The following is a 113,324-nucleotide window of genomic DNA, read 5'->3' as shown; positions in this document are numbered from 1 at the left end:
GCGTCGACGTCGAGGGGCTCAAGGTCCTCGCGCACCCGTTGCGGGTGCGGCTGCTGGGGCTGCTGCGCACGCACGGGCCGGGTACCGCCTCCGGGTTGGCCGCGCGGGTGGGGGAGAGCTCCGGGACCACCAGCTGGCACCTGCGCCGGCTCGCCGACGCCGGGTTCATCGAGCCCGACACCGAGCGCGGCAACCGGCGCGAGCGCTGGTGGCGCGCCGCGCAGGACTTCACCCAGGTCAGCCCGAGGTCGATGCCGGACGAGCCGGAGGCGCAGGACGCGCTCGGCGCCTACCTGCGGATCGTGGTCGACGCCCACCACGAGCAGGCGCGGGAGTTCATCCGGTCCCGGCACACCTGGCCGGAGCCGTGGCGGCACGTCTCGCACCTGTCGGACTGCACGCTGTCGCTCTCTGAGACCGAGGCGCGGGACCTGCACCGGGAGTACGAGGAGCTGCTGTCGCGGTACCGCCGGGCCGCCGTCGAGGGCGACCAGACGGTCTCGGTGCAGCTGCAGTCGTTCCCGATGCGGATCGACCGGCCGTGAGCCGTGTCCCGCTGGTGGCGCTGCTGGCCGCGAACGCGCTCTCGATCTGCGGGACCACCATGACGTTGTTGGCCGTCCCGTGGTTCGTGCTGCAGACGACCGGCAGTCCCGCGCGGACCGGGCTGGTCGCGGGGGTCGAGGTGGCGGGCACGGTGGTGGCGGCCGTGCTCGGCGGCCCGGTCGTCGACCGGCTCGGCAGGCGGGCCGCCAGCGTGCTCTCCGACCTCCTCGGTGCCGCCGCCGTCGCCGCGGTCCCGCTGTTGTTCGCCACCACCGGGCTGCCGTTCGGGCTGCTCCTGGCGCTGACCGGGGTGCTCGGGTTGGTGAGTGCCCCCGGTGTGCTCGCGCGCAGCTCGCTGATGCCGGGTCTGATCAGCCGCGCGGGGGTCAGCGCCGAGCGCGCGGCGGGCGCGTACGACGGGGTCTCGCGCGGGGCCAAGATGCTGGGCGCGCCGCTGGCGGGGGTGTTGATCGCGATCTGGGGCGCCCAGCAGGTGCTGCTGGTCGACGCGGGCACCTTCCTGGCCTCGGCGTTGCTGGTCGGGGTCGCCGTGCCCGCCGGTCCGGGGGCCGCGCGCGGGATCGGCTACCTGGCGCGGATGCGGATGGGCCTGGACTACTTGCGCGGTGACCGGCTGTTCCGGGTGGTCCTGGCGCTGCTGTTCGCCACCAACATGATCGACACCGCGTTCGTGTCCGTGCTGGCGCCGGTCTACGCCCGCGACGTGCTGCACAGCAGTGTCGCGTTGGGCCTGGTGCTGGGCACCCTCGGCGGTGGCGCGCTGCTGGGCACCCTGGCCTACACGCTGGTGGGGCCGCGGCTGTCGCGGGCCCGGGCGTTCGCGCTGGCTTTCCTGGTCTCGGGCGCGCCCCGCTACGTCGTGCTGTTCGTCGAACCGGGCCTGCCCGCGATCCTCGCCGTGATCGCGGTGTGCGGGTTCGCCTCCGGAGCGCTCAACCCGATCCTGGGGGTGCTGCAGTACGAACGGGTGCCCGAGGGGGTGCGGCCGATGGTGGTGGGGCTGCTCAACGCGGGCTCGTTCGCCGGGATGCCGCTGGGGGCGCTGTTCGCCGGCCTGGCCGTGCAGGGGGTGGGTCTGGCCACGACGCTGGCGGTCTCGGGGGTGCTGTACCTGGTGATCACGCTGGGCCCGTTCGTGTTCCCGGTGTGGCGGGGGATGGACCGGCGCCCCGCCGAGGCGGCCACCGCCGCCGCGGGCGATTAGCGGCGGCGGTCCGGGGCCGCGCGATCGCGGGCGGGACTAGGCTTTCGGGCATGTCGACCATCGCCGCCTCCGTGGACCCCGACCTGCTGCGCGCCCGCCTGGACCGGGCCCGCGCCGCCGCCGCCGCGCACGGCGCCGACGCCCTGGTGATCGCGCCCGGCTCGGACCTGCGTTACCTGATCGGGGGAACCGGGTCCTCGTTCGAGCGACTCACCGCGCTCGTGGTCCCCGCCGGGTCCACCGAGGCGGTGCTCGTGGTGCCCAAGCTGGAGGCCCCCGGCTACGCCGGTGTCCCCGTCGACGCCCTGGGCGTGCGGCTGGCCACGTGGGTCGACGGCGAGGACCCGTACCGCCTGGTGGCCGACCTGCTCGACGGCGCGGGCACCGTCGCGGTCGGCGACGTGCTGCCCGCCCTGCACGTGCTGGGCCTGCGCGACGCGCAGCCCGGGGCCACCCAGGTGCTGGCCGGGCCGGTGCTGCGCGAGCTGCGGATGCGCAAGGACGCCGCCGAGATCGAGGCGCTGCGCGCCGCCGGTGCCGCCATCGACCGGGTGCACGCCCGGGTGGGCGAGTGGCTGCGCGCCGGGCGCACCGAGGCCGAGGTGGGCGCCGACATCGCCGCGGCGATCCTGGCCGAGGGGCACGCCACGGTGGAGTTCGTCATCGTCGGGTCCGGCCCCAACGGCGCCAGCCCGCACCACGACCTGTCCGACCGGGTCATCGAGTCCGGTGACGTGGTGGTCGTCGACATCGGCGGCAGCACCGCCGAGGGCTACAACTCCGACAGCACCCGGGTCTACTCGGTGGGCGAGCCGCGCGACGCCGACGTCGCCGAGACCTACGCGGTGCTGCAGGCCGCGCAGCGGGTGTCGGTGGCGGCCGTGCGCCCCGGGGTCACCGCCGAGTCGGTCGACGCCGCGGGCCGCCAGGTCATCGCCGACGCCGGGTTCGGCGAGTACTTCATCCACCGCACCGGGCACGGCATCGGGCTCGACGTGCACGAGCACCCCTACATCGTGGCGGGCAACGACCTGGTGCTGGAGCCGGGCATGGCGTTCAGCGTCGAGCCGGGCATCTACCAGCCGGGCCGGTGGGGCGCGCGGATCGAGGACATCGTGGTGGTCACCGAGACCGGGGTGGAGTCGGTCAACAACCAGCCGCACGAGCTCGTGGTGCTGCCGGGATGAGCGGTGCGGGCGAGCTGGAGCCGATCGACAAGGCGATCGTGCGGGAGCTCTCGACCGACGGCAGGCGCTCGTTCACCGAGCTCGCCGAGCGGGTCGGGCTCAGCGTGTCGGCGGTGCACCAGCGGGTGCGCAGGCTCGAGCAGCGGGCGGTCATCCGCGGCTACGTGGCGCGGCTGGACACCGAGGCCATCGGGTTGCCGCTGACCGCGCTGATCTCGCTGACCCCGATCGACCCGGCCGCCCCCGACGACTACCCGCAGCGCCTCGAGCACATCAGCGAGATCGAGTCCTGCTACTCCGTCGCCGGAGACGAGTCCTACGTGCTGCTGGTGCGGGTGGCCACCCCGGCCGCGCTGGAGGACCTGCTGCGCAAGATCCGCGAGGCGGCGAAGGTGTCCACCCGGACCACGGTCGTGCTCTCCACCCCGTACGAGGGGCGGTCACCGGCGCTGTAGGGCGAAGGTGGCGACCCGCAGACCCGGCACGGGTTCGACGGTGCCGGTGCGGGTGAACCCGGCGCGCTCGTAGAGGGCGACGGCGGGGGAGTTGTCGGCGCCGGTGGACACCGTCACCGCGCCGGTGGTGCGCTCCAGCAGCTCACCCAGCAGGCGCGTGCCCAGGCCTCGGCGGAACCAGCCGGGGTCGACGCAGAGCCGGTCGACGTCCACCGGCGGCCCGCTCCACGCCAGGAACGCCACCGGTGTGGCGTCGTCGACCGCGCCCAGCCAGCGCAGCGGGCGGGAACGCATGTCCGCCAAGGACTCCGACAGGGCCGGGATGCCGTCGAACCCGATCAGGTCCGCCTCCACCCGGTAGGCCCGCCTGCCGACGACGTGGACCGCCCTCGCGACCACGTCGTCGGCCAGGTCGAGCTCGATCACGCGCATGCGTGTTTCTACCGTGCGGGGCCCGGTCAGCAGTTCTTGACCGAGTACACCCAGCTCCAGGGGGCGTTGCCGTCCGAGGTGTACGCGCCGGGCGAGATCCACCCGACGTTGCCCGCGTTGTCCTTGAACTTCGCCTTGGTCCCGGTCGTCTGGTTGTTGATCCACGAGCCGTTGTTGACCCACGGGATCCCGTAGTCGTTGCACACGTACATGTCGATCACGTCGCCGTAGTAGTAGGTCGACTGGTAGGCGCACATGTGCCCGTAGGCGCAGGCCGCGCTCGCGGTACGCGCCGTCCGCTCACCGGGCAGCGTCAGGTAGACGTCGGCACCCGACAACGCGATCTTGTTGGCTGCCACCTGGCGCCCGCCCAGCTTGGCGAGGTAGTCGTCGGCCCTGGCCTGCAGCGACGCGGCCTGCTCGGCGTTGAGCCCCAGCGCGCGGGCCTCGGCGGTGAAGCCGGGCGCGGCTTGGGCGGTGGGAGCCACGGCGAGCGCCGCCAGCGGCAACACGGCCGCCAGCAGTGCGCCGCGCAAGAATCGGCGGGTCGTGGAGGACTTCGGTGATGTCAAGGAATGTCTCCCGGATAGAGTGCAGGGAAGTTGGGAAAGATGCCGTGATCGTGCGCGGTCACCCGGCTATTCCCGTGCCCCAGACGCGAAAACGATGACCGGGTCATTGTCGCCGTACGAAGAATGTTGATGGATCCACCGATCGAGTGAGTCGGGGAATGCGAGTCAATGTCGCGACTCGGGGATTCGACCCGGCGGGGAAATGGTCAGCAGTTCTGCACCCAGTAGACCCAGGACCAGGGTGCGACGTCGTCGCTGGTGCAGGCGCCGGGTGAGGTCCGGCGACGCGGCCCTGCTCGGTGGACCGGCCCAGCGCGTGCGCCTGAGCGGCGAACCCGGGGGCGCGTGGGCCGCGGGCGCGACGGCGAGCGTGCTCAGCGGCACGAGCGCGGCCAGTGCGGCGCCCCGCAGGAATCATCGCAGAGTTGTGGGGAAAGGGGCATGACAAAGCCTCCCGGTGGGCAGCTCAAAGGCGGGAAATCGCCAGGCCGCTCACTCGGTGGACCAGGTGGGCGTCGTTGGCGAAATCCCGCTCTTGGGTGCGGAGATCAGGGCGCGTCATTGTTGCGGCACCGTGAACCCTTTCGTATCCGCCGACCGGGTGAGCACATTCCAGTGCGGCCGTTCGAGGTCGCCTGGGCTGTTCGGGTGTCAGGGGCCGATGCTGTTGGCCGCGTGCAGGTCGCCGTCGGTACCCGCCAGGCACGCCGCGGCGCGGGACTCGGTGCCCAGGAACTCCCCGAGGCACCGGCCGATCTGCGCGTGCCCCGCGGCGTTGGGGTGGAAGGACTCCTGCAGGGCGTGCGAGGCGCGGTCGTCGTCGCTCAGGTCGGCCCAGCGGACCGAGAGCCTGCTGAACCACTCCTTCGCCGGGTCGGTCTGCGAGCACGCCTCGTGGCCCAGTCCGGCGCGGGCGATGTCGAGCAGCCGGGCCCCGGACTCGCGGGCGACCTCGCGCACGCCCTCGGTCATCATCGGCACCGCGGACTCGCGGACCCAGCGCAGGTCCTCCTCGCGGAACGGGCAACCGTTGAGGTTGCGCAGTTCCAGGCGCACGTCGGGGCTGATCGGCGGCGCGTAGGACTGCAGCACCAGTTGGTAGTCGGAGTTCTGGTAGCCGGCCTCGCGCATGACCGCGCGGATGTCGGCCAGGGCGCGGATGGCCTTGGGCACCATCGCGTCCACGCGGGCGCGCCACTGGTCGCCGACGGTGGCCGCGCAGCCGGGTTTGCCGCGGTCGAACCAGGCTTGGACGCAGCCGTCGAGGACGTGGGAGAAGGCGGGGTCGTCGTTGGCGCCGGTGGCGACCAGGATCGCCACGACCCGCTTCTCGCGGGCCAGCTTGCCCAGGCGCTGCGCCTGGGAGCCCTCGGTGTACTGCTTGACCTCGCCGAGCCCGACCTGCGGTGAGGGCGCCCCGGAGCAGGCGAGGTTGATCGTCTCGGTGACCCCGCGCACCGCGGTGTGGTGGATGGAGGCGTTGCGGGAGCGGTGACACCAGTCGCCGTCGGTCCCGTCGGTACCGTCCACATAGTCGCCGGCGGCCTCGCCGGAGACGGTGCTGTCGCCCATGCCCACCAGCACCCTGGGCAACCCGGTGGGCGGGCCGGGCGCGGGTTCGGGCCCGGGGCCGCTCACCACCAGGAACGCGCCCACGAGCAGGACCACCAGCAGCAGGACGGCGGCGTGCCATCGGTACCGTCGCATCATCGCCACCAAGTCTAGGCGAGGTGATCGCCCACGGTCACAGCCGTCACAGCCGCCGTAGCAGCGCCTGCTTCGCGGCGGTGAACTCGTCGTCGGTGAGCACCCCGTCGCGGCGCAGCTCGCCGAGCTCGCGCAGCCTGCGCAGCACCGTGTCCTGGTCGGTGTCCGGTTGCGCCGCCGGGGCGGCCGCGTACGGGTGCGGCAGCCGCGCGGTGACCGCCGCGGCCAGCAGCGCCGAGGTGGCGACGTCCTTCTTGAAACCCCACAGCACCAAGCAGTTCGGGTCGTGCGAGGGTGCCAGGCCGGTGGCGGCGCCGGTGGTGCGGAACCGCACGTGCTTGACCGTCCACTCGACACCGGCCAGTTCGGACAGCGCCAGTTCCCGGGTGCCGCCGGAGCGCTTGGCCGACTCGGCCGCCCAGCCCCACTCGAGCCGCAGCCGCGCGCCGTCGAAACCCGCGGTGCCGTCGGCGGCCGAGGTCGAGCACGGCACCGGCGGGCCGGGCAGCAGGTACTCGGTGGTCGGGCCGTCGGGGACCTGGGCGACCAGCCGCGCGTCGCGCACCCCGGAAGCGAAGGTCTCCGCCGAGGCCGACGCGGTCGGCTCCACCGCCAGCCGGAACGGGTCCGCGCCCTCGGGCAGCGCGCCGCCGACGGCCTGCGTCAGCGGGTCGGCGCCCGCCCGCGGCCGCAGCCGCAGCGTCCCGCCCTTGCGGTCGGGCTCGTGGGTGATCGACTCGATCGCGGCCAGCGGCACGACCACCTCACCGAGCAGCTGGCGCAGCGGGTGCGCCCCGCGCCCGGGCGTGATCCGGATCGATGCGTAGTCGAACACCCACGTGCCCTCGCGCGCGGCCAGCTCGGTCAAGCCCAGCACGGCGCCTCCCCCCGGTCGGCGATCAGGCGACCACCGTACCGGGCGCACCGGTCACGCCGGGACGATCCGCCCGTCGGCCAGGGCCAGCCTGCGGTCGGCGACGCGGTGGACCTGGTCGTGGTGGGTGGCCACCAGCACCGCGGTGCCGTCCTGGGCGGCGCGGCGCAGCAGCGCGAGCACGGCGGGGACACTGCCGTGGTCTAGGTGCGCGGTGGGTTCGTCGGCCAGCAGCACCCGCGGCCGCGCGGAGACCGCGCGCGCCAGCGCGGCGCGTTGCTGCTGACCGTAGGAGACCTCGGTGGGGTAGCGGTCGCCGAGGGTGCCGATGCCCAGTTCGGTGAGCAGGTCGGCGACCCGGTCGGTGACCTGGCGCTGTCCGGACAACCGCAGCGGCAAGGCGACGTTCTCGGCGAGGGTCAGTTCCTGGGCCAGGCCGAGTGCTTGGGGCAGGACCGCGCAGTCGCGCCACGCGGGTACCCCGGCCAGCGGCGCGCCGCAGACCTCGACGGTGCCGGAGTCGGGGGAGTCGAACCCGCACAGCACCGCGAACAGGGCGCTCTTGCCCGACCCGGACCTCCCGGACACGGTGACGACCTCGCCCGGTTCGACATCGAGGTCGACCCCGCGCAGCACCTCGACGCGCCCGTCGGGGTGGTCGAAGGCGCGGGTGAGGCCGCGGGCGGCCAGCGCGCTCACCGGTCCACCCCCTCGACCCGCTCGACGCGGCCCTCGCGCAGCCGCACCACCCGGTCGCCGCGGGCGACCAGCTCGTCGTCGTGGGAGGCGGCGACCACCGCGACCCCCTCCTCGGTGAGTCGGGTCAGCACGTCGAGCACCAGCGCCGCCGAGGCGGCGTCGAGCTGGGAGGTCGGCTCGTCGGCGAGCACCACGGCGGGTTTGCGGGCCAGCGCGCAACCGAAGGCGAGGCGCTGCTGCTGCCCGCCGGAGAGCGCCCCGATCCGCCAGTCGCCGGTGCCGGGGATGCCCAGCCAGTCCAGGATGCCGGGGTCGGCCCCGGTCAGCCCCGCGGACTGGGCCGCGGCGCGCAGGTTGCCCGCCACGGTCAGGTGCCCGATCAGGTTCTCCGGCGGTGACTGGAACACCACCGCGATCCGCGAGCGCCGCACCGCGCGGCGCGCCCGGTGCGAGAGCCGCCCGATGTCGCGGCCCTGCCACGCCACCGAGCCCGCGGTGTGCCGGTCGATCAGGCCCAGCACGCGCAGCAGCGTGGACTTGCCGGACCCGGACGGCCCGGCCAACACGGTGACCCCGCTGGCGGGCACGTCGAAGCTGACGTCCTCGACCGCGGGGACCGCCCCGGTCGGCGTGCGGTACTCCACGTGGGCGCCGCGCAGCTCGTAGAGCGCCGCCGGGGTGTCGTCGACGGTGACGTCGGTGAACGGGTCGAACAGGTGCTCAGCCACGGATCAGCTCCCCCACCCGGGCGGTGGTGACCGAGCGGACCGCCGCCCAGCAGACCAGCGCCACCACCGCGGCCGCGACCCCGGTGGTCGTCGACACCAGCGGCAGCAGGTCCGGCGCCCCGGCCACCGGCCGCAGCCACGGCGACGGGTCGAGCATCGGCGCCGAGACCGCCGCGCACACCCCGCCCGCGGCGCTGCCCGCCGCGACCGACACCCCGGCCAGCGACCCCAGCTCGGTGAGGTGGCTGCCGACCAGGGTCCGCTGCCGCAGCCCCATCCGGGTGGCCAGGGCCCCGGCCAGCGCGTTCTGCCTGCGCCGCACCTCCACCGCCAGCACCAGCGCGGCGGCGGCGACCACGGCCAGCACGAAGCCGAGCGTGGTGACGAAGTCGAAGGTCCAGGTGACGGTCAGGAACGGCAACCCGTCCAGCGCCAGCGCCTTGGACCGCGAGTTGAGGTGGTAGACGCCCGCGGCGTCGAGGTCGCGGATGAGCGCGCCCACCGGCTGGTTCGACCACACCTGCCACACGTCGACCTGCGCCGGGTCGCGCAGCGCGGCGCGGGAGACGACGTAGCCGCGCCCGGTGCCGATCAGCGGGAACGACGCGACTCGCGCGACCGGCCGCACCTCACCCAGGCGCGGGATGGTGACCGGGGCGTCCGGGGTGTCGCCCACGCGCAGCGCCGAACCGGTCGTGCCCAGCGACGCGAGCTGCGCGGCCAGCGCGTCGGCGTCGCGGTCGCCCAGCCAGGCGGCCTTGGTGAAGGTCGCCGGGTCCACGACCAGGATCACGCTCTGCCCGGTCTTGACCACTCCGACCACGGTGGTGTGCTCGGTGACCGGGCCGCTCAACCCGGCGAGCGCGACCCGGTTGGGGATCTGCGCGGTCGACTCGGCCCCCACGAACAACCCCGACTTGGTGTCCAACGCCGCCCGCTGCGCGTCGGCGACCCCGACGCCAACGGTGAGCGTCCCGACCGCGAGCGTGCCGACCAGCAGGATCCCGACGGCCGAACCCGCCGCGGCCGCCAACCTGCGCACCGCCAGCTGCACCGCGGGCGCCCGCCACAGGTTCACCCGGTGCGAGGCCCGCAACCCCCACCGCGCCAGCCGCACCGTCACCAACGCCACCGTCAACACGACCAGCAGCGGGAACGCCAACCCCACCGCGTCGGCGGTCTCCGGCAACGGCTGACCGAAGGCCAACCTGGTCGGCTTGCTGTCCAACCGCGCCCACGCGAGGTAGGCCGCGATCCCGGTCAGCACCTCCCACGGCACGAACCGCCACGCCCGACCGAGCCCGCGCACGGTCCCCGCCTGGAACGTGCGGTGCGCCCGCACCGCGGTCACCGCCCCCACCACCACGATGGCCGCGAGGAACACCCCACCCGCGACCAACGCCGCCAGCACGCCCGTGCCGTCGGTCAGGTTCGTCGAGGGCGCGTACCACCCCAGGACCAACCGCGCGCCGACCAACCCGGCGACCGCTCCCGCCAGCAGCGGGGCAGCCAGTTCCAACACCGCGCGGGCACCCAGGGCGAGCGGTCCGGCGCCCCGCGCCCACAGCAACCGCAGCTCGGCGTGCCTGCGCTGGGCCCACTGCGCGGTCACCGCCGCGACACCGGCCAACCCGACCAACAGGCTCACGATCGTCAACGGCAACACCGCGTCCCGCACGGTGCCGCTCGCGGTGCGCGCCACCTCCACCGGCTTGGCGAAGTAGTTGGCCGGACTGACCAACCGGGCCTTGTTGTCCGCCCGCAACCCGGCCACCACACCGTCCACGGTCCGCTTCCCGCGCTCCACCAGCGCCGCGGCCTCGTCCGTGGTCGCGGGCAACCGATCGACCGGGAACCGCACACTGACAGCGGCGGCGTTCGCGCTGACCGGCCCCATCGCCGCGCTGAAGGACCCCAGGTCCGGGAACCAGATCACCGCCGCCGTGGCACCCTCGGTCGCCAGCGGGTTCGGCATGACGCGCTGCTGCTCGGAACACCAGTACGCGGGCACCGGGTCGGCCAGGTCCGCGTAGATGGCGGTCACCGGCGGCAACGTCCCACCGAGCCCACGATCACCGACCTTGATCCCGGCGTCCTCGGCGATGCTGCGCGGCACCCACAGACCGTCCCGCGCGCCGCCCTGCAGGACGCGCAGGTTGTCCATCGCCCCATCGCGGAACCCGAACTGCGACCACGGGTGCGGCCCGTTGAAGTCCCACTGCCGAACGGGGGAGTACACGGCACCGACCATCGTGGCGAACCCGTTGCGCGCCCCCTGCTCACGCGCCAACGCCAACACCTGGTTCGCCTCGGCGACCGAGACCCGGTTCCCGTCCACGACCGGCGGCACGGTCTGCGGGCACAAGCGCCCGGCCTGGTAGGCGACCGCCGCACTCCCGGCGGCGTCGGCGTGCAGGACAGCCGCAGCCCCCACGAAGCTCAACAGCAACGCCGCCACGAACGCCACAAGCACCGTCAACGGCGACGACGCGGCAGCACGCGGCGCGGCTCTCCAGGGCACCTGCATGGACCGGCACGCTACCGCCGACATCCGCGCTGACGAGGGAAAAGAAACCCAGTCGAGATCCCCCCATGACAGTCAGCAACCAAGATCAAGCACCCCGTCACACCCGACCCGGGCACCCTCCCGCCAAAACCCCGCCTCCGGTTCCGGCAGCCCGACACCCACACCTGGCGATTGTCCAGCCCGAGCACTGCCACCCACCAACCTCAGCCCGGCAACCCAACCCGCCCCGCTGCCCACTCCCCGCCCTGCATTCCATACGCAGCCCAAACACGGACTGGACGGGTGTGTCAAGGCATCTTTCCGCTTTGACACACCCGTCCAGTCCGTAGGCACAATCGTGCGTAGGGAAGCAGGAACCAGCAGCAGACCTAAAGCGGCCGACGCTCATTCCGCGGCTCAGCCCGATCAAGGTCAGTGACCCCGTCCAACGCCGACCGCGACGCACTCACCCCAGCCCACCGCTGCAACGTCGCCGTAGCGGCATCCCGCTCAGCCGGCACCAACGCCGCGATGTTCGCCCCGTGGTTCGCCCCCGGCGCCACGTACAGGTGCGAGTCCCGGCGGCTGGGCACGAACTGCTCGGCGCCCCACGGGTCGTTCGACCCGTAGACGAACAGGAACTGCGACCCCTGCGACCGGACCCACTTGTCCACGTCGATCATCGCCCGCGGGTCGTGCGGCGAGCGCAGGTCCTTGGGCAGGCTCGAGTTCGCCTGGTAGAGGCCCGGGTAGCGGAGCAGTCCGCGCAGGTGCTCGAAGCGCGGCTGCGGCCAGCCCAGCTGGGTGGCGGCCTGGTAGTAGTACGGCGCGTACGGGGTGATGCCCTGGTCGGCGTAGAAGGCGAAGCCCGCGATGGTGTCGATGAAGGCGTAGAGCTCGTCGTCGGTCGCGGTCTTGGCGGGCACGGTCGGGCAGTCCGACTGCAGCGAGTACTGCCAGAACGCCCACTCGGTGTCGAGCACCGTCATCTCGTAGGCCTTGTCGATCGAGCCCAGGACCTTGTCGAAGGTCCAGCCCGCGGCGGTGGCGGCGGCCTGGTACTTGGCGACCAGCGCGGTGCGCCGCTTGAGGGCCTCGCGCTGGACGTCCTCGAGCCGGGTGCGGCAGGCGGCGTCGGTGCCGACGGTGGCGAAGAACCGGTCGTAGGCGCGGTCGGCCGGGTTGTTGACGTCGTTGGGCGCGACGTAGGCGACCACGCCGTCGACGTCGCCTGGGTAGAAGCGGCGGTGGTAGACCGAGGTCATGCCGCCCTTGCTGGCGCCGGTGGAGATCCACTTGGCCGGGTAGACCGGCTTGAGCGCGGCGACGATGCGGTGGTGGTCGGTGGCGGCCTGCCAGATGTCCAGGTCGTCCCAGTCGGCGGGCGAGGGCCGCGACGGGGTGAAGAACCGCTGCTCCACCGAGATCTGGTTGCCGTCGACGAGCCGGGTGGGCTCGGAGCGGAACGCGTTGGTGGACATGTTGTAGCCGGTGGTGTGCAGCACCATCGGGCGCGCGGTGTCCTTGTGCAGCAGCTGGAACCGCTGCTCGAAGCTCGCCCCGCGCGGGTGCCGGTGGTCGACCGGCTGCTTGTAGGTGAGCAGGAAGAACCGGTACCCGGCGGGCGGGGTGGCCGACTCGGACACCACGGTCAGCCCGGGGATCGCCCGCAGCCGCTCGGCGATGTCGGTGTGCTGGGAGGTCGCGACGGCGGTCTGGTGGTCCGGTGCGGCCTGGGCCGGGGTGGCCCCGACGGCCAGCCCCACGGCCGCCGCGGCCGCGAGGGTCGCCGCGAGCGCCCGTCTTCTGCGGTTGAGCACGCCCTACTCCTTGATGCACTGGCCGCCGGGTCGGCGGCCGGGTGGTGGAGTCTTGCGCACCGCGGCGGCGGTCGGAAACCCGCTGACAGCTGCCCCACGACAGGTGTCGACGGCCGTTCGGGGGTGGGCCGGGTCGGGCGGCCGGGGTGGTCCCGGCCGCCCGACCCGGCTGGGCGGCGGCGTTGGCTGGTGGGCGGGTCTAGCCCAGGGGGCTGTCGCGCCAGTACTTCTGCCCGGCCTCGGGCAGGGTGGTGATCGGGTCGTAGTAGGGGTAGCGGCGGCTCAGGATCGCCGCGGCCTCCTCGGCCTCCACCCGCTCGGTGCCCGCGCGGTAGTTCTTCGTCCAGTAGGACACGCCGCGCTCGCGGTCGTACTCGGCGAGCTGGTGCACCCAGCGCTTCCCGACGTAGGGCACGTCGCAGATGATCCGCGGCGTGGCGTAACCGGGCAGGTAGCCCATGATCGCGTGCTGGAGCTCCTGGGCCTCCCACACCGCGACCCGCCAGTGCTCGGCGTTGGGGATCATGTCGCACATGTAGAAGTAGTACGGGAGGATGTTCGCCTCTCCCTGCAGCGCGAAGCACAGGTCCAGCAGCGCTTCGGGGGTCGCGTTGACCCCGCGCATGAGCACGCCCTGGTTGCGCACGTCGCGCACGCCCACCTCCAGCGCCGTGCGCGCCGCCTCGGCCACCAGCGGCGTCACCGACTGGGCGTGGTTGACGTGGGTGTGGATGGCCAGGTTCACCCCGCGCCGCGCGGCGGTGCGGGCGACCCGCTCCAGGCCCTCGACCACCGAGTCCTGCAGCCAGTGCTGCGGCAGGCCCGCCAGCGCCTTGGTGGCGAGCCGGATGTCGCGCACGGTCTCGATGTCGAGCAGTCGCATCAGGAACGACTCCAGCTGCTTCCACGGCACGTTGGCGACGTCGCCGCCGGAGACCACCACGTCGCGCACCCCGGGGGTGCGGCGCAGGTAGTCGATCATCTGGTCCTGCCGGTCGACCGGTTTGAGGACGAGCTTGTGCTTGTCGACCTGCGGGGTGGAGTTGCCGACCAGGTCCATCCGGGTGCAGTGGCCGCAGTACTGCGGGCAGGTGGAGAGCAGCTCGGCGAGGACCTTGGTGGGGTAGCGGTGGGTCAGGCCCTCGACCACCCACATCTCGGCCTCGTGCAGCGAGTCGCGCTCGGAGTGCGGGTGGCTGGGCCAGACCGGGTCGCGGTCGGAGCGCACCGGGAGCATGTAGCGGCGGACCGGGTCGGCGAAGAACGCCTCGGTGAAGTCCGCGGGCTCGGCGGTGGGCGCCATGGTGTTGAGCATCTGCGGGGGCAGCAGCATCGACATCGTGGCCAGGTGCTCCTGGTCGGCGGCGAGCTCGTCGTAGAACGAGTCGGCGAGCAGGTCGCCGACGACCCTGCGCAGCTGCCGCTCGTTCTTGACGCAGTTCACCCGCTGCCACTGCGCGTCGCGCCACTGCGCGTCGGTCACCCGGGCCCAGCCGGGAAAGCGGCGCCAGTCCGGCTCGACGAGCTCGCGGCGGACGTACTCGTAGGGCTGGTGGCCCGCCTGGTCCACGGCCGCGGACACGGTGGTGTCCCGAGCCCCGACATCGTGCAACGCAGTCATTTGTACTCCTAGCCGCTAGGGTGGCGTAAAGATATGCTGCCAGAGCACACGCTAGCCGTAAAACTTACTGAAGGGCACTGGAGTGACCGAGGGTTCTCAGGCCGCGTCGCCGTTCGGGCTGCACCGGGTGCTCGACCCGCCCGGGGTGCTGCCCCAGCAGGCGCACCGCCTCGACCCCGACCCCCGGCCCTACGCCGACGAGGTCGTGGTCGACGTCGAGCGGCTCAACCTCGACGCCGCGTCCTACCGGCAGCTGCGCGAGCAGCACGGCAGCGGCGCGGCCGTGCGCGCGGCGGTGCTGGCGATCGTCGACGAGCGCGGCAAGATGCAGAACCCGGTCACCGGGTCCGGCGGGATGCTGCTGGGCACCGTGCGCGCCGTCGGCCCCGACTCGCCGCTGGGCCTGGCGGTGGGCGATCGGATCGCCACCCTGGTCTCGCTCACCCTGACCCCGCTGCGGATCACCGACGGCCTGGCCGACTGGGACGGCGAGGGCGAGCAGGTGCCCTGCGCCGGGACCGCGGTGCTGTTCGGGCGCTCGATCGCCGCCGTGCTGCCCGCGGACCTGCCGGACGCGCTGGCGCTGTCGGTCCTCGACGTCTGCGGCGCCCCCGCGCTCACCGACCGGGTGGTCCGCGAGACGGGCCAGGGGGCGTCGGTGTGCGTGCTCGGCGGGGGCGGCAAGTCCGGGTCGCTGTCCCTGGCAGCCGCCCGCCGCGCGGGCGCCACCCGGGTCGTCGCGCTGGTGCCCACCGTGGCCGAGGCCGCCGCGGTGCGCGCGGCCGGGCTGGCCGACGAGGTCGTGCTCGCCGACGCCCGCGACCCGGTGGCCGTCGCCGCCGCGGTGGGCAAGCCCGTCGACGTGACCGTGGTCTGCGTGGACGTGCCGGGCTGCGAGCACGGCGCGATCCTGGCCACCGCCGACGGCGGCACCGTCGTGTTCTTCTCCATGGCCACCTCGTTCCCCGCCGCCGCCCTCGGCGCCGAGGGCCTGGCCGCCGACGTGCGGATGCTCGTGGGCAACGGCTACGTCCCCGGCCACGCAGCGTTCGCGCTCGACCTGCTGCGCGCCGAGCCCGGGGTGCGCGCGCTGTTCACCGCCCGCGAGACTCAGGCCCCGTGAGCACCACTCTGCTGATCGGCGGCCGCGTCCACTCCCCGGCCGACCCCCACGCCACCGCCTTGGCCGTGCAGGACGGCGTCGTCGTGTGGCTGGGCCAGGACTCCGCCGGCCGCGCCCTGCACGAGGGCGCCGACGAGGTCGTCGAGCTCGACGGCGCGTTCGTCGCGCCCGCGTTCGTCGACGCCCACGTGCACGCCACCTCCGCGGGCCTGCTGCGCACCGGCCTCGACCTCACCACCACGGCCTCGCTGGCCGAGTGCCTGACCGCGCTGACCGAGCATGTGCGCGGCACCGGCCACGGCCTGGTGTGGGGCCACGGCTGGGACGAGACCGCCTGGCCCGAGCGCCGACCGCCGACCCGCGCCGAGGTCGACGCCGCCGCCGAGGGCGCCGCGGTCTACCTCTCCCGGGTCGACGTGCACTCCGCGCTGGTGTCCACCGCCCTGCTCGACCGCGCCCCCGGCACCCGCGACGCCGACGGCTTCAGCGCCGACGGCCCGCTCACCAAGGACGCCCACCACCGCGTCCGCCGCGCCGCCCAGGACGCGATCACCCCCGCCCAGCGCGCCCAGGCCCAGCACGAGTTCCTGCGGCACGCCGCGTCGATGGGCATCGCCTGCGTGCACGAGTGCGCGGGCCCCGACATCTCCGGCGCCGACGACCTCGCCGACCTGCTCGCCCGCGCGGGCGGCGATCTGCCCGAGGTCGTCGGCTACTGGGGCGAGCGCGGCACCGCCGACCTCGCCGCCCGCCACCGCGTCCGCGGCCTGGCCGGGGACCTGTTCGTCGACGGCGCCCTCGGCTCGCGGACCGCGGCGCTGTGCGCGCCCTACGCCGACGCCGACACCAGCGGCGCGCTCTACCTCGACGCGCGCCAGATCGCCGAGCACCTGATCACCTGCACGCGGGCGGGTCTGCAAGCCGGCTTCCACGTCATCGGCGACGCCGCGGTCACCGAGGTGGTCGAGGCGTTCGCCCTGGCCGAGGCGGACCTCGGGCGGCCCGCGCTCGCCGGCGCCCGCCACCGCCTGGAACACCTGGAGATGGTCACCCCCGAGCAGGCCGACCGGCTCGGCCAGTGGGGTGTGGTCGCCTCCGTGCAGCCGCTGTTCGACGCCGCCTGGGGCGGCCCCGACGGCATGTACGTCGACCGCCTCGGACCCGGGCGCGGCGTCGCGCTCAACCCGTTCGCCCGCCTCGCCGCCGCCGGGGTCGTGCTCGCGCTGGGCTCCGACGCCCCGGTCACCAGGGTCGACCCGTGGGCCACCGTGCGCGCCGCGGTGCACCACCGCACCGAGGGTTCGGGCCTGTCCCCACGGGCGGCGTTCACCGCGCACACCCGCGGCGGCTGGCGCGCGGGCGGGGTCGACGATGGCCTCACCGGCACCCTCGTGCCCGGCGCCCCCGCCACCTTCGCGGTGTGGGACGCCCCCGAGCTGGTCGTCGCGGCGCCGGACAGCCGGGTGCAGCGCTGGTCGACCGACCCGCGGTCCCGCGTCCCCGGCCTGCCGCCGCTGGACACCGGCGCCGACTCGCCCACCTGCCTGCGCACCGTGCTGCGCGGTCGCACGATCTTCGACCGCGGCGAAGGGAGCCCCGATGGCCCTGCTTGACCTGGACCCCGAGGTCGTGGCCACCGCCCGGCGGCTGGCGGCCGCGGCCGCCGCCCCGGTGGTCGAGATCGCCCGCTCGCACACCACCGTCTCGGTCGAGCGCGCGACCCTGCGGCTGGCCGGGATCACCGGCGCCGACAGCACCCACCGCGCGGGCGACGTCCCCTGGGTCAACCGGGTGGTCGACGCCGTCGTCGAGCACTGCGGCCTCGAGCACGGGGTGTCGCTGCCGGTGTTCCACGCCCTGCGCGAGCACGACCTGGGTTCGCTCACCGAACTGGCCGAGGCCACCGCCGCCGGGCAGGTCCGGTACACGTTGCCCACCGGTCGCGACGCCGTCCGGGCCGCCAAGGCCGCGCGCGCCGCCGTCGCCAAGGGCCTGCGCACCGTCGACCGCAACCGCGCCCAGCGCGACAAGCTCGTCGCCCGGCTCGGCGACCCGCCGCGGCGCCCGTGGATCTACCTCATCGTGGCCACCGGCGACATCGACGAGGACGTGGTCCAGGCCGCCAACGCCGCCCGCGCCGGCGCCGACATCATCGCGGTGATCCGCTCCACCGGGCAGTCGCTGATCGACTACGTGCCCGAGGGCGCCACCCACCACGGGTTCGCGGGCACCTACGCCACCCAGGAGAACTTCCGGATCATGCGGGCGGCCATGGACGAGGTGTCCAAGGAGGTCGGCCGCTACGTGCGGGTCACCAACTACGCCTCCGGCCTGTGCATGCCCGAGATCGCCGTGCTCGCCGGGCTGCAGCGGCTGGACATGATGCTCAACGACTCGATGTACGGGATCCTCTTCCGCGACATCAACCCGATCCGCACCTTCGTCGACCAGCGGTTCTCCCGCCAGGTGCACGCCCGCGCCGGGATCATCATCAACACCGGCGAGGACAACTACCTCACCACTGCCGACGCCGTCGACGCCGCGCACACCGTCACCGTGTCCCAGCTGCTCAACGAGCACTTCGCGCACGAGGCCGGGCTGCCCGACCCGCTGCTCGGCCTGGGCCACGCCTTCGAGATCAACCCGAGGGTGCCCGACTCGTTCCGGCTGGAGCTCGCGCACGCCCTGCTGGCCCGCGAGCTGTTCCCGGACGCGCCGCTCAAGTGGATGCCGCCGACCAAGCACATGACCGGCGACGTGTTCAACGGCTACCTGCTCGACGGGTTCTTCAACCTCGCCGGGGTGCTCACCGGCCAGTCGATCCTGCTGGTCGGGATGATGACCGAGGCCGTGGTGACCCCGTTCCTGTCCGACCGCGACCTGGCCCTGGCCAACGTCCGCTACGTGCTCGACGCCGCGGGCGGCCTGGCCGAGGACTTCCGGCCCGCCCCCGACGGGTTGATCGTCAAACGCGCCCACCAGGTCCTCGGCGAGGCCGTCGACCTGCTCGGCCGCATCGTCGACGACGGCCTGCTCGACGCCATCGCCCGGGGCACCTTCGGGTTGATGAAGCGCCCCGCCGACCAGGGCCGCGGCGCCGACGGCGTGGTCGCCAAGGCCGCGGGCTACCTCAACCCCGCCAGTGACCTGCTCGACGAGGGAGCGGAGAAATGACCGAGAAGCGGCACGTCCGCCCCTACGGCGACACCAGCGGCGACGGCATGGTCCAGGTGTCCTTCACCCTGCCCGTCGCGCACGGCCCGCGCGCCGAGGGCGCCGCGCTGCTGCTGGCGAACAAGATGGGCATCGACCCGGCCATGGTCGTGCACGCCAACCCCATCGGCCCGGACTTCACCTTCTTCGTCGTCTACGGCTCGGTCACCCACATCGTTGACATGGCCGAGGTCGTGGTCGTCGAGCGCGAGTACCCGCTGCTGCCCCCGGGCGAGGTCAACACCGCCCTCAAGCGGCTGCTGCGGCGCAAGCTCGTCGTGGTCGGGGCGTGCATCGGCACCGACGCGCACACCGTGGGCATCGACGCCATCCTCAACATCAAGGGCTTCGCGGGCGAGAAGGGCCTGGAGTACTACCGGGAACTGCGGGTGGTGAACCTCGGCGCCCAGGTCGCCGTGCCCGACCTGGTCAAACGCGCGCGCGCGGAGAAGGCCGACGCCGTGCTGGTCTCCCAGGTGGTGACCCAGCGCGACGCCCACATCCTCAACACCCAGGAGATGTCGGCGGCCTTCCGCGAGGCGATGGGGGAGCGGCGCCCGCTGCTCATCGCGGGCGGCCCCCGCTTCGACCCCCGGATGGCGGGGGAGCTGGGCGTGGACCGCGTGTTCAGCCGCGGCACCACACCCGGCGAGGTCGCCAGCTACCTCGCCCACGCCGTCGCCCAGAAGCACGTCCCCACCGCACCCGACGCCCCTGGCACGTCCTCGGCGGGCAAGGCCCCGAAGGCCCCCAAGACCACAGCGGCGAAGAAGAAGGAGACGGTCCGAGCATGAGCGCCACCGTGGGCACCTCGGTCACCCACCGCCACTACGTCGCGCACTCGCACGCCCACTACGGCGGCAACCTGGTCGACGGCGCCTACAGCCTCGGCCTGTTCGGCGACGTCGCCACCGAGCTGTGCGTGCGCACCGACGGCGACGAGGGCCTCTTCGCCGGGTACTCCTCCGTGGAGTTCCTGGCCCCGGTCCAGGCGGGCGACATGATCGAGGCCACCGCCACCCTGGTCCGCGTCGGCACCCGCTCGCGCGGCATCGAGTTCGAGGCCAGGGTCACCTGCCGCGCCGCCCCCGACCGAGGCCCCTCGGCCGCCGACGTGCTCGACCCGCCGGTCGTGGTCACCACCGCCAAGGGCACCGTCGTCGTCCCCGGCTGACCCGGCCCCGGCCGGGGCTCGCACACCGTCTGCCGGCTGTGATTCGTGCCGCACCGGCACCAGGTGCATCCGGCCGCCCAGGTCCGCCGTGAGCTGCCGCTGTCGCGGATGCGCGAGCTGGTCTCCCTCGCTGACGGCCGCGCGCCACTCGTCCGCTCGCCCGGTTGGGCGCCGACCTCGCGGGCGCCGTCCAGGTCGCCGCGCTCGGCGTGTGGTGACCCGTCGGCTCGGACACCGGCCCGATACCGACCGGTCACGATGTAATGACACGATGGTGATACCCCGAACGGCGCAGACGGGTTGACCCACTGCGCCGAGTGAGTGATCTTCACCGCGATTGCTCCGATCGGCGGTATCCGTGCTTGCCCCCGCCGGCGATTCGCTGATAACAAGCCAAACCAACCCCTGATCGCGGCCCCGCCCACCGCACCGATGACGGAGGACCATGCCGACCGAGCTCGTCGAGGTGGAGCAGCTCCTCGACCACGCGCCGGACCGGGTGTGGGAGGTGCTGGGCGACCCCGCCCTCTACCCGCGCTTCGCCAGGGAGATCGCCGCCGCCGACCGGGTCGGCGCGGGCGCGGGCCGCAACGCCCAGTACCGGGTCCGGTTCTGCGTCGGCCGCGGCACCCCCGTGCACGACCGGGTCGAGGTGCTGGTGAACCGGCCCGCCGAGCACCTGGTGCTGGTCGGCCCGGCCTGGGCGGGCGGGCACCTGTCGATCCGGCTCGACCCGGCCGCGGGCGGGCGCACCCTGGTCGAGGTCGTGCTGTCGCTGCCCGAGAACCTCACCGCGGGCACCACCCTCACCGGGGCGTGGCTGCGCAAGCGGATCCGCAAGGCCCTCGTGCGCGTCGACCACCACCTCTCCGGCCGCGCCCTGACCATGTCGCCCACCCGCATCGACCAGGCCGCCCGCGGGCAGTCGACGCTCACCGTCGCGCGCACCCTGGCCCGCGCGGGGGTGCTGTCCCCGGCGCGACCGGACCGGGTGGCCCGCCAGCTCGGCGCGCTGGCCCGCTGGGGCGCCACCCTGGTCGGCGGCTACCGCGCCGCCGCCGCGCGCGTCCCCGCCGGGCTCGCGCTGGTCGACGAGCGCGGCACGCTCACCTTCGAGGAGGTGGACCGGCGCACCGACCGGCTGGCCAACGGGCTCGCCGAGTACGGCGTGCGGCACGGGCGCCGGGTCGCGGTCATGTGCCGCAACCACGCGGGCCTGGTCGAGGCCACCATCGCCTGCGGCAAGCTCGGCGCCGACGTGCTGCTGCTCAACACCGGCCTGTCCGCCGACCAGCTGGCCGACCTGGTCGAGCAGCACCGCCCGATCGTGCTGCTCGCCGACGACGAGTTCGCCCCGCTGTTCCACCACCTGCCCGCGTCGCTGCGCTGGATCTCCACCTGGAGCGCCGCCCCCGGCACCCTCTCGGTCGACGGCGTGATCGCCGCGGCCCGGCCCACCCCGGTGCGCCCGCCCGCCGCGCCCGGCAAGATCATCGTGCTCACCTCGGGCACCACCGGCACCCCCAAGGGCGCCCGCAGGCGCAACCCCTCCGGCCTGGGCGCCGCCACGTCGGTGTTCTCCCGCATCCCGCTGCGCTCGGGCGAGCGGATCCTGGTGGCCGCGCCGCTGTTCCACACCTGGGGCCTGGCCGCGGTGCAGCTGGGCATGCCGCTGCACGCCACCCTGGTCCTGCAGCGCCGCTTCGACGCCGAGGCGACACTCGCCGCCATCGCCGAGCGGCGCTGCACCGCGCTGATCGCCGTGCCGGTGATGCTGCAGCGGATCATGGCGCTGCCCGCCCGGGTCCGCGAGCGCCACGACACCTCGAGCCTGCGCGTGGTGGCCTCCAGCGGGTCGGCGCTGCCCGGGTCGCTGGTCACCGCGTTCATGGACGCCTACGGCGACATCCTCTACAACCTCTACGGCTCCACCGAGGTCTCCTGGGCCAGCATCGCCACCCCCGCCGACCTGCGCGCCGCCCCGACCACCGCGGGCCGCTGCCCGGTCGGCACCCGGGTCGGCATCCTCGACGGCGAGGGCGACCCGGTGCCGCCGGGGGCGGTCGGGCGCATCTGCGTGGGCAACGAGATGCTGTTCGAGGGCTACACCAACGGCACCAGCAACGAGATGCACGACGACCTGATGGTCACCGGCGACCGCGGCTACCTCGACGCCGACAGCAGGCTGTTCGTCTCCGGCCGCGACGACGACATGATCGTCTCCGGTGGCGAGAACGTCTTCCCCCGCCCGGTCGAGGAGCTCCTGCTGAGCCTGGACGGGGTCGCCGACGCCGCGGTGGTCGGCGTGCCGGACCGGGAGTTCGGCCAGCGCTTCGCCGCCTACCTCGCGCTCAAGCCCGGCGCCCGCCTCGGCGCCACCGCGGTCCAGGACTTCATCCACGAGCACCTGGAGCGCTTCTCCGTCCCCCGCGACGTGTTCTTCGTGCGCAAGGTCCCCCGCAACGCCACCGGCAAGGTCGTCAAACGCCTCTTGGCCGACCAGGACTGAACCGACGGGGCTGGTGGAACAGGTGGGTGAGCAGAAGGAGCGGATGCTGCGCGGCGAGCGCTACCGCGACAGCGACCCCGAACTGGTCGCGGAGCGCCTGGCCTGCCAGCGGCTCCTCGACCGCTTCAACGCCACCCGCGCGGGCGAGGACGCCCTGCGCGGCACGATCCTGGCCGAGCTGTTCGGCGCGATCGGGCCCGGTTCGTGGGTGATGCCCCGGCTGCAGTGCGACTACGGCCACCTGGTCCGGATCGGCGCCAACAGCTTCGTCAACTACGACGCCATCCTGATGGACTGCGCGCCGATCGTGATCGGCGACGACGTGTCCATCGGCCCGCGCGCGCAGCTGCTCACCGCGCTGCACCCGATGGCCGACCACGAGGCCCGCAGGCAGCGCTGGGAAACCGCGGCCCCGATCACCATCGGCGACAACACCTGGCTCGGCGGTGGCGTCATCGTCTGCGCGGGCGTGACCATCGGCGCCGACACCGTGGTAGGGGCGGGCAGCGTGGTCACCCGCGACCTGCCTCCGCGCGTGTTCGCCGCGGGTAACCCCTGCCGTGTGATCCGCCCGCTCTGACCAGGGTCAGGACAGATCCGAGGGCCCTACCCGAGCCAGGCTCCCGATCTCCAGCGCGGCGTGGACGGTGCCGTCGGGACCGATCACCAGTCCGTGCGGCTCCGAGTCCGGTGTGGGCAGGTCCACCGACCGCACCGTGCCGCCCGCGTCGACGTGGCCGACGCGGTTGCCCGCCCACTCGGTGAACCAGCACCCGCCCGCCGCGTCCGGGGCCACCGCGTGCGGGCGGCCTGCGCGGTCGGGCAGCGGGAACTCGGTGATCGCCCCGTCCGGGGTGATCCGGCCGATGGCGCCCGCGCCGATCTCGGCGAACCACACTGCCCCGTCCGGTGCCGCCGCGACGCCGACCGGCGCCGCGCCCTCGGTGGGTAGCGGGAACAGGTCCACCTCGCCGGTCGGCGCGATCCGGCCGACCGCGTTGGCCTGGTTGAGCGTGAACCAGGCGGCGCCGTCCGGGGTGACCGTGATCATGGCCGCGAACCCGCCCGTGACCGGTAGCTCCACCGCGTCGAGCACGCCCTCGGCGGAGATCCGGCCGATCCGGTCGGCGGTGGTGTCGGTGAACCACACCGTGCCGTCCGGCCCCACCGCGATCCCGTACGGGGAGCCCGCGACCGCGATCGAGGTCTGCTCACCCGCGGTCGTGATCCGCCCGAGTCGCCCGTCCCGCATCCGGCTGAACCACGCCGCCCCGTCGGGACCCGTGGTGATCACCGTCGGGCCGGAGCCCGCGCCCACGTCGAACCGCTCGAGCCGCCCGTCGGGCGCGACCCGTACGACCGCGCCCGCGTGCACGAGCGTCACCCACAGCGCCCCGTCCGGACCGGCCACGACCCCGTAGGGGCCCTCACCGGGGGCGGCGATCTCGTCGACCCGCACCTCAGAGCACCGCGTAGGCGCGCACCGGGAACGTCCCGAACCCGACCACCGGGGCGGGCACGGCGTGGAACCGGAACCCGTCGGCGGGCAACTCCGCCAGGCCGCGCAGGTGCTCCACGATCGGGATGCCCGCCGCCAGCAGCGCGGTGTGCACCGGGCGGTCGGTGCCGTCGGTGCCATCGATGTTGAGGCTGTCGATCCCCACCAGCGCCGCTCCTTGCCCCACCAGCCACTCGGCGGCGTCGGCGGTCAGGTACGGGTGGCCGCTGAAGTAGGCCTCGGTGCCCCAGTTCGCGTCCCACCCGGTGTGCACCAGGACCGCGCGGCCGGTCACGTCGAAGGGCAGCAGGGCCGCCTTGTCGACCGCGCGCAGCCCGTCGCCCGCCACCCGCACGACCAGCGCGTCGAGGTCGGCCAGCCGCTCAAGCGGCAGGCCCGCGAGGTCGGTGCCGCCGGCGTAGCGGTGGAACGGGCTGTCGAGGTAGGTCCCGGTGTTGGCGACCATGCTGATCCGCCCGATCTGGAACTCGGTGCCCGGCCCGTAGACCGACGGGGAGGTCTCCCGGCTCAGGTGGTCGGAGATCTCCGGCGCGGGCAGGCCCGGGTAGGTGACCATGCCGTGGTGGATGGGGTGGCTCAGGTCCACCAGCCGACCCGGCGGCCGCTCGGTCTCAACGCCTCGCGAGCCCTTGTGCGCCTCGGTGATCATCCGGCGGTTGGCCACCGTCACCGCGCCCACCATCAGCAGCCCGAGGTGGCGCACCAGCAGGTCGGCCACCTCGGCGTCGGTCAGCTCCGGGGTGGGGGAGTCCAGCCGAAAGCCGCGCACGCTGAGCGACCCGCCGTTGCGGAAGGTCACCTCGGCGTCGAACTCGACCCTGGACTGCTGCGAGACCGTCACGGCCGCGACGCTAGCAGCGCGACCCGGCGCCGGGCGCGAACGAATTTCGGGTAACTCTCCACTTGAGACTGAGACTCCGCTCACCTTAACCCTCTACTTCACCTTGAGTGTTGGCGCTGACCTGGCGATCCCCGAGCCGATTCCCGGAACGGGCAGCTCAGGGCCCGCGCCGTACGCTGAGCGGGTGGTAGCCCCCGCCGTGTCCCCGGAGCCCCGGCTCGACGGTCAAGACACCCCCGCCCGCGCCCGCCGCCTGCCGGTGCTGCTGCGCTGCCTGGCCGTGCTGGCCGCGGGCGCGCTGGTGTACCTCAGCGTCCCCCCGCGCCCGCTGTGGTGGCTCGCGCCGATCGGGTTCGCCGTCCTCGGCTGGGTCCTGCACGGGCGCGGCGCCCGCGCGGGACTGGGCTACGGGTTCCTGTTCGGCCTCGGCCTGATGACCCCGCTGCTGGCCTGGACCGGGGTGTTCGTCGGCCCGGTCGCCTGGCTGCCGCTCAGCGCCCTGGAGGCCCTGCTCGTCGGCGTCCCGTGCGCGGCGGTCCCGATCGTCGCCAGGCTGCGCGGCGGCGTGCTGTGGGCCGCGCTGACCTGGGTCGCCGGGGAGTTCCTGCGCGCGCTGTTCCCGTTCGGCGGCTTCCCCTGGGGCAAGATCGCCTTCGGTCAGCCCGAGGGCCCGTTCCTGTCGCTGGCCGCCCTCGGCGGCACCCCGCTGATCGCCCTCGCGGTCGCCCTCACCGGCTTCGGCCTCGGTGAGCTGGCCCGCCGCGCGCACGCCCGCGAGCTCGCGCCCCGGCTGGTCCTGGCACCGGTCCTGGCCGCCGTGCTGCCCCTGGTGGCGGCCGCGGGCGCCTGGCCGCTGGTGGGCACCGACCCGCAGGCGGGCGAGGTCACCGTGGCGGCCGTGCAGGGCAACGTCCCGCGCGCGGGCCTGGACTTCAACGCCCAGCGGCGCGCGGTGCTCGACAACCACGTCAAGCGCACCCAGCAGCTGGCCGCCGACGTCCGCGCGGGCAAGGTGGCCCGCCCGGACCTGGTGATCTGGCCGGAGAACGCCTCCGACATCGACCCGCTGCGCAACCGGGACGCCTTCGAGCTGATCGACCGCGCCGCCAAGGACGTCGGCGTGCCGATCGCGCTGGGCGCGGTCGTGGTCGACCCCACCGACGGCCTGCCGCGCAACACCGTGATCCTCTGGGACCCGCAGCGCGGCCCGGTCGACCGCTACACCAAGCGCCAGCTCCAGCCCTTCGGCGAGACCATGCCGTGGCGCGGGTTCTTCCGGCTGTTCACCAGCGCGGTCGACCGCGCGGGCCGGTTCGTGCCCGGCACCGAGGCCACCGTGTTCACCATGGGCTCGGCCCGGGTCGCGCTGGCCACCTGCTACGAGGTCGCCTTCGACGACGTCGTGCGCGACTCGGTGCGCAACGACTCGAACCTGCTGGCGATCCCCACCAACAACGCCACCTTCGGCCGCAGCGAGATGACCTACCAGCAGCTCGCGATGGACCGCGTCCGCGCGGTCGAGCACGGCCGCGCGGTGGTCGTGGCGGCCACCAGCGGGGTGTCGGCGATCGTGCGCCCGGACGGCTCGGTGGCCGCCAGCACCGGGCTGTTCACCCCGGAAGCGCTGGTCGAGCGCGTGCCGCTGCGCACGGCGACTACGATGGCGGACCGATTGGGTGCCTGGCCCGAGCGGGCCATGGTTGCCGCGGCACTCGCCGCGCTGGTCGTCGGACTGGTCGCGGGCAGGCGCAGGCGGCCTGCCCCGCGGGATGTGCCGTCCGCGGCGGGTGACCACGTACAGGCGTAGCTAGGCGGTGGACGCACACCGTCGGGGAGGTTTTTCGATGGCGGACCAGCCGCAGGACCACGGCCAGCTCGATCCGGTGCTGGTGGTGATCCCGACCTACGACGAGCGGGAGAACATCCGGCCGATCGTGGCCAGGCTGCACGCGGCGGTGCCCGCGGCGCACGTGCTCGTCGTCGACGACGGCAGCCCCGACGGCACCGGCGACATCGCCGACGAGATGGCCGTGGCCGACAGCCGGGTCAACGTGCTGCACCGCACCGAGAAGGCGGGCCTGGGCGCGGCCTACATCGCCGGGTTCGGCTGGGCGCTCGAGCGCGACTACGCGGTGGTCGTGGAGATGGACGCCGACGGCTCGCACGCCCCGGAGGACCTGCCCCGGCTGCTGGCCGCGCTCACCGACGCCGACCTGGTGCTCGGCTCGCGGTACGTGCCCGGTGGCTCGGTGGTCAACTGGCCGTGGCACCGGGAGTTCCTCTCCCGCGGCGGCAACCTCTACGCGCGGCTGGCGCTGGGCGCCAAGCCCAAGGACATCACCGGCGGCTACCGGGCGTTCCGGCGCGCGGTGCTGGAGAAGCTCAAGCTGAACACGGTGGCCTCGCAGGGCTACTGCTTCCAGATCGACCTGGCGTGGCGCACCATCGAGGCCGGGTTCACCGTGGTCGAGGTGCCGATCACCTTCGCCGAGCGCGAGCGCGGCGAGTCGAAGATGAGCGGCAACATCGTCCGCGAGGCCTACATCCGGGTCACCAAGTGGGGCCTGCGCCGCCGGGGCAACCAGCTCAAGTCCCTGTTCAAGCGCTGAGGACCGCGATCCGGCCCCGCCACCGGCGCGGGCCGGATCGCGCGGGTCAGGCCGGTGAGGCGGTCCGGTGCCGCCGCAGGCCGCGCAGGACCGAGTCGGCCAGCGGCAGCGCGGCCCAGCACAGGTATGCCCAGTGCGTGAACAGCGCCGCCGGGATCGACACCACGAACGCCAAGGCCATCGCCAGCGCGCCCGTGCCCACGTCGGTGAGCACCTCCGGCGGGGTGTCGTCCCGGTAGAGGCGGTGGCGGCGGATCTGCCGGAGCATGAGCAGGAACAGCCCGCCCGCCAGCGTCTGGACCACCGCGTAGAAGATGAACCGGGTCTCGAACGCGGACTCGCCGGTGATCACCTTCGTGGCGAACGGGGTGACGACCTGGGTGAGCAGCCAGGCGGTGTTGAGCCCGCTCAGCCGCGGTGTCATCGACCCCACGTAGCGGTAGAGGCCGTGGTGGCTGCGCCAGTGCGCGGCGATGACCAGGAAGCTGATCAGGAACGCCATGTACTCCCCGCGGTGCTCGCCGAAGGAGTGCAGGACCTCGGCGTTGGTCGCGCCCTCGGGCACCGGCAGGTCCAGGGCGAGCAGGGTCATGGCGATGGCGAGGACCGCGTCGGTGAAGAACGTCATCCGCTCGGCGGCGACGGCCCGGCTCTCGGGGGAGCCTGCGATGGCCCGCGTGCTGCTGCTCATGCCACGCAGGATGCCGGCCGCGCCCGGCCGCCTGGGAACCGCCGGACGACCCTGGTCACCCACCTGCCACGCCCGTCCGTTCCGACAGCGGACCGGACGCGGACCCCGCTATGAGCTCGACACAGCGGTGCCCGCGTGGACGGCTGCCCCGGACACGTGGACGGCCGCCCGGCTGGGGGTCCCGGGCGGCCGTCGTTTCACGGTGTGGTCAGTGCACGCGCGCCTCAGGCGGTGCGGCTGCGGCGTCCGCGCAGCTCGGTGAGGCGCTCGGCGAGCAGATCCTCCAGCTCGGAGATCGTGCGCCGCTCGAGCAGCATGTCCCAGTGCGTGCGCGGCGGCTTCACCTTCTTGGCCTGCTCGGGCTCGGTGCCGTCGAGCATCTTGGACTCGGTGCCGTGCAGCCGGCACTCCCAGACCGAGGGGACCTCGGCGTCGTCGCTGAACGGCACCTCGAAGTCGTGGCCCTTCGGGCACGCGTACCGGACCGTACGGCGGGGGGCGAGGTCGTGATTGCGGTCAGTCTCGTAGCTGACCGCCCCAAGCCGGCTACCACGGAGAACACGGTCGGCCATAGCGGTGTCCTTTCACTGGGCCCGACGGGGCGGGCCAGGGTGTTGCTTACCCTGTGCAACGAGCGGATCGGGAAAATGATTCCCGTTCCCCTCGCTGTGGTCGCACAGGGTGACAAGCTTCACCCGTCAACAACAGCATCCTCCTAAGAGATGCCACGCCGTCTGCTTTGTGACGCGTTAACGCACAAACGACGCGAACATCTCACCCACTCGGGGGATGTTAGCCGGAGACCTGGGGTTCAGGCGAACGCGAGCCACCCTTGGACTTCGGAGGCGGTCCCGCGGTGGCCTGGTCGGTGGTGTCGCCCACGCACCACCCGATGACGGACCGTAGCCGGTACGGTTGCGCCATCCTCCGTAGTCGGATCACTCTCCGTGTCGACACCGGACGTCTGCGTGTCCGCGTCGAGGACGGTGTCCCCGGCGCGTGTCGCCCGCATCCCGCGCGGGGCCGTCGAACCGGGCGGACAACCCGCGCCGGCGGGCCCGAGCACGGGATCCACCTGGGGCGTGACGCTTCGTGTTCCCCGGGCGCGGGTGGAGGCCCGGGGTGGCGGCGCGCGGTTCGGTGAGCGGGTGCTCGTGCGGATGGTCGAGTGGGCGATACTCCTGGGACAGGTGCGGCCGCGGTCGCTCGTGGGTCCGGCGCGGGGAGAACCGTTGGCGAAGCTGTACTTCTACTACTCGGCGATGAACGCCGGGAAGACCACCACGCTGTTGCAGAGCGCGTACAACTACCACGAGCGGTCGATGACCACGCTGATCTTCACGCCCCGGGTCAACGACCGGGACGGGGAGGGCATGGTGGTCTCGCGGATCGGGCTGGCGGCGCCGGGGCGCGTCTTCGATCCCGCGGAGGACCTGTTCGAGGTGGTGGCGGCGGGGGTGAAGCCGCACTGCGTGCTGGTGGACGAGGCCCAGTTCCTGACCAAGGCGCAGGTGTGGCAGCTCAGCGACGTGGTGGACCGGCTGGGGATCCCGGTGCTGGCCTACGGGCTGCGCACGGACTTCCGCGGTGAGCTGTTCGAGGGCAGCCAGTACCTGCTGGCGTGGGCGGACTCCCTGGTGGAGATCAAGACCATCTGCCACACCGGTCGGAAGGCCACGATGACGGTGCGCACCGACGCCTTCGGCAACGCGGTCGCCGGTGGCCCGCAGATCGAGATCGGGGGCGACGAGCGCTACATGTCGGTGACCCGCCAGGAGTACAAGCGCCTCACCGGTGGGGTCGGGGGCGAACGCGTCCGGTTCCCGGGCGAGGCCATCGCGCCGGCCCCCGAGTGACAGCGACTACGAGGGCCTGACCGCGGCCCTGCGGCGGACCGCACACGCGGACCGCACACGCGGACCGAGCCGGTGTCCGCGGGGCGAACACCGGCTCGAGTCCGTACCGCGCTCTGCTTCTCCGTGGGTCAGGGGATGAAGGTGATCTCCGGGAACCGCGGTGAGGGGCCGTCGAGCAGGTGGCCGGTGTGGCGCAGGTGCCGGTCGAAGAACGCGGCCGGGTAGGCCCGCTGGACGGCGACCGCCCGGTCCGGGGCCACGGTGCCGATCTCGGCCTCGACGTCCTCCTTGGTGAGTCCCAGCAGTACCGCGGCTTGCGGGAGGACCACGGCGAAGTCGCCGTAGGTCGAGTGCGCCGCGCCGGTCAGCGCGATGTCGCGCCGCCAACCCCGCAGGTTCGACCAGAATGTCTGCAGGTCGGGTACGCCAGCGCGGGTGGCTCGGCCGTCCATGAGCAAGTAGGGCCGGTCTAGACCCGCGGTGACCACCGGACCGGTGACCGGCCCGTCCACGCTGATGCCCGCTCGCACGCGCCTGTCCTGGTACAGGGTGGTGGCGGTCGTGGCGGCACCGGCCGAGTAGCCGAACATTCCGACCCGGGTCAGGTCCAGCGCGCCGCGCAGGCCGGTCGGGAGCGCGTGGCCCTCGGCGTCGGGGTTGCCGCCCTGGTCGAGGACCGCCAGCTGGTCGAGGACGAACCGGACGTCGGCCACCCGGGCCTCGGCGACCAGCGTCCCGGTCTCGGGGCCGTCGGGGACCGGGGTGCTGACCCGGCCGCCGGGGAACTCGACAAGGGCGTCGTGGGTGTGGTCGACCGTGACCACCAGGTAGCCCCGGCTCGACAGTTCCTCGACGACCACGGTGTTGGCCGAGCGGAACGAGTCGTTGCCGGGGGAGTAGAGGACCACGGGCAGCCTGCCCCCGCACCTCGCCACGGGGGCGCCGTCGTGGCCATGGGTGTCGGGCACCCGGATGTCGTCGGGTGCCAGGCCGTTGTCGCGGGCGAATCGTGCGGCGGCCGCGGTGGGCAGCCAGGGGACGACCGGGTGGCCGGTGACGTCTCGGGTGGGGTACCAGAGGCTGATCATCAGCTCGCGGGGCGCGGGCGGCGTGCTGAGTGGATCGGTTCGGGATCGGTCGACCAGGTGCAGCGAGGTGGTGCCCACCGCGTTCGGGCCGGTGGGCGGGGGCAGCGTGAGCCGCAGCGGGCTCGCGGCCGCGGTGCCGTGCGACGAGCCCACCGACAGCACGACGGCGGCGGCCAGGACGACCGGTCGGACAAGGGTTCTCATGTGACCTCCTGCGGGTGCGGTGACGGGACCACGATGGCGCGGGACCGGACGCCCGGTCGTCTGCCCGTGGCCGTGTTCCGCGCGACCGCCTGAGCCCGGGGGAATACGCCCGTGGGCTGATGGCCGCGCACGTCCGCTTCCCTACGCTGCGGCCATGCGTCGCGACTGGATCGCCCGGTGGGCCGACCGGTGTGCCGCGGTCGGGTACGCCGTGGTCCTCGGCGGGCTCCAGTTCGCCGACAGCGGTCCACACGCGACGTTTCGGCTGAGTCCCGGTGGGATCGCCGCGGCGGTCGCGCAGATCGGTCCCCTCGGGGTGGTCTGCTCGGTGCTGCCCGCTGTGGCCGTGGCGCTCCGCGGTCGGTGGCCGCTGGTCGCGGCCGCGTTGGTGGCGGTCGCGGTGCTTCCCCCGTGGCCGGGTTCGTTCGGGTGGGCGCTCGTCCTCTACTCGACCGCCGCCGCGCGCCGCCTGCCGATCGCCGCCGCCGTGCTCGCCGTCGCCGTGACGGGCGTCCTGGTCCGGGACAGCTCGGCGGGCGCGGCGGTCCCGGTGCTGGTCATGGTGCTCGGCTGGGTCGTCGGACTGGCGATCGGGCGGCACCGCGCCTACACCGCCGAGCGGGTCCACCGCGCGTTCGCCGAGGCCGAGCAGGCGCGCGCCGCCGCGAACGCCCAACGCCTGAGCATCGCCCGCGACCTGCACGACGTGGTCGCGCACAGCATGAGCGTGATCACCGTGCAGGCCGGGTACGCGCACCTGGTGATCGACGGTCGGCCCGAACACGCCCGCGCGGCGCTCGGCGTCATCGAGACCACCGGCCGGGAGACGCTGGTCGAGATGCGCAGGCTGCTCGGCGTCCTGCGGGAGAGCCCCGGCACCGAGACCGACCCGCCTGGGCTGGCGAACCTGTCGCCGCTGCTGGACCGGACCGCCCGGGCGGGGGTTCGGGTCGACGTCCAGGTCACCGGGAGCCTGGAGGTGCCCGCGGGGTTGGGCGTATCGGCCTATCGGATCGTGCAGGAGGCACTCACCAACGTCGTGAAGCACGCGGACACCCAGTCGTGCAGGCTCTCGATCGTCGCGGGTGAGCGCGAGCTGCGTGTCGAGGTCGAGGACCAGGGTGCGGGTGCCGGACCGGTGATCGCGGGCCACGGCCTCACCGGCATGCGCGAACGGCTCGCCGCGCACGGTGGCACGCTGCGCGCCGAACCAGTGCCCGGTGGCGGGTTCCTGGTCACGGCGAGGTTCCCGGTCGAGGACGACCGGTGACCACGCGCGTCCTCGTCGCTGATGACCAGCACCTCGTGCGCGCGGGCCTGTGCGGGATCGTCGACTCGGCCGCGGACCTGTGCGTCGTGGGCGAGGCCGCCACCGGGGTGCGCGCGGTGGAGCTCGCGCGGGAGCTGCGACCCGACGTGGTGCTGATGGACGTCCGGATGCCCGAGATGGACGGCGTGACCGCCACCGGCCTGGTCACCGCCGCCACCGCGGCCCGGGTACTGGTCCTGACCACCTTCGACCTCGACGACCACGTGCACGCCGCGCTGCGCGCCGGTGCCCGCGGCTTCCTGCTCAAGGACACCCCGCCGCTGGACCTGCTGGCCGCGATCCGCGTCGTGGCCGCCGGTGACGCCCAGCTGGCCCCCGGCGTCACCCGCAGGCTCATCGCCGAGTTCACCGCGCGCGCCGAGCCCGTCCCGGCACCGGCCACCCCGCTGCCCGTCATCCAGCTGCCCGTCACCGCCAGGGAACGTGAGGTGCTGGTCCTGGTGGCGCACGGGCTGTCCAACGGCGAGATCGCCGCTCGCCTGCACATCAGTCCGGGTACCGCCAAGGCCCACGTGCGCAGCCTGCTGACCAAGCTCGACGCCCGCGACCGGGTGCGGCTGGTCGTCCTGGCCTTCCGCGCGGGCCTGATGACCGAGCCACCGTGAACCCCGGGCGTCGACGCGGGCCGCCCGGGTCGGCTCGGCTGGTCACCCGTCCACCGGCGCCGGTTCCCGTCGGCCCTTGCCGAAGCGCAGGTACAGCGAGGGGACCACGAACAGGTTGAGCAGCGTCGAGGTGACCAGGCCCGCCAGCACCACGATCGCGAGCGGGTACTCGATCTCGTGACCCGGCCGGTCACCGAGCGCGACCAGCGGCACCACCGCCAGCGCGGTGGCCAACGAGGTCATCAGGATCGGCAAGAGCCGTTCTCGGGCCACGCGCAGCACCATGTCCGGCCGAACGGTTCGCCCCTCGTTCCCCTCCAGATGCTGGCGATGGTTGATCAGCAGGATCCCGTTGCGCGCGGCGATGCTGAACAGGTGAAGAAGTCCACCAGCGCCCCCAGCGACACCACACCCCGTCGTCGGTCCGCACGGGCCCGCAGGCTGGCCGAGGCCGAGGGCGGACGGCTGTGCCCGATGCGCACGGACCCAACCCGGCTCACCCTGCTGCTGCCCGCACGCTGACGTGGTGGCCGGGCCCACCGGGGGCCGGTTGACCATCGCTAAGGCCAAGGACCGCCCAACGACCGCCTGCGCCGCCCGATACCGGCACGAGACTCGACGCCCTTGTCGCGGACCTGCCAGTGGCGGCGACCAGCTCGACGGCCACCGGTTGGGCAGCCACCGCCGCGATCTGGTCCCGGGTGGTGGCACTGCTCGGCTGGTTGGCGGCCACCGACGGCCGCGGGCGCGCCGTGATGGTGGTTGGCGTTCTCGCGATCATGCTCGCACTCGTGGTGGGCATTGTGGTCGACGGTGAGCACCAGGGAGCCATCCCAGTCACTGAGCCCGCCTGGACACCAATCGGATCACATCAAGTCGACCGGTGCGGTCGTGGCCGTGGTCAGCTCAGTTGGCGGGTGATGTCGAGGTGGTGGTGGCGAGCCTCGTGCAGGGTGTGCAGCGCGACCCAGCCCAAGGTGCGTTCGGTGGGTTCCGGGTACGGGTACCGGACGATCAGTGCCAGGTCCTCGCTCGGGGTACGTGCCAGGACGTTGCTGAACATTTCGGCGGCGTCCAGCAGTTGCCGGGCGACCGCGGCCGGTGCCTGGTCGGCGTAGCCGTCGTGGTCGACGCGTTCGTCGCGGCCCATGGGTGTCCAGTCGCGCATGTCGCGGCGGCGGATGGCCAGGAAGCGTTCGCGCAGGACGAGGAAGACGTCGCGCAGGTGGCAGGCGTACTCGAGGGGGGACCACACCTCGGGTGTGCGGCGGGGGTGCAGGTCATCGCCGGTCAGGAGGGCGGCGGTCGATGTCGCGGACTCCCGGATGCGGGTGCCCACCTCGGGGATGTCGGCGGGGTCGTAGGCGAATCCGCATTCGGCGCACTTGTCCACCACGCCATCGTATCCACGGCTGTGTCCACGGCGTCGAGTCGCGTCGGCGACCGCCGGGGAAGCTTGTCGGGGCTGATCGTGTTCACTCGATGTCGTAGGTGACCGGACAACCCACCCGAAAGGCCGTGATGAGCACCGACGCCGGCTCCCTGACCGCCGAGGACCTGGAGTTCCTCCGCCGTCCCCTGCACGGGCTGCTGTCCGTGGCCGCGGGTCCGATCCCGGCGCAGCCCCGACCGGTCTGGTTCGAGGCCACCGACGAGGGCGCGGTCCAGCTGTTCACCGGCCCGGGCACGCTCAAGGTGCGCAGGCTGCGTCGCGATCCCCGGGCCTCGATCGTGGTCGCGGCCCCGGTCGGTGAACGCGAGCGCTGGGTGTCGGTCGCGGGCACCGTCACGGTCGAACCCGACGGGGCCCACGACCTCGCCTCCCGCCTGGCGGCCCGCTACTGGGACCTCGACGACCCCACCCGCGCGGCCGACCTCGCCGCGATCCTGGCCGAGGACCAGGTCCGCCTGGTCCTGCGCCCGGAGACCGTGCACCGCTACGCCTACTGACCGCCCAGCGCCTACTGACCGATCAGCGACCCAGCCTGGCCGCGAGCCCGTCGAGCAGGCAGTCCAGGCCGAAGGCGAACTCGACGTCGGGGTCGGGTTCCTCGGCCTCATGGACGCGGCGGGCGAGCATCGGGTGCTCGCCCGCCGCGAGGACCCCGCTGATGTAGGGGCCGACGCTGTGCTGCCACTGCTCCTCGGTCAGGCCGGTGCGCTGCTCCGCGAGCCGGAGGGCCTGCTGGGCGGCGACCGAGCCCAGCACGTAGGCGCGCACGGCGCCGAGCGCCTGCGAGGCCAGGGTGATGTCGGGCGTGAGCGCGACGGCGGCGCGCAGCGCGGACTCCGACCGCCGCAGGGAGTGGGGGCCGAGCGCAGGCCGGCCCGCGAGTTCGCCCGCCAACCAGGGGTGCCGCAGCAGCGTCGCGCGCAGTGCGTGCGCGACCGCGCCCAGATCGGCGCGCCAGTCCCCGGTGGACTCCGGCGGCGGGTCCTCGCCCTGGGCGGCGTCGACCATTAGGTCCACCAGCTCGTCGCGGTTGGTGATGTACCGGTAGAGCGAGGCGGTCCCGGAACCGAGGTCGCCCGCGACCCTGCGCATCGACACCGCCGCCAAGCCCTCCGCGTCCGCGACGGCCAGTGCGGCGGCCACGTACTGGTCCACCCCGGGAGCGCGCCTGCGCGGTTCGGGGCGCGGCCTGGTCCACACCGACGAGGGAGCGGGTTCGGTCATCGGGGCAGGTCCTTTCCTCGTTGACCGGCATCCTACCTTCTGGCTACGGTGTATCCATGACGGACACGGTGTACCCAGAAGTGCCGGTGCTGGTGGTCGGCGGCGGCAGCGTCGGGCTGCTCACCGCGGCCCTGCTCGCCCACCACGGCGTCCCCGCGGTGCTGGTCGAACGCCGGTCCGGCCCCTCGGTCCACCCGCGCGCCACCGGCATCGGGGCGCGCACCGTCGAGGTCCTGCGCGAACTCGGGCTCGACTCCGCCGTGGACGCCGCCGCGGTCGACCTGCGGGGCGCCGCGGGCAAGGCGGTGGCGCGGACGGTCGTCGAGATGGGCGCGGGCGATGTCGTGGCCGTGCCCATGCCGACCCCGTCCGCCGACGAGCTGGACGTGACGCCGTTCCGGCTGCGCGGGGTCTGCGCCCAGGACCGTCTCGACGCCGTGGTGGCCGCCGACCTGGCGCGCCGCGGCGCGGACCTGCGCTGGTCGACCCGCCTGGTCGGCGTCGCGCAGGACACCGACGGCGTGGACGTCGAGCTGGAGGGACCCGATGGCCGCTACGCGTTGCGGTGCGCGCGCGTGGTCGCCGCCGACGGCACGCACAGCGCCGTGCGGACCGCCCTCGGCGTGGGCACCTCCGGTCCGGGCGACCTCGGCAAGTCGATGATCAACATCTTGTTCCGCGCGGACCTGCGCCCCCACCTGCGGGGGATGTCCTTCGCCACCTGCACCATCACCACACCGGCGGCACCGGGTCTGCTGGCCACCGTGGACGGGGCGACGAACTGGGTCTTCCACGTGGCCTGCGACCTCGACGCGGGCGAACGCCCCGAGGACTTCACGCCGGAGCGCTGCGCCGCGGTCGTGCGGACCGCGGTCGGCGATCCCGACCTCGACGTCGAGGTGCGCAGCGTGCTCCCGTGGCGGCCCCGCAGCGCCCTGGCCGACCGCTTCACCGTCGGGCGCGTGTTCCTCGTCGGCGACGCCGCGCACACGGTGTCGCCGCTGGGCGCCTTCGGCCTCAACACCGGTGTCGCCGACGCGCACAACCTGGCGTGGAAGCTGGCCGCCGTGCACCACGGCGAGGCGGGCCCCGGCCTGCTCGACACCTACGCGCAGGAGCGTGAACCGGTGGCCGCGGCGACGCTGGACCAGGCGATGCGCCGACTCGGCGACCCGGCGTTGCATTGGGGGCGTGGACCCGAGGCCGATGCCGCCAGGGTGGCGGCGGGGGTGTGGGCGGCACCGGTGGTGCACCTGGGCCAGCGGTACGACTCGGCCGCCGTCGTCGACCCGCGGCCGGAACTGCCGTCCACGCTGGACCTGGCGGCGGTGCTGGACGGTTCCCCGGGCTCACGGGTCCCCCACGCGTGGGTCGACGGGGTCTCGACCCTCGACCTGGTCGCGTCCCGGTGGACCCTGCTGGTGGGCGCGCAGGGCGACCGCTGGCTCACCGCCGCCGCGGAGGTCGGCCTGCCGGCGCACCAGGTTCACGCGCCGTGGCTGTCCGACGACGGGGCCGTGCTCGTGCGACCAGACGCGATCGTCGCGATGCGGGTCACGGCGCCGGTCCCAGACCCGGCGCGGTTCCTCACCGGGGTCCTGGACCAGGTGTTGGCCAGGCCGATCCCGGTGCCGAGCGGCTGACCGGGGAGCACCCGGCGGCGGGGGCCTGCGGCGCTAGAGGACCGCCGGTTCCGGGTTGCCCGCGGCGGCGATGGCGCGCCGCACCGGGACGAAGTACATCAGCACCAAGCCCACGAAGAAGAAGACCACCAGGGCCAGGATGGCGTACCGGTAGGAGCCGGTGGTGCTGGCTGCCACGGCGAAGACCAGCGGGCCCAGCCACGAGGTGGCCCGCTCGCCCATCTCGTAGACCGAGAAGTACTGGGCCTCCTTGCCCGCGGGCACCATCTGGCTGAACAGCGAGCGAGACAGGGCGTTGGTGCCGCCCAGGACCAGGCCGATGCCGCCGGCGAGCAGGTAGAACTGCAGGGCCTGCCCGGCCTGGACGAAGTAGGCCGCGCCGATGACCAGCACCCACACCACCAGGCTGATCATGATGGTCTTCTTGGCGCCGATCCGGCGGGCGAGCAGCCCGTGCAGCACGCCGCCGAGGAAGGCCACGAACTGCACGATCAGGATCGTGGTGATCAGCACGTCGGCCTCGAACTTGAGCTCCTCGCGGCCGTACTGGGCCGAGACGTTGGCGACGGTGGCGATGCCGTCGGTGTAGATCAGGTAGGTGCCCAGGAAGGCCAGGGTCAGCGGGAACGCGCGCGCCTCGCGCAGCGTGGTGCGCAGCTCGCGGAACCCGGCGGTGACCAGCGAGCCCTGGGTGGCGGTGCCCTGCGGGCGCTCGTGGTGCCCGCGCAGCCTGCGCAGCGGGATCAGGGTGAACAGCGCCCACCAGATGCCCGAGAGGATGAACGCGATCTGCGCGGCGTTGCCGGAGGTGATGCCGATCTTCTCCCGGAACAGGTAGATGACCAGCTGGATGGCCAGGGCCAGGCCGCTGCCCAGGTACCCGAAGGCCCACCCGCGCGAGGAGAGCCCGTCGCGCTCGTCGGCGGTGGCGATCTCGGGCAGGAACGAGTAGTAGATCACCACCGAGGTGCCGTAGCCGATGTTGCCGAGGATGAACAACCCCACCCCCAAGCCCCAGTTCGAGCCGCTGACCAGCGACATCGCGATGGTGGCCAGCGACCCGCCGAAGGCGAAGAAGGCCAGCATCGGCTTCTTGTTCGACGAGCGGTCGGCGAAGGCGCCCATCAGCGGCACGACCAGGACCTGCACCACGGTGGCGATGGAGAGCAGGTAGCCCCACAGCGACCCGGCCGGGAAGTGCAGCCCGAGCAGGCTGATGTCGCAGTCGCGCAGCTTGTCGGTGTTGCCCGCGGCGTCGGCCGGGCACGGGTTGGGGCCGTTGAGCGCCTTGTCCGCCATCGCGGCGTTGGCCGCCACCTCGGTCAGGTAGAGCGACCCGAACACGGTGATCACCGAGGTGGGGAACACCGAGTTGGCCCAGTCGTACCAGCACCACCCGCGCTGTTCGCGCTTGCGCGCCGCGGCGTCCGCGGCCGGGGTGCTGTCGTCCACGATGCTCAAGGCCGCCTCCGCGGGGTCGCTGATCTGGGCGGGAGAGTACTGCCGCGGCCACCACGTCCGGGTGGCCGAAGCGCGGCCGAGGCCAAAGTGTCACCCGCTGGTCGCCTGGTCCCACGATCGTGTGGTCCACCCGGCCGCACGCGCGTGTCCGACGATCACCCGCGCCGGGGATGTGTGAGGCTGCTGGGTTCCCTGGTGCGCTTGTGGTCTGTCCGGTGTGGACCTACCGTCGGAGTCATGGCTGGTAGGCGGAGTGTGCGGGCACTGGTCTCGATCGCCGTTGCGGTCGTGGTCGCGGCGCTGTCGGCGGGCTCGGCGGCGGCCGACCCGCCACCGGGGGACTGGTCGAGGCTGCGGATGTGCGAGTCCTCCGGCCGCTACGGCACCGCCACCGGCAACGGCTACTACGGCGCCTACCAGTTCGACCTGCCCACCTGGCGCAGCGTCGGCGGCACCGGCAGCCCGCACCTGGCCACCCCCGCCGAGCAGGACTACCGCGCGCTCTACCTCTACCGAATGCGCGGCTGGCAGCCCTGGGAGTGCGCGGGCAAGCTCGGTCTGCGCGCCGACGCCGACGCCCGCTCCCGCCGCGTGCCCACCTACGCCGAGTCCGCGCCGATCGGCGGCTCCCCGACCCCGAGGGCGATGCCCGCGTGGCCGGGCAAGGTCTACGCCTACGGTGACTGCGACCCCGCGCTGCGCGCCTGGCAGCTGCGCATGAACGCGCACGGCTACGCCTTCCAGGGCACCGGCTGCTACTACGCCGAGACCCGCCGCGCCGTGCTCGACCTGCAGCGCGCCAACGGCATCAACGACTCCGGCCTGCTCGGGCCCAAGACCTGGCGGGCCGCTTGGCAGGGGCGGGCACCTCGGCGGTAGCCGCGCGGGTCGCCGACCCGATGCCCACCAGCGTCGAGACCGCGAAACCGCCCTCGGCCGCGACGACCTCGCGCACCTTGCGCTCCACCACCGAGGCCAGCAGGTCCCAGGTGACCCCCGCCTCGGCCGGGCGCTGGGCGCGCACGAACGCCAGCACCTCGGCCAGGTCCAGCACGCTCGTGCCGCGCAGCGGGGTGACCTCCACGGTCTCGAAGTGCCGCGCCAGCCACGCCTGGGCGTGGTCGAGGGGGAAGCTTTCGTCGGCGGCCAGGAACGGCGGCGGCGGGACCACCCCGCAGTCGCGGGCCGCGGTCGCCCACAGCCCCCGCAGTTCACGCCGGTCGCCCAGCGCGTTGGCCGAGAGGACCACCCGCCCGCCCGGCGCCAGCACCCGGGCGATCCCGGCGAACGCGGCGTCGACGTCGGCCACCTCGTGCAACCGGTGCAGCACCACCACCGCGGCCGCCGCCCCGTCGCGCACCGGCAACGCCGACACCCCGGCCACCACGTCCACGTGGTCGGCGCCCGCGGCACCGACCGAGACGACCCGCGCGCCCGCCGCCCGCCACCGCCGCAGCAGCCCCGGACCGGCGCCGACGGCCACCACGAGCCCCTCGGGCACGCCCAACTCCCGCTCGACCGCGCCCGCCAAGTCGACCGGCGCGCGGTCGAGCGGGTCAACCCGTGTCTCGGTCACCGCGCCAGGATGCCTGGTCCGCACCCGTCAGCGGGAGGTGTAGGTGCCGATTGATACCCGCGGTGCGCCCTAGTCCCAGCGAGCGGGCTCAGCCGCGCCGCCACAGGCCGCGTTCGACGAACACGTCCTTGAGCACCTGCGGGCGGTCGGTCATCAGCCCGTCGACGCCCAGGTCCAGCAGCTCGCGCATCTGGGCGGGCTCGTCGATGGTCCACACGTGCACCTCCGCGCCGCGCCGCCGGGCCGAGGCGATCAGCGCCGCGTCGACCACGCGCAGCGGCCCGTGCCGCACCGGCACCTGCGCCACCAGCGGCCGCGGCCCGGGTTTGGCGAAGGCCCCCGGGAGCCGCCGGGCGGCCCAGAAGCCCACCATCGCCCGCATCCCCATCGAGGTCAGCACCCCGGGCCCGGCGAGCTTGCGGATCCGCGCCAGCCGCGCCTCGGAGAACGAGGCCAGGCACACCCGGTCGGCCGCGCCGGTGCGGCGCAGCACCTCCAGCACCGGGGCGATCGCGGCCTCGGCCTTGACGTCGATGTTGACCCGCGCCTCGGGCAGCTCCTCGAGCAGGTCCTCGAGCCTGCTGATCGGCTCCCGCCCGCCGATCCTGGCGCGCGACACCGTGCTCCAGGGCAGCCGACCGACCTCGCCCACACCGTCGCTGGTGCGCTCCAGGGTGGCGTCGTGCTGCACGACGACCACACCGTCGCTGGTCGCGTGGACGTCGGTCTCCAGGTACCGGTAGCCCTCCTCGACCGCGCGGCGGAACGCCGCGAGGGAGTTCTCCATACCGGCGAGGTCGCCGTCGTGCCACCCGCGGTGCACGAACGCGCGCGGGTGGTCGCCCTCGAAGAACCCGTGCCGGGCCGGGGCTCGCTGGGCCGGGGTGTCAGCTGCCACCCGTCGAGTGTGCCCCAGCGGCGTGGCGCTGTGGTGCACGCAGGGTGTCTGGCTACCGTCCCGGCCATGTCAGCGGATACCCGACCGGACGAACCGGTCCGGCGGCGTGAGCAGTCCCGACCCTGCGGCTGGTGCGGCGCCCAGCTGCCCGCCGAGGACCGCGCGGGCAGGCGCCGCCGCTACTGCGCCCAGGCGTGCAGGCAGCGCGCCTACGAGCGGCGGGCCGCGGTGCAGCGCGGCGGGCTGCCCGAGGACGCCGTGGTGCTCTCCACCGCCGAGCTGGCCGACCTGCAGGACCGGCTGTTCCAGCTGCGCTGCGCCGCCGAGGACGTGGCCACCGCCGCCCGCGACGGCGCCACCCGCGCCGAACTGGGTGAATTGGCCGAACGGGTCCACTTGAGCGCCAAAGGGCTCGAGCGACTGCGCTGAACATCACCGGTCCACTACGCTTCGTGCTCATGTCCCCACGAGAACGGGTGAGGGAGGTCGGGTGACGGAGCAGCGGACGGCCCCGGCGGAGGTACTCGCGGCCACCGACACGGCCTACGCGCTCACCGACCACCGCGGCCACGTCGAATGGGTCAACCCGGCGATGACGGTGCTGCTGGGCCTGACCGAGGAGCAGAGCGTCGGCCGGTCGCTGCCCGCGCTGCTGGCGGGCGCCCCGGACGGGCCGCGCGGCACCGACGTGGTGGTCTCGATCCCGCTGCCCGACGGCGCGGGCCACCGCTGGCTGGAGATCCGCTGCACCCAGGCCGCCCGGCAGCGGCTGCTCTACCGCGTCGCCGACGTCTCCCGCTGGCGCGCCCGCGAGCTCGACGCCGCAGGCATCGCCGAGCACCAGGACGAACTGCTGCGCATGGTCGACGAGGACCCGCTGACCGGCCTGCCCAACCGCCGCGCGCTGACCAGGGAGCTGGAGCGCCAGCTCGCCCTGGGCGCGCGCGGGGCGTTCCTGCTGCTCGACCTCGACCACTTCAAGGACATCAACGACCTGCACGGCCACCCCACCGGCGACCGCGTGATGTGCGCGCTGGCCTCGCTGCTGCGCGACCGCGTCGGCCACGGCGTCCAGGGCCAGGTCCTCGGCAGGCTCTCCGGCGACGAGTTCGCCGCGGTGCTGGCCGACACCGACGAGCGCGAGGCCGTCGCGGTGGCCGACCGGCTGCGCAACGCGATCGCCGCGATCCCGATGAGCGGGGTCGCCGGTGCCAGCCGGATCACCGTCAGCGTCGGCATCGCCACCTTCGACTCCGCGGTGGGCTGGCAGGAGGTGCTGGCCAACGCCGACATGGCGCTCTACGCCTCCAAGGCCGCGGGCCGCAACCGGGTCACCGTCTACGAGCAGGGCCACTACCAGGACACCGCGCTGCGGGTCACCGTCATCGAGCGGGTCCGGGCCGCGCTCAAGCACGGCGGGTTCGTGCTCAACGCGATGCCGATGGTCAAGCTGGGCAGCGGCCGGGTCATCGGCCACGAGCTGCTGCTGCGCCTGGAGGACGGCCGCGAGCCGCGGCTGGGCCCGGGGGAGTTCCTGCTCGCCGCCGAGCGCAGCGACCTGGTCTTCGAGATCGACCGCTGGGTCGCCGACAAGGCCATCCAGGCCCTGGTCGAGCACCCGTACCCGGGGCTGCGGTTCAACGTCAACGTCTCCGGCCGCACCCTGGAGGACGAGGACTTCGGCGGGTTCGTGCTCGACCGGCTCACCGCCGCCGGGGTCGCCCCCGGGCGGCTGGGCTTCGAGATCACCGAGACCGCCGCGGTCACCAACCTCGACGCCGCCCGCAGCCTGGCCCAGCAGCTGCGCGCCAGCGGCTGCCGGATCACCCTGGACGACTTCGGCTCCGGGTTCGGCTCGTTCGTCCACCTCAAGCGGCTGCCGATCACCGGCCTGAAGATCGACGGCGAGTTCATCCACGGCATCGACTACGGCAGCCGCGACACCGTGCTGGTCCAGGGCATCGTCGACATCGCCCGCGGCCTGGGCCTGTCGGTGGTGGCCGAGTGGGTCGAGCGCGCCACCCAGGTCGAGGCCCTCTCCCGGCTGGGCGTGCGGGTCGCGCAGGGCTTCCACCTCGGCGAGCCCGAACCGCTGGCCGACCTGCTCGCCCGCCCGCACGGGGTGTGGATGCGCAAGCCCACCCTGATGCCCGACATCGAGCCCGGCTCGGTCGACGCCACCCTGACAGCACCTGTCAGGGACCGCACCTAGGTTGCCCCCGCGCGCCGCCGCCCGGGCGCCGCGCGAGAGGAGAGCCATGACCGTGCTGGAGCTGCGCCGCTACACCCTGCACCCTGGTGGGCGCGAGGTGCTGATCGAGCTGTTCGAGCGCGAGTTCGTCGACGCCCAACTCGCCTGCGGGATCACCCTGCCCGGCCTGTTCCGGGTGCCCGCCGCGCCGGAGGTGTTCCTGTGGCTGCGCGGGTTCGACGACCTCGACGCCCGCACCGCCGCCCTCGAGGCGTTCTACGGCGGCCCGGTGTGGCGCGCGCACCGCGACGCCGCGAACGCCACCATGATCGACTCAGACGACGTGCTGCTGCTGCGCCCGGTCCGCGGCCGGTTCCCCGCCGCCCGCCCGACACCGGGCCCGCTGCGGGTCGGCGTGCACCACTTCGGCGGCCCGGTCACCGACGACCTCGCCCGGCTGAGCACCGAGCCCCTGGTCCTGGCCACCCACCCCGGCCCCAACGGCTTCCCCGCGCTGCCCGTGCGCGAGGGCGAGCACGTCGTGGTCACCGTCTCGTTCGACCTGGTCCCGCCCGCCGCGCCCGCGGCCTGGGCGGCCCGCGCGACGCGCGAGCCCGAGCAGCTGATCGTGGAGCCCACCACCCGCTCGGCGCTGCGCTGAAAGTCGTGCTGAGATTTCGCGGTACGTGTGTAGAGGACCCGCCGCCCGCTCCGTCTTCCCGGTGAGAGCGCCCGACGGGCGCGTGGACCACCTGGAGCACAAATGAAGTACCTCCTCATCATGCAGGTCAACAACGCAGTCCTGGAGGCGCTCACCGAGTCCGAGCGCGAGGCGGTCATGGCGGGCCACGGCGAGTTCATGGAGACCATCCAGGAGTCCGGCGAGATGATCGGCACGCAGGCCCTGGGCGACCAGGCCACCAGCGTCACCGTCACCAGCCGCGGCGGGACCCCGGTGGTCACCGACGGGCCGTTCGTCGAGGCCAAGGAGTACATGGGCGGCTACTACCTGGTCGACTGCGAGAGCAAGGAGCGCGCCGTCGAGCTCGCCGGGCTCATCCCGGACAGCCGGATCGAGGGCCTGGCCGTCGAGGTGCGGCCGGTGATGTTCTCCGCCGGGTCGGACATGTGAGCACACCGCCCGTCGAGGACCTGCTGCGCGCCGCCGCGCCCCGGGTCCTCGGCGTGCTCGTGCGCCACCACGGCCACTTCCCCGCGTGCGAGGACGCCGTCCAGGAGGCACTGCTCGCCGCGGCCACCCACTGGCCGCGCGACGGCGTCCCCGACGACCCGACCGCGTGGCTGGTCACCGTCGCGGGCCGCAAGCTCACCGACCACTGGCGCAGCGAGAACGCCCGACGCAGGCGCGAGGACACCGTCGCCGCCGCCACCCCGCGCGACGCGCACCTGGCCGCCGGACCGGGGGAGGACCACCCCGGCGACACCGACGACACCCTGACCCTGCTGTTCCTGTGCTGCCACCCCGACCTGCCCGCCACCGCGCAGATCGCGCTCACCCTGCGCGCGGTCGGCGGCCTGACCACCGCGCAGATCGCCGCGGCGTTCCTGGTCCCCGAGGCCACCATGGCGCAGCGGATCAGCCGCGCCAAGCAGCGGCTGCGCGGCGCGACGTTCGCCCTGTCCACCGACCCCGACCGGCTCGCCGCGGTGCTGCGCGTGCTCTACCTGATCTTCAACGAGGGCCACACCGCGACCTCCGGCCCGGACCTGAGCCGCCCCGACCTCACCGCCGAGGCCATCCGCCTCACCCGCGCCGTGCACCGGAGGCGCCCCGACGACGGCGAGGTCACCGGCCTGCTCGCCCTGATGCTGCTCACCGACGCCCGCCGCGCCACCCGCGCCACCGCCGACGGCGCCCTGGTGCCGCTGGCCGAACAGGACCGCGCCCACTGGGACCACGACGCGATCGCCGAGGGCGTGAAACTGGTCGAGGACACCCTGTCGCGGGCGCCGCTGGGGCAGTACCAACTCCAGTCGGCCATCGCCGCGATCCACGCCGAGGCACCGAGCACCGAGGACACCGACTGGGCGCAGATCCTCGTCCTCTACGACATCCTGGCCCGCGTCGCCCCCAACCCGGTGGTCTCGCTCAACCGCGCCGTCGCCGTGGCCAAGGTCCACGGCCCACGCGCGGGCCTGGCGCTGCTCGACGAACTCGCGGGCGACAAACGGCTCGGCGCCCACCACCGCCTGCAGTCCGTGCGCGCCCACCTGCTGGAACTGGCCGACGACCCCGCCGCCGCCCGCACCGCCTACCGGCTCGCCGCGCGCCGCACCCTGAGCCTGCCCGAACGCCGATATCTGGAGGCCCGCGCCGACCGCCTCCGGTGAGACGTTCGAGGAAGATCGGAACGGAACTCCTCCGCTCGGCGGTGAACGTCGAACGGCGGCTTGACGTGATCCACCGAACGCCCCATGCTCGAATCGATCTTCGTGCGCGAGGTGGCAGCCGTCCCACCAGGTCGGATGTCCTCTGTCGGAGGAAAACGATCTCAATCAGGTGGGCCGCTGCGCTACCGCCTCGATCACGGCTCTTGGACAACGCTCCTGGAATCCCATTTTTCGCAAGTAGAGGAATGTGAGAGGAGAGGTATTATCGTGCGCGTCATTTCCAAGAGGACGTTGGCGCTGTTCGGGGCGCTGGCACTGGTACTGGCACCTTCCTGTCCCGCAAACGCCACAGAAACCACGCCGCAGGCGCAGTCCACTTCTTCGGGTAGCATCAACCTTATCAGGAGTGAGACCAGCTCGAATCCGAAGTGTGTGGGCTTGGCCAACAACGGCAGCACGGCGAACGGGACCGAACTGGTCCTGTGGGACTGCCATTTTGGTCGGGACCAGTACTGGTACGGCGGCGCCAACGGCTCTCTCGGCAGTTTTGCTTCCGGTTACCCGAACGGCAAGTGCATCGGGTTGGCCGACAACGGCAGCACGGCCAATGGAACACGTCTGGTCCTGTGGGACTGCCACTACGGACTGGATCAACGGTGGTCATTCCAATGGGATTGGCCAACCGGATACTACGCTTTCAAGAACACGCCGTCCAACAAGTGTGTCGGGCTGGCCGACAACGGCAGCACGGCCAACGGAACACGTCTGGTCATCTGGGACTGCCATCATGGTCTCGACCAGCAGTGGTCGTTTTCCTGACCTCCTCTGAAGCCGATCGCGTGCGGGGTATCGCTGCCCACCAGAAGTGGGCGGCGATACCCCGCGCGCTCGTTCGAATAGATCGAACCCAAGCCGGTCAGGGGCGCCCGTAGGTGAGCAGCACGTTGTCCGAGCCCGCGAACGTGCGGGTGCCCAACAACCGCAGGTCGCCCCGCACCAGCCCGGGGATACCGTCGCCGAGCACGACCGGGCCGACCATCGCGTGCACCTCGTCCACCAGGCCCCCGCGCGCGAGGTCGTGCCAGAGCGTGGGGCTGGCGAAGACCAGGATGTCGCGACCCGGGCCCAGTTTCAGGGCCGCCACCCGGGCGTGCGCCTGCTCGCGGCTGACCACCTCGGTGGTGTCCCGCCAGGCGCCGCCGTCGGCCGGGGTGAGCGTGTCGGAGACGACGACCTTGGCGATGGCGCCGTTGAGCCGCGAGATCTCCCGGTTGTCGGCCGAGGAGTTCTCGTCCTCGGCGATGGCGGGCCAGTAGCCGCTGAACATGCGGTAGCTGGTCGCGCCCAGCAGCAGCGTGTCGGCCGCGCGCAGCCGCTCGGCGTTGTGCGCGTCGAACGCGTGGTCCATGGGCAGCGCCATGACGTCGCCGCCAGGGCCGGCGCAGTAGCCGTCGAGCGAGACGATGGTGCTGACGATGAGCTTGCGCATCTGGAGTGCCTCCCGTTGTCGGTGCCTTCACCCGGGTAGAGACAGCGGGTACGGCGAACTCATCGGTCCCCTGCGAAGAATCTGTGCAGCGCCGGGTCGAGGAACGCGGTGATCTCGGAGATCCGACCCGACCGCAGGGTCAGCACGTTGACGCCGCTGAGGGCGAACCCGCCCTCGCGGCCCTGCAGGCAGACGAGCCCGGGTTGGCCGTTCACCCTGGTCGGGGTGAGTCGCCACGGGGTCTCGAAGACGCGGTCGGCGAAGAACGCGAGCACGGCGTCGCGGCCGTCGAACCAGGCGGGCAACGGCGGCATGGTGAACCGGGCGTCCTCGGTGAGCAGCTCCCTGAGCCCGTCGACGTCCGCCCGCTCCCAGGCGGCGACGAGCTTGTCCACCAGCACACCGCTGTCGGTCGCGGCCAACTCGTCGCGCTGGGCGGTCTCCGGGAGGCGGTCGTCGACGGTCTTGCGGGCGCGCTGCAGGGCACTGTTCACCGAGGGCACCGACGTGTCGAGGATGGCGGCGACCTCCGCGGCGGAGAATTGCAGCACCTCCCGCAGGATGAGCACCGCACGCTGTGTGCCGGGCAAGTGCTGCAACGCCGCGACGAACGCCAACTCCACGCTCTCCCGACGCAGGTAGCGCTCGGCGGGGTCGTCGTCGAACCAAGGTTCGAGCCAGACCGGCCCGGTGACGAGTTCCCCCAGGTCCGCGGTGTCGGTGCGGGCAGGACCGTAGTCGGGGGAGAGGACCCGCGGAGGTCTCCGCGAGGCCACACGAAGACACACGTTGGTCGCCACCCGGTAGAGCCAGGTGCGCGTGGAGCTACGCCCGGCGAACCCACCCAGCCCCCGCCACGCCGCGAGCAACGCCTCCTGGACTGCGTCCTCGGCGTCCTGCACGGACCCGAGCATGCGGTAGCAGTGCGCGTGCAGCTCCCGCCGGTGTCCCGACACCAAGCGCTCGAAGGCCCCGTGGTCCCCACGCCGCGCCGCCGCGACCAGCTCCGCCTCGTCCACCCCGGCATCCTGACAGCCACCGGCGACCACCCGCCGACACGGGTGCTCGGCCACATCGCGCCCGCAGGCGCGATCAGGTGTCGAGCAAGATCGCCAACACGCCCGCCCGCACGCCGTCGGCACTGGCGGCGGCGTTGGTGTCGTCGTTGGCGTTGCCGCCGGTGGTCGGGGCGAGCAGTGCGGTGCGCACCGCGCGCAGGCGGGCGCGTTCGCCGTCGAGCTCGGCACCGCGCAGGTCGAGCTGCCCGCGCACCGCGTCGAGCTCGGTCTGCCGCAGGTCGTGCTCGCGCTGGAGGGCGGCGAGTGCGGCGCGGGCGTCGTCGAGATCGCGGTGGAGGGCGTCCTTGGCCCGCCGGGTCTCGTCGAGGTCGGTGGCGGCGCGGTCACGGGTGTCGTCGAGGCGGACCTGGGCGGCGTCGAGCAGGGCGGTCAGGCGGACGCGCTCGGCGTCGGCGGTGGTCCGGATCTGGTCGAGCTCGGCCCGCGTGCGACGCTCGGCTTCGGTCGAGGTGGCCAGCGCGGTGGTCGCGGCGTCCCGTTCGGCGGTGAGTACCGAGACCCGCTCGGTCACCCCCGCGAGTTCGGACCGTGTCGCGGTCTCCTGGTCCCGCGCGGCCTGCGCCTCGGCCCGGGCCGCGAGCGCGTGCTCCCGCTCCACCGCGGCGGTCGCCTCCGCGACGGACTGGGCCCGCTCGGCAGCCGACCGCTCACTCTCGGCGTCGCGGGCCGCGGTGACAGCCGCGTCATGCTCGCGCTGCCACCGCACTGCCCGCGCCGTCGCCGCCTCGGTCTCGGCGCGGGCCTGCTCCGCCTCGGCCCCGGCCCGAGCGGCGGCGTCTTCCGCCAGGTCCCGCAGTCCCTTCGCCTCCCGCGCCGCCGCCTCGGCCTCGGCCACCCGGCCGTCGGCGGCCGCCAGTTCCGCCGCCGCCAACGCCCGGACCTCGCCCAGCGCGGCCAGCACTTCCCGAAGCGGCCCCGCGAGGCCCTCGGCCGTGCCCTCCAGGCCCCGTGCCACGGCGACGAGTGCCCCGGGAACAGCGGTCGCGTCTCCGACGACCTGGCGCAGCGCGTCCTCGGCACCCGCGAGCTGCTTGCAGGTGCGGCCGCCCGGCCAGGTCCGGTCGGGGCAGAACTCGACCGGCCGCCCACCCCGCGGTCCCGGCGGCGGCAGCGCCGCCCGACACCGGCTGAACCCGCACAAACCCTGCGTCTTGGCCCCGTTTTCCAGGCCTTCCATGCTCATGTGGATAGGTTATCAAAACTAAAACTGGGGTTCATGGTTACATAACCAAAATCCAGTTAGCTACAGAACGGACCTTTTGTAGCCAAGTGAATCTGCGCGCCCCGGCGGCCCGGGGCGGGGCTTGGCGGGACCGCTTGAAGGGGGTCCAAGAAGTGGGGAGAGGGCAGACCGCCGCTGAAGGCGAGCACGGTGACTTGAGCGGAGTTGATCCGTCCGCAGCGGACCGCGACAACACAGCGGACCGGGGGAGGGGCAGCCGAGGGGGACAGGCTGGGAAAACACGAAGGGCAAGGAGGTAGATCTCTCCTTGCCCTGCCCAATTTATAGCGCACCGGGGGACTTGCGGCAAGGCCGGGGGAGTGCCGCAGAATCTCCCGCCGAAGCCAGAACCTGCGGGAACAGCCGTTCGCGCGGACGCTGGCTGGGAACGCACCACAGGGTGAATCGGGGGTTTTTCGTGATCGACGTGATCATCGCGGGCGGTGGGCCGACCGGCGTGCTGCTGGCCTGCGAGTTGCGGCTGCACGGCGTGGACGTGCTCGTGCTGGAACGCGAGCTGGAGCCGACCAAGCAGGTCCGGTCCCTGGGCCTGCACGTGCGCAGCATCGAGGTGATGGCCCAGCGCGGGCTGCTGGAGCGGTTCCTCGCGACCGGCAAGCAGTACAAGGTCGGCGGCTACTTCGCGGGCATCCTCAAGGAGTGGCCCGAGCGGCTCGACACCGCCCACGGCTACGTCCTGGGCATCCCGCAGCCCGCCACCGAGCGCCTGCTGGCCGAGCGCGCCGCCGAACTCGCCGTCGAGGTCCGCCGCGGCCACGAGCTGGTCGGGCTGGACCAGGACGCCGACGGGGTCACCGTCGAACTGGCCGACGGCACGCGGCTGCGCTCCCGCTACCTCGTCGGCTGCGACGGCGGCCGCAGCACCGTCCGCAAACTCCTCGGCGTCGCCTTCCCCGGCGAGGCCGCCAAGGTCGAGACACTGCTGGGCGAGATGGAGGCGACCGCGCCCGCGGCGGACATAGCCGCCGTGGTGACCAAGATCCGCGAGACCCACAAGGGGTTCGGCGTCGGGCCCTCCGGCGAGGGCCTCTACCGGGTGGTCGTGCCCGCCGAGGGCGTGGCCGAGGACCGCTCGACCCCGCCGACCCTCGAGGAGGTCCAGCAGCGGCTGCGGGTGTTCGCGGGCACGGACTTCGGTGTGCACTCCCCGCGCTGGCTCTCCCGCTTCAGCGACGCGACCCGACTGGCCGAGCGCTACCGCGTCGACCGGGTCCTGCTGGCCGGCGACGCCGCGCACGTCCACCCACCCCTGGGCGGACAGGGCCTCAACCTCGGTATCCAGGACGCGTTCAACCTCGGCTGGAAACTGGCCGCCCAGGTCAACGGCTGGGCACCGGCGGACCTGCTGGACACCTACCACGCCGAACGGCACCCCGTGGCCGCGGACGTGCTGGACACCATCCGCGCCCAAGCCGCCCTCATGTCCACCGAACCCGGCGCCCGGGCCCTGCACCGGCTGCTGTCGGAACTGATGGACTTCGAGGAGGTCAACCGGCACATCGTCGAGAAGATCGTCGGGATCACCATCCGCTACGACCTCGGCGACGGGCACCCCCTGCTCGGCAAGCGACTGCGCGACATCGAACTCAAGCAGGGCCGCCTCTACGACCTCACGCACGCGGGCCGCGGACTGCTGCTCGACCAGACCGGCGCCCTCTCGGTGGCCGGCTGGGCGGACCGGGTCGACCACGTCGTCGACGTCAGCGAGGAACTCGACGCGCCCGCGGTGCTGCTGCGCCCGGACGGTTACGTGGCCTGGGTCGGGGCGGACCAAGAGGGGCTGCTGGGCGTGCTGCCCCGATGGTTCGGCGCCGCCGAGCGCTGAGCACTGTCGTACCGAGGTGGCCGGGCTCGGTCGGACCTGCCGTCCGGCCGAGCCCGACCACCTCAGCGCACACGGGAGACCCATCACCGGACACGGACAGCACGATCACGCTCCGCGCGGACCGCACACGCGAAACTCTTTCGGGAGCGGTGGTTCGTCCGACCGGGTGGTCGAGAACCGATCCCGGATCACGCCGCCGCGGACCTGCTTACCTGTGCCGGCCAGGAGTTCCGCGACACCCGGTGTCCCGACCGGCCACGTCCGCCCTGGGGCAGCGGCGCGCCAACCAAGGGGCCGGGGGGCCCGCGGAAGGGGAACTCGTGAGCGGGAACGTCCACAACCAGGCCACCGGTGGCCACAACGTCCTCCAGGTCGGCGGGTCCATCCACTCGGGCGTGCACCTCTACCAGGGCCACCTCGACCGCCGGACCACCCGGATGGCCATCGCGGCGCTCATCCTGGGCCTGTGCGGGTTCGTCCCGGTGCTCATCCCGATCGCGATCGTGTTCGCGGTGATCGTGCTCCGGCAGATCTCGAAACTGGGCGGCGACCCCGGAGCCGGCCCGACCGCGCTGGGCGAGGTGCGCCAACCCGGACCCGACCCGAGCGCCGCGGGCCCGTACCCCCCGAGCGGGGACCCCGGTGCGGTGCAGGCCGCGGCCCCGATCGGCGAACCGCCCACCACACCGGTGCACGACCCGGCGGGCACCGCACAGGTCACCCACCCCGGAGCCCAGGCCGCCCCGCCGCAGCACGGCGTCCCGGCTCACGACCCCGCCGCGGCGACGCAGGCCGCCTACTCGCCACCACCCCAGGCCGCCCCACACCTGCCGACCACCGACCCGGGCATCACGCACGCCGCGTACGCGCCGCCCACCGCCCCGGTCACCCCGCACGTGCCCACCATCGACCCGGTGTCCAACTCCACCTGGACGATCGGCCACCCCGCGGCCGCCCACGCCACACCCGCCCTCTCCAGCTCCACACCCGCCCTGTCCAGCACAGCCGCCACCGGGTCGGCGGCGACCAGCGCCGGGGCAGGCGCGACCACCACGGGATCGGCGTTCGCCGGCCACGCCGCCACCGGGTCCGCGGCCGCGGCGGTCAAGGTCGGCGGCGCGGTCGCGATGTCCAAGGCCCTGGCCGTGTTCATGGCCGTCGCGGGCCTGGTCTTCTCCGGGGTCTGGGGCAGCGCCTGGGCCGTCGCCGTGGTCTACCTCGTCGACGAGGCCAACGCCGCCGACTGCGAACACCCACCCAGCGGCCAAGCCACCGCCTGCACCCTCAAACCCGGCGACTGCTTCATCCGGCCCTCGTTCTCCGCCCCGATCCCCAACGTCGACCTCACCTCCTGCGGCAGCAGGCACGACGCCCAGGCCATCGGCGCCTACACCGGCGGCACCGGCCCCTGGCCCGGCATGACCACCCTCACCGCCGACTCCGAGACCAAGTGCCTCCCGATCGCCCAGCGCAACGTCGACGTCGCCGCCCTCTCCGAGACCGACCAACTCGGCTTCCTCGCCCCCGACCAGGCCTCCTGGGACGCCGGCTACCGCAACGTGATCTGCATCGTCTTCACCGACACCGCGAGCTGGACCAGCTCGGTCCTGGCCGCGGGCGCGGACCTGTCCATCCCCACCGGCTGAGCCCGACTTGCGCCTCCCCCAGGGGGAGCCGCGATGCTGACCGCGTGCCCAGCAGCAACATCGCCATCGGCGAGTTCGCCAAGATGACCCATCTGACGGTCAAGGCCCTGCGCCACTACCACCGGCTGGGCCTGCTCGAACCCGACCACGTCGACCCGCGCACCGGACTGCGCGCCTACTCCGCCCACCAGGTCCGCCCCGCCCGCACCATCCGCAGGCTCCGCGAGCTCGACATGCCACTGGCCGACATCAAGGCACTCCTGGGCGCCCCGCACCCGGCCGACCGCGACCGCGTCCTGCTCACCCACCTCGACCGCCTCCAGGACGAGCTCGACCGCACCAGCCTCGCCGTCGCCGGACTGCGCAGACTCCTCGAGGACCCCGCCCCCGACACCACCGTGCGCTACCGGTCGGTCCCCGACACACCCGCGGTCGGACTCACCCGCCGCATCCCCCGCACCGACGTCGGGGCCTTCTGCGCCGAGGCGTTCGCCGTCCTGCCCACCGCGGGCGGCCCCCTCGGCAGTCTGTTCACCGAGGAGCTGTTCACCGAGGGCACCGGCGAGGTCACCGTCTTCCGCCCCACCGACCCCGCCACGGCCACCCTCCTCGTACCCGCCGCCGACCTGGCCACCGCCGTCCACCACGGCCGGTACGAAGACCTCGACGAGACCTACGGCCCCCTCGGCGCCCACGTCGCCACCCTCGGCCTCGGCGCCCCAGGACCCCTGCGCGAGCACTACCTCGACCTCGACCCCGCCACCCGGCGCACCGAGGTCTGCTGGCCCCTCACCCGCACCCCCCGCTAGGAGAAACCGTGCTGCACGCCGCTCACGACGAGTTCCGCCGCCGCCTCGTCCACCTCACGCCCGACAACTCCACCGCCCCCACCCCGTGCCCCGCGTGGACCGCCCGCGACCTGGCCAACCACGTCGTCGCCGGCGACCGGATGGCCGTCGCCCTGTTCGAGGGCGCCACCACCGAGACCGCCATCGACATCCTGACCAGCGAATGGCTCCACGACGACCCCATCGCCGCCTTCACCACCGCCGCCGACGCGCTCCACCACGCCGCCGCGGCCCCCGGCGCCCTCGACCGCGTCGTCGCCCACCCCAGCGGCCCCATCCCCGGCCGCACGCTCATCGGCTTCCGCATCGGCGAACACCTCGTGCACGCCTGGGACCTCGCCCGCGCCCTGCACACCGACGACACCCTCGACCCCACCCTCGTCCAGGGCATGTGGGAGTTCATGCACCCGCTCGCGGCCACCATCAGCGAACTCGGCATCTTCGGCACCGGACCCAGCGGCACCCTCGGCCCCGACAGCCCCCTGCAGGACCGCCTCCTCGACCTCGTCGGCCGCCGCCCCTGAACCCGCACCCGGGCGGGGGAGTACCGACCCCGCCCGACCCGTGCGCGATCCTTGCCCGGTGAACGCGATCGAGCCCAGCACCGGTCAGACCACCTGGCCCGGCGTCGACAACCCCACCGACCTGCTCACCGCGATCACCGACTGGCTCACCGGCTACGGTAACCGCGCCACCCGCCGCACCTACGCCGAAGGACTCGGCCTGCCCGTCACCGCCCACGACATCACCGACTGGGCAGGCACCGCCGACCCCACCTGGGACACCGCCCTCACCACCTACGCCGCCGCCGTCGGCACCGGCAAACCCCCACCCGCCGCGCACCGCCCCCCACCCGCCCCCCGAGGCCGCTACCGCCATCTGCACTGGTTCCGCTGGTGCGCCCGACACGGCCACGACCCCCGCACCGCCCGCACCACCGACGTCAAGGACTGGCTCACCGCCCTCACCGACGCCGGCACCGCCCCGGCCACCCGCGACCGCATGCTCGCCACCCTCAAAGCCCTCTACACCCACCTCGCCGACACCGGCCTCACCACCGGCAACCCCGCCGCCCTCGACCGCCGCCGCCTCGGCCTGGTCGTCCCCACCGGCAGCACCACCAGCACCGTCACCCTCACCACCGACCAGGTCCGCACCCTCATCGACACCGCGGCCACCCCCCGCCGGGGCAACGGCCCCCTCGACACCGCCCGCGCCTCCGCCGTCGTCGCCCTGTTCACCCTGGGCCTGCGCGTCAGCGAACTCTGCGCCCTCGACCGCGCCGACCTGCACGTCACCCGCGGCCGCCGCGCCCTGCGCGTCCACGGCAAAGGCGGCAAAACCCGCATCGTCTACCTCTCCACCATGGCCGACCGCGCCATCACCACCTACCTGCGCACCCGAGACGCCGCCGACCCCACCAACACCACCCCCACCCGCCGCGGCACCCACCACGGCCCACCCACCCCACTGCTCATCACCAGAACCGGCAACCGCTACCAACGCCAAGCCATCTGGCAACTCCTCCGCCGCCTGGCCAGAACCGCGGGCGACCCCCTCCACGACATCGCCGACGCCATGCACCCCCACGCCCTACGCCACTTCTACGTCACCACCGCCGTCGAAGCAGGCGCCCAACTCGTCCACATCCAGGCCGACGTGGGCCACACCAGCATCGACACCACAGAACAGGTCTACAACAACGCCGCCCGCGACCCCTCCCGCAGCGCAGTGGACCTAGTGGCCGACGCCCTACGCCCCCCAACCCCGGAAACCCCGCCCAGACCAAGCCACTGACAAACGACCTCAGCCGCCACCCCGCCCTTCGAGCACCCCCACGAACGCCGAGGCGACCAGGGCGACAGCACGATCATCATCGCCTGCCAACTGCCGCAGAACCCCCAGCCCGACGGCGGCAGGCATCTCGGCCAGAGCCTGGACCAGGCGAATCCGCACCCCGAAGTCCGCCGCGTGCGCGGCGAGCTCGTCGACCAGCGCACCCATGATCCGCTCCGCCCGCCCGGGATCCGCCGCCAGCGCCCCCAGGACCTCGGCCGCCTCCACATCGTTCCTGCCCTCGACCACCATGCCCACCAGCACCGGCACGGCCGCGGTCCCACCACGCGCGCCCAACGCCAGAGCGGCATGCCCGCGCACCGTCGAGTCCGAATCCCCGAGCGCGTCCGCGAGCACCGCGTCCGCCTCGTCCCCGGGCATCTCGGCGATCGCCAGGACCGCCCGCCGCCGGATGTCCACATTCGCCGAATACGCCCCGGACGCCACGCTCGCCACACCGCCCCCACCCGACCTCGCCAAGGCCCACCGCAGGGCACCCGCGACGTTCGGATCCGATTCGGCCAGGACCGCCCCGGCCAACACCTCGACCGGGACCGGCACCTCCTCGGCCGGGGCCAGGACCGCCTGCTGCCTGCGCGCGGCACTGGGCGAGGCGAGCCCCTGCAACAACTCCACGACACGCAGCACGCCCTCCCAACCGGACGGCGACGACGCGTCGATCGCGCGCAGCCGGTCGAGCAGCTCCCGTTCCCGGCCCAGCCGGTCCTCGGTCCGCCGGATCAGGTCGCCGACCAGCGCGGACGGCGTGAACGCGGGATCCGCCAGCGCGCGACCGACCTGCCGCAACGACAAGCCCAGCGACCGCAGGCTCTCCACGTGGAAGATCCGACGGATGTCCTCGGCGGAGTACTCGCGGTAGCCACCCACGGTGCGACCTGTCGGCCGCACCAGCCCGAGGGAGTCGTAGTGCCGCAGCATCCGGGTACTCACCCCCGCCCGGCGGGCCACCTCCCCGATCAGCACGCCGCGCCGTCGGCCCGGTCCGGACCCAGCACCAGGACCCGGGTCGCCTCCTCCAGGGCCGAATCGAACCCGACCTCCGGGTCGCTCAGGAGCAGCAGCGTCGCGTGGGCATGGGCACGCACCGTCGGGTCCACACTCGCCAGCCCCGACCGCAGGGCAGGCTCGATCACGTCCCCGAGCGCGACCAGCGCTCGGCTCAGACTCAGCCGCACGTCCCGGTCGCCGCGACCGAGCTGGGCGACCAACACCGCGGCCAGCGCTTCCTCCTGCCCGGCAGGCACGAGGACGACCGCGGCACGCCACGCGCTACGCGCGACCTCGTCGTCGGCGTCGCACAGCAACGACCGCGTGATCGCGGGCCACACGCCCTCGTCCCCGATCTTGGACAGTGTGTGCAACGCCTGGCTCCGCGCCTGCGCGCACCCGGAACCGAGCTCCGCGACAAGTCGGGGCACCGTGGACTCCGACGGGAAACGGGTCAACGCCCACGTGAGCATGTCGCGCACGAAGAAGTTCGGCTCGACCGCGCACCGCGCCACGAGCGCTTCGACGAGACCGGGGTCGGGGTATGTGCCCACCGCCAGGGCCGCCCTGAGCCGTGTCCCTGAACTGGCAGCGCTCAACGCGTCGAGCAGCCGGGTCTGCTGGGTTCCTGGTGTCGAGTTGATCGGGACCACCTCCTGCACCCAGTGAAAACCCTGTCACAGTGTCAAGGTCAAGCGATGCACCGATCGGGGGAGCCCTACCAGGACTCGGGCGACTCCCACGCGGCCAACCGCAACCGGCTCTCGAACCGCCGCGGCTCACCCGACACCGGATCGACGAACTCCAACACCCGGGCCAACAACTGCAACGGCCGACTGAAATCGTCCAACGGCTTCTCGGTCAGCACCGGGTAGAAGTCGTCACCCAGGATCGGCAACCCCAGACCCGCCATGTGCAGCCGGAGCTGGTGCGTACGACCGGTGGCGGGGGAGAGGCGGTACCGACCCACCCCCGCGCGGTGCTCGACCAACTCCACCAGGGTCTCCGCGTTCGGCTCACCCGGGACCTCCTGCGCGGTGATCACCCCACGCTCCTTCACGATCCGACTCCGCACCACCGCGGGCAACACCACCGCGGGGTCGAACGGTGCGACGGCCTCGTACTCCTTGCCCACCGACCGATCCCGGAACATCGTCTGGTACGCGCCCCGCACCTCCGGGCGCACCACGAACAGCAACAACCCCGCCGTCACCCGGTCCAACCGGTGCGCCGGGCTCAACGCCGGGATCCCCAGCTCACGGCGCAACCGCACCAGCGCCGTCTGCACGACGTGCTTGCCACGCGGGATCGTCGCCAGGAAGTGCGGCTTGTCCACCACGACCACGTCCTCGTCCTGGTGCACGACCCCCAACTCGAACGGCACCGGCACCTCCACCGGCAGGTCCCGGTGGAACCACACGAACATCCCCGGCACGTACGGCGCGTCCACCGCCACCGGCCCGTCCAGCCCGACGATCCGCCGCTCCCGCAGCATCATCTCGATCCGCGCGGGCTCGACCCGCGGGAGCCGCTCCACCAGGTGCTCCAGCACCGTCGCCCACGAGCCCACCTCGGGCAGCCGCAACCGCGCCGCGTCGAGACCGTGTCGCTGCGGCAAGGGGGAGCGGAGCCTGCGTCTCATCGGCCGAGCCTACTGACCGGCCTCCTCGTCCCCGGCCAGCTCCGCCAGCACCCGGTAGGTCCGGTTGCTCGCCGCCGCCGCGCGCCGCTCCCGCCCGGTCGCGTCGATGTAGTTCTGACTCGTGTTCAGGCTCGCGTGCCCCAGCAGCATCATGATCTCCACCGCGTTCGCCCCGTCCTCGGCCAACCGCGTGGCGAAGGTGTGCCGCAGCGCGTGCAGGTTCGCCCCCACCGGCACCCGGTCATGCATCCCCGCACCGCGGAAGCACGCCTTGACCAGGTAATCCAGCGCACCCCGCCCGATCCCGGCGCCGTCGGAACCCAGCAGGAACGGCGAGTCCGCGGCGAACCGCGCTCCCGGGAACCGCCCGTCGCACGAGGCCAGGTACGCCTCGATCACCCGTTCCAGCGGCGCCTCGATCGGGATCGACCGCTCCCGGTTCGCCTTGCCGTGCACGTAGAGCCGCCGCTCACCGGGCCGACCGACCACAGAGGACCGCCGCAGCGCCCGCATCTCGGCCGCCCGCAACCCGGCGACCAAGCCGAGGGCGAGCACCAGCAGATCGCGCTCCGGCCACGGCGCCCGCGCCTTGCGCGCCCCACCAGCGATCGCGGCGAGCAGCTGCTCGGGGGTCTCCTCGCCGCGCAGCGGCTTGGGGGACAGCGGAGCGGGTCGCGGTCTGCCGATCGCGCCCATCGGGTTGCCCGCCGCGAGCCCGTCGGCTACGCAGAACTGGAAGAACTGGTTCCAGGTCGACCACGCCCGCGCCACGGAACTCTTGGCGTGCGTGTCGGCGAAGAGCCCGAACGCCTCTCGCAACACCTGCGCGGACACCTCGTCGAGCCCGATGGCGCCGACGTCCCGGCCGACCACCTCGGCCACCAGCGCCGACACCCCCGCCAGGTCCCGCCGGTAGGCCGCGGTCGTGTGCGGCGAGTCCTTGCGGGACCGCCGAGCCAGGAAGAACCCGTCCTGCGCCTCGATCAACATCACCCGCAGTGCATACCCGACCACACCGACAGTTCGCGAACCATGGATAACCGCGATTATCCATCAAACAGGTGTTCGACGGCTCAGGATGATCAGGGGACGGCATGTGCGCGCCAACGCGTTCGCGCGCCGATTCGCGCCTTTCGTGCCCGTTGCGCCCCTGGCGCGCCCGCCGATCCGCCACCACGCACTGGAGTGCCTTGTCAGGCGCCCAGGAGGCACATCCGGGCGCTTTGGGGTGAAACGTCACGGTGACGTATGAACCGGCCGCTTTCAGGGTTGATCTGCGGGTCGGTCAATGTTCGATAATCGACATTATGTCAAGTAGTGCGCTGGAGACCGTCCCCTGCCGCGGTTGGGCTGGTTCCTGTTCGCGCTGAGCCACGACGCCTCCCTAGGCTGGGCCCCGCCACTCGTGATCTTGCTGGAGGGTGATCTCGTGGAGGAACGCCTAGTCCTTGGATCCTCGTTCGGCTCGGCGGCGACCGCCTACGCCGAGCACCGCCCGGACTACGCACGGGCCGCGGTTCGTTGGGCGCTGGAACTCGCGCCCGGCCTCCGGGTGCTCGACCTCGGCGCCGGAACCGGCAAGCTCACCGCCACGCTGGTCGCGCTGGGCGCTGAGGTCATCGCGGTCGAGCCTGACCCGGCGATGCTGACCGAGCTGCGCCGTGCGCTGCCGGCCGTCCGTGCCCTTTCGGGCAGTGCCGAGGCACTAGCGCTGCCCGACGGGTCCGTTGACGCTGTGGTCGCCGGCAATGCCCTGCACTGGTTCGACATGGCCATCGCGGGACCCGAGATCGCCAGGGTCCTCGTTCCCGGCGGCATCCTGGCCGGCCTGTGGAACGTCCTGGACGACCGGGTCGAGTGGATCACGGGCCTCGAACGGGTGAGTGGCCCCGGGGCGATCGGCCCGCGGGACACGCTGAGCAACTGGCGCGCCGCGACGGCAGACCTGCACCTTCCGAACAGTGGTCTGGTCCCCCGGTTCGGCTCGGCCGAGCAGTCCGAGTTCCCGCACGGTCAGCGCCGAACCGCCGACTCCCTCGTCGAGACACTCGCGACCCGCGCCGGGATGCTGGTCCTGCCGGAACGGGACCGAGCGGCCAAGTGCGACAAGATCCGCGCTTTCCTCGCAGGCAGACCAGAAACCGGCCACGGCGAGTTCACCCTCCCGATGCTGACCGGCGTCCTGCGCGTCCGGCGACTCTGAAGCCGTCGACCCGACTGGTCGAAGCCGGCCGCACCGACCGGCGGGACAGGACAATCAGCTGGTGGATTCGCCTTCTGAGATCGCCGCGTTCTGGGACGCCGCCGCTGACACCTTCGACGTCGAGGCCGATCACGGTCTGCGCCTCCCCCGTGTCCGGGACGCTTGGGCCGCCCGGCTGCGGTCCTGGATCCCGGGGTCGACTCGCGATGTCCTGGATGTCGGTTGTGGCACGGGGTCGCTGTCCCTGGTGCTGGCCGCGCACGGGCACCGCGTGGTCGGCGTGGACTTGGCGCCCGCCATGGTCGAGCGCGCCCGGCGCAAACTCGCCGATGCCGGGTTGCAGGCCCGCTTCGAGGTCGGCGATGCCGCCGCCCTGCCACCGTTCGACCGCGAGTTCGACGTCGTCTTGGCGCGGCACCTGCTCTGGACGTTGCCGGACCCGGTTGCCGCGCTGCGCCACTGGATCGGCGCGACTCGGCCCGGTGGTGTCCTGGTGCTTGTCGAGGGCCGGTGGAACACCAGTGGCGACTACCTCGACTCCCCCGGTTCGCTGCCCTGGATGGGTGGTGTCGGTGCCGATGCCCTGGCCGAGGCGTTGCGGCCGTTGGTGTCCGAGCTGCGCGTCGAGCCGCTCGTCGATCCCGGGCTCTGGGGGCGGGTGATCGACGACGAGCGCTACGCCGTCGTGGCGGTCGTCTGAGTCGCGGTCGGCTGAGCGGTCAGTGTTGTCTGCGCAGGGTCCAGAACAGCCAGTTGCCGCCGGCCGCGCAGGTGGCGACGTCCCAGCCCTGGCGGCCGAGGCCGGTCAGGACGTCCACGACCTCCTGGTAGCCGCCGTTCTGCGTCTGCTCGACGCCGCCGGGCAGGTTGAGGCGGATGGTGCCGTTGCCCCACATCCACTCGATCGTGCCGAACTCGTAGCTGAACACCGCCGCCTCCCCTGGTCCGCCGGGCCACGGTACGTCAGGCGATCAACCAGCTGGTGGCGGCGCGCGGGCGTTCGACGTGCACCGGCCGCGTGGCCGGGACGATGGTGATCTCCTCGTTCATCCGGGTGAGCTGCAGGCCGGTGAGCACCGGGCCGCAGGCCAGCACGCGCAGGGCGCGGCCGCGGCGCAGGCAGGCCCGGTGGGCGCGGATCAGGACCGCGGTGCTGGCCCAGCTGAGGAAGGTGACCGCGGTGAGGTCGACGGTGACGCTGGTGGTGTCGTCGGTCGCGGTGGCCGCGCCCATGACCTGGTCGTGCCAGGGTGTCTCGGTGGCGAGGTCGATGCGGCCGACGGCGCGGACGGCGGTGGTGCGGCCGGTGCGTTCGACGGTGATGTCCAGTTCCCGGAGTGCCTGTTCCTCGGCTGACCGGGCGAACCTCAGTGCCACGGTGGATCCCGCGCCTTTCCTGGTTGATCGACTTCCGCTACTCCCCCAGAGTTCTCGGGTGCCGGGAAAGGTTGCCACGTGGGTGGTGTTTCCGGAAAACCGGAAGCGTGCGGTGTGCGCTTGCTTCTACCCTCGGGGGTATGCGCGAGTTGTCGCGGTTGCCGAAGGCGCACCTGCACGTCCACCTGGAGAGCACGGTCCGCCCGGAGACGCTGGTGGCGATCGGGGCGGGCAACGGTGTGGCCGTGGGGCCCGAGGTGAGCCATGGGCCGTTCGCGTTCGCCGGGTTCCGGGCGTTCGCGGATCAGAACTCGTTGGTGCGGGACTGCTTGCGGCGGCCGGAGGACTTCCGGCGGGTAGCGGTGGAGTACTGCGCGGATGAGGCGGCGCAGGGCACCGGGTACGCCGAGGTGACGTTCACGGCCGCCTCGCACGGTGAGCGGCTCGGTGATCTGGCCATGCCGCTTGAGGCGGTGTTGGACGGGTTGGCGCAGGGGCAGCGGGAGCACGGGATCGTGGTGCGGGTGCTGTTGGACCACTCGCGGCGGAGGTCGCCGGAGCGGTTGCGGCGGACGATCGAGCTGGCTCGGCGGTTTTCCCACCGTGGGGTGGTGGGTGTGGGCCTGGCGGGTGACGAGACGTATCCACTGGCGCCGTTCGCGGACTTGTTAGGTGTGGCTCGGGACGCCGGGCTGCGGTTGGTCCACCACGCCGGTGAGGTCGCGGGGGCGGCGAGCGTGTTGGAGGCGGTCACCGCGGGTGGGGCGGATCGGGTCGGGCACGGGTTCCGGGTGTTGGAGGACCCGGCGGTGGTGGCCGAGGTGCGGGACCGGGGGGTGCCGTTGGAGGTGTGCGTGTCGTCGAACGTGGCGTTGGGGTTGGTGCCGTCGGTGCGCGCGCACCCGTTGCCGGAGTTGGTGGCGGCGGGGTTGGTGGTCACGGTCAACACGGATGTGCCGAATGTGACCGGTCGGGGGTTGGCCGAGGAGTACGGGTTGCTGCGGTCGGTGTTCGGGTGGGACGACGCGGCGTTGGCGGGGTTGGCGCGGGCGTCGGTGCGAGCGTCCTTCGCTCCACCGGAGACGAAGGCGGAGTTGCTGGCGGGTGTCGGCCGGTGGTTGGGGTGAGGTAGGGGGTCTGGCGGGGGTGACCTGGGGTTTTGGTCAGCGTCCCGTCAGGGCAGCCTGCTACCAAGGGCTGTGACCGGCGCCACTTCTGGGGAGGTCCGGAGATGACGGAGAACGAGACGAGGGCGTTGCGGCACGTGGCCGAGGGAGTGGTGTTGTTCCACTCCGGGTTGTGGGGTGTGCCGATGGGGTTCCTGTGGGCGGGGGCGGACGGCTCCCCCGCGGGCAGGTTGCCGCAGTGGGCGGCGGACGCGTTGACCGTGTTGGAGCGGCGTGGCCTGGTGGTCATCCGGGCGGCGGCGGGGGCGCGGGACGCGGTGGTGCGGGTGACCGAGGCGGGGACGTCGGTGTTGGGTCGGTTGACCTCGGTCTAGCTTGTTGAACATGATGTGCAATAGAGTGCCTCGGTGACGTCCAACCGGGTGACCAGATCGTTGTTCTCGCACGCCTCGCCGCGGCGGTCGCCGCACGAGGTGTTGCGCCGCATGCTCGAGCGGATCGGGCCGGAGGTCCCGGCAGGCGGTCCGGACGGGCCGGTGGCGGTGGTGGAGCGGCGGGTCGCGGGGTTGTTGGGCAAGGAGGCGGGGCTGCTGTTCCCCACGGGGAAGATGGCGCAGCAGGTCGCGCTCCGGGTGCACGCGGAGCGCCGCGGGCGGTGGACGTTCGCGGCGCATCCGCACTGCCACCTGGTCGAGTGGGAGGCGCAGGGGTTCTCGGTGGTGCACGGGCTGCGGTTCGCCGCGGTGGCCGACCGCCACGAGTTGATCTCGTTGGCGGATCTGGAGCGGGTGGCGGAGCCGTTGGCTGCGGTGCTGTGGGAGTTGCCGCAGCGTGATCTCGGGGGTCTGCTGCCGACGTGGGACGAGTTGGTCGCGCAGACGGGTTTGGCGCGTTCCCGGGGTGCGGCCGCGCACATGGACGGCGCGCGGTTGTGGGAGGCGCAGACGTACTACGACCGGCCGTTGGCCGACGTCGCGGGGTTGTTCGACTCGGTGTACGTGTCCCTCTACAAGGGACTGCAGGGGGTGGCGGGCTCGGTGTTGGCCGGGGACGCGGACTTCGTGGCGCACGCGGCGGTGTGGCGGTTGCGGTTGGGTGGGGAGATCCACGCCGCGTGGCCGTTGGCGGCGTCGGCGCTCTACGGGTTGGACGAGTTGTTGCCGCGGATGCCGGAGTTCCGTGATCACGCGGTGGCGTTGGCGGCGGCGATCAACGCCGATGGGGTGGCGTTCACGGTGCCGGGGGTGCCGTTGACGCCGCTGTTCCACGTTGTGTTGCCCGCGTCGAGGGCCGCGGTGGAGCGGGCCGGGGCGGCGTTGGCGGCCGAGGAGGGTGTGCAGCTGTTCGGGGCGGTGCGGTCGTCGCCGGATCCCGGTCGGTGTTCGTTCGAGGTGAGCGTCGGGGAGAGCGCGGTGGAGTTCTCCCCCGCCGAGCTCGTCGGGTTCATCCGGGGGTTGCTGAAGCGGGCCGGGGGAAGCTAGTCGGGCGGGTTTGAGCTGGTCATAGGAGTAATTCCGATTTGGGCAATGATGGGATGCCGAAGTTCCCATTGTGGCAACGCGGGGTGGGTCCGCACGATGGGTGGGCCAGAACGATCCCCCACAGACCGCGAGGATTCATGATCGTCATCACCGCCCCCACCGGGAACATCGGCAGGCGGCTGCTGTCCCTGCTGGTCGAGGCCGCACCCGCGCACGAAGAGCAGTTGCGCGTCGTGGTCCGCGATCCGACCCGGCTCCCCGAGGCCGTGCGCGGACGGGTCGAGGTGGTCACCGGCTCGCACGGAGACGCCGAGACCGTCGGGCGCGCCCTCACCGGGGCCGACGCCGTCTTCTGGTTGGTCCCGCCGGACGCCTCAATCACACCCGACGAGGCCTACAGCGGTTTCACCCGTCCGGCCGCGCGGGCGTTCGCCGCCTACGGGGTCAGCCATGTCGTCGGCGTCTCGGCGCTCGGCCGCGGCACCCCGCTGGCCGCCCGGGCCGGGCTGGTCACCGCCTGCCTGGCGATGGACGACCTGATCGCAGGCTCCGGTGTCGCCTACCGCGCCCTGGCCAACCCGTCGTTCTACGAGAACCTGTTGGAGGACGCCGACTCGATCCGTGAGAACGGCGTCTTCACCGACACCGCCGCCGCGGACCGCCCGGTCCCGATGGTGGCCGTCGCCGACATCGCCGCGGCGGCGGCCGGGCTGCTGCTGGACCGCTCGTGGACCGGCGTCGGCAGTCTTCCGGTTGTCGGGCCGCAGGACCTCTCCCCCGATGACCTGGCGCGCATCATGTCCGAGGAGTTGGGGCGTCCGGTCCGCTACCAGCGCGAGTCGCTCGACGAGTTGCGGTCGGCCTTGCTGGGCTACGGCCTCAACGAGGCCTTCGTCGAGGGCATGGTCGAGATGAAGCGCGCCAAGGGCCAGGGCCTGGACTCGGGTGTCGACCGTGTGCCACAGGCGTTCCCGGCCACCGGGTTCGCCCAGTGGTGCGCCGAGACCCTCAAGCCCGCCGTCCTCGGCACGCCGGGGGCAGTCGATGCCCGCTGACGTGAAACCCCGTTCTGCGACCGCTACTTCGACGTCGTGGACCTGCTCGTGGGCGTCGAGAACGGCTACGCCCGCACCTACGACGTGGAGCCGGTGGCCACCATCGCCACGTGAGGCTCCTAGCTGACCGGTCGGTGCCGCGCACCGGCCGGTCAGCACCGTCGTCGACTCGGATGCGCGTCAGTCGACCAGCAGTACGAGCTTTCCGCGCACCTGGCCCGCTTCGCCGACGCGATGTGCCTGCGCGACCTCCGCCAGCGGGAACGTCTGCCCCACGGGGAGTGTGAGCCGCCCGGACTCGACCAGGTCGCCGAGTTGGTCGAGCGTGTAGAGGGCGCGACCGGTGTCTCCCCGGCTGAAGCGCACGCCGTGCCGTTGGGCGCCCTCGAAGTCGGCGATGGTGATCACGTGCTCCGGGCCACCGACGAGGTCGATGAGTTCGGGCAGGACGCCGCTTCCGGCGACGTCGAGCGCCAGGTCGACCCCGGCCGGGGCGAGTGCGGAGACTCGGTGGGCCATGCCATCCCCGTAGGTGACGGGTTCGGCGCCGAGCGCGCGGATCATCTCGTGGTTGCCGGGGCCGCAGGTGCCGATCACGCGCGCGCCCCGCGCCACGGCGAGCTGGACGGCGGCGCGGCCGATGGTCCCGGAGGCGCCGTTGACGAGCAGTGTGCCGCCGCTGCGGACGCCGAGTTGGTCGAGTGCGCGCGCGGCCGTCTCGACCGCGACCGGCAGCGCGGCGGCCGCGGCGAAGTCGAGCGACGGCGGGATGGGTGCGTAGTGGGGCAGCACCGCCAGTTCGGCCTGCCCGGCACCGGTGGCGAACCCGAAGACGCGGTCACCGACCGCGATATCGGTGACGCCTTCGCCGAGTTCGTCGACGACGCCCGCCACCTCGTACCCCATGGTCTGCGGGAGCTCCTGGTCCATCAGGCCCTGGCGTTTCTTCCAGTCGCTCGCGTTGACCCCGGCCGCCCGCACCGCGACGCGGACCTCGCCGGGGCCCGGGTGGGGATCCGGGAGGTCGGCGATCTCGAGGACCTCCGGGCCGCCGAACCGGCTGAACTGGGCCGCCTTCACGGGTTATTCGCCGGTCTGGCCGTCGGCCAGTTCGCGCAGGATGTCGAGGTGGCCGACGTGCCGGGCGGTCTCCTGCACGACGTGGGCGAGGATCCAGCGGACGGTGCGCCCGGGGTCGGCGCGGGCGTGGTCGTCCGGGGTGAGGTCGGCGAGGACGACGTCGACGGTGGCCCACTCGTCGCGGTAGGCGCCGACGACGGTGGTGGGGGTGTCGGCCGGGGTGAGGCGCCACTCGGCGTGGACGTCGTCGGGCTCCCAGAGCAGGGGGGCCGGTGAGCCGCCCGCGGTGCGGGTGAGCCAGTAGCGCTCGACGGCGGTGAGGTGCTTGAGGACGCCGAGCACGCTCATCAGCGGTGAGCTGGGCAGTGGGGTGTCGGTGGCCTGGGCGGGGGTGAGACCGGCGGCCTTGTTCACGGCGGTGATCCGCAGGAAGGTGAGGAACTCCAGCTGCAGGCGCAGTTCGTCACGAGCGTCGTGGGCGGGCCAGGAGCGCTCCAGGCTGGGGACCGGCCCGGTGATCGACATGCGGGCGAGTCTAGGTCATCGGGTGGTGCGCCACCGGGTGTTCGGTCTGGTGCGGGTGGCCGGTGAGGGTGGTGGCGAGGGTCTGGATGGCGGTGCGCCAGCAGGTGTGGGCGGCGTCGAGGTCGGTGTCGGTGAGGCCGCGGTGGGTGAGGGTGAGGCGGGCGCCGCCGGGTCCGGGGCGGAGTTCGACGCGGACGGTCTGGCCCGTGCCGAGGTCGGCGTCGTACCGGGTGTCGGTCTCGGCCGTGGGCTCGGCGCCGATGAGGGTGGGCAGGTGCGGGCGGACGTCGTCGGCGGGGGTGGGAAGTTGGCGTTCGAACTGGACGCGCCAGGTGTCACCGTCGGGGTGGGTGGTGCCGCGCAGCAGGTCGAAACGGTCGACGTAGTGCTCGTGGGCGGCGACCCAGTCGTGGTCGGTGGGCGGGGTGCCGTCGAGGAGGTCGTCGAGGGCACCCAGGCAGATCTGCCAACCCGCGGCGAAGGAGGCGGCGCCAGCGTGGTCGTCGAAGTGGTGGGTGAACACGAGCAGGCAGCCGGTGTCGGTGGGGCGCAGGTCGAACCGCAGGGTCTCGCCCTGCCAGGTGAAGGCGAAGCGGCGCGGTGGGTCCAGGTCGGTGATGGTGCCGGTGCCGCCGTCGGTGCCGTCGGGGAAGCGGAAGGTGATCCGCTCCCCCACGCCGCGCTTATCGTGCAGGGCGGCCGGGAACCAGTGGTCGAGGTGCTCGGGCTCGGTGATGGCGCGCCAGACCTTCTCCGGTGGGTGGCGCAGGGCGCGCTCGAAGCGCAGTACGTGGCGGCCCGCGTCGGTGTGCAGGGTGGCGTCCATGGCCCCGACGGTAGCCGGCGCCGTATATGCCCGTCAAGGCATGAAAGGTACGGTGGCGGCGTGAGCGAACAGACACAGTGGACCGATGTCGACGACTACCTCTGCTCCGTCCTGCTGCCCGGGGACCCGGTGCTCGAGGACGCCCTGCGGCGCAGCGACGAGGCCGGGCTGCCGCGGATCGCGGTGGCCCCCAACCAGGGCAAGCTGCTCAACCTGCTGGCCCGGGTGCACGGCGCCCGGCGGATCCTGGAGATCGGCACCCTGGGCGGGTACAGCACGATCTGGCTGGGTCGGGCGCTGCCCGCAGGCGGGCGGCTGGTGTCGCTGGAATACGACGCCAAGCACGCCGAGGTGGCGCGGGCGAACCTCGCCGCGGCCGGGTTGGCCGAGGTCGCGGAGGTGCGCACCGGGGCGGCGCTGGACTCGTTGCCCGCGCTGCTCGAGGAGGAGCCGTTCGACCTGGTGTTCGTCGACGCCGACAAGCCGAGCAACCCCGACTACTTCCGGTGGGCGCTGCGGCTGACCCGCCCGGGTTCGGTGATCGTGGTGGACAACGTGGTGCGCGGCGGGGCGATCGTGGAGGCCGACAGCACCGACCCGGGGGTGGTCGGCACCCGGGAGCTGCACGAGCTGATCGCCGCCGAGCCGCGGGTGGACGCCACCGCGGTGCAGACGGTGGGCAGCAAGGGTTACGACGGGTTCACCCTCGTGCTGGTGACCGGCTAGCCGAGGCGGACGCCGGTGCTCGTCGCGGTCGGGTCGGTCGCGGCGAGCAGCCGGTGCGCCTCGGCCTCGACGGCGTGCCGGTCGCCGGCGGTGATCCGGCCGAAGGGCTCCACCAGGACCGTGGCGGTGCCGCGGGTTCGTTCGACCCGCCACATCGCCGCGACCCGGCCGTCGAGCAGGACGGTGGCGCGGACGACGCCGTTGCCGGTGCCCATGATCACCGGGCCGCGGTGCTCGTCGGCGATCACCCGGGAGCGGTCGGCGTGTCCGAGGATCAGGTTGTCGAAGTCGGCGACCAGCCGCACCGGGGCCGGGGTGTCCGGGTCGGGGCGCGGGGCGTCGGGCAGGTCGTGCAGGACGCGGCCGGTCTCGTCGGTGAACGCGCGCAGGCGCGGCGCCAGGCGGTCGAAGACCTCGCGCAGGCCGGTGAGCCCGGACCACGCCTGGGCGTCGGCCGGGGTGGCGGGGCCGAAGGCGGCGAGGTAGCGCAGGACGAGGTCGTCGACGGTCATCGGCGCTGGGCTCCCCTCCCCCAGCCAGGCGCGGGCCGGGGTGTGCCGGGCCTGGCCGCTGTGTCCCCACAGGCCGCGTGGCGGGACCTGGACGAGCGGGACCCGGACGCGCACGAGGGTGGCCAGGCGGGCGGGGTCGGCGTCGGGCCAGTGCGGGGCCAGGCGCTTGCCGAGTTCGGCGAAGGTCATCGGTTCGGTGGTGAGCAGGTCGGCGCCCGCCGCGGCGATGGCGTCGTGGTCGAGGTGGGCGAGGGACTTGCCCGCCGCGCCGCGGAAGCCTCGGTCGTGCACCGGTTGCAGCAGGGCGCGCAGCGGGAGGCAGTCGGCGGCGGTGACCAGGTGGATGGTGGAGCGCATCAGCGCGATCCGCACGACCTGGCGGGTGCGCAGCAGGTCCGACAGTTCGGTGAAGTCGAAGTCCGCCAGCCGTGACCACAGCCCGACGTAGGGCGGGTGGGGTGCCTGGGCTTGCATGCCGACCAGGTGGTCGATCGCCGCGGTGGCGGTCATCGGGGCGCGGCGGAGCAGCAGTTGGCGCGCGAGCAGGGCGCGGTTGAGGGCGCGGCCGGTGAGCAGGTCGGTCACGGCGCCGAGCCTAGGCCACGTTGCGGACGGGTCCTGTCCGCAACCGGTGCCAGACTGGGGGCATGTTGGAGACCTCGGCCCGGTTGCTGCGGATGCTGTCGCTGTTGCAGACCCGGCGTGACTGGTCGGGTGCCGACCTGGCCGAGCGGCTCGGGGTGACCGACCGGACCGTGCGGCGCGACGTGGACAAGCTGCGGTCGCTGGGCTACCCGGTGCACGCGGTGACCGGGACCGCGGGTGGCTACCGGCTGGGCGCGGGCGCGGCGCTGCCCCCGCTGCTGCTCGACGACGAGGAGGCGGTGGCCGTCGCCGTCGGGTTGCGCACCGCCGCGGCGGGCACGGTGGCCGGTATCGAGGAGACCTCGGTGCGGGCGTTGGCGAAGCTGGAGCAGGTGTTGCCCGCCCGGCTGCGCAACCGGGTGAACGCGTTGCAGTCGGTGATGGTGCCGCTGCGCGGGCGCGGGCCGACGGTGGACGCGGCCACGCTGTCGGCGCTGGCCGGGGCCTGCCGCGACCACGAGGTCCTGCGGTTCGACTACCGCGACCACCACGGCGGGGAGACGCTGCGCCGGGTGGAGCCGTTGCGGCTGGTGCACACCGGGCGCCGCTGGTACCTGGTGGCCTTCGACCTCGACCGGGACGACTGGCGCACCTTCCGGGTCGACCGGCTCACCCCGCGCACCCCGACCGGTCCCCGGTTCGCCCCGCGCGACCCGCCCGACGCCGATCTGGCCGCGTACACCAGCTACGGGCTGTCCAACGCGGCCTACCGGCACCAGGCCGTGATCACCCTGCGGCTGCCGGTGGACGAGGCGGCCGAGCACATCAGCCCTACCTCCGGCGTGCTCGAGCCGATCGACGAGCACTCCTGCACGCTGCGCGCGGGCGCGAACTCCCTCGACGGGCTGGCGGTGTGGGTGTCGCTGATCGGCTGCGAGTTCCAGGTGCGCGAGCCGCCGGAGCTGGTGGCGCGGGTGGCGGGCATGGCGCAGCGGCTGACCAGGGCGGCGGCCGGTTCCTGATCTTCACTCGGCCGATGTCGTGGGTGCACTCGATCGGCGGTACCTCCCATGAGAGCCTTGTGCGGATGGCGACCCCTCCCCCGGCGTTGCCCGCCACCGCGTGCTCCGCGGTGTCGCGCGCGCTCGACGAACCCCACGCGGGCACCGCGGCCACCGCGGCGACCTGGTTGTGCGTGGAGCAACCCGGCCCGTGGGGCCGCGACGCCGCGCGCGAGAGCCACCTGGACGCCGGGCTCGCCGCGGAGCTGGCCGAGCGCGCCGCCGGCACCGGGGTGCGGGTGCTGCTGATCCGCCGCCCCGGACCGCACCCCGACCGGCACCGACCGGTCCCCCGCCGGGTCTACCTGGCCCACACCGCGCCGGGCCGCTCGTTCCTGCGCCGGGACACCTTCGCCGACCCCAAACAGCTGCTCGACCTCGACTTCGCCGCCGCGGGCGCGGGCGAGGCAGGCGCCTTCGGTGAGCGGGTCACCTCGCCGATGCTGCTGGTCTGCACCAACGGCCGCCGCGATGTCTGCTGCGCGGTGCTGGGCAGACCGGTCGCCGTCGACCTGGCCGCCACCCACGGCGAGGCCGTCTGGGAGTGCTCGCACATCGGCGGTCACCGCTTCGCCGCGACCGGCCTGCTGCTCCCCACCGGCTACGCCTACGGGGGACTCGACCTGCCTCGGGCGCGCGCCCTGCTGTCGGAGACCACCGTGGTCACCGACCGCTGCCGCGGCCGGTCCACCTGGCACCCGGCCGGGCAGGCCGCCGAGATCGCCGTCCGGGAGCTGACCCACACCACCCACCCCGACGTGCTGCGGGTGCGCGACCCCGAACGCGACGACGACGGCCACTGGCGGGTCCAGGTCGGCCACGTCGACGGCCGCGGCTGGCGGGTGACGGTGGCCCCCCGAACCCTCACCCCCGACCGCGCCGCGAGCTGCGGGGCCACCCCGGGCCCGGTGACCGCGCACGTGGTGATCCGCATCGATTGAGCGTCGGCGAGTGACCACAATGGCGCCATGGACGTGACCCGCGCGCAAGTCCTCGCCTACCGCTTCGCCCGCCAAGGCCTGCACCGCGACGCCACCACCGCGAGCGACTTGACCGTCCTGGACCTCGGCATCCAGGACGCGGGCGCCCGATCACCCCGGGTCGCGCTCGCCGCCCGGCTGCCCGAGGGCACCGCACTCGATGACGACTCCCTGACCACGGTCTGGGCCCACCGCGGCGCACCACACCTGCTCCGCCGAACCGATCTGGCCGCGCTCGCCAAGGCCCTGTGGCCCCGCACCGACGCCGACGCCATCACCCGACTCGGCGCTTCGGGCAGGTCCTTCAAGCAAGCGGGCGTCTCCGGCCTGACCGCCTACACAACAGCCGCGACGGCCTTGCGCGACGTGGTCGACACCGAGAAATCACGCGGACAGGTCAGCACCGAGATCACCGCCCGACTGCCCGCCCCGTACTCCTACGACTGCACCGTCTGCAAGGCGACCCACATCTACGGCAGCCTGTTCCAACTGATCGGCCTGGCCGCGGGCGTCGAGGTCCACGCCGAATCCCGCCCGACCACGCTCACCCCGCTGACACCGCGCCACCCGGTACCCGACTCCCCCGGCGACCCCACCCCGGTGATCGAGAACTACCTCCACCTCCACGGCCCGGCCGGCCCCGGCGAGGCAGCGGGATTCCTGGAAACCACCCAGACCCAGGCCAAACCGGCCTGGCCCACGGACCTGGTCGAGGTCACCGTCGAGCGCAAGACGCGCCACCTGCACGAACGCGACCTCCCCGACCTGCGCACCCCACCCACCCCGGACCTCGTGCGACTCATCCCCCCACTGGACCCCCTGCTCCAAGCCCGCGACCGCGAACTGCTGGTCCCTGACGAGGCCCGCCGCAAGAGCCTGTGGCGCATGATCAGCAACCCAGGCGCGATCCTCGCTGGCGGTGAGATCGCCGGGATCTGGCGCACCAAGGCGGCAGGGAAGCGGCTGGAGGTGACTGTCGAGCCGTTCGAGAAGCTGTCTACGGCGGTACGGAAGAAGGTGGAGCAGGAAGCTCAGGTAGTGGCGGCAGCGCGAGCTTTCACCGAAGCCAGGGTAACGATCCCGGCTTAATCTCTCACCTGGAGCAAACCCTGCGGCCGCCCCGCCCACAACCGCAGCGGATAGGCCAACTCCGCTGGAACGCAATTAGATCCCCACCCCGCTGGTGCCGCAGCGGATAGGCCGACCACACCGACACCGAAGCAAATCCCTTCCCCCAGCAAACCGCAGCGGTTAGGCCGACTGCGCTGGAACGCAACGCCCGCTACGGATGCTCGATCTAGTGGACTCGCTTCGTGTGGGGGGAGAGCACCGCTAAACTTGCCGTGGGTGGGGATGCCCTTACCCTGCCCTTTTCTCTCCACCGCGGTGCTCTAGGGGCCCCACACGAAGCGAGTTCACTAGATCGAGCCCTGCTTGTAAATCGGGCAGCCCATGTGTATGCGCTGCCTGGGGCGTACGTGCTGCCTGTGGAGCGTGACCCACCCGGGGCCCTGAATCCCCTACGCCAATTATCACTACGGCCTGCGGGTCTTTGTCAAGGCGGGAAAGAGTACCTTGACAAAGACCCGCAGGCCGTGTTTTGGCTGCGTATGGAATGCAGGGGGAGAGTTGGTCTGGGGGGTGGGTTTGTTGTGCCTGAACGGATTGGGGGTGCTTTGGGGCGGGTTTTTGTGGTGAATGGAGGAGGTTTGCGAGGGTGTTTCCTTGGGGTGGGTTGTGAGGTTGTGTTCTCGGTGGATTGGCGGCGTGGGGTAGTGGTCGGCTAAATGGGTGGAGGGGTGTGGGGTTTGTGGCTAGCGTTGTCTGCCATGGAGCATGAGCCCACTATGGATGCCGAGCATGCCGAGCGGATTCGCCGTTGGCACGCGAGCGTCGTCATCGACTCCGCCTACCAGAGTGAGTTGGCCCTCGACTACCTCGGCGCGTTTCTGGTGATCCCTGGGGACGTGCACCCCATCACCGGTGTCTCCCACCTGCTCGGCGAGGCCGTGTTGGCCGAGGTGCGTCCCGGTGATCGTGTCCTGGACATGGGGACTGGCTGTGGTGTCAACGCCGTGCTCGCCGCCCGGACCGCCGGTGAGGTGGTGGCCGTTGATGTCAATCCTGCTGCCGTCGAGGCCGCGCGGGCCAATGTGGAGCGGAACGGGTTGGGCAATGTCGTCGTTCGGCACAGTGATGTCTACTCCGCCGTGGAGGGGCGGTTCGATCTCGTGGTCTTCGATCCGCCGTTCCGCTGGTTCGAGCCGTGTTCGCCGGTGGAGGCCGCGATCACCGACCACGGCTACCGGGCGATGAACGCCTTCTTCGCCGGTCTGGACGAGCACCTCGCCGACGGCGGCCGTGTGCTGATCTTCTTCGGTACGTCCGGGGACATCGGGCACCTGCACGCCCAGGCCGAGAAGACCGGGCTGCGGCGCGAGACCCTCGCCACCGCCACGCACACCCGTGACGACTGGACGGCCGAGTACTTCACCTATCGGATGACCCGCGCGTGATGACGAACGGCCCCGGTGCGGCATGCGCACCGGGGCCGTTCGCTGTCATGGCTGCCTTCACGGCTACCTGAGGTCGGGGCGCGGCGGCGGGGTGATCGCCACCGTCCGCTCCACGTCGGGCTGCTGCGGGGTGGGTGCCGGGGTCGGCTCGGGCGCCCGCAGGGACGGCACCGGCGGGACGGGAGGGACCGGCGGCACCAGCGGGGCGTCGACCTCCTTGCGGGCCACCGCCTCGGCCGCGCGGACCGCTTCGGCGATCTTGGGGTCGGTGGAGGTGTCGAACCAGTCCTCCACGTCGTCGTCGGACGCGGACGTGGTGGCGGCCGGTTCGGTGGGGGCCTCGTAGCGGAAGACGCCGTCGTCGCTCTTGATGCCGAACTGGCGGGCGAAGCCCTCCAGCGCCTTGCCGAAGTCGGTGGGGATCATCCACACCTTGTTCGCGTCGCCGCGGGCCATCTCCGGCAGGGTCTGCAGGTACTGGTAGGCCAGCACCTCCGGGGTCGGGCGGCCCGCCTTGATCGCGGCGAACACCTTCTCGATGGCCTTGGCCTGGCCCTGCGCCTGCAGGAACTGCGCGGCGCGCTCACCCTGGGCCTTGAGGATGCGGGACTGCCGGTCGGCCTCGGCGGCCATGATGGTGGCCTGCTTGGCGCCCTCGGCGTAGAGGATCTGGCTCTGCTTCTGGCCCTCGGCGGTCTTGATGGCCGCCTCGCGCTGGCCCTCCGCGGTGAGGATGATCGCGCGCTTCTCGCGGTCGGCGCGCATCTGCTTCTCCATCGAGTCCTGGATGGACGGTGGCGGGTCGATCGCCTTGAGCTCGACCCGGGCCACCCGGATGCCCCAGCGGCCGGTCTCCTCGTCGAGGACGCCGCGCAGCTGGCCGTTGATGTGGTCGCGGGAGGTGAGGGTCTCCTCCAGGCTCATCCCGCCGACGACGTTGCGCAGGGTCGTCGTGGTCAGCTGCTCCACGGCGATGATGTAGTTGGCGATCTCGTAGACCGCGGCGCGCGAGTCGGTCACCTGGAAGTAGACGACCGTGTCTATCGAGACGGTCAGGTTGTCCTGGGTGATCACCGGCTGCGGCGGGAACGAGACCACCTGTTCGCGCAGGTCGATCCTGGCCCGGATCCGGTCGAAGAACGGGACCAGGAAGTTCAGGCCCGGTTCGGCCACCGTCCGGAACCGGCCCAGCCGCTCGATCACCGCGGACTGCGCCTGCGGGATCACCTTGATCGACTTCAGTACGACCGTGAGCACGAACAGCGCCACCACGATCGTCACGATCAACGGCACGCTCATCTGTCTCCTCCAACTCCGACCGGGTTCAGGCGTGGTCCGCCCACACGACCGCGGTCGCTCCCGAGATCTCCATGACGGTCACCGCGGTGCCCGGCTCGATCACCTGGGTGGCGTCGAGCGTGCGCGCCGACCACTCCTGGCCGCGCAGCTTCACCCGCCCACCGTGCTGGTCCACCGACACGGTCACCGTCGCCGTCGCGCCGACCAGCGCGGCGACGTTGTCCGGCACGTGCGCGCCGTGCAGGCGCCGCTTGAGGACCGGCCGCGCGACCGTGGTCAACCCCAGTGCCACCAGGGAGAACACCGCCACGCTGATGCCCGCGTTGCCGAACAGGTACTCCGCTCCCGCGCCCCCCAGCGCGGCGGCGCCCAGCATCAGCAGCACGAAGTCGCCGGAGAGGACCTCCGCCACCATCAGCAGCACCCCGCCGATGAGCCAGATCAGTGCCGCCATGTCGCCATCCTCGCAGATCACCCGCGGGTCGCGGGGTCGATCACCCGATCTCCCCGCCGGGGTCGGTGACGAAGTCGATCAACCGCTCGACCGCGCCGACCAGCGGCGGTTCGAGGTCGCGGAACCCGGTGACCGCGGCACGCACCCGCCGCCACCCGTCGGCCGGGTCGCCCCAGCCCAGGGCCGCGCACACCCCGTCCTTCCACGCTACGCCGCGCGGGACCCGGGGCCAGGCCGCGATCCCGAGGACCGAGGGTTTGACCGCCTCCCACACGTCGACGTAGGGGTGGCCGGTGACCAGGACATTCTCGTCGCCGAGCGCGTCGACGATGCGGGACTCCTTGCTGCCGGCGACCAGGTGGTCCACCAGCACACCCAGCCGCCGACCGGGTCCGGTGCCGAACTCCTCGACCCGCTCGGCGAGGTGGTCGATGCCCTGCAGCGGCTCCACGACCACGCCCTCCACTCGCAGGTCGTGCCCCCACACCCGCTCGACCAACTCGGCGTCGTGGATGCCCTCCACCCAGATCCGGCTCTCCCGCGCGGTGCGGGCCCGCAGCCCGTCCACCCGCACCGACCCCGAAGCCGACACCGTGCGCGCCGTCGGCGCGGCGGCCTTGGGGCGCACCAGGGTCACCGGGCGGCCGTCGACGAGGAACCCGGCCGGGGTCAGCGGGAAGAGCCGGTGGCGGCCGTGCCGGTCCTCGAGCACCACGTTGCCGTACTCGAACCGCACCACCGCCCCGCAGAAGCCACTGGCGGGGTCCTCCACCACGAGACCGGTCTCGGCGGTGACCTCCGGGACCTGCTTGCGCGGCCTGCCGGAGAGGATGTCGCCGTAGTCGTTGGAGCGCACGGCGGCCACGCTAGCGAGATCACCCGTCCGGGCGGCGCGCGGCGCGCCGTCGGAGGGGAAGTCTCGGGTGCGCCGGCCCGACCGCCATCCACATTGGACGGTGCGGGGGTGGTCAGCCGCTCGCGGGCGGTCCCCCGGTCGGGAAGAAGATCGGGCTCACCAGGTAGGGGCTGCGCCCGCGGGTGGGCTCGTTGTCCGCCAGATCGGCGAACAGGCCGCGCAGGACGGTGATCATCCCGGCGAGTTCGTCTTGGTTCAGCCACAGGGTGGCCTGCCGGTAGCCCGCGGAATCGGCGGTCGGGTCGGCGCCTTCGCGGTCGAGGTAGGCGTTGAACTCCGCGTGCAGGGCCGCCATGGCCGCGGCGAACCCGCGGCGGTGGTCGGCGGGTGACATCGCCGCGGCCAGTTCGGCGTCGATGCCCGCCTGGTCGCGGCGTAACCGGTAGTGGCGCTCGACGGCGCCGTGCACCCGCCGCTCGTCGACGACCTCCAGCACGCCCGCGTCCGCCAGCAGTCCGACGTGCCGGTACACGGTGGTCTTGGGGACGTCGGGCAGCGCGACGCACAGGTCGGTCGTCGTGCGTGTGCGGTCACCGGAGAAGGTGTGCACGACGCGCAGGCGAACCGGGTGCAGCAGCAGGTCAAGCGTGTCCACGCCGCCATGATCCCACATCTGATACCGTTTCCAAAAATGGAAACGGGGGCGCGATGGCAGTGGACCAGCTGAGCGAGCGAGCGGTGACGCGATTGCGCACGCTCGAGCCCGCAGACCCGCTCGACGACCTCGACTGGCTGGGCGCGGCCATCGGCGACGCCCGCGTGGTGGCGATCGGCGAGAGCGCGCACTACAACCGCGAGTCCTACCAACTCCGCCACCGCCTGCTGCGCTACCTGGTCGAGCGGCACGGGTTCGGCGCGTACGCCGTGGAGTCAGGCTTCGTCGAGGGTGTTCAGGTCGACAGGTGGATCCAGGGCGGTGCGGACGAGCTCGGCCGGGTCATGGCCGAGGGCATGACATCGCTCATGGGGCTGTGGACGCCGATGGGCGAGCACCTGCGGTGGATGCGGCAGCACCACGAGACCCCCCGCCTGTACGGCATCGACACCCCGGGCTCGAACGCGTCCCTGCTGCCCGGCATCGACGCGGTGTACGCCTACCTGGCGCGCGCGGACCCGGGGTTCGTGCCCGATCCCGCAATCCGCGAGACGGCCGCCGCCTTCGCCGCGAGCTCGGCGTTCGCGATCCCCGCCACCTTCGCCGCTTACGGCGATCTCCCGGTCGGGGCCAGGAACGCGCTCACGGCGGGCCTGGCCGACCTCACCGCCCGGATGACGGCCCACCGCACCGACTACCCCCGCCGCGCCACCGGCTACGACCGCGCTCTCCAGTCGTTGCACCTGACCGTCGCACTCGACGCCGTCTTCCGCGAACTGGCCCGCGGCGACCAGCGCGCCATGATGCTCACCCGCGAGGCCGCGATCGCCGACACCGTCGACTGGATCCTGCGCCGGGAGGACCGCGTCGTCTTGGCCGCCCACAACGGACACCTGCACCGCGGCCCGGTCGCCATGCCCGGGTTGGCCCCGGCCGCGACGGCGGGTACGCACCTCGCCGACCGGTTGGGCGCGGACTACCTCGTCATCGGCACGACCACGGGTACCGGGCAAACCCTGAGCACCGACTTCTTCGGGGGCACCCTCTTCGAGGAGATGGACGTGCCCCGGCCCGGCAGCCTCGACGCCCTCATGGCCGCCTCCTGCCACGACGGCCCCTTCGCGACCGACCTGCGCACCCTGTCCCCCGCCGACCTGAGCGCCGTCCGGGCCGTGGCGCACCAGCGTTTCGGCACCTTCTACGTCGAGTCGAACGCCGCGGACGCCTACGACCTGATCATCCACCTGCCGCGCGTCACCGCGGCCGAACCCGACCGGGCCGCGCTGGAGCACTCACCCCGCGACGTGCGGGAGGCGTTCGCGCGGTGGGGCGCCTGAGCACAGGGGCTCTGACCAGGCGGGCGTTGGGCTGATCGGGTGACAGGGCGAAACGGACATTCCACTGTGGTCGAGATGCCGGGTGTGTCCACTTCGCGCACTCGCCGCCGGTTCCGTCGCATCGCGACCGTGCTGGCCTGCCTGCTCTCCCTGTCGGTCGCCGCGCCCGCCACCGCCGCGGCCCAGAACCCGCCCGGTGTCACCTGGTTGGTGACCTGGTGGAACCCCGATCGCGGCGACGCGATGGTCTCGGGCACCCTCGCCGGTGACTCCGACGCCCGCAACTCCGGTTACCGGCAGCGCTCCATGGAGGGCAACGCGTTCATCTTCCCCGTGCAGGGAACCGTCGCGCTGTACCAGTACTGGCACGCGGGTCGCGGTGACAACTTCCTCGCGGCGAGCCCTGACGGCAACTGGTCGGCGGTCGTGGCGGGCTACGTCCGGGTGCGCGTGGAGGGTTACGCCTTTCCGTACCAGGCCAACGGCACGGTCCCCCTGTACACCCTGTGGAACCCGGTCACCCAGGACAACCTGTCCACCGCGACCGCCCAGGGCTACGCCGACGCCGTCAACGCGGGCTACAGCTTCGTGCGCGTCGAGGCCTACGTACTGCCGTACCCGCTGTCGTAGCGCCGGTCAGAACGCCGGCCACGGGATGGGGCGGCCGTCCTCGTCGGGCACCGGGTAGACCGGGGCGGCCAGCAGCGCCTTGGTCCGGGACCGCAGGGCGGCCACCTCCCGCCGGGTGATGTGCTCGTTGAGCGTGTCCGCCAACGGACCCCGCAACGCCGCGTCCAGGGTGTGCAGGGCCTCGACGGCCGGGTCGGGCAGGGCCTCCCCCGCCCAGCCCCACAGCACCGTGCGCAGCTTGTTCTCCTGGTGCAGGCAGATGCCGTGGTCCACCCCGTACACGCCGCCGTCGGTGCCGTGCAGGACGTGGCCGCCCTTGCGGTCGGCGTTGTTGAGCACGACGTCCACCGCCGACATCAACGCGACCGGCTCGACGTCGGAGTGGGCCAGCACCGCGGGGTCGCCGTGGCGGTCGTGCGCGCGCAGGACCGGCCGCCAGCCCGGCGGGAGCTCGTCCGGGGCGAGGACGTCGACCAGGTCGTCGCCCTCCTTGGTGTCCACCCACAGCTGCACCATCCCGGGACCGAACGGACCGGGGCGCAGCACCGTCGGCGGGATCAGGTCCAGCCCGGCCGCACGGCACACCAGGTACGCCGCGACCTCGCGCCCGGCGAGGGTGCCGTCGGGGAAGTCCCACAGCGGCCGCTCGCCGCGCACCGGCTTGTACACGCACTGGGCGGCCACGCCGTCGGCCTCGATGGCGCAGAACAGGGTGGCGTTGGAGGCGTCGACGAGGCGTCCCTCGACCTCCAGCGACCCGCGCAGCAGGAGCTCCCCGGCGTCCGGGTCGGTGGGCAGCACCGCGGGTCAGGTCTCTTCGCTGCGGCGGTACCCGTTCTGCCGGGGGCAGACGTGGCCCGCCGGGTCCAGCGGCTCCGCGCACAGCGGGCACGGCTTGCGGCCGGCGTTGACCACCCGGTCGGCGCGTTCGGCGAAGGCGCGCGCCTCGACCGGGGAGAGGAACACCCGGACCGCGTCCGGGCCCTCGTCGGTGTCGTCGAGCACGACCGACTCGTCGACCTCGCCCTCGGTGGCGGCGAGCAGCTCGATGACCACCGCGCGGGTCTCGGCGTCCCAGCCCAGGCCCATGGTGCCGACCCGGAACTCCTCCTCGACCGGCACCTGCAGCGGGTCGGCGTCGACCACCTCCTGCGGGACGTCGTCGGGGACCTCCGCGCCGAAGCGGCGGTGGACCTCCTCCAGCAGCGAGCCGATGCGCTCGGCGAGGACCGCGACCTGCTGCTTCTCGATCGTCACGCTGACCGTGCGGGCGCTCTCGACAGCCTGCAGGTAGAAGACGCGGTCGCCGGGCTGCCCGACCGTTCCGGCTACGAAGCGGTCGGGCTGACGGAAGACGTGGATGACACGGGCCATGGCACCTCCGACCTTATGGGACTTCGCCGCGACGAGCAGGCCGTGCCCGCCGGTGTCGCCGCGCGGGTCCACCGTATCGGGCCGCCGACCAGGAGTCGGTAGGGTCCTGCCTGTGGTGAAGATCGCTCCTTACGGTACGTGGCCCTCCCCGGTCAGCGCGGCGGCTGTCGCGCGCTCGGGCAACACCCCCTCGTGGGTCCGAGCGCACGGGGACGAGGTGTGGTGGGGCGAGAGCGTCCCCGCCGAGGGCGGTCGGGTGCGCCTGCTGCGCCACGGCCCCGACGGCGTGCGCGAAGTGCTGCCCGCCCCGTGGAACATGCGCAACCGGGTGCAGGAGTACGGCGGGAAGCCCTACGTCGTGCTCGGCGAGCGGGTGCTGTTCACCAACTGGGACGACCAGCGGGTGTACCTGCTCGAACCCGGCGCGGACACCCCGACGCCGGTCACCCCCGAGCCCGAGCGCCACCACGGGCTGCGCTACGCCGACCTGCAGCCCGGACCGGGCGACGCCGAGGTGTGGTGCGTCCGGGAGAGCGTCACCGGCGACGGGTCCACCGACGTGCGCCGCGACCTGGTCGCCGTGCCGCTCGACGGCGGCGCCACCCGGGTGCTGGGCGCGAGCCACCACTTCATGACCGCGCCCAAGCTCTCCCCCGACGGCCGCAACGCCGCCTGGTTGGGCTGGGACCACCCGGACATGCCGTGGGACGGCACCGAGCTGTGCGTGGCCGCGGTGCTCGACGACGGCACCCTCGGCCCGCACCGCGTGGTCGCGGGCGGGCGCCGCGAGGCGGTCTGCCAGGTCGAGTGGGAGGCGCCGGACTCGCTGCTGGCGCTGACCGACCCGACCGGCTGGTGGAACCTGTACCGGATCGGCCTCGACGGCGTGGCGACCAACCTGGCGCCGGTCGAGGAGGAGCTGGGCGGCCCGATGTGGCTGCTGGGCACGAGCTGGTTCGCCCAGCTGGGCCGGGGCCGGTTCCTGGTGCTGCGCGCGGGCGGGCCCGCCGTCCTCGACGAGCGCACCGGGACGATCACCGACCTGGACAGCGACTTCCCGCTCTGGTCCGACGTCACGGCCGGGCCCGACGGTGTCGTGGTCGGTCGGGCGGCGAGCACCCGGCACGAGCTGACCGCGGTGCGGCTGGACCTGTCCACCGGTGAGCAGGTCGAGTTCTCCACGAGTGACGGGCTGCCCGCCGCGGCGTACCTGCCGGTGGCCCAGCAGCGGCTCTTCGCGAGTGCGGACGGCAGGCAGATCCCCGCCTACGTGTTCCCGCCCGCCAACCCCGAGTACGGCGCGCCCGAGGGTGAGCTGCCGCCGTACGTGGTGATCGCGCACGGTGGCCCCACCAGCCAGTTCACCCCGGCGCTGAACCTGGGGATCGCGTACTTCACCAGCCGCGGCCTCGGTGTGGTGGCCGTGGACTACGGCGGTTCCACCGGCCGCGGCCGCGCCTACCGCGAGGTGCTCAAGGGCCAGTGGGGCGTCGTCGACGTGCAGGACTGCGCCACCGTCGCCCTCGCCTTGGCCGCGGAGGGGACCGCCGACCGCGCGCGGCTGGCCATCCGGGGCGGCAGCGCCGGGGGCTGGACCTCGGCGGCGGCGATCACCAGCGTGGACGTGTTCGCCTGCGCGGCGATCAGCTACCCGATCCTGGACCTGTCGCCGTGGGCCGACGGCGGTGCGGAGAGCCACGACTTCGAGTCCCGCTACATCGAGGGCCTGGTCGGCACGCTGCCCGAGCACCGCGACCGCTACGCCGAGCGCTCGCCGCTCAACCACGTCGACCGGCTCGCCGGTCCGGTGCTGCTGCTGCAGGGCCTGGAGGACGAGGTGTGCCCGCCGGAGCAGGCGAACCGGTTCGTCGCCGCGCTGGACGGCACCGGCGTCCCGCACGCGTACCTGACCTTCGCCGGTGAGCAGCACGGGTTCCGCCGGGCGGAGTCGATCACGGCCGCGCACGAGGCCGAGCTGTCGTTCTTCGGCCAGGTGTTCGGCTTCGCCACCGACGCCCCGGAGTTGGAGCTGCACCGGTGACCCGGACCCGTCCCGCCCGGTTGCGCCGCGGCTCCACGGTGGCCGTGGTCGCCCCGGCGGGCCCAGTCGACCCCGACCTGCTGGCCGCGGGCGTGGCCGTGCTGGAGTCCTGGGACCTCACGGTCAAGCTCGCCCCGCACGTGCTCGACCGGCACCCGACGCTGCCCTACCTGGCGGGTCGCGACGTCGACCGCGCCGCGGACTTCGAGGCGGCCTGGTGCGACCCGGAGGTCGCGGCCGTGCTGTGCGCGCGCGGCGGGTACGGCAGCCAGCGGGTCCTCGACCTGCTCGACTGGGACGCCATGGCCGCCGCCGGTCCCAAGATCCTCGCGGGCTCGAGCGACACCACCGTCCTGCACGACGCGGTGGGCGCCGCGCTCGACGTGGTGACGCTGTTCGCGCCGATGATCGCCGGACCGCTGTTCGACGCCGACGCGCAGCGGCACCTGCAGGACACGCTGTTCTACCCGGAGAGCGTCAAGCGGCTCATCGGCCCGAACACCGCCACCGCGGGCCACGGTGTCGCCGAGGGCGTGACGGTGGGCGGCAACCTGTCCCTGATCACCGCCAACCTGGGCGCGGCGAACTTCTTCCCACCCCCGGACGGCGCGATCCTGCTGCTGGAGGACGTCGGCGAGGCCCCGTACCGGATCGACCGGATGCTCACCCAACTGCTGCGCGCGGGCTGGTTCACCAGCGTCTCCGGCGTCGCCCTCGGCTCCTGGGCGCGCTGCGGCGACCTAGCCGAGATCGACCGGGTCGTGGAGGACCTGCTCGGCGGGCTGGGGCTGCCGATGGTGTGGGAGCTGGGCTTCGGCCACTGCCCGGGCCAGTTGACGGTCCCACTGGGCGCCGAGGCGGTCCTGGACGCCGACAACGGCACGTTGACCATGTCCGACGCCGCCCTGAGCTGACACCCCGGCGCAGCGCCTGGTCTCCGCAAGGAGACTGCGCCCGCTGCGGCGGATCACTGGAGCTGGTGGCGTTGTCCACCGGCCACGCCAGGCTGCCCACGGCGGACATCCGGGTGACGTGGTCGGCCTCTCGGTCGCGCGCGCCGAAAAACAACGATTGGCCGTGTTAGCGCTGGTCAGAACTGCGAGATGGCTCGTGGAGGCAAGGTAGGCCGGTGAGGCCCCGGCTCCGTCTGCTGCGAGAGCGTCGTGAGGATGTGCCCGTCGTTGATCTTCTAGACGGGTGGTGTGGCGGTGTCGACGAAGTTCTTCTCCGATGCGGAGATCAGGCGGCTGCGGTCGTGGCCGGAGGAGTTGGGCCGGGACGAGTTGATCCGTCACTTCACCCTCGGCTCGGACGACCGAGCATGGTTGGAGGGCGCGGCCCGGGGCACAAGCAACCGGATCGGGATGGCGATCCAGCTGTGCACGTTGCCCTGGTTGGGGTTCGTGCCCGATGACGTCGCCGCGGTGCCGGCGGCCGCGGCGAACAGGGTCGGGGTGCAGTTGGGGATCCCGATCGCGGACCTGGCCGGTTACGGAGCCCGTGCGCAGACCCGCACGGAGCATCTGCGGGTGGTCGCGGACCGGTTGGGGTGGCATACCGCGGGCCGGGCGGAGTGGAAGGACTTGGAGGAGTTCCTGCTGGCGCGGGCGATCGAGCACGACGCGCCGAGCGTGCTGTTCCGGTTGGGGTGCGAGTACCTGCACTCGGCGAAGGTCGTGCGGCCGGGTGTGGTCTCGCTGATGGAGCACATCGCCACCGTCCGTCGCTCCGCCGTGGGCGAGGTGTTCGGGCGGGTGGAGCACCTGCTGTCCGGGGCGCGTCGTGCGGAGTTGGACGGGCTGCTGGTGGTCGAGGAGGGCATGTCGGTCTCCCGGCTGGCGTGGCTGCACCGCGGCGCGACCAGTGCCTCGCCGATGGCGATCCGGGGCGAGCTGGACAAGCTGCGCTATCTGCGCGGGTTGGACGCGCACCGGCTGGACCTGTCGGGGCTGCCGGAGGCGCGACGGCGCAGGTTGGCCGGGGTGGGGCGGCGCGCGAGCAACCAGGCGCTGGCCCGCCGTGGGGAGGACACGAGGTTCCCGGTGCTGCTGGCGACGGTGGCGGAGTGTTCGGTGGAGGTGCTCGACGAGTTGGTGCAGATGTTCGACCAGGCCGTCTCCGGGACGGAGGGCCGGGCCCGCCGCAGGCTCGATGAGCTGTTGGTCGCGCGGGCCAAGGCATCGGAGCGGAAGCTGGACCTGTTGGAGGAGATCCTCGCGGTGGCGGTGGACGAGACGGTCGCCGACGTCGAGGTCGGCGACCGTCTGCGGCGCGGGATCGGGATGGACCGGCTGCGGGCGGCGCGGCGTGACCCGCGCGACCGGTTGCAGCGCGACCACGGGCACCTGGCGCTGATCGACGCCAGCTTCGCCTACCTGCGGGAGTTCGCCCCGCACGTTGTCGCCGCGCTGGAGTTCGTCGGCTCGGCCGAGGCGAAGCCGCTGGTCGAGGCGGTGGAGGTGTTGCGGGAGTTGTACGCGAAGGGCGGGCGCAAGGTGCCGGACGGGGCGCGGGCGCAGTTCGTGCCGACCCGCTGGCGGGGCTACCTCGACCACGCGCGCAAGACCGGCAATGCCACCGCCTACCGGCACTACTGGGAGCTGTGCACGTTGTTGGGCCTGCGCGACGCGCTGCGCTCGGGGGACGTGTGGGTGCCCGGTTCGCGCCGCTACGCCGACCCGACCACCCTGCTGCTCCCGCCTGGGAAGTGGGAGGGGATGCGGGCGGAGTACTGCGCGCTGGTCGACGTCCCGCCGAGCGCGGACGAGGCGTTGGAGCGGGTTGGCGAGCAGTTGCGCGCCGCGCTGGGCGAGTTGGAGCCGCTGCTGACCGGTGGGGACGGGCCGGTGCGGATGACCGACAAGGGCGAGGTCGTCGTCTCCAGGCTGTCGGCGATGGCGGTGCCCGACGCGGTCGAGCAGCTGCGCCTGCAGCTGGTGGACCTGCTGCCGCGCCCGCAGCTGACCGAGTTGCTCATTGAGGTCGACCGCTGGTCGTCGTGGTCGGACCGGCTCACCCACGCCGGTGGGAAGACCCACCGCGACCCGCAGCTGCGGCGCAACCTCTACGCCGCCATCCTCGCGCAGGCCTGCAACTTCGGCCTGACCGCCATGTCCGAGGCCTCCGGCATCTCCTACGACACCCTGGCCTGGACCACCGAGTGGTACCTACGCGAGGACACGCTGCGTGCGGCGAACGCCGCGATCGTCGATCACCACCACACGCTGCCGCTGTCGAGCGTGTGGGGCGGCGGGACGATGTCGTCCTCAGACGGACAGCGGTTCCCGATGCGGGGCAAAAGCCTGACCGCGCGGGCGATGTCGCGGTACTTCGTCGACGAGGGCGTGTCGACCTACACCCACGTCTCCGACCAGCACACCACCTACGGCACCAAGGTCATCCCTGTCACCGACCGCAAAGCCGTCTACGTGCTCGACGAGATCCTGGGCAACGCCACCGACCTGCCCATCACCGAGCACGCCACCGACACCGCCGGCCAGACCCTTACCGTGTTCTCCCTGTTCAACCTGACCGGGTTCACCCTGTCCCCGCGCATCCGCGACCTGGGCGGCATCACCCTGCACCGTCTCGGCTCCCGCAAGGACCTGACCAGCGCGTTCCCCAACGCGGGAAAGCTGCTCACCGGAACCGTGAACGTCGGGCTGATCCGGTCGCAGTGGGGCGAGATGCTGCGCCTGGCCGCCAGCCTGAAGTACGGGCACACCACCGCCTCGCTGGTGGTCGGCAGGCTGCACGCCTCCTCCCGCCGCTCGGCCACCGCCCAGGCCCTGGTCGAGTTCGGCGGGCTCCAGCGCACCCTCTACGCGCTGCGCTACCTCGCCGACGAGGCCTACCGGCGCCGTATCACCCGCCAGCTCAACAAGGGCGAGTCGCTGCACAGCCTGCGCCGCGACCTGTTCTTCGCCCACGAGGGCTCGGTGCGCCGCCGCCACCACGACCAGCAGACCGAACAGGCCCTGTGCCTATCGCTGGTGGTCAACGCGATCATCACCTGGAACACCGCCTACCTCGAACTCGCCCTGGAACATCTGGCCGCCCGCCGCGGCCGCATCGACCATGACCTGCTCGCCCACGTCTCCCCGGCGCTGATGGAACACGTCAACCCGTACGGCACCTACGAGTTCCCGGTCGAGGCCGAGTACGCCCGCCAAGGGTTCCGCCCGCTCCGTGACCGCCCCTCGCCAGGCTTGTGACCGCCGTTGGTCCGACGTCGTCGGACCCGGTGTTTAACATTTCTGGATCTGGTGTGAACGGAGATGGTTCGATGCGTGTTACCTGCAAGAACGGTGTGTGGGAGCTCGGCGACCGGATCGGTGGGGGCGGCTACGGCCAAGTGCTGGAGGCGCGTTCCGAGTCGGGGGTGAACGGTGCGGTCAAGCTGGTGCCGAAGGAGCCTGGCGCGGAGCGCGAACTGCTGTTCGCGGAGCTGGACGGGGTCCGCAACGTCGTGCCGATCATCGACGATGGTGAGACCGACGACGCGTGGGTGCTGGTCATGCCACGCGCGGAACGCTCTCTGGAAGAACATCTCAAGCAGGTCGACGGCTCTCTCGACGTCGGCTCGGCCGTGGCGGTGCTGCGCGACATCGCGGTGACGCTGGCCGATCTGGAAGGCCGCGTCGTGCACCGTGACCTGAAACCGGGCAACGTGTTGCTGCTCGACGGCCACTGGTGCCTGGCCGATTTCGGTATCGCCCGCTACGCGGACGCCACGACCGCCCCGGACACGCGCAAGGGTGCCTTCTCCGTGCTTTACGCGGCCCCGGAACGGTGGAGCAACGAACGTGCCACCGCCGCCACCGACGTCTACTCCTTCGGGTGCATCGCCTACGAACTGCTGTCGGGCGCTCCGCCGTTCACCGGCGGGTACGTCCACGAACTGCGCGAGGCGCACCTGCACGGCGACGTGCCGCACCTGGTGTCCGCCCCGGCGGTACTGGCCGCGTTGGTGGAGGAGTGTCTGTACAAGTCCCCGCAGGCCCGCCCCAACGCCGTGAACCTGGTCAAGCGCCTCGAACGCGCGGCCGAACAGGCTGCCTCACCCGGGTTGGCCGCGTTGCAGGAGTCCAACCGCGCCCAAGCCGTCAGCAAGGCCGCGTCGGTGCGAGCGGAGTCCGTGGCGCAGTCGGAGCAGCAGCGGCGCGCAGGGTTGTTCGAGGCGGCCACGCGCAGCTTCACCAGGATCGCCGACGCCTTCAAGGACGCGTTGACCAGTAACGCCCCGGGAGCCACCGTCCGGGCGGTGCGCGGTGGCGGCTGGGAGATCCACTTGGGGCAGGCTGTGCTCACCCTGACCGGTCCCACGCGGACGGCGGAATCGGCGTGGGGTTCGTGGGACCGCCCTGGCTTCGACGTGATCGCGCACGCCGAGATCGATCTGCTCATCCCGGCCGATAGGTACGGCTACGAGGGGCGCAAGCACTCGTTGTGGTTCTGCGACGCCGCCCCCACCGGCCAGGGCAGTTACCAGTGGTTCGAGACGGCGTTCATGGTGTCGCCCCTGCTCAACCGGCCGGTGCGGCAGGATCCGTTTGCCCTCGACCCCGGCACGGAGGCGGCCAAGGCACTGTGGACCGGCATGGCGGAGTGGCAGCTTGCCTGGCCGTTCACACCGCTGACCGTGGACGACCTGGACGAGTTCATCGGCAGGTGGGCGGGATGGTTGGCCACAGCCTCGAACGGCAGGCTGAGCCACCCCAACTCGATGCCCGAACGGCGCCCGGAGAACAGCTTCCGCCGCCGTTGACCACCATGCGCGGCCGCACGTACCGGCCAGCTGACCGGTTGGTCGCACGGAACCCCGCCGTGCCAGCGCACCGCAGCTGTGCGCCTTCATCACAGCGTCCTGGCCGCTGGCCAGGACGCTGTGATGTTGCTCGACCTCGACCGGCGGGGCGCGATCCGCGCACGCGGCTGCTTGGCCGTTGGTGCAGTCATGAGATAGACGGCGGCCTGGACAGGTAGTCGAAGTGAGGGTCGAGCTCGACGAACTCATCGGCTGTGTCGCGGAGCTCGCGGCTGACGGCGTGCTTCCAGGACACGACCCGCACTCCGAGACCGCGCCCCTGCAACGAGCGGATCGTGGGCAGGAAGTCGCCGTCACCGGCGGCCAGGACTGCCATGTCCCCCTTGTCGGACTTCATGTAGGTGAAGGAGTCCTCCAGCATCTTGGTGGCCAGGGCGGTGTCGACCTGCTTCTCCTTGTTGGTGAAGACGCTGCGGTCGAAGGTCACCACCTCGAAGTCGGCGTCGCGGACCTTCTGCCAGATGCTGTCGTTCTCCGGTGGTCTGGAGCCGAACAGGATCGATCTGCCCACGAACTGGTCCGGTGGACAGAGCAAGTCGTAGAACTTACCGAAGTCGTAGGTCCAGGGTGCGGTGATCTGTCGTGCCATCGCGGTGCGGACGTCGGGGGCCAGGCCGGTGCGGACCGCTTGGATGCGTTGGCCCTCGATCCAGATGTTGGAGTTGTCGACGTAGACGTACAGGGTCATGGGAGTGCCTTTCTTGTAGTGGGGAAACGCGGGGTCAGCCACAGACGAGCTGCCGGATCTGGCGCAGCAGGTCCTCGGCTTCGGAGCCGCCGATGGACCGGAGAGTCTCGTCGCCCCGGTCGCTAGGGTTCAGGACCGCCTTGATGATGTCGGCGACCGGGCTGCCCAGCAGGTAGAGCCGCACCACGTCCTCCTGGTTCGGTGGAAGCTCCTGGGGTAGGTGTCCGAGACCGTGTGATTCGAGGGCCCGGCTGATCTCGGTGCGTACGTGTACCCCGAGTCGACCCGCCCCTTGGATCTTCTTGAGCGTGTCCATCGTGGTCTTGCGCAGTCCGTCGTTGTTCGCCACTGCGGTGCGCAGTGCCTCGTAGCTGTCCACCCGACCTCCATGATTAATTGCCAATCTCTACTAAAGATGAACAGTAAAGGCTATCCACTGACTCCACAAGGGCCATCCGGCCTAGTCACTTCTCAAAACGATCCATTTCGAGAAGGATGCCGAGAGCACCTCCGAGACGGCCTACGCAGGCCGGTTATTCTCTCACAACCCGTTCTCACTCAAACCGTGTCGCCACCTAGTTTTGAGAAATGTTTGTGAGAGGATTCCGGGGTGAACAGCGAGTTGGAACCCGCCGTCCCGTCCGACGCCGATGAGGTCGAGCGGCACCCGTGCCCCCGCTGCGCGGTCCAGCCGGGTTCGCCGTGCCGGTCCCGCTCCGGCGCGGTCGCCACCACCTACCACACCGGCCGGTTCACCAAGGTGCCCCGACTGGCCAAGCTGCTGCGCGTGCCCGTCCCCGCCGACCGCTCACCGGGTCAGCCGTGGCGGCCGGGCACCCCGCCCCCGGCGCCGATCCCCGACGACCGCCCGGCCGCCGACATCCGCATCGGCTACGCCCGCTGCTCGCACCTCACCCAGGAGCTGCGCACCCAGCTCGACGCGCTGGCCGCGCACGGCATCCCGGCCGACAAGGTCTTCGCCGAGAAGGTCTCCACCCGCGTGCGCGTGCGTCCCAAGTTCGAGAAGGCTCTCGACACCTGCCGGCAGATCAAGGCCCACGCCCCGCACTGCCGGGTCATCCTCACCGTCTACGAGATGAAGCGACTGGGCCGCGACTCCGCCGAGCTCACCGCGCTGGCCGACCACCTCACCGCCCACGGCATCGCCCTGGAGATGCTCGCCGGACCCCTCACCGGCATCTACGACCCGTCGGGCAGCGGACGGATGCTGTTCGCGTTCTTCGCCGCGATGGCCGAGACCGAACGCGAGAACATCCGCGAAGCCACCCTCGAAGGACTCAACACCGCCGCCCGCAAGGGAAACCACGGCGGACGCCCGCCGGTCATCACCGAGGACATGCTGCACACCGTGCTGCGCCGCCGCGCCCGCGGCGAGTCCGTCGAGGACATCCGCCCCGACCTGATCATCCCCACCGGCAAGAACAAGGGCCGCAACCCCAGCCTGGCCAGCATCTACCGCGCCCTGGCCGACCACGAACGCCGCCAGCGCCACCCCGACGCCGTCGCCGCCGCCCACGCCGAGTTCACGGCCGCGGCACCAACCCACCAGGACAAGGCCCGAGCGTGAAAGATCTGATCAGCCGCAGCACCCGTGGCCAGTTCCGCCAGCTCATGACCGACATCAGCAGCTACAGGCGCGTCGCCGACGCATTCCAGGACGAGGGCTTCGCCCCCAACCCCGACTGCACCTGGGACGACTCCAGCGTGCGGCGGACCACCACCCAGCAGTACCTCGAATCCGTCGACTGGACCGACCCCGCCCACGTCGGCCGTGCCTGTCGGGCATTCGAGCGACTGCTCGCCGAATGGGCCCCCGACACCGCCGACCTGCAACGCTTCCACCACTCCTTACGCCGCGACGGCTGCACCGTCGACTCCACGACCGGCCGGATCACCCCGCCCACCGACCCCACCCCACTTCGGACGCTGCGGTCCCTGGCCGCCCTCACCGACCCCTCCGCCATCCAGGAACAACTCGACCGCATCCAGCGCGCGATCATCGACGACCCAGCCCTGGCCATCGGCAGCGCCAAGGAACTCATCGAGAGCACCGCCAAGGTCGTACTCACCGAACGCGGCCGCCCAGTCAACGACAAAGACGACCTCCCCGCACTCGCACGCGCCGCCCAGCAAGCCCTCGGCCTACACCCCTCCACCAGCTCGCCAGGCCCCGACGGCAGCGACGCCGTCCGCAAGATCCTCGGCGCCGTCACCACCATCGCCACCGGCCTCGGCGAACTCCGCAACCGCGGCTACGGCACCGGCCACGGCGCAGCAGGCCCCCGCGTCGGACTCCACCCCCGACACGCCCACCTCGCCGTCAACGCCGCGGTCACCTGGTGCCAACTCCTACTCGACACCCTCACTGACCCCGACGCCCCCTGGCACAAGACCCCCTGACCGCCTACCGACCCGGCCGAACCACCGTCGACCGGGAACACCGACCCAATGTTCTCCCGCACGGCAACACCTCGGGATCCAGCAGACCAACGGCTAATCGTTGTTTTCTCGGCGTGCGCTACCGGAGGGCCTGGTCGGCCAGTGCCGTCCGGTACGGCAGTCGTCGCTCAACCAGTCGCGCGGCGCCCTCGACGATCTCGGCTAGGTCCGCGGTGATCCGCTCGCGGCTCATGTTCGGCGAGCACGGGCCGTCGTCCTCGACCGGGGTCGGGTCGAGGCCCATCATCGTGTAGCAGGGGAAGCGGGCGATGTCGGGCAGCACCGAGTGGAACGGCACGCCGGTGAAGTAGTACTCGGGCCACTTGTTGCTCGATCGCCTCCAGCCCGGCGGCGGTGTAGGTGGTGGCCGTGCGGCCGTCGGCGGCGCGCTTGCCCACGAGCAGGAACGTCGCGTCCGGGAACCGGTCGGCCGGCGCGTGATCACCAGCTGCCACGACCGCACCGACGGATAGCGCGACCGGTCGCGCTGCCGCCGGGCAGGAGCGCGATCCGGACCTCGGGTGCCGGCAGCGGCGGGGTGATCGCCGGCCGGAAGCGCTCGCCGCACGAGTACGGGGGCCAGGTGGTTTCGAATGACCCGCGACGCCGAAGGTGTTCCCGCTGAAACGGGCTCGGGCGGCGTCGTAGTAGCGCGAGACGAGGTTCACCGACAGCGACGGCGCGGCTCGACCCTGGCGGGTCGAGCCGCGCCGGACAACCGGTTTTCAGACCTTCGCGGTCGGTGGCACGCGCACGGAGACGAGCTCCTCGTGGTCGCTGAACAGCCGCAGCGGGTCCGGGCGCAGCAGCGAGATGCCCGCCAGGATCGAGACCGCGACGGCGCCGGCGATGAACGCCCAGTTGTAGAGCAGGTCCTCGCCCGCGGGCGAGTAGGTGAGCACCAGGAACACCGCCGCGCTGACCAGGATCGCCAGCTGCCGCCGCTGCCAGGGCAGCGCCGCGGCGATCACGAAGCCCCAGGTGAGGTACCAGGGCAGGGTGGCGGGCGAGAGGACCGCGACGGCGAAGAGCACGAACGACATCCGGCGCACCGCGTCCGAGCCGCCCGCGCGGGAGAGCCACCACTGCCGGATGCCGATGGTGAAGAAGATCAGGCCGCCGATGACCCGGGTGGTGTTGACGAACCAGGACTTGTTCGTGGTGAAGAAGATGTCCACGACCGCGTGCAGGAACTCGCCGACCGCGGTCGGGATCGAGAGCCAGTTGACGATCATCGTCGGTGCCTGCAGGGCCTTGAACCAGCCCAGGTTCACCCCGGCCAGCAGGGTCGCCACGGCGAAGGTGGCCACGAACGTGCCGACCGCCGCGGCCAGCGCGCGGGCGAAGTTCTTCCAGAACGTCGACTTGAGGTGCCCGGCCCACACCCACACCAGGAACGGCAGCGCGATCGCCGCGGTCGCCTTGACCGCGGCGCCCAGGGTGACCAGCACGATGCCCAGCACGTGCTTGCGCTCGAGCACGCACAGCGTGCCCGCGGCCAGGAAACCGACCATCAGCAGGTCGTTGTGCGGGCCGCCGACCAGGTGCACGACCGTCATCGGGCCCGCGACCGCCAGCCACAGCGTGGTCGGCAGGTGCCCGCCGAGGTGGCGGACCAGCCCGGGCAGCGCCCACAGCAGCAGGCCGAGGCCGATCATCAGCACCAGGCGCATCAGCACCACGCCTAGGATCATGTTGGTGCCGCCGACCCAGGCCACGCCCTTGGCCAGCAGGATGAACATCGGGCCGTAGGGCGCCGGGGTGGTCTGCCAGAACGGGTGCACGTTCTGCACGACCTCGGGCAGGCCCAGCACGATCGGGCCGACCGCGTACGGGTCCTGCCCGAACAGCGGTAGCGAGCCCTGGGCGATGTAGGAGAACACGTCGCGGGTGAACACCGGTGGGGAGATCACCAGCGGCGCCATCCAGCAGGCGGCGGCCACCAGGACCGGTCGGGAGCCGACCCGGCCCGCCAGCACGTGCCTGCCCAGCCGCACCCAGGCCCACACCACCAGGCCGAAGCCGAGGTAGAGCAGGCCGGTGGCGAGCATCTGGCCGTGGCCGTAGCGGATCCAGGACAGCGGGCCGTGGCCCAGGACCGGGTCGTGGACCAGCACACCCGCCGCGCCGAACGCGCTGAGCAGGATCAGCAGGCTGCCCGCGGTGCCCAGCGCGATCGTGCGCACGGGCAGCGGGCTGGGCCGAGTGTCGGGGTGGTCGGTGCGACCATCGCCACCGGCCTCGGCGGGTGCTGCGGGCTCTGCTGCTGCGTCTGCGTTCTCGTCGACCAAGGACTCTTCCACGTCTGGAGACGGATCTGTGCTGGTGGCCATCGGGGGTTGAGATTACACAGGGCACGACCGGGGCCTTCGCGCAATGGTCGTTCCGGGGGGACTGGCGGGGTGCGGGTGGTCACACCGCGTCGCCGCCGTCGGGCCGGCGGCGGCCGCACGGGTACTTCCGGGTGAGGTGGGCTCGCGTTGCACGCCGTGCTTCAGTGTGACCACTGTTGGGCTACTGGACCACGGAGAGGACGCGCATGACCCAGCCGGTGGAGGACCTGTGTGCCGAGTTGATCCGGTTCGACACGACCAACCGCGGTCACGGGCAGGGCAACGGTGAGCGGGAGGCGGCCGAGTTCGTCGCCGACCGGCTGACCGACGCCGGACTCAAACCGGTGCTGCTCGAGCGCGCGCCCTACCGCAGCAACGTGCTGGCCCGGGTGCCCGGGTCGCGCCCGGACCTGGGCGCGGTGCTGGTGCAGATGCACCTGGACGTGGTGCCCGCGGACAAGGACGAGTGGGCGGTCGACCCGTTCGCGGGCGAGATCCGCGACGGGTACGTGTGGGGTCGGGGCGCGGTGGACATGAAGGACATGTGCGCGACCGTGCTGACCGTGTTGTCCCGGTGGGCGGCGCGGGGGCAGGTGCCCGAGCGCGACATCGTGCTGGCCTTCGTCGCCGACGAGGAGGACACCGGCACCTACGGCGCGCACTGGCTCGTCGAGGAGCACCGCGAGCTGTTCGAGGGGTGCGTGGTGGCGGTCGGGGAGTCGGGCGGCTACACCGTGCCCACCCGGCGCCCGGACGGGTCGCTGGCCCGGATCTACCCGGTGGGCACGGCCGAGCGCGGGGTCGCGCACCTGCTGCTGACCGCCACCGGGCAGGCCGGGCACGGGTCGCGGCGCAACGACGACAACGCGGTGGTCAAGCTGGTCGATGCGCTGCACCGGCTGTCCGCGCACGAGTGGCCGGTGGTGCTGACCCCGGCGGTGCGCGCCTACCTGGAGCGGGTGGGCGCCGAGCTGGGTGTCGAGGTGGACCTGGGGTCGGCGGCAGGCGTGGACGCCACGATCGGCCGGTTCGGGGTGGCGGCGAAGCTGGTGGAGAACACGGTGCGCAACAGCACCCGGCCGACGGTGCTCTCGGCCGGGTACAAGGTCAACGTGGTCCCCCGGGTGGCGCACGCGCAGGTCGACACCCGGGTGCTGCCGGGCACCGAGGAGGACCTGCTCGCCGAGGTCGACCGGCTGCTCGGGCCGGGGGTGCGCCGGGAGTTCATCGGGCACCAGCCGCCGGTGCAGGCCCGGGTCGACTCGCCGTGGTTCGACGCGATGGCCGCGGCGCTGCGGGCGCCCGACCCGGCGGCGGTGGTGGTGCCCTACTGCATGGGCGGGGGCACCGACGCCAAGGCGTTCTCCCGGTTGGGCATCGAGTGCTTCGGGTTCGCGCCGCTGCTGCTGCCGGAGGGCTTCGACTACCGGGCGATGGCGCACGGGGTGGACGAACGGGTCCCGGTCGAGGGCCTGCGCTTCGGGGTGGAGGTCCTCGACCGGTTCCTGTCCGGCTGAGCCTCAGCGCAGGCGCGCGGCGTTCTCGGTGACCCACTCGCGCAGGGTGCGCGGCGGGGTGCCGGTGAGGCGTTCGACGGTGTCGAACACGCGCCAGTCCCAGGCGGCGGCCTGGCGCTTGATCTCGAACAGCTCGTCGACCCAGTGCCCGCCCCAGCCGCGGCGCTCGAAGTCGGCGCGGGTCTGCGCGGCGGTGCGCTCGACCACGGTGATCGGGTGGCCCAGGACCTCGCCGATGACCTCGGCCTGCTGTTGGGCGGTGAGTGCCGCGCCGCCGGTGAGCGGGTAGGTCCGGCCCTCGTGGCCGGGCGTGGTGAGCACGAGCGCGGCCACCGCGGCGATGTCGCGCGGGTGGATCATCGCCGAGACCGGCGGGTCCTCGGTGACGTGCAGGGCGCGCTCGGCGCGGATGGTCTCGGCGCTGCCGAGCAGGTTCGACATGAAGGTGCCCGGTCGCAGGACAGTCCACGGCAGGCCGGCCTTGGCCAGCACCCGCTCGCCCGCGCGGTGGCCGGTGCTGATCGGGTCGGTGGCGCCGAACTCGACGCCGGTGGTGGACAGCCGCACCAGGTGGGCCACGCCCGCCCGGCGAGCGGCGTCGACCACGGCGTGGTCGTGGCTGGTGTCATGCCCGGGGACCAGGACGAACACCCGCTCGGCGCCGTCGAACGCGGCGGTCAGGGAGTCGGGCTGGTCGAGGTCGCCCGCGACGACCTCGACGGCGGGGTCGAACCGGGTCTTGCCGGGGGTGCGGGTGACGGCGCGGACGGCCGAGCCGCCGTCGACGAGCAGGCGGACGAGCTCGGACCCGACGGTGCCGGTGGCACCGGTGATGACGATCATGACTTCTCCTCGAAGCTGACACGCGGAAGACGCCGTCGCGTGGACGGCGGAGAACGATGCCGCCGGACGCGTGGCCCGGCGCGGATCGGCCCTCTTGGGCCTCTCGACCGCGGGTCCGCCTCGACGGCGGAGCGGCCCTCCCTGTGCTTCTAGGACTCCCTCAGCGAGATCTCGGGGGTAGGACGCGGCGACGCTAGCAGCCGGGTCCGCGCGGGCGCACCGGGTTTTCGGCGCGGTCGTCGGTGCGCGGGGTCTGGGCGTAGCGGGCCAGGAACTCGTGGGCGCGCTCGGCGTCGAGCAGCGGCGGTCCGGACCGGCGGGGGTTGGTGGCGCCGATCAGCAGCGCCGAGCGGAGCTGGGCGGCCCGCGCGGTCGGGAACAGCGACCACAGCAGCGCGGCGGTGCAGGCGACCACGGCCGCGGCGACGCCGTTGCCGGTCGCCGGGCCCAGCGGCCCGGGCACGTCCTCCCCCGGCGCGAACACCCCGCGCGGCTCCGCCCCGGGTTCCTGGTCGACGAACCAGCTCGCCCGGCCCGACGCCGCGCATGACAGGACCGGCAGCACCCACGGGTGCGCGGCCACGGGGCCCGGGGTGGCGCCCGAGGCGATCACGAGGGTGCCGTGTTCGCTCGCCCGGTCGAGTTCCTCGTGCAGCAGGCGGGTGCGGTGCTCGGTGCCGGGGCCCAGCGGGAGGCTGACCAGGGTGATCCGCGCGGTGCGGGCGCGCAGGGCGGCGGCCAGGTCCTCGGGTGGGCTGCCCGGGGCGAGCGGCCGGGTGCGCACCGGCGAGTCGGGGCAGATCCCCAGGGCCGCGCTCCCGCCCACGGCGGCCAGGTGCGGCGCGTCGGTGGCGGTGGCGAACACCTCGACGGGCTCGGTGCCGGTGGTGGGCCTGCGCACCACTCGGGTGAGCCGGACCAGGTCGAGGAGCGGTGAACGAACCCGCGTGTGCGGCACGGAACGGGAGATCACGGCCTAACCACCCCTGCCAGTGCACGATCGACTCACGATCGAGTGATGTCCAGACGCAGACTGTAGTCGGCCGCCCGCTCGGGGTGAGCACTCCAAGTGAGTGGTTCTCAGGCCTGGGTGATGCGCACCGCGTCACCGGAGAAGGCGCGCACGGCCTCGAGGATCTCGTCGCGGTCGCGGGTGAACAGCCGGGTGTCGACCGGCAGGCCGGGCCCGGAGGCCACCGGCCACGCGTCGCGGCGGTGCAGCCCCTCGACGCCCGGGGTGCCCGGGGTGACGCTGGGCCGGACCCGGAAGTACAGCGTGGGACCGTCGACGACCACGGACCGCAGCGCGTCCCACGGCAGCACCGCCGGTCCCTGCCCGGTCGGCAGGCGCACGCCGGCCAGGTCCACCATCAGCGGGCTCGAGCGCCGCTTGGCGCCGAAGAGGTAGCCGCCACCCTTGACCGCGGCGACGGCCACCGCGACGACCAGCACGGCGAGCGCCACGACCGGCGGACCCCAGCCCGCAGCCAACGCCACCAGGGCGCCGACCGCGACCAGGCCCGCGCCCGCCACCCACGGCACGACCGGGCGCAACCAGGCGTCCTGGTCGACCTCGGCGATGAACAGCTCCCCGACCCCCGGCGCCACAGCGCCCCCTTCCGTCTCCCCCGTCGACAGCCCCGACCCTAACCCGCCTCCCGGACCCCGGTCCCGCCACCGGCCGGAACACTGAGCGACCGGCCGCCACCGGGCGTAACTTGATCACATGAGTGCCTTCCGCACCTCGTTCGAGGCCGACGACCCGGTGCCCACCTGGAACGACACCCCGGACCTGGGCACCGAGCCCGCCGGGATCACCCTGCGCACCCGCGTCGGGGCCGGGCCGCGGTCGGCCTACGCGGCGAAGGCGGGCGTGGGGTTCTCCGGGACGCGGTCGCTGCGCTACGAGGGCGCGGCCGCCGCGCCCGGGCGGGCGGTGAACCGGCTGTTCTGGTCAGACCTGCTGGTGCGCAACGGAATGCGACTGTCCTATGTGGTCTTCCCGGAGTTCGGCGACCTCCGGTACCCGAGCACCTTCGTCGCGGTCGACCTGGTCTTCGCCGATGGCACCCGGCTCTCCGAGCTCGGCGCCACCGACCAGCTCGGCTTCGCCCTGACCGCGCGCGCCCAGGGCGAGTCGCGGGCGCTGTTCCCCGAGCAGTGGAACCACCGCGTGGTCGACCTCGACGTCGCCGCGGGCCGCACGGTGGCGCGGATCGTGCTCGCCTACGACAGCCCGCACGGCCCGGTGGACTTCGCGGGCTGGGTCGACGACCTGGCCGTCGAACCGGTCCCCGCGCCGCCCGCGCACCCGGTGGACCGGATCCTGACCACCCGCGGCACGCACTCCACCGGCACCTTCTCCCGTGGCAACACCGTGCCCGCCACGGCGGTGCCGCACGGGTTCAACTTCTGGATCCCGCTGACCAAGGCCAGGGTCACCAACTGGTCCTACGCCTACCACCGGGACAACACCGCGGCGAACCGCCCGGCGCTGCAGGCGATCGGGCTCAGCCATCTGCCCAGCCCGTGGATGGGCGACCGGCACACCTTCCACTTCATGCCCACCACCGGCACCCGGGTCGGGCGCCGCGCCCGCGCGCTCACCTTCGACCGCGCGAACGAACAGGCGCTGCCCCACCACTACGCGGTCCGCTTCGACAACGGCGTGCGCGCGGAAGTCGTGCCCACCGACCACGCCGCCGTGCTGCGCTTCGGTTTCCCGCCCGGGCCGGCGAACCTGGTGCTGGACAACGCGGGGATCCTCGGCGGCACCGGCGCGGTCGCGGTCGACGGGAACACGATCACCGGCCACACCGATGTCCGGAGCGGGCTGTCGGTGGGCGCGGGCCGGATGTACCTGCACGCGGTCGTCGACGGCGAGGTCGTCAGCGCGCGGCACCGGCGGCGCGGCTTGGCCTACGGGCAGACGATGCTGCTGCGGTTCGCCCCCGGCACCAGCGAGGTGACCGTGCGGGTGGCGACCTCGCTGATCAGCCCCGAGCAGGCCCGCCGCAACCTGGCCGAGACCGACTCGTTCGACGCGGTGCGCGAGCGCGCCCGGGCGGCGTGGGCGGCGGTCACCGACGTGATCGAGGTCGAGGGCGCCACCGACGACCAGCTCACGACGCTCTACTCGTGCCTCTACCGGCTCTTCCTCTACCCGAACTCCGGCTACGAGGAAGGCCCCCGCTATGCCAGCCCGGTCAGCCCACCCGCGGTGGTCGACGGGAAGGTGTTCGTCAACAACGGTTTCTGGGACACCTACCGCACCTGCTGGCCCGCCTACGCCCTCTTCGCGCCCGCGCGCTGCGGGGAGTTGATCGACGGGTTCGTGCAGCAGTACCGCGACGGCGGTTGGGTGTCGCGGTGGTCCTCCCCCGGTTACGCGAACCTGATGACCGGCACCAGTTCCGACGTCGCCTTCGCCGACGCCCACGGCAAGGGCGTGCGCGGGTTCGACGAGCGCGACGCCTACGACGCCGCCCTGCGCAACGCCACCGTGGTGCCGCCGAACGAGAGCGTGGGCCGCAAGGGGTTGGCCGCCTCGATCTTCCGGCACTACACGCCGATGAGCACCGGCGAGGGTCTGTCCTGGGCGTTGGAGGGCTGCCTCAACGACTTCGGCATCGCCACCATGGCCGCCGCCCTCGGCGACGAGGACAACCACGCCTACTTCCTCGACCGCGCGCGGCACTACGCGCACCACTTCGACCCCGCCGTCGGCTTCTTCCAGGGCCGCGACGGCGGGTTCCGGTGGCCGCCGGAGGCCTACGAGCCGCGGACGTGGGGCTACGACTGCACCGAGACCAACGGCTGGACCACGGCGTTCGCGGTGCCGCACGACCCGGCGGGCCTGGCCGAGCTGCACGGCGGCCCGTCGGCGCTGGCGGACAAGCTCGACGAGTACTTCGCCACCCCGGAGACCGCGGCGTTCCCCGGCTCCTACGGGCGCCCGATCCACGAGATGACCGAGGCCCGCGACGTGCGGATGGGCCAGTACGGGCACAGCAACCAGCCCGCCCACCACATCGCCTACCTCTACACCCAGCTCGGGCGGCCGTGGCGCACCCAGGCGCTGGTGCGCGACGTGCTCGCCCGGCTCTACCAGGGCAGCGCGATCGGCCAGGGCTACTGCGGCGACGAGGACAACGGCGAGATGTCGGCGTGGTACCTGTTCAGCGCCCTGGGCCTCTACCCGCTGCGCGTGGGCAGTCCGGTCTACGCCATCGGCTCCCCGCTGTTCCGGCGCGCCGTGGTGCACCTGGCGAACGGGCGCGACCTGGTGGTCTCGGCGCCGGGGAACAGCCCGCGCGACGTCTACGTGCAGAGCCTGCTGGTGAACGGCGAACCGTGGGACCGGGCGTGGATCGACCACGAGGTGCTCACTGCGGGCGCCCACCTGGAGTTCACCATGGGCCCGGAACCGTCGGACTGGGGTGCCGACCACCTCGCCACCCCGATCGGCCACGGCCCGCCGCTGCGCGACATCACCCAGGGCATACCCGGCGTGGTCTTCGACGACGACGCGCTGACCGAGTCCACTGTGGAGGGTTCGGTGCAGCTGACCGGCGAGCCCGCCGAGGTGGTGCTCTACACCTTGACCTCGGCGGGGGCGGGCCCCGACCCGACCGCGTGGGCCCTGCACGGCTCCGACGACGGCCAGACCTGGCACGAGCTCGACGCCCGCGCGGGCGAGGTATTTCGGTGGCGCAGGCAGACCAGGGCGTTCAAGATCCCGGTGTCGAGCCCGCACCGCCACCACCGCCTCACCTTCGACGGCGCGGTCCGGCTCGCCCAGATCCAACTGCTGGCCAGATGAGGGGACCACCGTGCGCGGCGACGACCCGTCCGGGGCGAACTGGGGGTACCTCGACGCCTTCGCCGCGACGGTCGCCGCGCACCTGCTGATCTTCGGGTGGACCGACACCAGCGCGCCGGGGCTGGCCGTCGGCGGTGCCGCCACCGCGCTCTTCGTCTACGAAGGGGCGTGGGCCAAGGCGCGCGAGCGCGCCCGGTTGCGACAGGCCGGTCCGCCCACCCGGATCACCGCCGCGGTGCTGGAACCGGGCGACCGCACGGGCTGGGCCGTGTTCCCCGACGGCGCACGCGCCAAGTTCACCCTTGTGTCGCGGTGCCCACCCGAGATCAGCGCGGACCTCATCGAGCACCGCCGCCTGTGGGTGGTCGGCCCAGCGCGGGAAGGTGAGGTCGCGGTCGCACTGCCCGGTCGGGACCTCTTCGGGGTGGTGCGCTTCGCGATCACGCGGTCCGCGGGTGCGGTCAGGGGTGGCCGGTGGTGCCGCCGACCGGCGCCTCGCCCGCCTTCTCCAGGTCCTCCCCCGGCTTCGGCTCGGGTGGAACTACCCCCGCCAGCTCCGAGCCGGAGTCGTTGAGCCGCAGCACGAACGGGCGGGTCGCGGTGTAGCGCACCACGCTCACCGACGCCGGGTCGACCACGATCCGCTGGAACGAGTCCAGGTGCTGGCCGAGCGCGTCGGCCAGGATGGACTTGATGACGTCGCCGTGGCTGCACAGCAGCCAGACCGCGCGGTCGCCGTGCGCGGCGGTGACCCGCGCGTCGTGCGCGCGGACCGCGGTGACCGCCCGCGACTGCACCCCGGCCAGGCTCTCCCCGCCGGGGAACACCGCGCCGGAGGGGTGCTGCTGCACGACCTTCCACAGCGGCTCGGCGAGCAGGTCCTTGATCGCCTTGCCGGTCCAGTCGCCGTAGTCGACCTCCGCGAAGGAGTCCTCGACCAGCGGGGTCAGCCCGCGCGCGGCGGCCAGCGGGGCGAGGGTCTGCGCGCAGCGCAGCAGCGGCGAGCGCACGACGGAGTGCAGCGCCACCGAGGCGAGCCGGTCGACCAGCGCCTCGGCCTGCCGCTGCCCGGACTCGTCGAGCTCGACGCCCTCGCTGCGCCCGGCGAGCACACCGGAGCCGTTGGCGGTCGAGCGGGCATGCCGGAGGAGTACGACTGTGGCCACGGGTCCGACCCTATTCGGTCGGCGCTCAGGTGGGCGAGACGACCCCGGTCGCCAGCAGCGCGCAGAGCACCGCGCCCAGCGCGATCCGGTACCAGACGAACGCGCTGAAGCTGTGCTTGGAGACGTACTTGAGCAGCCAGGCCACGCTGGCGTAGCCGATCACGAACGCGACGACGGTGGCCACCACGGTCTGCGGGATCGACGCCTGCGGTCCGGGCCCGGAGCGGTCGAGCACGTCCGGGATGCTGAAGATGCCCGCGCCGAACACCGACGGGATGGCCAGCAGGAACGAGTACCGGGTGGACGACTCGCGGGTCAGCCCGAGGAACAGGCCCGCGGTGAGCGTGCCGCCCGAGCGCGACACCCCGGGGATCAGCGCCATCGCCTGCGCCAAGCCCATGATCACGCTGTCCTTGAGGGTCAGCGTGTCGCGGCTCTGCCGGGCGGTCTCGTCGGCGATGGCCAGGAACACCGCGAACACCATCATCACGATCGCGGTGATCCACAGGTTGCGCAGGTCGGTGCGGATCTGGTCCTTGAAGATCACCCCGAGCACGGCGATCGGGGTCGAGCCGATGATCACGTACCAGGCCAGCCGGTAGTCCGGGTCCTGCCGGGCCTCGGCCTTGACCAGGCCGCGGAACCAGGCCTTGAGCATCCGCCAGATGTCCTTGGCGAAGTAGATCACCACCGCCAGCTCGGTGCCGAGCTGGATCACCGCGGTGAACGAGGCGCCCGCGTCCTGCTTGAACAGCAGCTCGGAGACGATGCGCACGTGCGCCGAGGAGGAGATCGGCAGGAACTCGGTCAGTCCCTGGACGACCCCGAGGATGATGGCCTGGAACCAGTTCAACTGCCGACTCCCGCGCGATCAAGAGCGTCCACGGCCACCCGCAGGGCGGCCTTGCTTCGCTCCAGATCTTGCAGGATCGGCGAAACGGTCAGCGTGGTGACCCCCGACTCGGCCAGCCCCTGCATCTTCTCGGCGATGCGCTCCACCGGTCCGAGCAGCGAGGTGGAGTCCAGGAAGCCCAGCGGCACCGCGGCCGCGGCACCGGCGTAGTCGCGCTCGAGGTAGCGGTCCTGGCACTGCGCCGCCTCGGCCTCGTAGCCCATCCGGGCGGCCAGGTTGTTGTAGAAGTTCTGCTCCCGACTGCCCATGCCGCCGACGTAGAGTGCGGCGTAGGGGCGCACGGTGTCCGCGGCGGCGCGCCAGTCGTCGCCGACCACCAGCGGGGTGGTGGGCACGACGTCGAACCCGTCGAGGGTCTTGCCCGCCTTGGCCCGGCCCTTGGCGATCAGCTCCAGCGACTCGCGGCCGTGCTCGGGCGAGTAGAAGATGGCCAGCCAGCCGTCGGCGATCTCGCCGGTGAGCTCGAGGTTCTTGGGTCCGATCGAGGCCAGGTAGATCGGGATCTCCGCGCGCACCGGGTGCACGGTGAGCTTGAGCGGCTTGCCCGGGCCGTCGGGTAGCGGCTGGGTGAAGTGCTGACCCTGGTAGTCGACCCGCTCGCGGCGCAGCGCCGAGCGGACGATCTCGACGTACTCGCGGGTGCGGCCCAGCGGCTTGTCGAACTTGACCCCGTACCAGCCCTCGGAGACCTGCGGGCCGGACACGCCCAGGCCCAGCCGGAACCGTCCGCCGGACAGCGTGTCCAGGGTCGCGGCGGTCATCGCGGCCATCGTCGGGCGGCGCGCCGGGATCTGCAGGATCGCGCTGCCCACGTCGATGCGCTCGGTCTGGGCGGCCACCCAGGCCAGCACCGTCGGCGCGTCCGAGCCGTAGGCCTCGGCCACCCAGGCCACCGAGTAGCCCAGCCGGTCGGCCTCCTTCGCCAGCTCGAGGTTCGCGGCGTCGTTCCCGGCACCCCAGTAGCCCATGTTCAGTCCCAGTCGCATGGGCCAGAGGTTACTCATCGGTAGCGGTCGGCCACCAGTGGGCCGGAGTGGCGTGTCCGGCGCGGCGTGTCGGGCCGCCTAGGCTGCTCGGTCGTGGAACAACGACACCTCGGGCGCAGTGGGCTGCTGGTGTCCCGGATGGGCCTGGGCACGCTGACCTGGGGCGGGGACACCGGCGCCGACGAGGCGGCCGCCCAGCTGGCCGCGTTCGTCGAGGCGGGCGGCACCCTGGTCGACACCGCCGACGTCTACGCCGACGGCGAGGCCGAGCGGCTGCTCGGCGGCCTGCTCGACGACCTGGTGCCACGCGAGCGGGTCGTGCTGGCCACCAAGGCCGTGGCCCGCCGCCACGACGGGCCCTTCGGCGGCGGCGCCTCCCGGGGCGCGCTGCTCGCGGCCCTGGAGGGGTCGCTGACCAGGCTGGACACCGACCACATCGACCTGTGGCAGCTGCACGCCTGGGACGACGCCGTCCCACTGGAGGAGACCCTCGCCGCGGTCGACGCCGCGGTGCGCAGCGGCAAGGTGCGCTACGCGGGCCTGTCGAACTACGCGGGGTGGCAGACCGCCTCAGCGGCCGCCCGGCAGGCGTCCGTGCCCGGCGCGGCGCCGCTGGTCAGCACGCAGGTCGAGTACTCGCTCCTGGAGCGCGGCGTCGAGCGGGAGGTCGTGCCCGCGTGCCTGCACCACGGTCTGGGGGTGCTGCCGTGGGCGCCGCTGGGTCGGGGCGTGCTCACCGGCAAGTACCGCACCAGCACGCCCGCGGACTCGCGTGGCGCCTCGGCGGTGTTCGGCCCGTACGTGGAGCGCCACCGCACCGATCGGGCCGCGCGGATCGTGCAGGCCGTGGTCACCGCGGCCGACGGGCTGGGCACCTCGCCGCTGGCCGTGGCGCTGGCCTGGGTGCGCGACCGGCCCGGGGTGGTCGCCCCGGTCGTGGGCGCGCGGGACACCCTCCAGCTGCGCGGTTCGCTGGTCGCGGAGGACCTGACGCTGCCCGCGGCGATCCGGGCGGCGCTCGACGACGTCAGTGGTGTCGAGTTCGGTTATCCGGAGCGACGTCTGCCCTGACCTCGTCGGGTTCGCCCAAGTGGGACTCGCCGGGCTGGAAGTAGTCGCGCACGTCCGCGCGGTACATCTGCGCCGCGGCGGCGGTGACCAGCAGCATCGAGAGCGCGACGCCGACGAGGTCCACCGGCCCGGTCGACAGTCCGAGCACCAGCACGACGCCGAGCACGGCCAGCAGCAGCGCGGCGGCCCGGGCCCAGTCGCGGCCCGCGCGCACGCTCAGCGCGAACCAGGCGCTCAGTCCCATCGGGACGATCGCGAGCGAGAGGTCCTGCCCGGAGGCGTTGGCCAGCAGGGCGAGGTGACCGCCGGTGACCGCCACGTGGGCCAGCAGCAGCGTGCTGGCGACGCGCACCGGTGCCGGTGGGTCGGCCGGGTCGGCATCGCCGAAGATGGGCAGGTGCGTCGGATCGATCGCCATTGATTCCTCCTGCACTCGTGCCTGCTGGGTCGACTTGACCACCCTGGGTGTTACAAAACGATGTCAACTTCACCCAGCCGGGTCAGTTACCCACCGGATCCAGTGATTCCGCACGTCACGGCATTGGCATGATCGGCATGCCGGGTCGCGTCGCCGGGTGTCCGGTGGGTGAGACACCCCGCAGGCCCGGACGTGGCTCCTGGTCGACGGGTGCGGGATGCTGGAGGCTGGTCCCCAGCTCGCCCGTCGTCGGAGGTCTGTTTGTCCCGCCTGGTCGTCCCCGCAGTCGCCGCCCTCACCGTGGTCGCCACCCTCGCCGCGGGCTGCTCCTCGGACGGCACACCGCAGGACGAGCTCATGGTCTCCGGCGACCCGGTCGCCGCCACCGCTGCCCGCTCCCCCGCCCCGGCGGTCACGCCCGCGGGCACCGTGCTGCCGCTGGCCGACCCGGTCACCGCCCTCGCCGTGGACGAGCGCACCCGTACCCTGGCCGTCGCCGCGGGCAGCACCGTCCACCTCTACGACCTCGACACCCCGGACAAGGCGCCCCGCGCGGTGACCCTGCCCGGCGCCGCGTCGGCGCTGACCCTCGCGAGCCCGGGCGGGCCGCTGCTGGCCGCCCTGCCCACCGGCGTCGCGCGCGTGTCGCTGCCCGACGCCGTGGTCACCGAGACGACCCTGGACGGTGGACCCGCCGACGCCGTGTCCTACCAGGGCAGCACGCTGGTCGCGGTCCGCGACCGCAAGGGCGTGGCGGTGCTCGACGGCGACCGGGTCCAGCGGGTGATCTCCGGCGGTCTGCTCAGCGCCGACCAGGTATTCAGCACCGGCCCCGGCGCGGTCGTGCTCGACCGGCTGCGCAACGCGGTCTTCCAGCTCGACGTCGGCAAGGGCACCGTCGGGCAGGGCCTGCGCGCGGGCGAGGGCGCCACCAACGGTGTCGTCGACCGCTACGGGCGCGTCCTGGTCACCGACACCCGCGGCGGCGCGCTGCTCGCGTTCTCGCTCGACCCGCTGCTGATGCGCCAGCGCTACCCCGTGCCGGGCGCGCCGTTCGCCATCGCCTACGACGCCGAGCGGGACCTCGCCTGGGTCACGCTGACCGCGACCAACGAGGTGGTGGGCTACGCCGTGGGCGGCGAGGAACCCCGTGAGCGGTACCGGTTCCCCACTGTCGGCCAGCCCGACGCCGTGGCCGTCGACCCGGGCAGCGGTCTCGTGGTGGTCGCGTCCGGCAACGGAGGAGGGGTGCAGGTGGTGCGGCCATGAGCGACGGGGTGATCGACGGGGATTGGGAGTACCGGCCGCTGCGGCTGCCGCCGGGGGTGTCGCGGGTGACGGCGGCCACGCAGCTGGCGATCCACGCGGAGTTCAGCGGGTGGGAGCTGTCCAACGTGCGCCTCTACGCCGACGGCACCCGCAAGGTGTGGCTGCGCCGCAAGCGGCGCAAGAGCGAGCTGCCGGGCGTCATCGTCTGAACCGCTGAACCGCTGAACCGTTGAACTGCACAGCCTGATCCGTGCCCTCTGATCTGCCGCTGCTCGGGTCAGCCGGTGATCTCGTCGAGCTTGGCCATGGCGGCGTCGTCGAGCTCGTCCGGCGCGGGCAGCACGGCGGTCAGCCCCCAAACCCGGCCACGCGCCCAGGTGGCGTCGTCGACACCGGCCGCCGCGCGGAAGTCGGCGCGGGCGTCCGCGTCGAACAGGGTCCACGCCGCGATCATGTCCACCGCCGGGTCGCCCACCGCCAGCGTGCCGAAGTCGATCACCGCGGTGAGCCGGTCGCCGACGGCGAGCAGGTTCCCGGGTGCGTTGTCACCGTGCACCCACACCGGCGCGCGGTCCCAGCGCGGCGCGTCCAACCCGGCCTGCCACACCGCGTGCAGGCGGGCGGTGTCCACGTGATCGGCGAGGGCGTCGATGCGTTCGCGCAACCGCCACGCCACAGCCGCCGAGTCGCGGTCGTCGTTCAGGTCCACCCCGCGGAAGCCGTTGCTCCACTCCGGTGGTGGCCCGCCGGTCGCGTCGGCGGTCCAGAGCGCGGTGCCGAACCCGGCCAGGTCCACAGCCGCTTGGGCTTGGTCGAGGCGGTCGGGGTGGGCGCGATCCCCCGGGAGCCAACGGTAGACCGACCACGGGAACGGGTAGGTCGGGCTCGCGGCGCCCCGGGCGAGCGGGACCGGGACCGTCAGCGGCAGAAGTGGCGCCAGGTGCGGCAACCAGCGGTGTTCGCGCTCGACCTGCCCCACCCACCGCTCGAACCGCGGCAGCCGCACCGACATGTCCACGCCCAACCGGAAGGTCGCGTTGTCCACGCCCGGTTGGGCCACCGGCTCGACGGGCAGTCCGGCCCAGTGCGGGAACTGTTGGGCGACAAGGTGTTCCACCATGTCGACGGTGATCGTCACCGCGGCGGCAGATTTGTCTCTTGTGGACAAACGGAGGCTCCTGGGGTGTCGGGTCCCCGTCCATCAGAGCGGTTCCGGAGCCGCGCGTCCACCGAGTTTCCGACGGCCACCACGGCGAAGCCCAGGCAGGTTAGCGCCTGGTAGACCGCCGAGGCGGTCGTGCTGGAGGCGATGAACATCAAATTCGCGTCCCCGGGGGCCCACCAGCGCAGTACCGCGCCGAAACCGTAGGCGTGCCACAGGCTCCACGCCGCGCCGTACACGACGAGGCCCCACCCCCAGGCGTGTCTGCCCCGCACCGCGACGATCAACGCGACCAGCGTGGGCACCGTGAGCACGAGTCCCACCACGCCGACCACCGCCACCACGAACCAGTAGACCATCCAGTCCTCCATGCCCGGCGGTGGACTGGACAGGAAGAACCAGGCGAACAACTGTGCCGAGGTGACGCACAACGCCACCCAGTGCACCCAGCGCGCACATCTCATCGAACCCCCATCGACACCGCGATCCTGCCAGACGCGAGCGCGGTGCTGCCACCATGATCCAGAGCCGTGATCCAGTGCCGCCGTGCCGGGGAGAACACCTCCTCGGCGGACCGGCGGGACGCGTCGACGACGACTGTCCACTCACCACTTGCGCTCCCGGTCGACAGTCCCTAATGTACAACCGTGTGGTTGTAGATGAGCTCGACGCCGACGAGGTGGACCGCGTGTTCCACGGACTGGCCGACGCGACCCGGCGCGACATCGTCGTGCAGGTGCTGCGCCGGGAGCAGTCCGTGTCCACCCTGGCCCGCCGGTACGACATGAGCTTCGCCGCCGTGCAGAAGCACGTCGCGGTGTTGGAACGCGCCCTGCTGGTCACCAAGCAGCGGCGCGGGAGGGAGCAGATCGTGCGGGGAAACCCCGACATCCTGCGCCGGGCCGCCCGGCTGCTCGACGCCTACGAGCAGATCTGGCACCACCGCGCCCGGGCGATCGAGGACATCCTGTCCGAGGACCGAGAGAAGAGGACCGAGTCGTGACCGTTACCAGCACGCACAAGGACGTCGAGGCGTTGACCTTGACGTTCGTGGCCGAGTTCGACGCCCCGGTCGAGCGGGTCTGGCAGGTGTGGGCGGACCCGCGCCAGCTGGAACGCTGGTGGGGCCCGCCGACCTGGCCCGCGACCTTCGAGGTGCACGACTTCACCGTGGGCGGCCGGTCCGGCTACCATATGACCGGCCCGGAGGGCGAGAAGCCGCGCGGCTGGTGGCGGTTCACCGCGATCGAGGCCCCGCACCGGCTGGAGTTCGAGGACGGCTTCGCCGACGACGGCGGCGAGCCGGTCAGCACCATGGACCCCACCCGCAACGTGGTCACCCTGGAGGCGACCGACGGCGGGACGCGGATGGTCACCGTCACCACCTTCGCCGGCGCCGAGCAGCTCGAGCAGCTGCTGGCCATGGGCATGCAGGACGGCATGCGGCTGGCGATGGGGCAGATCGACGAGATCCTCGCCGAGGGCTGAGCGACTGCTGTGGGCCGGACGGGATGCTCCGTCCGGCCCACAGCAGTGCCCTGCTCAGACGACCTTTTCGCCGGAGCGTCCACGCAAGACGTGGTGCGCGATGGCCACGGCGACGCCGGTCGCGACAAGACCCGCGGTGGCGGTGGGGCTGAGGTACTTCGACAGGCTCGGCGCGCTGCTCGGCCCGATCAGCCAGAGCGCCACCGGCGCGGCGTAGGCGGCCCCGAGAGCGCCCGCCCACCAGCGGAGTGCGCGTGAGCGCGGGTTGCGCAGGGCGCCCACCAGCACGACGGCGATCGGGATGCCCGCGATCAGGGCGAACTGGCCGAGCACCAGGGCGGGTGCGGCCCAGACCGCGATCAGGACGGCGCGCGAGCCGCGATCGGTGTGGTCGGGTCGCACCGCGGTGGCGGTCGCTATTGCTGTGGTCATCGTCTTTCTCCTCCAGGGCGTGGGTTCGGGCGCGTGGTCCGGGCTCAGTGGTCGCAGGAGCGGGCCTCGGCGGCGCGCTTGAGGTCGGCCAGCCAGAAGTCGAGACCCGGCGCGAGGTACTGGGTGGCGGTGTCCGGGTCGGCCTCGACCTGGGCGCCGGTCCAGCTCTCCTCGGTGCGGACGATGACGCCGCCGTGGACCTCGGTGAAGGTCCAGACGTGGATGCCCTGGTCGATGCGCAGCCCGTCGCCGATCGCGGGCCCGCTCCACCGGACGCAGCGCTCGCGCTGGACCTGCTGGACCGACGAGGTGATCACCAGGGTGGTGGCCGGGGTCGCCGGGGTGGGGGGCGCCGGGGTGGTCCAGCGGAACCGCGAGCCCGCGCGCAGCGGTCCCGGGGTGAGGCGCTTCATCGTGGTGACGGCCGTCTGCCAGGACGGCCAGCCCTCCAGGTCGGTGTGCACCCGCCAGACGGTGCTCAGCGGCGCCTCGACGAAGGTCTCGGTCCGGTAGTGGATCTTCGCGGCGGGGTCGATGCCCTTGCCCTGGCAGGTCAGCGACGTGGCGCGGCCGGAAGTGACGTCCTGGCCTGCGGTGGCGGCCTGGGCGGGCGTGGCGACACCGAGGAGCCCGGCGGCCAGCGGGACCGCGACCAGGGCGGCGCGCAGGCGGACCGAGCGCGCGGAGGTGGCGCGGGTGGACCTGTGGTTGTCGATCATGCTTGGCTCCCCGACTTGTTAGCGGCTCTTCGAATAGTTAGAAGCTATAACTCGCCGAGTCGCACTGTCAACAGCAACAGTGAGATGCTCTAACTTGACTTCGGCGGTATCACGTCGACCAGGGAGGAGCGGGCTCATGACAGACCCGGTTGGCCAGAGCTCGCGGGAGCGCTACCGCGCCCAGGTGCGCGCCGAGATCAAGCAGCACGCGTGGGAGCAGATCGCCGCGGCGGGCGTGCCCGCGCTCTCGCTCAACGCGATCGCCAAGCAGGTCGGCATGAGCGGCCCAGCCCTCTACCGCTACTTCGCCAGCCGCGACGACCTGATCACCGCCCTGATCCGCGACGCCTACCGAAGCCTCGCCGACACCGTCCGGGCCGCGTTCGACTCCGGCACCGACCTGCTCGGGCTGGCCGGCGTCATCCGGGAGTGGGCCCGCGACGACCCGCAGCGGTACTTCCTGATCTACGGCACGCCGGTCCCCGGCTACCACGCGCCCGACGACATCACCGCGATCTCGTTCGAGGTCATGGCGGTCCTGCTCGAAGCCTGCGGCGCCCCGCCCGCGGACACGCGGACAACGCCGTTCGACGCCCACCTGCGGGACCACCGCACGTGGGCCTTCGACCACCCCGCGCCCGCCCCGACCCTGCACCGCGCCCTGTCCTTCTGGACCCGCCTGCACGGCGTGCTCTCCCTCGAGCTGGCCGGCCACTTCACCGGCATGGAGTTCGACCCCGAACTCCTGATCGCCGAAGAACTCGACACCCTCCCCCACGGTGACCGCGGCCTTGACCCTGCCGACCGGGTGAGCGGCTGAGTTCGGCAGCTGCTGCCCCACTGGCTGGGCAGCGCCGAGGGCTCCTGATCCTGTCGGCCCGCGACCGTGCCCCTACGTCTCCCGGGGGTCAGCCCCTGCAGTCGGTGGGCGGGGTCTTGCCCGCCTTGAGCACCAGCGCGCTCAGTTTGTTGTCCGTGCCGTCCTTGGCCGGGATGACGATGGTGGCCTTCTGCGTCCAGCGCCTGCCGTCGATGTCGAGGGTCCAGGTGCCGGTCACCTTCTTCAGCAACGCCGCGCGGGTGACCCAGCCGTACTCACCGGGCTGGAGCTTGATGGTGACGGTGTCCGACACCGCTTCCGACCCGATCCAGGAGTGCGCGTAGTTCGCCTGCACCTGGGTGGTCACTTTGGCCTTGATACCGAGTTCCACGCCGATGTCGGTGGAGACGCTGACGCTGCCGCCCACGGTGTTCTGCCACCCGACGGTGTGCATCCAGGTGCGGGCGTACATCGCCTCGTTCGGGGTGGCGTTCTTGACCAGCTGGCTCACGCACTCGGCGGGGGCCAGGTACGCGGGGTACTTGGTCTTGTCCTCTTTCCAGTCGCAGGTCTGCGGGTTCTTGTCGCAGCGCGCCATCGCGTACCTGGTGGCCAAGTTCTTCGTGCCGGGCAGGGAACTGCCGTCCACACCGAGCCGGAAGGACTGCGTGCTCTCGCCTGCGCGGCAGTCGTCGACGAGGACGAAGCCGTCGCCGTCGAGGGTGAAGCAGCGACCGGTGTCCTCCTGCTCGATGAAGTAGCTGGACAGGTCGGCGGCGAACGGGACCAGGTGCCAGCGCTGGCTGGTCTGCCCGACGCACTCCCACTGGTCGAGGTAACCGTTGGTGCGCCAGACGTCCACGCAGTTCCCGCTGGCCAGGTTGCGGATGCGGAAGGTGAAGTCCGCGTTCTGCTCGACCTTCCAGAACGAGCGGTCGCCGCCGGAGGCCAGGAACCTCAGGTACGAGTGCGCGTCGGCGGGCTTCTCGATGTCCAGGCTGCCCGCACGGGCGTCGCTGGTGATGCGCAGGCAGTTCAGCGATCCCGGGGAGGCGCACCCCGCCTCCGATGCCTGAGCGGGCGCCGCGGCGAAGACGACCGAGGCACTGAGCAGGCACAGGACCGCGCCGAGAACTCTTCCA

Annotated in this window: 113 protein-coding genes and 1 pseudogene (2 of these 114 only partly in view); 59 read left to right on the top strand and 55 right to left on the bottom strand. The window is 72.6% G+C overall.

Features of this window, described 5'->3' with window-relative positions:
• The 4 genes in view from QSK30_RS04470 to QSK30_RS04455 are tightly spaced (at most 50 nt apart) and all read left to right on the top strand, a layout consistent with a single transcriptional unit that may run on beyond the window.
• Positions 1-545 carry the 3' portion of a winged helix-turn-helix domain-containing protein gene (locus QSK30_RS04470; RefSeq protein WP_285499773.1) on the top strand. 28 nt of this gene lie to the left of the window's left edge, so only the last 545 of its 573 coding nucleotides appear in the window; the start codon falls outside the window, past its left edge; the stop codon is at positions 543-545.
• Positions 542-1,771 carry an MFS transporter gene (locus QSK30_RS04465; protein ID WP_285499772.1) on the top strand — a complete coding sequence of 410 codons (1,230 nt, stop codon included), beginning with the start codon at positions 542-544 and terminating at the stop codon, positions 1,769-1,771. Before QSK30_RS04470 ends, QSK30_RS04465 begins: the two co-directional genes overlap by 4 nt.
• Positions 1,772-1,821: 50 nt before the next feature.
• Complete coding sequence (locus QSK30_RS04460) at positions 1,822-2,958, top strand: M24 family metallopeptidase (RefSeq protein WP_285499770.1); 1,137 nt, start codon at positions 1,822-1,824, stop codon at positions 2,956-2,958.
• Entirely contained in the window at positions 2,955-3,413 is a 459-nt protein-coding gene (locus tag QSK30_RS04455; RefSeq protein WP_285499769.1) for an Lrp/AsnC family transcriptional regulator, read from the top strand. Before QSK30_RS04460 ends, QSK30_RS04455 begins: the two co-directional genes overlap by 4 nt.
• On the opposite strand, the gene QSK30_RS04450 is transcribed toward QSK30_RS04455, so the two are convergent.
• The 9 genes from QSK30_RS04450 to QSK30_RS04410 form a co-directional block, all read right to left on the bottom strand.
• Positions 3,399-3,845 (bottom strand): GNAT family N-acetyltransferase, encoded by a 447-nt coding sequence (locus tag QSK30_RS04450; RefSeq protein ID WP_285499768.1) that lies wholly within the window; start codon positions 3,843-3,845, stop codon positions 3,399-3,401. The two genes, QSK30_RS04455 and QSK30_RS04450, sit on opposite strands and share 15 nt — an antisense overlap.
• Before the next feature lie 26 nt (positions 3,846-3,871).
• Positions 3,872-4,417, bottom strand: a complete 546-nt coding sequence (locus QSK30_RS04445; protein WP_285499767.1) for a hypothetical protein — start codon at positions 4,415-4,417, stop codon at positions 3,872-3,874.
• A gap of 651 nt (positions 4,418-5,068) precedes the next feature.
• Positions 5,069-6,124, bottom strand: a complete 1,056-nt coding sequence (locus tag QSK30_RS04440; RefSeq protein ID WP_285499909.1) for a GDSL-type esterase/lipase family protein — start codon at positions 6,122-6,124, stop codon at positions 5,069-5,071.
• A gap of 46 nt (positions 6,125-6,170) precedes the next feature.
• Positions 6,171-7,001 carry a DUF4429 domain-containing protein gene (locus QSK30_RS04435; RefSeq protein WP_285499766.1) on the bottom strand — a complete coding sequence of 277 codons (831 nt, stop codon included), beginning with the start codon at positions 6,999-7,001 and terminating at the stop codon, positions 6,171-6,173.
• Positions 7,002-7,052: 51 nt separating this feature from the next.
• On the bottom strand, positions 7,053-7,697 hold the full coding sequence (locus QSK30_RS04430) for an ABC transporter ATP-binding protein (RefSeq protein ID WP_285499765.1): 645 nt from the start codon (positions 7,695-7,697) through the stop codon (positions 7,053-7,055).
• Complete coding sequence (locus QSK30_RS04425) at positions 7,694-8,425, bottom strand: ABC transporter ATP-binding protein (RefSeq protein WP_285499763.1); 732 nt, start codon at positions 8,423-8,425, stop codon at positions 7,694-7,696. The genes QSK30_RS04430 and QSK30_RS04425 overlap by 4 nt, the downstream gene beginning before the upstream one ends.
• A complete protein-coding gene (locus tag QSK30_RS04420; RefSeq protein WP_285499761.1) occupies positions 8,418-10,952 on the bottom strand; it encodes an ABC transporter permease in 2,535 nt (844 codons plus the stop codon). The genes QSK30_RS04425 and QSK30_RS04420 overlap by 8 nt, the downstream gene beginning before the upstream one ends.
• Positions 10,953-11,320: 368 nt before the next feature.
• The gene (locus QSK30_RS04415; protein ID WP_285499760.1) at positions 11,321-12,751 is read right to left on the bottom strand and encodes a serine protease; all 1,431 of its coding nucleotides are present in this window, start codon (positions 12,749-12,751) and stop codon (positions 11,321-11,323) included.
• A gap of 199 nt (positions 12,752-12,950) precedes the next feature.
• Positions 12,951-14,372, bottom strand: a complete 1,422-nt coding sequence (locus tag QSK30_RS04410) for a KamA family radical SAM protein (protein WP_285499759.1) — start codon at positions 14,370-14,372, stop codon at positions 12,951-12,953.
• Between the two features lie 82 nt (positions 14,373-14,454).
• Between QSK30_RS04410 and kdd the strand changes: the two genes are divergently transcribed.
• From kdd to QSK30_RS04375, 7 genes are all read left to right on the top strand, one after another.
• The gene (kdd, locus tag QSK30_RS04405; protein WP_285499757.1) at positions 14,455-15,495 is read left to right on the top strand and encodes an L-erythro-3,5-diaminohexanoate dehydrogenase; all 1,041 of its coding nucleotides are present in this window, start codon (positions 14,455-14,457) and stop codon (positions 15,493-15,495) included.
• A complete protein-coding gene (locus QSK30_RS04400) occupies positions 15,492-17,108 on the top strand; it encodes an amidohydrolase (protein ID WP_285499756.1) in 1,617 nt (538 codons plus the stop codon). Before kdd ends, QSK30_RS04400 begins: the two co-directional genes overlap by 4 nt.
• Positions 17,095-18,669 (top strand): lysine 5,6-aminomutase subunit alpha, encoded by a 1,575-nt coding sequence (gene kamD, locus QSK30_RS04395; RefSeq protein ID WP_285499754.1) that lies wholly within the window; start codon positions 17,095-17,097, stop codon positions 18,667-18,669. The genes QSK30_RS04400 and kamD overlap by 14 nt, the downstream gene beginning before the upstream one ends.
• Positions 18,666-19,502: a lysine 5,6-aminomutase subunit beta gene (kamE, locus tag QSK30_RS04390; protein ID WP_285499751.1), complete on the top strand. Its 837-nt coding sequence runs from the start codon at positions 18,666-18,668 to the stop codon at positions 19,500-19,502. Before kamD ends, kamE begins: the two co-directional genes overlap by 4 nt.
• Positions 19,499-19,882, top strand: coding sequence for a 3-aminobutyryl-CoA ammonia lyase (gene kal, locus QSK30_RS04385; RefSeq protein ID WP_285499750.1), 384 nt, complete (start codon positions 19,499-19,501; stop codon positions 19,880-19,882). Before kamE ends, kal begins: the two co-directional genes overlap by 4 nt.
• Before the next feature lie 445 nt (positions 19,883-20,327).
• Positions 20,328-22,391, top strand: a complete 2,064-nt coding sequence (locus tag QSK30_RS04380) for an AMP-binding protein (RefSeq protein ID WP_285499749.1) — start codon at positions 20,328-20,330, stop codon at positions 22,389-22,391.
• Between the two features lie 22 nt (positions 22,392-22,413).
• The gene (locus tag QSK30_RS04375; protein ID WP_285499747.1) at positions 22,414-22,971 is read left to right on the top strand and encodes a sugar O-acetyltransferase; all 558 of its coding nucleotides are present in this window, start codon (positions 22,414-22,416) and stop codon (positions 22,969-22,971) included.
• Between the two features lie 6 nt (positions 22,972-22,977).
• Here QSK30_RS04375 and QSK30_RS04370 read toward each other — a convergent pair whose 3' ends face one another.
• Entirely contained in the window at positions 22,978-23,850 is an 873-nt protein-coding gene (locus tag QSK30_RS04370) for a Vgb family protein (protein WP_285499746.1), read from the bottom strand.
• 1 nt (position 23,851) lies between these two features.
• Positions 23,852-24,751 carry a cyclase family protein gene (locus QSK30_RS04365; protein ID WP_285499745.1) on the bottom strand — a complete coding sequence of 300 codons (900 nt, stop codon included), beginning with the start codon at positions 24,749-24,751 and terminating at the stop codon, positions 23,852-23,854.
• 184 nt (positions 24,752-24,935) lie between these two features.
• On the opposite strand from QSK30_RS04365, the gene lnt reads away from it, so the two are divergent.
• Positions 24,936-26,558 (top strand): apolipoprotein N-acyltransferase, encoded by a 1,623-nt coding sequence (lnt, locus tag QSK30_RS04360; RefSeq protein ID WP_285499743.1) that lies wholly within the window; start codon positions 24,936-24,938, stop codon positions 26,556-26,558.
• 37 nt (positions 26,559-26,595) lie between these two features.
• On the top strand, positions 26,596-27,360 hold the full coding sequence (locus tag QSK30_RS04355) for a polyprenol monophosphomannose synthase (RefSeq protein ID WP_285499742.1): 765 nt from the start codon (positions 26,596-26,598) through the stop codon (positions 27,358-27,360).
• A gap of 46 nt (positions 27,361-27,406) precedes the next feature.
• On the opposite strand, the gene QSK30_RS04350 is transcribed toward QSK30_RS04355, so the two are convergent.
• Positions 27,407-28,051, bottom strand: coding sequence for a TMEM175 family protein (locus QSK30_RS04350; protein ID WP_285499740.1), 645 nt, complete (start codon positions 28,049-28,051; stop codon positions 27,407-27,409).
• 224 nt (positions 28,052-28,275) lie between these two features.
• Positions 28,276-28,623, bottom strand: coding sequence for an RNA polymerase-binding protein RbpA (locus QSK30_RS04345; RefSeq protein WP_285499738.1), 348 nt, complete (start codon positions 28,621-28,623; stop codon positions 28,276-28,278).
• Between the two features lie 510 nt (positions 28,624-29,133).
• Between QSK30_RS04345 and QSK30_RS04340 the strand changes: the two genes are divergently transcribed.
• A complete protein-coding gene (locus QSK30_RS04340; RefSeq protein ID WP_285499736.1) occupies positions 29,134-29,907 on the top strand; it encodes a thymidine kinase in 774 nt (257 codons plus the stop codon).
• 128 nt (positions 29,908-30,035) lie between these two features.
• Here QSK30_RS04340 and QSK30_RS04335 read toward each other — a convergent pair whose 3' ends face one another.
• Positions 30,036-31,199, bottom strand: a complete 1,164-nt coding sequence (locus QSK30_RS04335) for an alpha/beta hydrolase family protein (RefSeq protein WP_285499734.1) — start codon at positions 31,197-31,199, stop codon at positions 30,036-30,038.
• A 154-nt stretch (positions 31,200-31,353) separates the two neighbouring features.
• On the opposite strand from QSK30_RS04335, the gene QSK30_RS04330 reads away from it, so the two are divergent.
• On the top strand, positions 31,354-32,469 hold the full coding sequence (locus QSK30_RS04330) for a sensor histidine kinase (protein WP_285499732.1): 1,116 nt from the start codon (positions 31,354-31,356) through the stop codon (positions 32,467-32,469).
• Entirely contained in the window at positions 32,466-33,134 is a 669-nt protein-coding gene (locus QSK30_RS04325) for a response regulator (RefSeq protein ID WP_285499730.1), read from the top strand. Before QSK30_RS04330 ends, QSK30_RS04325 begins: the two co-directional genes overlap by 4 nt.
• Positions 33,135-33,176: 42 nt before the next feature.
• Here the strand turns inward: QSK30_RS04325 and QSK30_RS04320 are convergent, their stop codons facing one another.
• Positions 33,177-33,473, bottom strand: coding sequence for an efflux RND transporter permease subunit (locus tag QSK30_RS04320; RefSeq protein WP_285499907.1), 297 nt, complete (start codon positions 33,471-33,473; stop codon positions 33,177-33,179).
• A 36-nt stretch (positions 33,474-33,509) separates the two neighbouring features.
• On the opposite strand from QSK30_RS04320, the gene QSK30_RS04315 reads away from it, so the two are divergent.
• Positions 33,510-33,656 (top strand): hypothetical protein, encoded by a 147-nt coding sequence (locus QSK30_RS04315; RefSeq protein ID WP_285499916.1) that lies wholly within the window; start codon positions 33,510-33,512, stop codon positions 33,654-33,656.
• Between the two features lie 379 nt (positions 33,657-34,035).
• On the opposite strand, the gene QSK30_RS04310 is transcribed toward QSK30_RS04315, so the two are convergent.
• Positions 34,036-34,527: a DinB family protein gene (locus QSK30_RS04310; protein WP_285499728.1), complete on the bottom strand. Its 492-nt coding sequence runs from the start codon at positions 34,525-34,527 to the stop codon at positions 34,036-34,038.
• Positions 34,528-34,655: 128 nt separating this feature from the next.
• Here QSK30_RS04310 and QSK30_RS04305 point away from each other — a divergent pair, with 128 nt between their 5' ends.
• Complete coding sequence (locus tag QSK30_RS04305; protein ID WP_285499726.1) at positions 34,656-35,084, top strand: pyridoxamine 5'-phosphate oxidase family protein; 429 nt, start codon at positions 34,656-34,658, stop codon at positions 35,082-35,084.
• 22 nt (positions 35,085-35,106) lie between these two features.
• Here the strand turns inward: QSK30_RS04305 and QSK30_RS04300 are convergent, their stop codons facing one another.
• Entirely contained in the window at positions 35,107-35,811 is a 705-nt protein-coding gene (locus tag QSK30_RS04300) for a TetR/AcrR family transcriptional regulator C-terminal domain-containing protein (protein WP_285499723.1), read from the bottom strand.
• A 56-nt stretch (positions 35,812-35,867) separates the two neighbouring features.
• Here QSK30_RS04300 and QSK30_RS04295 point away from each other — a divergent pair, with 56 nt between their 5' ends.
• A complete protein-coding gene (locus QSK30_RS04295; protein ID WP_285499721.1) occupies positions 35,868-37,454 on the top strand; it encodes an FAD-dependent monooxygenase in 1,587 nt (528 codons plus the stop codon).
• Between the two features lie 33 nt (positions 37,455-37,487).
• Here QSK30_RS04295 and QSK30_RS04290 read toward each other — a convergent pair whose 3' ends face one another.
• A complete protein-coding gene (locus tag QSK30_RS04290) occupies positions 37,488-38,915 on the bottom strand; it encodes an MFS transporter (protein ID WP_285499719.1) in 1,428 nt (475 codons plus the stop codon).
• A 237-nt stretch (positions 38,916-39,152) separates the two neighbouring features.
• Between QSK30_RS04290 and QSK30_RS04285 the strand changes: the two genes are divergently transcribed.
• Entirely contained in the window at positions 39,153-39,794 is a 642-nt protein-coding gene (locus QSK30_RS04285; protein WP_285499717.1) for a transglycosylase family protein, read from the top strand.
• On the opposite strand, the gene QSK30_RS04280 is transcribed toward QSK30_RS04285, so the two are convergent.
• Positions 39,724-40,491 (bottom strand): methyltransferase domain-containing protein, encoded by a 768-nt coding sequence (locus QSK30_RS04280; RefSeq protein WP_285499716.1) that lies wholly within the window; start codon positions 40,489-40,491, stop codon positions 39,724-39,726. The genes QSK30_RS04285 and QSK30_RS04280 overlap by 71 nt on opposite strands.
• Positions 40,492-40,579: 88 nt before the next feature.
• Positions 40,580-41,389 (bottom strand): glycerophosphodiester phosphodiesterase family protein, encoded by an 810-nt coding sequence (locus QSK30_RS04275; protein WP_502871786.1) that lies wholly within the window; start codon positions 41,387-41,389, stop codon positions 40,580-40,582.
• Positions 41,390-41,455: 66 nt separating this feature from the next.
• Between QSK30_RS04275 and QSK30_RS04270 the strand changes: the two genes are divergently transcribed.
• The 6 genes from QSK30_RS04270 (at position 41,456) to QSK30_RS04245 (ending at position 46,751) form a co-directional block, all read left to right on the top strand.
• Positions 41,456-41,818 (top strand): hypothetical protein, encoded by a 363-nt coding sequence (locus QSK30_RS04270; protein ID WP_285499715.1) that lies wholly within the window; start codon positions 41,456-41,458, stop codon positions 41,816-41,818.
• 61 nt (positions 41,819-41,879) lie between these two features.
• Positions 41,880-43,601, top strand: coding sequence for a putative bifunctional diguanylate cyclase/phosphodiesterase (locus QSK30_RS04265; RefSeq protein WP_285499714.1), 1,722 nt, complete (start codon positions 41,880-41,882; stop codon positions 43,599-43,601).
• Between the two features lie 46 nt (positions 43,602-43,647).
• Positions 43,648-44,241, top strand: a complete 594-nt coding sequence (locus tag QSK30_RS04260; RefSeq protein ID WP_285499713.1) for an NIPSNAP family protein — start codon at positions 43,648-43,650, stop codon at positions 44,239-44,241.
• A gap of 102 nt (positions 44,242-44,343) precedes the next feature.
• Entirely contained in the window at positions 44,344-44,712 is a 369-nt protein-coding gene (locus tag QSK30_RS04255; RefSeq protein ID WP_285499712.1) for a YciI family protein, read from the top strand.
• Positions 44,709-45,932 (top strand): RNA polymerase sigma factor, encoded by a 1,224-nt coding sequence (locus QSK30_RS04250; RefSeq protein WP_285499710.1) that lies wholly within the window; start codon positions 44,709-44,711, stop codon positions 45,930-45,932. The genes QSK30_RS04255 and QSK30_RS04250 overlap by 4 nt, the downstream gene beginning before the upstream one ends.
• Before the next feature lie 84 nt (positions 45,933-46,016).
• On the top strand, positions 46,017-46,751 hold the full coding sequence (locus QSK30_RS04245) for an RICIN domain-containing protein (protein ID WP_285499708.1): 735 nt from the start codon (positions 46,017-46,019) through the stop codon (positions 46,749-46,751).
• 97 nt (positions 46,752-46,848) lie between these two features.
• Here QSK30_RS04245 and QSK30_RS04240 read toward each other — a convergent pair whose 3' ends face one another.
• From QSK30_RS04240 to QSK30_RS04230, 3 genes are all read right to left on the bottom strand, one after another.
• Positions 46,849-47,421, bottom strand: coding sequence for a dihydrofolate reductase family protein (locus QSK30_RS04240; RefSeq protein WP_285499707.1), 573 nt, complete (start codon positions 47,419-47,421; stop codon positions 46,849-46,851).
• Positions 47,422-47,480: 59 nt separating this feature from the next.
• Entirely contained in the window at positions 47,481-48,440 is a 960-nt protein-coding gene (locus QSK30_RS04235; protein ID WP_285499705.1) for an RNA polymerase subunit sigma-70, read from the bottom strand.
• Between the two features lie 73 nt (positions 48,441-48,513).
• The gene (locus QSK30_RS04230; RefSeq protein WP_285499703.1) at positions 48,514-49,683 is read right to left on the bottom strand and encodes a response regulator receiver protein; all 1,170 of its coding nucleotides are present in this window, start codon (positions 49,681-49,683) and stop codon (positions 48,514-48,516) included.
• Positions 49,684-50,140: 457 nt separating this feature from the next.
• Here QSK30_RS04230 and rox point away from each other — a divergent pair, with 457 nt between their 5' ends.
• The 5 genes from rox to QSK30_RS04205 all read left to right on the top strand — a co-directional run bounded on the left by rox (position 50,141) and on the right by QSK30_RS04205 (position 55,859).
• A complete protein-coding gene (rox, locus tag QSK30_RS04225; RefSeq protein WP_285499701.1) occupies positions 50,141-51,568 on the top strand; it encodes a rifampin monooxygenase in 1,428 nt (475 codons plus the stop codon).
• Positions 51,569-51,888: 320 nt separating this feature from the next.
• Complete coding sequence (locus QSK30_RS04220) at positions 51,889-53,214, top strand: DUF4190 domain-containing protein (protein ID WP_285499699.1); 1,326 nt, start codon at positions 51,889-51,891, stop codon at positions 53,212-53,214.
• A 44-nt stretch (positions 53,215-53,258) separates the two neighbouring features.
• Positions 53,259-54,023 carry a MerR family transcriptional regulator gene (locus QSK30_RS04215; RefSeq protein ID WP_285499697.1) on the top strand — a complete coding sequence of 255 codons (765 nt, stop codon included), beginning with the start codon at positions 53,259-53,261 and terminating at the stop codon, positions 54,021-54,023.
• Between the two features lie 8 nt (positions 54,024-54,031).
• Positions 54,032-54,586 carry a TIGR03086 family metal-binding protein gene (locus QSK30_RS04210; RefSeq protein ID WP_285499695.1) on the top strand — a complete coding sequence of 185 codons (555 nt, stop codon included), beginning with the start codon at positions 54,032-54,034 and terminating at the stop codon, positions 54,584-54,586.
• A 58-nt stretch (positions 54,587-54,644) separates the two neighbouring features.
• On the top strand, positions 54,645-55,859 hold the full coding sequence (locus QSK30_RS04205) for a tyrosine-type recombinase/integrase (RefSeq protein WP_285499693.1): 1,215 nt from the start codon (positions 54,645-54,647) through the stop codon (positions 55,857-55,859).
• A gap of 9 nt (positions 55,860-55,868) precedes the next feature.
• On the opposite strand, the gene QSK30_RS04200 is transcribed toward QSK30_RS04205, so the two are convergent.
• The 4 genes from QSK30_RS04200 to QSK30_RS04185 all read right to left on the bottom strand — a co-directional run bounded on the left by QSK30_RS04200 (position 55,869) and on the right by QSK30_RS04185 (position 59,538).
• The gene (locus QSK30_RS04200) at positions 55,869-56,882 is read right to left on the bottom strand and encodes a HEAT repeat domain-containing protein (protein ID WP_285499691.1); all 1,014 of its coding nucleotides are present in this window, start codon (positions 56,880-56,882) and stop codon (positions 55,869-55,871) included.
• The gene (locus tag QSK30_RS04195) at positions 56,876-57,559 is read right to left on the bottom strand and encodes a HEAT repeat domain-containing protein (RefSeq protein ID WP_502871790.1); all 684 of its coding nucleotides are present in this window, start codon (positions 57,557-57,559) and stop codon (positions 56,876-56,878) included. The genes QSK30_RS04200 and QSK30_RS04195 overlap by 7 nt, the downstream gene beginning before the upstream one ends.
• A gap of 65 nt (positions 57,560-57,624) precedes the next feature.
• Positions 57,625-58,548: an RluA family pseudouridine synthase gene (locus QSK30_RS04190; protein WP_285499687.1), complete on the bottom strand. Its 924-nt coding sequence runs from the start codon at positions 58,546-58,548 to the stop codon at positions 57,625-57,627.
• A gap of 9 nt (positions 58,549-58,557) precedes the next feature.
• Positions 58,558-59,538, bottom strand: coding sequence for a tyrosine-type recombinase/integrase (locus QSK30_RS04185; protein WP_285499685.1), 981 nt, complete (start codon positions 59,536-59,538; stop codon positions 58,558-58,560).
• Between the two features lie 355 nt (positions 59,539-59,893).
• On the opposite strand from QSK30_RS04185, the gene QSK30_RS04180 reads away from it, so the two are divergent.
• Together QSK30_RS04180 and QSK30_RS04175 are read left to right on the top strand one after the other, a co-directional pair.
• Positions 59,894-60,751 (top strand): class I SAM-dependent methyltransferase, encoded by an 858-nt coding sequence (locus tag QSK30_RS04180; RefSeq protein WP_502871785.1) that lies wholly within the window; start codon positions 59,894-59,896, stop codon positions 60,749-60,751.
• A 61-nt stretch (positions 60,752-60,812) separates the two neighbouring features.
• On the top strand, positions 60,813-61,451 hold the full coding sequence (locus tag QSK30_RS04175) for a class I SAM-dependent methyltransferase (RefSeq protein ID WP_285499684.1): 639 nt from the start codon (positions 60,813-60,815) through the stop codon (positions 61,449-61,451).
• 19 nt (positions 61,452-61,470) lie between these two features.
• Here the strand turns inward: QSK30_RS04175 and QSK30_RS04170 are convergent, their stop codons facing one another.
• Together QSK30_RS04170 and QSK30_RS04165 are read right to left on the bottom strand one after the other, a co-directional pair.
• Positions 61,471-61,680, bottom strand: coding sequence for a hypothetical protein (locus QSK30_RS04170; protein WP_285499682.1), 210 nt, complete (start codon positions 61,678-61,680; stop codon positions 61,471-61,473).
• A gap of 34 nt (positions 61,681-61,714) precedes the next feature.
• The gene (locus QSK30_RS04165) at positions 61,715-62,128 is read right to left on the bottom strand and encodes an STAS domain-containing protein (protein WP_285499680.1); all 414 of its coding nucleotides are present in this window, start codon (positions 62,126-62,128) and stop codon (positions 61,715-61,717) included.
• Positions 62,129-62,268: 140 nt separating this feature from the next.
• Between QSK30_RS04165 and add the strand changes: the two genes are divergently transcribed.
• The 5 genes and pseudogenes from add to QSK30_RS04140 form a co-directional block, all read left to right on the top strand.
• On the top strand, positions 62,269-63,255 hold the full coding sequence (gene add / locus QSK30_RS04160; protein WP_285499678.1) for an adenosine deaminase: 987 nt from the start codon (positions 62,269-62,271) through the stop codon (positions 63,253-63,255).
• Between the two features lie 104 nt (positions 63,256-63,359).
• Positions 63,360-63,629 (top strand): hypothetical protein, encoded by a 270-nt coding sequence (locus QSK30_RS04155; protein ID WP_285499676.1) that lies wholly within the window; start codon positions 63,360-63,362, stop codon positions 63,627-63,629.
• Between the two features lie 33 nt (positions 63,630-63,662).
• On the top strand, positions 63,663-64,736 hold the full coding sequence (locus tag QSK30_RS04150) for a threonine aldolase family protein (protein ID WP_285499674.1): 1,074 nt from the start codon (positions 63,663-63,665) through the stop codon (positions 64,734-64,736).
• 137 nt (positions 64,737-64,873) lie between these two features.
• Positions 64,874-65,791: an NAD(P)H-binding protein gene (locus QSK30_RS04145; protein WP_285499672.1), complete on the top strand. Its 918-nt coding sequence runs from the start codon at positions 64,874-64,876 to the stop codon at positions 65,789-65,791.
• A gap of 12 nt (positions 65,792-65,803) precedes the next feature.
• Positions 65,804-65,905, top strand: a pseudogene (locus tag QSK30_RS04140) (darcynin family protein); the annotation flags it as partial.
• A 66-nt stretch (positions 65,906-65,971) separates the two neighbouring features.
• Here the strand turns inward: QSK30_RS04140 and QSK30_RS04135 are convergent.
• Genes QSK30_RS04135 through QSK30_RS04125 form a run of 3 tightly spaced genes read right to left on the bottom strand, consistent with a single transcriptional unit; the run spans position 65,972 to position 68,222 of the window.
• Positions 65,972-66,871 (bottom strand): NADP-dependent oxidoreductase, encoded by a 900-nt coding sequence (locus QSK30_RS04135; protein ID WP_285499670.1) that lies wholly within the window; start codon positions 66,869-66,871, stop codon positions 65,972-65,974.
• Positions 66,872-66,874: 3 nt separating this feature from the next.
• Complete coding sequence (locus tag QSK30_RS04130; protein ID WP_285499668.1) at positions 66,875-67,396, bottom strand: DinB family protein; 522 nt, start codon at positions 67,394-67,396, stop codon at positions 66,875-66,877.
• 10 nt (positions 67,397-67,406) lie between these two features.
• Positions 67,407-68,222 carry an SRPBCC family protein gene (locus QSK30_RS04125; RefSeq protein ID WP_285499666.1) on the bottom strand — a complete coding sequence of 272 codons (816 nt, stop codon included), beginning with the start codon at positions 68,220-68,222 and terminating at the stop codon, positions 67,407-67,409.
• A gap of 60 nt (positions 68,223-68,282) precedes the next feature.
• Between QSK30_RS04125 and QSK30_RS04120 the strand changes: the two genes are divergently transcribed.
• Complete coding sequence (locus QSK30_RS04120; RefSeq protein ID WP_285499664.1) at positions 68,283-68,948, top strand: O-methyltransferase; 666 nt, start codon at positions 68,283-68,285, stop codon at positions 68,946-68,948.
• Here the strand turns inward: QSK30_RS04120 and QSK30_RS04115 are convergent.
• Positions 68,945-70,045, bottom strand: coding sequence for a winged helix DNA-binding domain-containing protein (locus tag QSK30_RS04115; RefSeq protein ID WP_285499662.1), 1,101 nt, complete (start codon positions 70,043-70,045; stop codon positions 68,945-68,947). The two genes, QSK30_RS04120 and QSK30_RS04115, sit on opposite strands and share 4 nt — an antisense overlap.
• 62 nt (positions 70,046-70,107) lie before the next feature.
• On the opposite strand from QSK30_RS04115, the gene QSK30_RS04110 reads away from it, so the two are divergent.
• From QSK30_RS04110 to QSK30_RS04095, 4 genes are all read left to right on the top strand, one after another.
• A complete protein-coding gene (locus tag QSK30_RS04110) occupies positions 70,108-71,067 on the top strand; it encodes a helix-turn-helix transcriptional regulator (RefSeq protein ID WP_285499659.1) in 960 nt (319 codons plus the stop codon).
• 65 nt (positions 71,068-71,132) lie between these two features.
• Positions 71,133-72,047: a ferredoxin family protein gene (locus QSK30_RS04105; RefSeq protein ID WP_285499657.1), complete on the top strand. Its 915-nt coding sequence runs from the start codon at positions 71,133-71,135 to the stop codon at positions 72,045-72,047.
• A gap of 27 nt (positions 72,048-72,074) precedes the next feature.
• Positions 72,075-73,175, top strand: coding sequence for a winged helix DNA-binding domain-containing protein (locus QSK30_RS04100; RefSeq protein WP_285499655.1), 1,101 nt, complete (start codon positions 72,075-72,077; stop codon positions 73,173-73,175).
• Positions 73,176-73,915: 740 nt separating this feature from the next.
• On the top strand, positions 73,916-74,602 hold the full coding sequence (locus QSK30_RS04095; protein ID WP_285499653.1) for a methyltransferase: 687 nt from the start codon (positions 73,916-73,918) through the stop codon (positions 74,600-74,602).
• A 63-nt stretch (positions 74,603-74,665) separates the two neighbouring features.
• Here QSK30_RS04095 and QSK30_RS04090 read toward each other — a convergent pair whose 3' ends face one another.
• The 4 genes from QSK30_RS04090 to QSK30_RS04075 form a co-directional block, all read right to left on the bottom strand.
• The gene (locus QSK30_RS04090) at positions 74,666-75,901 is read right to left on the bottom strand and encodes an SPFH domain-containing protein (RefSeq protein WP_285499651.1); all 1,236 of its coding nucleotides are present in this window, start codon (positions 75,899-75,901) and stop codon (positions 74,666-74,668) included.
• A 25-nt stretch (positions 75,902-75,926) separates the two neighbouring features.
• Positions 75,927-76,355, bottom strand: coding sequence for an NfeD family protein (locus QSK30_RS04085; RefSeq protein ID WP_285499649.1), 429 nt, complete (start codon positions 76,353-76,355; stop codon positions 75,927-75,929).
• A gap of 40 nt (positions 76,356-76,395) precedes the next feature.
• Positions 76,396-77,211, bottom strand: a complete 816-nt coding sequence (locus QSK30_RS04080) for a DUF3097 domain-containing protein (RefSeq protein ID WP_285499648.1) — start codon at positions 77,209-77,211, stop codon at positions 76,396-76,398.
• A 112-nt stretch (positions 77,212-77,323) separates the two neighbouring features.
• A complete protein-coding gene (locus QSK30_RS04075; protein WP_285499646.1) occupies positions 77,324-77,866 on the bottom strand; it encodes a helix-turn-helix domain-containing protein in 543 nt (180 codons plus the stop codon).
• Positions 77,867-77,919: 53 nt separating this feature from the next.
• Here QSK30_RS04075 and QSK30_RS04070 point away from each other — a divergent pair, with 53 nt between their 5' ends.
• Positions 77,920-79,203, top strand: a complete 1,284-nt coding sequence (locus tag QSK30_RS04070) for an erythromycin esterase family protein (RefSeq protein WP_285499644.1) — start codon at positions 77,920-77,922, stop codon at positions 79,201-79,203.
• A 39-nt stretch (positions 79,204-79,242) separates the two neighbouring features.
• Entirely contained in the window at positions 79,243-79,833 is a 591-nt protein-coding gene (locus QSK30_RS04065; RefSeq protein ID WP_285499642.1) for a hypothetical protein, read from the top strand.
• 6 nt (positions 79,834-79,839) lie between these two features.
• Here QSK30_RS04065 and QSK30_RS04060 read toward each other — a convergent pair whose 3' ends face one another.
• Positions 79,840-80,634: an SCO1664 family protein gene (locus QSK30_RS04060; protein WP_285499641.1), complete on the bottom strand. Its 795-nt coding sequence runs from the start codon at positions 80,632-80,634 to the stop codon at positions 79,840-79,842.
• A gap of 6 nt (positions 80,635-80,640) precedes the next feature.
• Positions 80,641-81,207, bottom strand: a complete 567-nt coding sequence (locus tag QSK30_RS04055; RefSeq protein WP_285499639.1) for a DUF3090 domain-containing protein — start codon at positions 81,205-81,207, stop codon at positions 80,641-80,643.
• A 112-nt stretch (positions 81,208-81,319) separates the two neighbouring features.
• Between QSK30_RS04055 and QSK30_RS04050 the strand changes: the two genes are divergently transcribed.
• From QSK30_RS04050 to QSK30_RS04035, 4 genes are all read left to right on the top strand, one after another.
• Positions 81,320-83,248: a prolyl oligopeptidase family serine peptidase gene (locus QSK30_RS04050; RefSeq protein ID WP_285499637.1), complete on the top strand. Its 1,929-nt coding sequence runs from the start codon at positions 81,320-81,322 to the stop codon at positions 83,246-83,248.
• Positions 83,245-84,162 carry a S66 peptidase family protein gene (locus QSK30_RS04045; RefSeq protein ID WP_285499635.1) on the top strand — a complete coding sequence of 306 codons (918 nt, stop codon included), beginning with the start codon at positions 83,245-83,247 and terminating at the stop codon, positions 84,160-84,162. Before QSK30_RS04050 ends, QSK30_RS04045 begins: the two co-directional genes overlap by 4 nt.
• A 294-nt stretch (positions 84,163-84,456) precedes the next feature.
• Positions 84,457-87,462: a Tn3 family transposase gene (locus QSK30_RS04040; RefSeq protein ID WP_285499633.1), complete on the top strand. Its 3,006-nt coding sequence runs from the start codon at positions 84,457-84,459 to the stop codon at positions 87,460-87,462.
• A gap of 71 nt (positions 87,463-87,533) precedes the next feature.
• Entirely contained in the window at positions 87,534-89,015 is a 1,482-nt protein-coding gene (locus QSK30_RS04035; protein ID WP_285499632.1) for a protein kinase domain-containing protein, read from the top strand.
• 187 nt (positions 89,016-89,202) lie between these two features.
• On the opposite strand, the gene QSK30_RS04030 is transcribed toward QSK30_RS04035, so the two are convergent.
• A complete protein-coding gene (locus QSK30_RS04030; protein WP_285499630.1) occupies positions 89,203-89,763 on the bottom strand; it encodes an NYN domain-containing protein in 561 nt (186 codons plus the stop codon).
• Between the two features lie 34 nt (positions 89,764-89,797).
• On the bottom strand, positions 89,798-90,142 hold the full coding sequence (locus tag QSK30_RS04025; RefSeq protein WP_285499628.1) for a hypothetical protein: 345 nt from the start codon (positions 90,140-90,142) through the stop codon (positions 89,798-89,800).
• A gap of 231 nt (positions 90,143-90,373) precedes the next feature.
• On the opposite strand from QSK30_RS04025, the gene QSK30_RS04020 reads away from it, so the two are divergent.
• Positions 90,374-91,351 (top strand): recombinase family protein, encoded by a 978-nt coding sequence (locus QSK30_RS04020; RefSeq protein WP_285499627.1) that lies wholly within the window; start codon positions 90,374-90,376, stop codon positions 91,349-91,351.
• Positions 91,348-92,184 (top strand): abortive infection family protein, encoded by an 837-nt coding sequence (locus QSK30_RS04015; RefSeq protein WP_285499626.1) that lies wholly within the window; start codon positions 91,348-91,350, stop codon positions 92,182-92,184. Before QSK30_RS04020 ends, QSK30_RS04015 begins: the two co-directional genes overlap by 4 nt.
• Before the next feature lie 118 nt (positions 92,185-92,302).
• Here QSK30_RS04015 and QSK30_RS04010 read toward each other — a convergent pair whose 3' ends face one another.
• Together QSK30_RS04010 and mptB are read right to left on the bottom strand one after the other, a co-directional pair.
• Positions 92,303-92,521 (bottom strand): hypothetical protein, encoded by a 219-nt coding sequence (locus tag QSK30_RS04010; RefSeq protein WP_285499624.1) that lies wholly within the window; start codon positions 92,519-92,521, stop codon positions 92,303-92,305.
• Positions 92,522-92,948: 427 nt separating this feature from the next.
• Entirely contained in the window at positions 92,949-94,556 is a 1,608-nt protein-coding gene (gene mptB, locus QSK30_RS04005) for a polyprenol phosphomannose-dependent alpha 1,6 mannosyltransferase MptB (protein ID WP_502871784.1), read from the bottom strand.
• A gap of 206 nt (positions 94,557-94,762) precedes the next feature.
• Here mptB and QSK30_RS04000 point away from each other — a divergent pair, with 206 nt between their 5' ends.
• Entirely contained in the window at positions 94,763-96,073 is a 1,311-nt protein-coding gene (locus tag QSK30_RS04000; protein ID WP_285499620.1) for a M20/M25/M40 family metallo-hydrolase, read from the top strand.
• 3 nt (positions 96,074-96,076) lie between these two features.
• Here QSK30_RS04000 and QSK30_RS03995 read toward each other — a convergent pair whose 3' ends face one another.
• The 3 genes from QSK30_RS03995 to QSK30_RS03985 all read right to left on the bottom strand — a co-directional run bounded on the left by QSK30_RS03995 (position 96,077) and on the right by QSK30_RS03985 (position 98,524).
• The gene (locus QSK30_RS03995; protein WP_285499618.1) at positions 96,077-96,916 is read right to left on the bottom strand and encodes an NAD(P)H-binding protein; all 840 of its coding nucleotides are present in this window, start codon (positions 96,914-96,916) and stop codon (positions 96,077-96,079) included.
• Positions 96,917-97,109: 193 nt separating this feature from the next.
• A complete protein-coding gene (locus tag QSK30_RS03990; RefSeq protein WP_285499617.1) occupies positions 97,110-97,889 on the bottom strand; it encodes a S8/S53 family peptidase in 780 nt (259 codons plus the stop codon).
• A 107-nt stretch (positions 97,890-97,996) separates the two neighbouring features.
• Positions 97,997-98,524 (bottom strand): hypothetical protein, encoded by a 528-nt coding sequence (locus tag QSK30_RS03985; RefSeq protein ID WP_285499615.1) that lies wholly within the window; start codon positions 98,522-98,524, stop codon positions 97,997-97,999.
• A 118-nt stretch (positions 98,525-98,642) separates the two neighbouring features.
• On the opposite strand from QSK30_RS03985, the gene QSK30_RS03980 reads away from it, so the two are divergent.
• On the top strand, positions 98,643-101,738 hold the full coding sequence (locus QSK30_RS03980) for a GH92 family glycosyl hydrolase (protein WP_285499614.1): 3,096 nt from the start codon (positions 98,643-98,645) through the stop codon (positions 101,736-101,738).
• A gap of 461 nt (positions 101,739-102,199) precedes the next feature.
• On the opposite strand, the gene QSK30_RS03975 is transcribed toward QSK30_RS03980, so the two are convergent.
• The 3 genes from QSK30_RS03975 to QSK30_RS03965 are packed head-to-tail and all read right to left on the bottom strand — an operon-like array spanning position 102,200 to position 104,803.
• Positions 102,200-102,904, bottom strand: a complete 705-nt coding sequence (locus tag QSK30_RS03975; protein WP_285499612.1) for a histidine phosphatase family protein — start codon at positions 102,902-102,904, stop codon at positions 102,200-102,202.
• A 25-nt stretch (positions 102,905-102,929) separates the two neighbouring features.
• On the bottom strand, positions 102,930-103,757 hold the full coding sequence (locus QSK30_RS03970) for an undecaprenyl-diphosphate phosphatase (protein WP_285499611.1): 828 nt from the start codon (positions 103,755-103,757) through the stop codon (positions 102,930-102,932).
• Positions 103,754-104,803, bottom strand: coding sequence for an LLM class F420-dependent oxidoreductase (locus QSK30_RS03965; RefSeq protein ID WP_285499610.1), 1,050 nt, complete (start codon positions 104,801-104,803; stop codon positions 103,754-103,756). The genes QSK30_RS03970 and QSK30_RS03965 overlap by 4 nt, the downstream gene beginning before the upstream one ends.
• 93 nt (positions 104,804-104,896) lie before the next feature.
• On the opposite strand from QSK30_RS03965, the gene QSK30_RS03960 reads away from it, so the two are divergent.
• Positions 104,897-105,874, top strand: coding sequence for an aldo/keto reductase (locus QSK30_RS03960; protein ID WP_285499608.1), 978 nt, complete (start codon positions 104,897-104,899; stop codon positions 105,872-105,874).
• Here the strand turns inward: QSK30_RS03960 and QSK30_RS03955 are convergent.
• Complete coding sequence (locus QSK30_RS03955) at positions 105,831-106,292, bottom strand: hypothetical protein (RefSeq protein WP_285499606.1); 462 nt, start codon at positions 106,290-106,292, stop codon at positions 105,831-105,833. The two genes, QSK30_RS03960 and QSK30_RS03955, sit on opposite strands and share 44 nt — an antisense overlap.
• Positions 106,293-106,553: 261 nt before the next feature.
• Here QSK30_RS03955 and QSK30_RS03950 point away from each other — a divergent pair, with 261 nt between their 5' ends.
• Positions 106,554-107,561: a YncE family protein gene (locus QSK30_RS03950; RefSeq protein ID WP_285499605.1), complete on the top strand. Its 1,008-nt coding sequence runs from the start codon at positions 106,554-106,556 to the stop codon at positions 107,559-107,561.
• Positions 107,558-107,770 (top strand): DUF5703 family protein, encoded by a 213-nt coding sequence (locus QSK30_RS03945; protein ID WP_285499603.1) that lies wholly within the window; start codon positions 107,558-107,560, stop codon positions 107,768-107,770. Before QSK30_RS03950 ends, QSK30_RS03945 begins: the two co-directional genes overlap by 4 nt.
• Positions 107,771-107,838: 68 nt before the next feature.
• On the opposite strand, the gene QSK30_RS03940 is transcribed toward QSK30_RS03945, so the two are convergent.
• Together QSK30_RS03940 and QSK30_RS03935 are read right to left on the bottom strand one after the other, a co-directional pair.
• Positions 107,839-108,729: an aminoglycoside phosphotransferase family protein gene (locus QSK30_RS03940; RefSeq protein ID WP_285499601.1), complete on the bottom strand. Its 891-nt coding sequence runs from the start codon at positions 108,727-108,729 to the stop codon at positions 107,839-107,841.
• Positions 108,696-109,187, bottom strand: a complete 492-nt coding sequence (locus QSK30_RS03935) for a hypothetical protein (protein WP_285499599.1) — start codon at positions 109,185-109,187, stop codon at positions 108,696-108,698. Before QSK30_RS03935 ends, QSK30_RS03940 begins: the two co-directional genes overlap by 34 nt.
• A 185-nt stretch (positions 109,188-109,372) precedes the next feature.
• On the opposite strand from QSK30_RS03935, the gene QSK30_RS03930 reads away from it, so the two are divergent.
• Together QSK30_RS03930 and QSK30_RS03925 are read left to right on the top strand one after the other, a co-directional pair.
• Complete coding sequence (locus QSK30_RS03930) at positions 109,373-109,726, top strand: ArsR/SmtB family transcription factor (protein ID WP_285499598.1); 354 nt, start codon at positions 109,373-109,375, stop codon at positions 109,724-109,726.
• The gene (locus tag QSK30_RS03925) at positions 109,723-110,211 is read left to right on the top strand and encodes an SRPBCC family protein (protein WP_285499595.1); all 489 of its coding nucleotides are present in this window, start codon (positions 109,723-109,725) and stop codon (positions 110,209-110,211) included. Before QSK30_RS03930 ends, QSK30_RS03925 begins: the two co-directional genes overlap by 4 nt.
• A gap of 54 nt (positions 110,212-110,265) precedes the next feature.
• Here the strand turns inward: QSK30_RS03925 and QSK30_RS03920 are convergent, their stop codons facing one another.
• Together QSK30_RS03920 and QSK30_RS03915 are read right to left on the bottom strand one after the other, a co-directional pair.
• Entirely contained in the window at positions 110,266-110,643 is a 378-nt protein-coding gene (locus QSK30_RS03920) for a hypothetical protein (RefSeq protein ID WP_285499594.1), read from the bottom strand.
• Positions 110,644-110,687: 44 nt separating this feature from the next.
• Positions 110,688-111,362, bottom strand: a complete 675-nt coding sequence (locus QSK30_RS03915; protein ID WP_285499591.1) for an SRPBCC family protein — start codon at positions 111,360-111,362, stop codon at positions 110,688-110,690.
• A 136-nt stretch (positions 111,363-111,498) separates the two neighbouring features.
• Between QSK30_RS03915 and QSK30_RS03910 the strand changes: the two genes are divergently transcribed.
• Positions 111,499-112,182, top strand: coding sequence for a TetR/AcrR family transcriptional regulator (locus QSK30_RS03910; RefSeq protein ID WP_285499589.1), 684 nt, complete (start codon positions 111,499-111,501; stop codon positions 112,180-112,182).
• Between the two features lie 88 nt (positions 112,183-112,270).
• Here the strand turns inward: QSK30_RS03910 and QSK30_RS03905 are convergent, their stop codons facing one another.
• A protein-coding gene (locus QSK30_RS03905) for an RICIN domain-containing protein (RefSeq protein WP_285499588.1) crosses the window boundary here: on the bottom strand, positions 112,271-113,324 show its 3' portion. It continues 5 nt past the right edge of the window; 1,054 of the gene's 1,059 nt are visible here — the last part of the coding sequence; the start codon falls outside the window, past its right edge — the gene reads right to left on this strand; it ends in the stop codon at positions 112,271-112,273.

This window comes from Actinokineospora sp. NBRC 105648 (assembly GCF_030269645.1).
Taxonomy (GTDB): Bacteria; Actinomycetota; Actinomycetes; order Mycobacteriales; family Pseudonocardiaceae; genus Actinokineospora.
The sequence above is the reverse complement of the archived record's forward strand: the minus strand, read 5'-3'. Positions and strand labels throughout refer to the sequence as shown.

Bases quoted from the DNA above. Each gene is read 5' to 3' on its own strand.
- QSK30_RS04305 (WP_285499726.1), top strand. From the start codon at position 34,656: ATGAGCACCGACGCCGGCTCCCTGACCGCCGAGGACCTGGAGTTCCTC.
- QSK30_RS04055 (WP_285499639.1), bottom strand. From the start codon at position 81,207: ATGGCCCGTGTCATCCACGTCTTCCGTCAGCCCGACCGCTTCGTAGCC.
- add (WP_285499678.1), top strand. From the start codon at position 62,269: ATGCGCGAGTTGTCGCGGTTGCCGAAGGCGCACCTGCACGTCCACCTG.
- QSK30_RS03915 (WP_285499591.1), bottom strand. From the start codon at position 111,362: ATGATCGACAACCACAGGTCCACCCGCGCCACCTCCGCGCGCTCGGTC.
- QSK30_RS04260 (WP_285499713.1), top strand. From the start codon at position 43,648: ATGACCGTGCTGGAGCTGCGCCGCTACACCCTGCACCCTGGTGGGCGC.
- kamD (WP_285499754.1), top strand. From the start codon at position 17,095: ATGGCCCTGCTTGACCTGGACCCCGAGGTCGTGGCCACCGCCCGGCGG.
- QSK30_RS04090 (WP_285499651.1), bottom strand. From the start codon at position 75,901: ATGAGCGTGCCGTTGATCGTGACGATCGTGGTGGCGCTGTTCGTGCTC.
- QSK30_RS04335 (WP_285499734.1), bottom strand. From the start codon at position 31,199: ATGAGAACCCTTGTCCGACCGGTCGTCCTGGCCGCCGCCGTCGTGCTG.
- QSK30_RS04230 (WP_285499703.1), bottom strand. From the start codon at position 49,683: ATGAGCATGGAAGGCCTGGAAAACGGGGCCAAGACGCAGGGTTTGTGC.
- QSK30_RS04350 (WP_285499740.1), bottom strand. From the start codon at position 28,051: ATGAGCAGCAGCACGCGGGCCATCGCAGGCTCCCCCGAGAGCCGGGCC.
- QSK30_RS04030 (WP_285499630.1), bottom strand. From the start codon at position 89,763: ATGACCCTGTACGTCTACGTCGACAACTCCAACATCTGGATCGAGGGC.
- QSK30_RS04105 (WP_285499657.1), top strand. From the start codon at position 71,133: ATGGCGACCCCTCCCCCGGCGTTGCCCGCCACCGCGTGCTCCGCGGTG.
- QSK30_RS04355 (WP_285499742.1), top strand. From the start codon at position 26,596: ATGGCGGACCAGCCGCAGGACCACGGCCAGCTCGATCCGGTGCTGGTG.
- QSK30_RS04145 (WP_285499672.1), top strand. From the start codon at position 64,874: ATGATCGTCATCACCGCCCCCACCGGGAACATCGGCAGGCGGCTGCTG.
- QSK30_RS04190 (WP_285499687.1), bottom strand. From the start codon at position 58,548: ATGAGACGCAGGCTCCGCTCCCCCTTGCCGCAGCGACACGGTCTCGAC.
- QSK30_RS04185 (WP_285499685.1), bottom strand. From the start codon at position 59,538: ATGTTGATCGAGGCGCAGGACGGGTTCTTCCTGGCTCGGCGGTCCCGC.
- QSK30_RS04460 (WP_285499770.1), top strand. From the start codon at position 1,822: ATGTCGACCATCGCCGCCTCCGTGGACCCCGACCTGCTGCGCGCCCGC.
- QSK30_RS04085 (WP_285499649.1), bottom strand. From the start codon at position 76,355: ATGGCGGCACTGATCTGGCTCATCGGCGGGGTGCTGCTGATGGTGGCG.
- QSK30_RS03920 (WP_285499594.1), bottom strand. From the start codon at position 110,643: ATGACCACAGCAATAGCGACCGCCACCGCGGTGCGACCCGACCACACC.
- QSK30_RS04240 (WP_285499707.1), bottom strand. From the start codon at position 47,421: ATGCGCAAGCTCATCGTCAGCACCATCGTCTCGCTCGACGGCTACTGC.
- QSK30_RS04295 (WP_285499721.1), top strand. From the start codon at position 35,868: ATGACGGACACGGTGTACCCAGAAGTGCCGGTGCTGGTGGTCGGCGGC.
- QSK30_RS04110 (WP_285499659.1), top strand. From the start codon at position 70,108: ATGTTGGAGACCTCGGCCCGGTTGCTGCGGATGCTGTCGCTGTTGCAG.
- QSK30_RS04255 (WP_285499712.1), top strand. From the start codon at position 44,344: ATGAAGTACCTCCTCATCATGCAGGTCAACAACGCAGTCCTGGAGGCG.
- QSK30_RS04345 (WP_285499738.1), bottom strand. From the start codon at position 28,623: ATGGCCGACCGTGTTCTCCGTGGTAGCCGGCTTGGGGCGGTCAGCTAC.
- QSK30_RS04380 (WP_285499749.1), top strand. From the start codon at position 20,328: ATGCCGACCGAGCTCGTCGAGGTGGAGCAGCTCCTCGACCACGCGCCG.
- QSK30_RS04035 (WP_285499632.1), top strand. From the start codon at position 87,534: ATGCGTGTTACCTGCAAGAACGGTGTGTGGGAGCTCGGCGACCGGATC.
- QSK30_RS04440 (WP_285499909.1), bottom strand. From the start codon at position 6,124: ATGCGACGGTACCGATGGCACGCCGCCGTCCTGCTGCTGGTGGTCCTG.
- kamE (WP_285499751.1), top strand. From the start codon at position 18,666: ATGACCGAGAAGCGGCACGTCCGCCCCTACGGCGACACCAGCGGCGAC.
- QSK30_RS03935 (WP_285499599.1), bottom strand. From the start codon at position 109,187: ATGAGATGTGCGCGCTGGGTGCACTGGGTGGCGTTGTGCGTCACCTCG.
- QSK30_RS04000 (WP_285499620.1), top strand. From the start codon at position 94,763: ATGACCCAGCCGGTGGAGGACCTGTGTGCCGAGTTGATCCGGTTCGAC.
- QSK30_RS03965 (WP_285499610.1), bottom strand. From the start codon at position 104,803: ATGCGACTGGGACTGAACATGGGCTACTGGGGTGCCGGGAACGACGCC.
- QSK30_RS04330 (WP_285499732.1), top strand. From the start codon at position 31,354: ATGCGTCGCGACTGGATCGCCCGGTGGGCCGACCGGTGTGCCGCGGTC.
- mptB (WP_502871784.1), bottom strand. From the start codon at position 94,556: ATGGCCACCAGCACAGATCCGTCTCCAGACGTGGAAGAGTCCTTGGTC.
- QSK30_RS04070 (WP_285499644.1), top strand. From the start codon at position 77,920: ATGGCAGTGGACCAGCTGAGCGAGCGAGCGGTGACGCGATTGCGCACG.
- QSK30_RS04300 (WP_285499723.1), bottom strand. From the start codon at position 35,811: ATGACCGAACCCGCTCCCTCGTCGGTGTGGACCAGGCCGCGCCCCGAA.
- QSK30_RS04100 (WP_285499655.1), top strand. From the start codon at position 72,075: ATGGACGTGACCCGCGCGCAAGTCCTCGCCTACCGCTTCGCCCGCCAA.
- QSK30_RS04125 (WP_285499666.1), bottom strand. From the start codon at position 68,222: ATGGACGCCACCCTGCACACCGACGCGGGCCGCCACGTACTGCGCTTC.
- QSK30_RS03910 (WP_285499589.1), top strand. From the start codon at position 111,499: ATGACAGACCCGGTTGGCCAGAGCTCGCGGGAGCGCTACCGCGCCCAG.
- QSK30_RS04155 (WP_285499676.1), top strand. From the start codon at position 63,360: ATGACGGAGAACGAGACGAGGGCGTTGCGGCACGTGGCCGAGGGAGTG.
- QSK30_RS03955 (WP_285499606.1), bottom strand. From the start codon at position 106,292: ATGGCGATCGATCCGACGCACCTGCCCATCTTCGGCGATGCCGACCCG.
- QSK30_RS04270 (WP_285499715.1), top strand. From the start codon at position 41,456: ATGTCAGCGGATACCCGACCGGACGAACCGGTCCGGCGGCGTGAGCAG.
- QSK30_RS04410 (WP_285499759.1), bottom strand. From the start codon at position 14,372: ATGACTGCGTTGCACGATGTCGGGGCTCGGGACACCACCGTGTCCGCG.
- QSK30_RS04455 (WP_285499769.1), top strand. From the start codon at position 2,955: ATGAGCGGTGCGGGCGAGCTGGAGCCGATCGACAAGGCGATCGTGCGG.
- QSK30_RS03995 (WP_285499618.1), bottom strand. From the start codon at position 96,916: ATGATCGTCATCACCGGTGCCACCGGCACCGTCGGGTCCGAGCTCGTC.
- QSK30_RS04285 (WP_285499717.1), top strand. From the start codon at position 39,153: ATGGCTGGTAGGCGGAGTGTGCGGGCACTGGTCTCGATCGCCGTTGCG.
- QSK30_RS04095 (WP_285499653.1), top strand. From the start codon at position 73,916: ATGGAGCATGAGCCCACTATGGATGCCGAGCATGCCGAGCGGATTCGC.
- QSK30_RS04130 (WP_285499668.1), bottom strand. From the start codon at position 67,396: ATGTCGATCACCGGGCCGGTCCCCAGCCTGGAGCGCTCCTGGCCCGCC.
- QSK30_RS04450 (WP_285499768.1), bottom strand. From the start codon at position 3,845: ATGCGCGTGATCGAGCTCGACCTGGCCGACGACGTGGTCGCGAGGGCG.
- QSK30_RS03980 (WP_285499614.1), top strand. From the start codon at position 98,643: ATGAGTGCCTTCCGCACCTCGTTCGAGGCCGACGACCCGGTGCCCACC.
- kal (WP_285499750.1), top strand. From the start codon at position 19,499: ATGAGCGCCACCGTGGGCACCTCGGTCACCCACCGCCACTACGTCGCG.
- QSK30_RS04420 (WP_285499761.1), bottom strand. From the start codon at position 10,952: ATGCAGGTGCCCTGGAGAGCCGCGCCGCGTGCTGCCGCGTCGTCGCCG.
- QSK30_RS03945 (WP_285499603.1), top strand. From the start codon at position 107,558: ATGAGCGACGGGGTGATCGACGGGGATTGGGAGTACCGGCCGCTGCGG.
- QSK30_RS04245 (WP_285499708.1), top strand. From the start codon at position 46,017: ATGCTCGAATCGATCTTCGTGCGCGAGGTGGCAGCCGTCCCACCAGGT.